We start from the raw sequence: 115,343 nt of genomic DNA on the forward strand, positions 1-115,343 counted from the left end.
CAACAATTAAAGTGCAGTTAGATTTAGCTGAAAATTTACCACAAGTCTATATTGATAAAAATCAGCTTGAAACTGCACTGGTCAATTTAATTGTCAATGCAAAAGATGCTCTCAATAATGAAGGAAACATCATTATTCGTACAACAGAACTGAACGTACAACGTACACACCGTCAAGAGCATATGGTTCAATTATCCATTATTGATGACGGCTGTGGTATGGATGAGCAGACGCAAAAACGCGTATTTGAACCTTTTTTTACCACAAAACAAAATGGACGAGGTAGCGGTTTAGGCTTATCTATGGTATATGGCTTTATTCGACAATCAAAAGGTCGTGTTACTATTGATTCAACTTTAAATAAGGGTACCGCGATTCACTTACAACTACCTATTGCTAAGCAGACTCCAACACACACCCTTACATCAACACAAAATTGCACAATGTCTGATATCCAATATCAAATTTTAGTAGTCGAAGATAAAGCGAGTTTGCGTGAAACATTGTCGGAACAATTACATGCCATAGGCTATCAAGCAGTTTTATGTGAATCTGGTGAACAAGCTATCGCATTACTTAACCAAGGTCTAACTATTGATTATTTACTGTCAGATATCATGTTATCTGGGAAACTCACTGGTACAGATGTAGCAAAATGGGTTGTAGCTCATTTACCGCAAGTCAAAATTTTATTAATGACAGGTCATACCGAACAATTAGAAAAAGCCGAACAGTTCCCTGTTTTAGTCAAACCTTTTAAACAATTGGAATTACAACAAAAACTGACCGCACTTTAATATTGAATAAATAATCCACCAAAATAGCTGTGATTCATCGCAAATTAAGGTGGATTATTTTAACACAAGGTGATTAAGCTTTTTTCCAAGCTTGCATATACAACATTTCTAGGGCAACCGTCGCACCTGCTAAAGCGGTAATATCGGATTGGTCATAGGCAGGAGAAACTTCAACTACATCCATACCAACAATATTCACCTCTTTCAGTGCGCGTAGCAGTTTCAAAGCTCTATCAGTGCTTAAGCCACCACAAACAGGTGTACCTGTGCCAGGCGCATATGCAGGATCTAAACAATCAATATCAAAGGTTAAATATACAGGTAAATCACCCACTACCGCTTTGATTTTTTCCACAGTTTGCTCCACACTATCATCATTGACTTGGGGTGCAGAAAGCACAGTAAAAGGTAAACGTCGATCGAACTCGGTACGAATCCCGATTTGAACAGAATGCGAAGCATCAATTAAACCTTCTTTCGGCGCGTGATAGAACATCGTACCATGATCAAAGTGACTCCCATTCTCATAAGTATCAGTATGGGCATCGAAGTGAATCATCGCTAACTTACCAAAATGTTTTGCATGAGCCCGTAACAATGGTAACGTAATGAAATGATCACCACCTAAAGTTAAACAGTGTTTACCCGCCTTAAGTAATGCTGTTGTATGGGCTTCTAACTCATCAACAAAGTTTTGGTTATCTCCAAACGAATAAACTAAATCTCCACAATCAATAATCTTTAATCTCTCACGCACATCAAAATCCCAAGGGAAACGACAATGCTCCCAAGCAAGATTTACTGAAGCTCGGCGAATTGCTTCAGCGCCAAAACGGGTGCCAGCTCGACCTGAGACAGACGCATCAAAAGGGACACCAGTGATCACCCATTCTGCATCCGTTTCCACTGGATTAAACTGAACAGGTAAACGCAAAAAGCCAAAATTATTTGATACTAATGAAATATCTTCTTTATTGTGTAATGTATTGTACATAGTTGTTCCTATTTAACTCAAAAAGTACTGTCAAACTTTTCAAAAAGTGACCGCACTTTTGATGAATTACTCTTCTTCTAAATAAGTATAGCCATTTAACCCTGTCTCAAGTTCTTTTAAGAACTGAATTGCCTCTGAAGCAGGTAAGCTTGAATGTTCAATTTGCTCACGATAACGAGCCAGCAACTTCTTCGGATCAAGATATACATACTGCAACATATCTGCAACCGTATTACCCTCGTCATAATCCACAATACGCACTTTGTTGTTCTCTTCAACTAAAATATCAACAGTACTCGTATCACCAAATAAATTATGCATATTTCCCAAAATTTCTTGATACGCACCTACCATAAAAAAACCGACAAGGGGTGGGTTATCTTCTTCATAATGTGGCATAGGCATGGTCGTCGTAATACCATCACCATCAATATAATGATCAATTGCTCCATCTGAATCACAAGTAATATCTAACAAAACAGCTCGACGACTTACAGGTTGATTTAAATTTGAAATTGGGCAAACAGGGAATAACTGATCAATCCCCCACGCATCAGGTAACGACTGAAATAAAGAGAAATTAACATACAATTTATCGGCAAATCGCTCTTGCAGTTCATCAATAATGGTACGATGAGAACGATGTTTTTCATTAAATAACTGCCCGACCTCATGACAAATATTCAAATAAAGTTGTTCAGCCCAAGCACGCTGTTCAAGATTTAAAAGACCAACATTATACTGATTATGAACATCAGATAAATCAAACTGACTTTCATGAATCCAGCTACGTAATGAGCGTTTTTCACGTGATGATTTAATATCTATCCAAGTTTCCCACATGCTCTGTAATACACTAGGCGCATCTTTATCTGGTGCATCTAATAGTTCTGGCTTATAGCGTTCAATACCAATTACATTCGACACTAAGACTGCGTGATGAGCTGTAACCCCACGCCCAGACTCAGTAATAATCGTTGGATGCGGTAACCCATGTTCACGGCAAGCCTGACCAATCCCCCACACCACGGTATCTGCATATTCATTTAAACCATAATTTACCGAGCAATCGGATTGTGTACGATTACCTTCATAATCGACACCTAAACCGCCACCTACATCAAAACATTGAATGTTTACACCGAGTTTATGTAACTCAACATAAAAACGTGCGCTTTCACGTACACCTGTCGCCACATCACGAATATTGCCGAGTTGTGAGCCCAAATGAAAATGTAAAAGTTGTAAACAGTCTAAACAAGCATGTTTTTTTAACATCTGTACAAGATCTAATACTTGGGATGCAGATAAGCCAAATTTAGACTTTTCCCCGCCTGAAGATTGCCATTTACCTGAACCTTGCGAAGCTAAGCGTGCACGCACCCCTAAACGTGGCCTCACTTGCATTTTAGCTGCTTCTTCCAAGACTAATTGGATTTCAGAGAGTTTTTCAATCACCAAATATACTTTATGCCCAAGTTTCTCTCCCATCAGTGCAAAACGAATATATTCGCGATCTTTATAACCATTACACACAATGACAGTTTGAGTGACACCAGCATGCGCTAATACTGCCATCAATTCAGCTTTTGAACCTGCCTCTAAACCTAATGGTTGACCAGAATTTATTAAAGACTCGACGACTCGACGATGTTGATTTACTTTAATTGGATATACGAGAAAATAATTTCCCTCATAACCAAAATCTTCACGAGCACGTTTAAATGCCAAATTAATTGAGCGTAAACGATGTTGAATAATTTGTGGAAAGCAAAACAAAGTAGGTAAATGAGCACCTTGCTCTTGCTGGACTTTGTCTGCTAGCATAGCTAAAGAAACACGATTTTGTGGTTTATCAGGATCAGGGCATACAAAAATATCACCTTTTTCATCTACATTATAATAGCGCATCCCCCAATAATTAATATTACAGACTTCACGCACCGTATTTTCAGCGAATGTTGTTGTTGCTGCCGCATCAGAGATTAAAGTAACTTGTTCCAATGTCTTAGTTTACCTTTTAAAAATAGTAGTTAAAATATAATACAAAAGCAGAATGCTTTTTATTCATTTTTATTGCTTATCTCCTAAGCAAAAAACAACGCTAGCATAAAGCAAAACCTATAAAAGCAATAGCCCTTAAAATAAAAAAGGTGAAAAGTATCACAATTCACCCGTTATTTTCTTTATTTCTCTTAACGATATTTATCCAAAAACCGATAATAACTGCTCCCAATAAATAAAGCAGTTTTTTGTATTAACTTACCACCATATATTGTCGGCACCTTCAATTTTTCAAACACACATAAACGTTCATCATTACCCAGTATTGCTTCAGCTATAATACGTCCAGCTAACCCAGTTAATGCAACACCATGACCTGAATAGCCTTGTGCAAAATAAATATTTGGTGCGATACGTCCAACATGTGGATTCGAATTTAATGTCATATCAATTGGTCCACCCCAACCATATTCTATTTTGACATTTTCTAATTGGGGGAAAACATGTAGCATATTACAACGCATCACAGTTTTCATATCTAACCCAGGACTTGAATCACTACCAAATAACAGGCGATTATCTGCGCTCAAACGATAATAATCTAAGAAATAGTTATTATCACACGCTGACATACGATTACGAATCAAACTATCTGCCATTTCATTCGTTAAAGGCTCAGTAGCAATAATAAAACTTTCAATAGGTAAAATTTTACGTGCAATCCCACGATGTATAGTTTTAGGTAAGACACTAATATAAGCATTTGTTGCCAATACAACGTCCTTTGCAATAACTGAGCTTTGATCAGTACTAACTTTGACTTTAGATTTACCTGCACGCAAATCCACGACAGGCGAATGTTCATAAATTTCAACACCCAAGTCTAAGCAAGCTTGTGCAAGTCCTAAACAATAATTCAGTGGATGTAAATGACCTGAGTTTGGATCAAACAATGCTCCAGTATAAATATCACTACCTAAATTCTCGCTTAATCTTGTTTTATCCCACAAAGTCATCTGACTATAACCAAAAAGTTCTCTACAAGCTTTTTCGGTCGCAATTAAATCATCCATCCGACGATGATTTAAGGCTAATGTTGCATAGCCTCGCTGCCAATCACATTGAATAGCATACTTGGTAATACGTTCGTCAATAATAGCCAATGCCTCTAATGACATTTGCCATAACTTACTAGCGGTTTCAAAACCAACCGCATCAATATAATCACTAATGTCTTCTTCGAAACCGTTAATCGCTTGCCCACCATTACGCCCTGACGCACCAAATCCCACACGAGCACCCTCTAACACAATCACTTTTTTCCCTTGTTCTGCAAGTTCAAGGGCGGCAGATAAACCAAAAAAACCCGCTCCTATAACACAAACATCTGCTGATTTACGCTGTGTCAATGTAGGTAAAGTGAAATGAAGATGACGTGTATCAGTATAATAAGATTGGATATGCTCTTGATGAGAAAACTTCAACATAAAATGGATTGGTAATGAAAATTTTGGGCAGTTTACTCTTACTTAACAAGATGTCAATTTAATTCAATCAAGTTATAAAATTTGTTATACTCAAGAGTGAGGTTTTTAACTTTGTATTCATGCGGATTAACGTATTGAAATCCGTCTATTTTTAACCGCACTTTACTGTCTTCGGACTTTGGGGGACTAAAAATTGAAAAGACTTTTTAGTAATGTGATCAAATCACTGATGTTAACTGCTGTCTTATTCTTCACTCACACCACTTTTGCTGCCCAAAAACTCTATGTCTATAACTGGACCGACTATATACCTTCCAATCTAATTGCAAATTTTACTAAAGAAACAGGTATTGAAGTCATTTACTCTACTTTTGAAAGTAATGAGGAAATGTACGCAAAACTAAAATTGTTATCTAAAAATAACGCTTATGATTTAGTCTTTCCATCCAGTTATTACATTAATAAAATGGTAAAAGAAGGTATGCTACAAAAAATAGACCATACTAAATTAAGTAATTTCCATCAAATACCTTCCCATTTATTAAACAAAGACTTTGATCCAAATAACCAATATTCCCTACCATATATCTATGGATTAACTGGTATTGGTATCAACATTGAAGAGATCGATCCACAAAATATCACAAGTTGGGCAGATTTATGGAAGGCAGAATATAAAGGTAAAGTGTTGTTAACAAGTGACGCACGTGAAGTCTTTCATATTGCTTTATTATTAAATGGTAAATCGCCAAATACGACTAAAGAAAGTGAAATTAAAGCAGCTTATGAGCACCTAGTAAAGTTGATGCCAAATGTTCTTGTCTTTAACTCTGACTCTCCTGAGGTCCCTTATGTTCAAGGTGAAGTAGCATTGGGTATGATCTGGAATGGTTCTGCGTATTTAGGTAACAAAGAAAATCCAAATCTTCAATTCATCTATCCAAAAGAAGGCGCTGTTTTCTGGATGGACAATTATGCTATTCCTAAAACAGCAAAAAATGTTGAAGGAGCCTATCAATTTATTGACTTCCTATTACGCCCAGAGAATGCCAAAATTGTAATTGAGCGAATGGGATTTTCTATGCCTAATGAAGGTGTAAAAGCATTATTGTCACCTGAAATGGTCAATAATCCCGTTTTATTCCCACCCGCTGAAGAAATACAAAAAGGAATTATGCAAGCAGATGTAGGCAAAGCTGTAGATATTTATGAAAAATATTGGAATAAACTAAAAACAAATTAATAAAGCAAAAGAGCAGTTAATATGTTTATAATATTAACTGCTCTTTTATTAAGAACGTACAATTCGTTAAATCTTTATAACAAATCATCAAGAATATCCCTCTCTACCAGACTATCATTGTTTTTCTTTAATCTAGACGAATCGCTCCTCTTCAAGACCTAAAACCTTGAATCAGCAGTAAAGAGAGACATTAATACATCCTTATTCATTTTACTGAATGAAGCTCAAAATCCTAATTGCCTGACTTTCATACAAACGACTATAGCTAAATAATATGAGAGAAGACTTTCTTAATAAAAAAATACCTGTGCTAGCAATTTACACAGGTATTTTTATCAACTAATTTATATAAACTTATACATTATGTTTTTGACGATACGCTACTAAATCTTCGATAGTCACAACAGGAAAACCAAATTTATGAGCAAATTCGACGATTTCAGGTGCTCTCGCCATTGAACCATCATCATTCGTAATTTCACAAATCACACCTGCACCTTTATAGCCAGCTAAACGTGCTAAATCTACAGAGGCCTCAGTGTGTCCACGACGACTTAATACTCCCCCTTCGACAGCTCGTAATGGGAAAATATGTCCGGGGCGGCTTAAGTCATTTGGTTTTGCGCCATCAGCAACTGCTGCTTTAATGGTAGTCACACGATCTTTAGCTGATACACCTGTTGCTACACCTTTAGCCGCTTCAATTGTTACTGTAAATGCGGTTTTATTAACACTGGTATTATCTTGTACCATTGGTGGTAAATCTAGCGCTTGGCACAATTGTTCTGTTAGACAAAGACAAACAATTCCACTGCCATAACGAATCAACATTGTCATTTGTTCAGCATTGATGGTTTCTGCTGGAAAAATCAAATCTCCTTCATTTTCCCGATCTTCATCATCTAATACTAAAACGCCGTTACCTTGTTTAAAAGCCTCAATAGCAGCAACAACACGCGTTTCTGCGTCACCAAAAGGAGATAAAATTGACTGATTCATAGTAAATTCCTTGAAATATAGAGAGAGTTAAATACCAGAATCAGGGCTGATGAGAAAAATTATGTGGCTAAGAAAATCTTAAACAAACAAAAAAGACAGGATTTATTTTCAAAACCTGCCTATTCTCTTTCATCCAGACTATACTGTCGGCTTTGGATTTACACCAAATCTGCTGACTTTGTTATTTTTATGTGAATAACAAACGCTCGTGGGCTTATGCTAAATAAAACATTTACCACCGGTAGGGAGTTTCACCCTGCCCTGAGAATGCATGTATAGTATAACGCAAACTTAATCTTGAAAAAATGTTTTTATTTGCTACAAGATTACATACAATAGATAAAATTTTCCCCAATATGAGGTCATTATGCTAAACCCTAAAAAAATAGAGCAAGTTATACAACAAATCCAAGATTCACTACCACAAGGTATTAAAGAATTAGGTCAAGATGCAGAAGCAAAATTAAAACAAACATTACAAGCACAATTATCAAAATTAGATTTAGTGACTCGAGAAGAATTTGATGTACAAACTCAAGTACTAATGCGAACACGTGAAAAGCTTGCGGAGCTTGAACAGCGTGTTAATGAATTATTAGATCAAAAGGCATTACCTTAATTTTTATTGCTCTCAAAGAAATTCAACGTACGATTTGTTTTGATAGCATTTCTCACTTATCACAAGGAATAAATTATGTCTTCTTTTGCCTACTTACAACAAAAACGCAAACAATTAAACTTAAAGGTAAACGATATTTGTCAACAGGCAAATATTACACGTGCTTATTTTAATCAACTGGTAAGTGGAAAAATAAAGAATCCAAGTGCAACAAAACTCAGTGCGTTACATAAAGTGCTACAAATTACGGAACCTAATAATAAAAAAGTAGGTGTCATTTTCGGCAAATTTTATCCTGTACATACAGGTCATATTAATATGATCTATGAGGCGTTCAGTAAAGTAGATGAAATCCACATTATTGTATGTAGTGATACTGAAAGAGATTTAAAACTGTTCTATGATAGTAAAATGAAGCGTATGCCAACAGTACAAGACCGCTTACGTTGGATGCAACAAATTTTCAAATATCAGAAAAACCAAATATTTATCCATCATCTCATCGAAGATGGCATTCCAAGCTACCCAAATGGCTGGCAGGCATGGGCAGAACAAGTCAAACTACTTTTTAAAGAAAAAAACTTTATGCCAAGTATTGTTTTTAGTAGTGAAGTTCAAGATAAAGCACCTTATGAAAAATATTTAGGCTTGGAAGTCATATTAGTTGATCCACAACGTCAATTCTTTAATGTATCTGCAACAAAAATTCGTAATAATCCGTTCCATTATTGGAAATTCATTCCAAAAGAAGTTCGTCCTTTCTTCGCTAAAACTATTGCGATTTTAGGTGGTGAAAGTAGCGGTAAAACCGTACTAGTTAATAAGCTAGCAACTGTCTTTAATACAACATCAGCTTGGGAATATGGACGCGAATTTGTTTTTGAAAAATTAGGTGGTGATGAGCAAGCCATGCAATATTCTGACTATCCACAAATGGCACTAGGTCATCAACGCTATATTGACTATGCTGTACGCCATGCACACAAAGTTGCAATTATTGATACTGATTTTATTACGACTCAAGCTTTTTGTATTCAATATGAAGGCAAAGCACACCCATTTTTAGACTCTATGATAAAAGAATATCCATTTGATGTTACTATTCTGCTCAATAATAATACAAAATGGGTTAATGATGGTTTACGCAGCTTAGGTAATCAAAAACAACGTCAACGCTTTCAATTATTATTGAAAAAACTGCTTGATAAATACAATGTGCCTTATATCGAAATTGAGTCACCAAGCTATTTAGAACGCTATAATCAAGTAAAAAAAATTGTTGAAAAGATCTTAAATGAAGAAGAATTGCCTTTACACACAAATGAGCACAATATTCAATCAATTTTTGAGGAAGAGGTATGATTTTATTCGCAGGTGATCCACATGGTAGTTTTGATCACCTATATCCCTTTATACAAGCACAACAAAATGTTGCACTTATTATATTAGGTGACTTACAACTCACTACACCTCACGAATTAGAAAAATTAGCACAACATTGTGATCTCTGGTTCATCCATGGCAATCATGACAGTAAAACTATATCTGCATTTGAGGCAATTTGGGAAAGCGACTGGCAATCACGCAACTTACACGGCAGAGTCACTGAAATACAAGGTAAACGTATTGCAGGTTTAGGTGGTGTCTTTCGAGGACAAATTTGGATGCCACCAAACAAACCTCTCTTTTTTGACCCTATTCATTATTGTCAATACTGTTCACAAGAAAAAATTTGGCGAGGAGGTATTCCATTACGTCATCGTACATCTATTTTTCCTTCAGACATAGAAACTTTAGAAAAAATGCAAGCAGATATTTTGATCTGTCATGAGGCTCCTAGACCTCACCCTTCAGGTTTTAGTGTAATAAATGAACTTGCATATAAAATGAATGTACGCCATATTTTTCATGGTCACCACCATGAAAATTTTGATTACGATAGTATGGTAGATACGTATAGTTATCAAATCACAAATGTTGGTTTTCGTAGCGTATGTGATATCAATGGAGGATACTTACTGAAGGGAATTGATGAGCGTTAGAATCAATAAATACTCTCTAACTCAAGAAATATGTAAATCACATCAACTTTAAGACTATCCGATAGATAAAGTGCGGTCAAACTTTCGAAAGTTTTGCTAAACTTGTAGATAACCTCCCTCTACGTTAATAAGCAAAATCAAAGGGACAATAACCTAAATAATTTAGTCCCTTAAAAATTTATCTTACTTCAACATTAATGTTCACAAGACTTATAACTAAGTGCTCTTTTAGATGATAATTAGTACCAATAAATATTATCTATAGATAATTACAATAATCGTTTAAAAAATCACAATAAAAAAAGAAAACCCACTAAAAACTAGTGGGTTTTATCTAAAAATTTATAAGCTATAAAATCAACTTATTTAAAATCAATTATTCAGCAGCAGCTTCTTCAGTTGCTACATCTGGACGATCAACTAACTCAATATAAGCCATTGGTGCATTATCGCCAGCACGGAAACCACATTTCAAAATACGGGTGTAACCACCTGCACGTTGAGCAAAACGTGGACCTAATTCATTGAATAATTTAGCAACAGTTTCAATGTTGCGTGTACGAGCAAAAGCTAAACGACGATTTGCAACGCTATCTACTTTTGCTAATGTAATTAACGGTTCAACTACACGACGTAATTCTTTAGCTTTTGGCAATGTAGTCTTGATAATTTCGTGACTAACTAAAGAGCTTGCCATATTACGGAACATCGCTTGGCGATGGCTGCTATTACGGTTTAGTTGACGACCACTCTTACGATGGCGCATGACCTTATCCTTCTCAGAAAAATCTTTAACCTATGACCAAACTAGTCTTCAGCAATACTTGCTGGTGGCCAATTCTCAAGGCGCATACCTAGTGACAAGCCGCGCGAAGCGAGAACATCCTTAATTTCAGTAAGTGATTTCTTACCAAGATTAGGTGTTTTTAATAATTCAACTTCAGTACGCTGTACTAAATCACCGATATAGTGAATTGTTTCTGCTTTCAAACAGTTAGCAGAACGAACTGTCAACTCTAAGTCATCAACAGGACGTAACAGAATTGGATCGAATTCTGGTTTCTCTTCCTTAACTTCTGGTTGACGAACATCACGCAAATCAACGAATGCATCTAGTTGCTCTGCTAAAATTGTTGCTGCACGACGAATTGCTTCTTCTGGATCAATAGTGCCATTTGTTTCTAACTCAATAACAAGTTTATCTAAGTCAGTACGCTGTTCAACACGTGCAGCTTCAACATTGTAAGCAATACGGTCTACTGGGCTATAACAAGCATCTACTAATAGACGACCAATTGGTCTTTCTTCATCTTGAGCATGCACACGAGCTGATGCTGGTACATAACCTCTACCACGTTGCACACGAATACGCATATTAATAGATGCGTTATCATCAGTCAAATGGCAGATAATATGCTCAGGATTTACGATTTCAACATCTCCATCATGGGTGATGTCAGCTGCAACAACAGGGCCAATTCCAGATTTGTTTAATGTCAGAAATACATCATCTTTATTCTGAACTTTAACCGCTAGGCCTTTTAAGTTTAGAAGAACCTCAAGAATATCTTCTTGAACACCTTCTTTACTGCTATATTCATGCAATACGCCATCAATTTCTACTTCAGTTACAGCACAACCTGGCATTGAAGATAGAAGAATACGACGCAATGCATTACCTAAAGTGTGGCCAAATCCACGCTCTAACGGTTCTAAGATCACTTTAGCATGAGTTGAGCTAATTTGCTCAATATCAACTAAGCGTGGCTTTAAAAATTCTGTAACAGAACCCTGCATTTTATCCTCTCTTTGCTTCTAAGCTTTAACTATTTATTATTTAGAGTAAAGCTCAACGATCAGATGTTCGTTAATGTCTGCTGATAAATCAGAACGTTCAGGAACACGTTTGAACACACCTTCCATTTTAGCAGTATCAACTTCTAACCATGTTGGTTTTTCTCTTTGCTCTGCTAATTCTAACGATGCTTTAATACGTGCTTGTTTTTTAGATTTCTCACGAACAGCAACAACATCATTAACTGAAACTTGGAATGATGGGATATTAACAACACGACCATTTACAACAATCGCCTTATGACTCACCAATTGGCGAGCTTCAGCACGAGTTGCAGCAAAGCCCATGCGATAAACAACGTTATCCAATCTACCTTCCAATAACACTAGTAAGTTTTCACCAGTATTACCTTTTAAGCGGTTCGCTTCTTTATAATAATTACGGAATTGACGTTCTAAGATACCGTAAATACGACGAACTTTTTGTTTTTCACGTAATTGACTACCATAATCAGATAAACGTGGTTTACGAGCACCATGTTGACCTGGAGCGGTATCAATTTTACATTTTGATTCAATCGCGCGCACACCTGACTTAAGGAATAAGTCAGTACCTTCACGACGGCTTAGCTTGAGTTTAGGGCCCAAATATCTTGCCATTTTCTTTCTCCAACTATCCTATAACGCCATTAAACACGACGTTTTTTCGGTGGACGACAACCGTTATGAGGAATCGGAGTCACATCAGTAATATTCGTAATACGGAAACCCGCTGCATTTAATGCACGAATAGTAGACTCACGACCAGGACCAGGTCCTTTCACCATAACTTCCAAGTTCTTTAAGCCGAATTCTTTTACAACTTCAGCACAACGTTCTGCAGCAACTTGTGCAGCAAACGGGGTAGATTTACGAGAACCACGGAAACCTGAACCACCAGCAGTAGCCCATGCTAGAGCATTGCCTTGACGGTCAGTAATAGTAACGATTGTATTATTGAAAGATGCGTGAATATGTGCTACGCCATCTACAACTTGTTTTTTTACACGTTTACGTGCACGAACTGGTGTTTTAGCCATTTTACCTTACCCCGACTTATTTCTTGATCGGCTTACGAGGACCCTTACGGGTACGCGCATTAGTTTTAGTACGTTGACCACGTACCGGTAAACCACGACGATGACGTAAACCACGATAACAACCTAAGTCTAATAGACGTTTGATGTTTAGTGTTACTTCACGACGTAAGTCACCTTCAACGGTAAATTTACCAACTTCGTCACGCAGTTTATCAATCTGCTCTTCAGACAATTCGCTGATCTTAACATCTTCAGCAATACCCGTAGCTGCACAAATAGCTTGCGCACGAGTTTTACCGATACCATAAATTGCAGTTAAAGCGATTACAGTGTGTTTATGATCAGGAATGTTAATGCCTGCAATACGGGCCACTATGCACTCCTATTATTTTAACAAATTTGATACTTTGATCTTGAAAAGCCCGTTTTCAGGATACTCAAACAAAGTACCAAGGACATAAATGAGCTGAGCAGTATAACTGCTCAACTGGTTCTTTGCAAGAAAAAATATCAATTAACCTTGACGTTGTTTATGTTTAGGGTCGCTACAAAGGACACGAACAACACCTTCACGCTTAACAATTTTACAGTTACGACATAATTTCTTAACGGAAGCACGAACTTTCATTGCTTATCCCTTTTATTTAATTGGACAAATTATTGTCCGAAACCTTTAAGGTTTGCTTTCTTCAACGCAGATTCATATTTTGTCGACATCAAATGACTCTGAACCTGAGCGATGAAATCCATAATTACAACAACAACAATCAGTAAAGATGTACCACCAAAATAGAATTGTACATTCCAAGCTGACGTCATAATATAAGGAACTAAACATACAAACGTGATATATAGACCGCCAATCAATGTTAAGCGAGTCATAATTTTATCAATATAACGTGATGTTTGTTCACCTGGTCTAATCCCTGGTATAAATGCACCAGATTTTTTCAAATTATCCGCTGTATCACGAGGATTATATTGCATTGCGGTATAGAAAAAGCTAAAGAAGATAATCGCAACAGCATACACAAGCAAATATAATGGTTGCCCTGGATGTAGTAACATAGATAACTTAGTTAACCACTCTAGACTAGAACCTTCACCTAACCACTGCACTAATGTAGCAGGGAATAAAATAATACTTGATGCAAAAATCGCTGGAATTACACCTGCCATATTGACCTTTAATGGCAAATGCGTTGAATGACCACCAAGTATTTGGCGACCTTGCTGACGTTTAGCATATTCAACTTTAATCCTTCTTTGGCCTCTCTCAACAAAGACTACAAAATATGTAACCGCAAACACAATAACTGCGATCAATAAGAGAACTAATAGATGCATTTGACCTTGGCGGGTTTGCTCAATAGTTTGACCAATTGCTGATGGTAACCCTGCAACAATACCAGCAAAAATAATTAAAGAGATTCCGTTACCAATACCACGCTCTGTAATCTGCTCACCTAGCCACATCAAGAACATTGTTCCTGTGACAAGGCTAATAACTGCAGTGACATAAAAACCAAAGCCTAAATTAGGTACTAATCCAGGTAACATATTAGGAAGACCGGTAGAAATACCAACAGCCTGTAACGTTGCAAGTACTAACGTTGAATAACGAGTATACTTACTGATTTTACGACGACCAGCTTCACCCTCTTTTTTCAATTCTGCAAGAGCAGGATGAACCGTTGTTAATAATTGGATGATAATCGATGCCGAAATGTAAGGCATGATACCTAACGCAAAAATAGACGCACGGCTCAATGCACCACCAGAGAACATGTTAAACATATCTATAATGGTGCCTTTTTGTTGTTCAATTAATTGAGCTAACACAGCCGCATCAATACCAGGAACCGGAATGAAAGAACCAATACGGAAAACGATAAGTGCACCTAATACAAATAATAATCTGCTTTTAAGTTCACCTGTACCGCTTTGGGTACTTCTACTTTGATAACCTGGTTGCTTAGCCATTTATTTATTATTCCTCAACTGAACCGCCAGCAGCTTCAATTGCTGCTTTAGCACCTTTAGTCACACGTAAACCGCGTACAACTACAGCACTATTAAGTTCACCAGCTAAAATTACTTTAGCAAACTGAATATCTTTAGTAAGTATGTTAGCAGCTTTTAAAGATTCTAAGGTAACTACACCGTTTTCAACTTTAGTTAAATCATTCAAACGGACTTCAGCAGTTAATGCCGATTTCATTGAAGTAAAACCAAATTTTGGTAAACGACGGTACAAAGGCATTTGACCACCCTCGAAACCACGACGAACTCCACCGCCTGTACGAGATTTTTGACCTTTGTGACCACGACCACCAGTTTTACCCAAACCAGAACCAATACCACGACCTAAGCGTTTAGCGCTATGTTTTGCACCTTCAGCTGGTGACAAAGTATTTAAACGCATTCTTTTACTCCTCCACTTTAACCATGTATGAAACTTGATTAATCATACCACGTACTGCTGGAGTATCAATTAGCTCAACAGTATGATGCATATGGCGAAGACCAAGGCCACGTAATGTAGCTTTATGCTTCGGTAAACGAGCAATAGAACTACGTACTTGAGTTACTTTAATAGTTTTAGCCATCATCAATTACCCCAAGATTTCATCAACGGTTTTGCCACGTTTTGCAGCAACCATTTCTGGTGATTTCATATTTGCAAGTGCATCAATTGTTGCACGAACAACGTTAATTGGGTTAGTTGAACCGTATGCTTTAGAAAGAACGTTACGTACACCTGCAACTTCTAATACTGCACGCATTGCACCGCCCGCGATGATACCTGTACCTTCGCTAGCTGGTTGCATAAATACACGAGAACCAGTATGTGAACCTTTAATCGGGTGTTGTAATGTACCTTCATTTAAAGCTACATTGATCATATTGCGACGTGCTTTTTCCATCGCTTTTTGGATCGCTGCTGGAACTTCGCGCGCTTTACCATAACCAAAACCAACGCGACCATTACCATCACCTACTACAGTCAATGCAGTAAAGCTCATGATACGACCACCTTTAACAGTTTTTGATACACGGTTTACCGCGATTAGCTTCTCTTGCAGTTCACCAGCTTGTTTTTCGATGTTTGCCATCTGAAATTACCTCTATTAGAACTGTAGACCAGCTTCACGGGCAGCGTCCGCTAAAGTTTGGACACGACCATGATATTTAAAACCAGAACGATCAAAAGCAACGTCTTTGACGCCTTTTGCTAATGCTCTCTCTGCAACAACTTTTCCTACTACTGCTGCTGCATCTTTATTTCCGGTATATTTCACTTGCTCACTAATTACTTTTTCAACAGTTGAAGCAGCGGCAAGAACTTCTGAACCGTTCGGTGCAATTACTTGTGCATAAATATGACGTGGAGTACGGTGTATAACTAAACGAGTTACACCTTGCTCTTTCATCATATGACGTGCACGTGCTGCACGACGGATACGAGCTGATTTCTTATCCATAGTGTTACCTTAATTATTTCTTCTTAGCCTCTTTGATACGTACCACTTCATCAGCGTAACGTACCCCTTTACCTTTATAAGGCTCAGGACGGCGATAAGCACGAATATCTGCAGCGACTTGGCCGATTAATTGCTTGTCCGCACCTTTCAACACAATTTCAGTCTGAGATGGACATTCTGCTGTAATACCTGCAGGTAAAACGTGTTCAATAGGGTGAGAAAAACCTAAACTTAAAGCAACTGCATTGCCTTTCATTTGTGCTCTATAACCAACACCCACCAATTGTAACTTCTTAGTGAAGCCTTCAGTAACACCGATAACCATTGCATTCACTAATGCACGAGCAGTTCCTGCTTGAGCATCAGCACCAACAATACCTTCACGAGGAGAGAAGGTTAATTCGTTATTATCTTGTTTAACTTCAACTGTGTCATGAATGGTACGAGATAACTCACCATTTTTTCCTTTAACTGTTAATAACTGACCGTTGAGTTTTACCTCAACACCGGCAGGAATACTAACAGGTGCTTTTGCAACACGAGACATTTTCCTACCTCTCTATTAAGCTACATAACAGATAATCTCACCGCCTAAACCCGCTTGGCGAGCTGCACGGTCAGTCATCACACCTTTAGATGTAGAAACAACTGCAACACCTAAACCACCCATTACTTTTGGTAATTCGTCTTTACGTTTATAAATACGTAGACCTGGGCGGCTAACTCGTTGAATACTTTCTACAACTGGTTTCCCTTGGAAATATTTTAAAGTAATTTCCAACTCTGGTTTTACACCATCTAAAACTTTAACGCTTTCGATATAACCTTCTTCAGCTAACACATTGGCAATAGCCACTTTTAGCTTGGATGAAGGCATACTAATCGCAACTTTGTTCGCAGCTTGACCGTTACGAATACGAGTCAACATATCTGCGATTGGATCTTGCATACTCATGTACTTTTACTCCGATTCCAAAATAAAGTGGTAAATTACCAACTCGCTTTCTTAAGGCCTGGGATCTCGCCACGCATTGCAGCTTCACGAACCTTAATACGGCTTAAACCAAACTTACGAAGAACACCGTGTGGGCGTCCAGTTTGGCGGCAACGGTTACGCTGACGACTTGGACTAGAATCACGTGGTAAAGTTTGTAACTTCAACACCGCATTCCAACGATCTTCGTCAGAGGCATTTACATCAGAAATGATCTGTTTTAATTCTGCACGCTTCGCGTAGAATTTTTCAGCTAGTTTTACGCGTTTTACATCACGCGCTTTCATCGATTGCTTAGCCATGATAACCTGCCTTATTTACGGAATGGGAAATTAAAGGCAGCAAGTAGTGCTTGACCTTCTTCATCACTTTTCGCTGTCGTAGTGATAGTAATATCTAAACCACGAACACGATCCACTTTATCATAATCGATTTCAGGGAAGATGATTTGCTCACGCACACCCATGCTGTAATTACCACGACCATCAAATGATTTCGCGCTTAATCCGCGGAAGTCACGAATACGTGGAACAGCAATTGTAATTAAACGTTCAAAGAACTCCCACATACGCTCACCGCGTAGTGTTACTTTACAACCGATTGGATATCCCTGACGGATTTTAAAGCCTGCAACAGATTTGCGTGCTTTTGTAATCAAAGGTTTCTGACCGCTAATTGCTGCTAAATCTGCTACTGCATTGTCTAGCAACTTTTTATCGGTCAATGCTTCACCCACACCCATATTTAGGGTTATCTTTTCGATTCGTGGGACTTGCATGACAGATTTGTAGCTGAATTTTTCTTTTAATTCATTAACTACTTGATCTCTGTAGTAATCATGCAGTTTCGCCATCGCATTACTCCAGTTTGTTAAATGATTTCATTGTTAGATTTGAAGAAACGGACTTTTTTACCATCTTCGAATCTAAAACCTACACGGTCTGCTTTATTTGTTTTTGGGTTAAAGATAGCTACATTTGATGCATCAATTGGAGCTTCTTTTTTCACTAAACCACCTTCTTTACCTAATGCAGGAACTGGTTTTTCATGTTTAGTGATAATATTAACACCTTCAACAATCACTTTACCGTTTGGTAACACTTGAGTTACCTTACCACGCTTACCTTTGCTTTTACCAGTAAGCACAATTACTTCATCGTTTTGACGAATTTTTGCAGCCATTTGTCACTTCTCCTTACAGTACTTCTGGCGCCAAAGAGATGATTTTCATAAACTTCTCTGAACGAAGCTCACGAGTCACCGGTCCAAAAATACGAGTACCGATTGGTTGCTCTGTGTTATTGTTTAAAATTACACATGCATTACCATCGAAGCGAATGACTGATCCATCTGGGCGACGAACACCCTTCTTGGTGCGCACAACAACTGCTTTTAATACATCACCTTTTTTTACTTTACCGCGAGGAATTGCTTCTTTCACAGTAATTTTGATGATATCACCAATAGCAGCGTAACGACGGTGCGATCCACCTAGAACCTTGATACACATTACACTGCGAGCGCCTGAGTTATCAGCAACGTCCAGCATAGTCTGTTCTTGGATCATCTTAGTACTCCGCTAAAATTAATAACACCCTTTCGGGACGAGTCTATTTACCCAATGTAAATAGGATGCGGATTTTATCACAAGTCATTAAAGAAAAACAAGATGCTTTTCTCGTTTCCCATTAGATAATCATTAATAAAGTGCTTTACTACTTCATTAAAGATACTGATGTTTCTATGAATATCCATTTTATTTAATACTGATTTAATTCACTGATGCTTAGGATAATTCGAAGCTGAATTCTGTTGAAACAACAAACTATATAATCAAGATATTTAAAATAACGCTTTTTAGGAGTCTATAAAATTAAAAATATATAAATATTATAAAAGGTGTAAGCCTTCTCACATTAGTTTTAGTACTAAAAAAGCCAAGAAATACTTTCTTGGCTAAGATTTTCACTAATGAATTAATTTTATTTTTCGGCTTTACCATAAGCTGGGTGTCGTGGACCAACAAGCAATCCACCATTTTTACCATGATAAATAAGATTAGCCATCGCTGGAGCCGCGACCTGATATCCTTTATCCTTTGTAGTATCAATAATCTGACTTACAGCAGCTTTAATTAATGCAACTAAAAGACCATCATTGCTATTACTTGATCCTTGTGCATAGGCACCTGTTCCCTCCCAAAGTGTTTGACCTGTTTTAAGATCAACTAATTTACCTTCTACAGAAACCGTAGTGACACTATCAATCAGTTTATAACTAGTACCATACTCATTTACATTAACATAGAGAATACTGTCTGCCCCAAAAATATCATGAATTTTTTTTAATTGTGCACTACGAATCAAATTTCCATCAGTTAATCCATTTTGTTTAAATACCTCATCAACTAAAGCAACTGGATAAACATAATAGCCATATTCTGCTAATGGATAAGTGGAACGTGCAAGGACACTAGTATCAGCTTTGACATCTACAGAGTTATTCGCAGGCATAACAATCAAAATTGATTTTGGCTTGCTCTGTTTTAATGCAGTATAGTCGTAAGATACAGTATTTTTATTTGCACAACCTGTTAGTAATATAAGATTTGCAAGAAAAATGATCAATTTTTTCATTTTGTTTACCCTTATTTCTTACGTTGCAAATACTGCATGAAAGTTGTACTTTCTGGATATAAACGTTGTTCCTCTTGAAAAGCCATGTTCGCATCAGTACGTTTACCCTGCTTTAACAAAACGAGTCCTAGATGTCCATATACACCTGGAGCAATAAGTTTATTCTGTTCTTTCGCTTGAGCAATAATTTGATTTAAGGCCTCTTCCTGCTTTGACAAATCGCCTTCTTCATTGTAATAACTGTATACAACATCAGAGTAATTACCCCAATAATATAAATCATGATTTTGAGGCGAAGAACAAGCAGCCAACAATCCAATAGCTAAAAGAGCTACTGTAAAATGAACTTTTTTCATCATTATTCCTTATTTAGTAGGAGACCAACGACCTGATTCAATACCATTTACTAAGTTATTTACAGCTTCACGAATTGCAAGATCAAGAACTTTGCCATTTAAAGTCGCATCATAGCCTGCTGTACCACCAAACCCTAATACTTCGCGGTTAGATAAATTATATTCTCCAGCCCCTTGCGCAGAATAAACAACTTCTGATGTAACAACATTTACAACATTTAAAGTTACTTTTGCATAAGCAATTTGCTCTTTTCCACGACCTAAAATACCAAATAACTGATGATCACCAACTGTTTTACGACCAAACTCAGTCACATCACCAGTAACAACGTAAGTTGCACCTTTTAACTTCTGCTTCTGACCTTTTATTTTTGCCTCAGAGGCAATTTCTGTCATATTAGTACGATCTACAACAGAAAAACGGCCAGTCTGTTGTAAATGTGAGATCAAAATTGTTTTAGATTGATTCCCTAACTGATCAGCCCCTTCTGTAAAGACCCCATTTTGAAAACTTGATTTATTATCAAATTTCCCAACAGAAATAACTGATTTTACACCTTGATAAGTATTTGCTGTTGCTGCTGCTTGTGTTGTAGTTGGTGCAATTACACGAGCACCTTCGGTAGCACAACCAGTAATTCCCAAAGTAGCGACACACAATGTTGTTAATAATAATTTTTTCATAAAAACCTCTTGTATATAAAGGGTGAGTATAATTATTTATCATCGCACTATTATAAAAAGCAACATCTTGAAACAAAAGTGCGGTATGTTTTTAAATCCTATCTTTATTTTTAAGTAAAGATAAATGAACTATAAGTAAAACTATTAGTTTTATTCATACACTCTTATATTTTAAAGAATAACAAACAGTAACATAAATAATCTTAAATTTTATTTAAAAAAAGACCGCACTTATCAGGGCGGTCTTTTTAATTAAAATCACAATAATTAAATTACTGCTTTTTCAACAACGCGAACTAATGTCCAAGACTTAGTTTTAGAAATTGGGCGACATTCGCGAACTTCTACAACATCTCCAACTTGCGCTTCGTTGTTTTCATCATGTACATGTAACTTTGTTGTACGACGGATAAACTTACCATAAAGAGGGTGTTTAACCTTGCGTTCAATAGCGACAACAAAAGATTTTTCCATCTTGTCACTAACAACTTTACCTTGTACGCTACGAATTTTATCAGTCATTACTCACCCGCCTTCTCGGTTAATACAGTTTTCACCTGTGCAATACTACGACGCACTTGTTTTAACTGATGGGTTTGTTGAAGCTGACCGGTGGCTGCTTGCATACGCAATTTGAATTGCTCACCTAAAAGGTTCACTAACTCAGCATTCAGCTCTTCAACATTTTTGTTACGTAGTTCTTGAGCTTTCATTACATCACCGTCTTAGTTACGAAAGTGGTCTTAATTGGCAATTTAGCAGCTGCTAATGCAAATGCACTTCTTGCGATTTCTTCAGACACACCATCCATTTCATATAGTACTTTACCCGGTTGGATTAAGGCTACCCAGTACTCAACGTTACCTTTACCTTTACCCATACGGACTTCTAATGGTTTTTCAGTAATTGGTTTATCTGGGAATACACGGATCCAGATTTTACCTTGACGTTTAACTGCACGAGTCATTGCACGACGTGCCGCCTCAATTTGGCGAGCTGTTAAACGACCACGACCAACTGCTTTCAAACCAAAGGTACCGAAACTTACTTCTGTACCTGCTGCAATACCACGGTTACGACCTTTGTGGACTTTGCGGAATTTTGTACGTTTTGGTTGCAACATCTAGCGATTCTCCTTACTTACGACCTTTGCCGCGCGGAGCCTTTTTAGGCTTGTCAGCAGGTTGTTGTTCTGGTTGCGCGATTGCAGCCATTCCACCGAGGATTTCACCTTTGAAGATCCATACTTTAATACCGATTACACCGTATGTAGTATGTGCTTCAGCAGTGTTATAGTCGATGTCCGCACGTAATGTATGTAGAGGTACACGACCTTCACGATACCATTCAGAACGTGCAATTTCTGCACCACCTAAACGACCACTTACTTCAACTTTGATACCTTTAGCACCTAAACGCATTGCGTTTTGTACTGCACGTTTCATTGCGCGACGGAACATAACACGACGCTCTAATTGAGAAGCGATGCTGTCTGCAACTAATTTTGCATCTAATTCAGGTTTTTTCACTTCAGCGATGTTGATTTGTGCTGGAACGCCTGCAATAGCCGCAACTGCGTTACGTAATTTTTCAACATCTTCACCTTTTTTACCGATAACGATACCTGGGCGAGCTGTGTGAATAGTTACACGGATGCTTTTCGCTGGACGCTCAATAGTGATGCGTGAAACTGAAGCATTCGCTAATTCTTTATTTAAGAATTTACGTACTTTGAAATCGCCATCTAAGTTATCAGCGAAATCTTGTGTATTCGCGAACCAAGTAGAGCTCCAAGGCTTAACGATACCTAGGCGAATACCATGTGGATGTACTTTTTGACCCATTGCTATTCCTCTACTTATTAACGATCTGACACTACCACAGTGATGTGGCTAGTACGTTTTAAAATACGATCTGCACGACCTTTAGCACGTGGCATAACACGTTTCATGCTTGGACCTTCATCTACGAAAATCTTCGCTACTTTAAGATCATCGATATCTGCACCGTCATTGTGCTCTGCATTAGCGATTGCTGATTCAAGCACTTTTTTCACTAAAGCAGCTGCTTTTTTGTTAGTGAAAGTTAAGATTTCTAATGCTTGAGCAACTTTTTTACCACGGATTAAATCCGCAACTAAACGAGCTTTTTGCGCTGAAGTGCGAGCGTAACGATGTTTTGCAATAGTTTCCATCTTTTACCCCTTACTTCTTAGCTTTCTTATCCGCAGCGTGACCGCGGTAAGTACGAGTCGGTGCAAATTCACCTAATTTATGACCGATCATTTCATCAGATACATAAACAGGAACGTGCTGACGACCATTATGGACTGCGATGGTCAATCCGATCATTGATGGAATGATCATTGAACGACGGGACCAAGTTTTAATTGGCTTTTTATCCCCGCTTTCCACCGCCTTCTCTACCTTCTTCAACAAGTGTAGGTCAAGGAAAGGACCCTTCTTGAGAGAACGTGGCATGGCTAATCCTCTTTATTAATTAATATTATTTACCACGACGACGTACAATAAATTTATCTGTACGTTTGTTATGGCGAGTTTTCTTACCTTTAGTTTGAACGCCCCAAGGTGTTACTGGGTGTTTACCAAAGTTACGACCTTCACCACCACCATGTGGGTGATCTACTGGGTTCATTGCTGTACCACGAACTGTTGGGCGTACGCCTCTCCAGCGGTTAGCACCTGCTTTACCCAATACGCGAAGCATATGTTCTGAATTACCAACTTCACCGATGGTTGCAGTACATTCAGCTAACACTTTACGCATTTCGCCTGAACGAAGACGTAATGTAACATAATTACCTTCACGAGCGATAATTTGTACATAAGCACCCGCTGAACGAGCAATTTGACCACCTTTACCTGGTTTTAATTCAACATTATGTACAGTTGAACCCACTGGAATATTACGCATTGGTAATGCATTACCAACTTTAATAGGCGCATTTACACCAGCTTGGATAGTATCGCCTGCAGATAAACCTTTAGGTGCTAAGATATAACGGCGTTCACCATCTTTATAAAGCACTAAAGCAATATTTGCAGAACGGTTAGGGTCATATTCTAGACGCTCAACAACCGCTGGAATATCTAACTTGTTACGTTTGAAATCGATTAAACGGTAATGTTGTTTATGACCACCACCAATATGGCGAGTAGTAATACGTCCGAAATTATTACGTCCACCTGTTTTAGATTTAGTATCTAAAAGTGGTGCGTAAGGTTTCCCTTTATGTAATTCAGGGTTTACGATTTTAACAACGTGACGACGACCAGCGGAGGTCGGCTTACATTTAACGATAGCCATTACTTTCTACTCCTCCGAATTACTCTGCACCTTCAACGAAGTCAAGTGATTGACCTTCTTGAAGAGTTACATAAGCTTTTTTCCAGTCACTGCGACGTCCCATTCTTGCACCATGGCGTTTAGTTTTACCTTTCACTACGACGGTACGAACAGAATCCACTTTCACTTCAAATAATTGCTCAACTGCATTAGCAATTTCAACTTTATTTGCATCTAAAGCTACTTTGAAAACAATAGTGTTAGACTTCTCAGCGTTATTTGTTGCTTTTTCAGAGACATGTGGTGCTTTTAACACTTTTAGCAAACGTTCTTGTTGAATCATGCTAACATCTCCTCAATTTGTTTCACAGCATCGACAGTTACAACAACTTTATCAAATGCGATTAAGCTTACTGGATCGATACCTTGCACATCACGAACATCTACTTTATATAAGTTACGTGCTGCTAAGAATAGATTTTCATCTAAGCTTGCTGTGATAATTAACACATCTTCAAGTGCTAATTCTTTTAATTTTTGTACTAAAACTTTCGTTTTTGGTGCTTCAACTTCGAACTTATCAACAACCACTAAACGGTCTTGACGAACAAGTTCAGAAAGAATGCTTTTGATTGCACCACGGTACATTTTCTTGTTCACTTTTTGGCTGTGATCTTGTGGTTTAGCTGCGAAAGTCACACCACCAGAACGCCAAATTGGTGATTTGATATCACCTGAACGAGCACGACCTGTACCTTTTTGACGCCAAGGCTTTTTACCTGAACCAGACACTTCAGCACGAGTTTTCTGTGCACGAGAACCTTGACGAGCACCTGCTGCATATGCAACAACAACTTGGTGAATCAATGCTTCGTTGAACTCACGTCCGAAGGTAGTTTCAGAAACAGTTAGTGCATTTGCACCTACAACTTGTAATTCCATCTCTATCTCCTGACTTATGCTTTAACTGCTGGCTTAACGATAACATCACCATTAGTTGCACCTGGAACAGCACCTTTCACTAATAGTAATTTACGCTCAGCATCAACACGAACAACTTCTAGTGATTGAACGGTTACACGCTCAGCACCTAAGTGTCCTGCCATTTTTTTGCCTTTAAACACACGACCTGGCGTTTGGTTTTGACCAATAGAACCAAGCACACGATGTGATAAAGAGTTACCATGTGTAGCATCCTGAGTACGGAAATTCCAGCGTTTTACACCGCCAGCAAATCCTTTACCTTTAGATGTACCAGTAACATCAACTTTTTTAACATCTGCAAAGATGTCAACATTAATTTCTTGACCTAAAGTGAATTCTTCACCTTCAGTAGTACGAAATTCCCATAAACCGCGACCAGCTTCAACACCTGCTTTCACGAAATGACCAGCTTCTGGCTTAGTTACACGACTTGCTTTTTTAGAGCCAGTGGTAACTTGAATTGCAGAATAGCCATCTGTTTCTACAGTTTTAACTTGAGTCACACGGTTGGCTTCGATTTCGATAACGGTAACTGGAATTGAAACGCCATCTTCATTGAAGATACGAGTCATACCAACTTTACGACCGACTAAACCAATCATTGTAATAACCTCTTAATTAACCTAGGCTAATCTGCACGTCAACGCCGGCAGCTAGATCTAAACGCATTAATGCATCAACAGTTTTTTCTGTTGGCTCAACAATATCAACCAAACGTTTGTGAGTACGAATTTCGTATTGATCACGTGCGTCTTTGTTCACGTGTGGAGAAATCAACACTGTAAAACGCTCTTTACGAGTTGGTAACGGAATTGGACCACGAACTTGTGCACCAGTACGTTTAGCTGTTTCTACGATCTCCGCAGTAGATTGATCGATCAAACGATGATCGAAAGCTTTTAAGCGGATACGGATTCTTTGGTTCTGCATTAGACCAGAGCTCCAATCAAAATTTAGCTAATAAAAAACTAACACCAACACTTTTCTTACTTCAAAAAAACGAAAAGGGGTGCAAGTTAACCTGTTTTAGTTTCCCAATCGGAAACATTTTATGTATTACTTATTGTAATACTCGTTTAATAAATGATTACATTAAACGGCTTATCACGAAGAAAGCCTGCGAATTCTACTGAAATCCGCCGAACTTTGCAAGTCTTTTTCTCGATCAAATGTAAGAAAATTCTGTGTTAATGATTGCTTAAACTCTATTCAGTTAAAACTGATTTCACGTTATAATTTTTTTCCTTTCTTCAATTCATTACATAAATGTATGTCATCACTTACGAGTTTTAAAGCAAAAGTGCGGTATGTTTTACACAAAAAACTACGGCAGACCCATCGAATTTCACGTAAAAGTTTGGAATTTACTTGTTTATTAATTGGCGCAGCATTAGTTGCATTATTCTCATTAGGATTTGCTAAATTCGCTGATCTTGGTTTGGAATGGAATGCACATTGGTCTACTCAATATCCAATCGCAGTTTGGTTTGTATTGCCTTGCGGGCTAGCAATATTAGCTTGGTTTACGACAAAATATACGCCTTATGTTGCAGGAAGCGGTATTCCACAAGTTATTGCATCTATAAGTTTACCCCATGGCACTAACAAAAGTCGTCTCATTTCTTTTTGGCAAACACTGTGGAAAATCCCACTGACATTTTTAGCGATGCTTATTGGAGCCTCTGTTGGTCGAGAAGGACCTTCAGTCCAAATCGGGGCTGCGGTGATGTTAGCTTGGGGCAATTTTTGTCGTAAGCATGGCATTGCATTCAATGGGCTCAGTGCAAATGAGTTGATGGCAACAGGTGCAGCAGGTGGCTTAGCAGCAGCATTTAACGCTCCACTTGCTGGCGTGGTTTTTGCTATTGAAGAATTAGGACGAGGTGTATTATTACGCTGGGAGCGCCGTGTATTATTAGGCGTATTAGCCGCAGGTTTTATCTTAGTAGCAATAGAAGGTAATAATCCCTATTTTCCTCAATATCACGGTGAAACGAGTGTACCTTATATGTTTTTATGGGTTGTACTTTGTGGCTCTATTTGTGGTGTATTCGGTGGATTATTTGCTCGTTTGTTAGCTAAAGGTCTAGCTGGGATATCGCCTACAAAAATACGTGGTTGGATTCGCCGTCATCCAATTTATATTGCTCTTTTTCTAGGTTTATTGCTTGCTGCATTAGGTACTTATACTCAAGGAAAAACCTATGGGACAGGTTATGATGTTGTCGCTAATGCATTAGATGGTGGTAAAACACCTACAGAATTAGGTATGCTAAAACTGCTATCCACTGTAGCAACTTATTGGACAGGTATTGCTGGTGGCATTTTCACTCCTGCCTTAACCACAGGGGCAGGAATTGGTGTACAAATTTGGTCTTTCACGAATGGTCTAGTAGATCAACGCCTACTAGTTTTACTTTGCATGGCAGGTTTTTTAGCGGGTGCGACACAATCGCCTGTCACTGCAAGTGTCGTTGTAATGGAAATGACTGGTTGCCAACCTGTTTTATTTTGGTTATTGATTTGTTGCTTAGTTTCGTCCATTATTTCACGCCAATTTCACCCCAAACCTTTTTATCATTTTGCGGCCGCACGTTTCCGCCAACGTATTCAAGAAGAGACTAAAGAAGAAAAAAAATGAATCAAAATCAACCGCACTTTTATCGAGGACGTTTTTCTGTTGCACCAATGCTTGATTGGACAACACGCCATTGCCGTTATTTTCACCGCCAATTCAGTCGTCATGCTTTACTCTATACAGAAATGATAACTACAGGAGCAATTATCCACGCTAAATATGATCATCTTGAATTTTCTCTCACAGAAAATCCCGTCGCACTACAATTAGGTGGCAGTGATCCTAGTCAATTAGCACAATGTGCAAAAATGGCTGAAATGCGTGGCTATCACGAAATTAATTTAAATGTGGGATGTCCTTCTGATCGTGTTCAAAATGGTATGTTTGGTGCATGTTTAATGGCAAAAGCTGATTTAGTTGCTACTTGTGTGAAAGCTATGCAAGCTGTTGTCAACATTCCCATCACAGTAAAAACACGTATTGGGATTGATGAGTTTGATAGCTATGAATTTCTCTGTGACTTTGTGCAAAAAATTCATGAAGCAGGTTGTCAGGAATTTATTATTCATGCACGTAAGGCTTGGTTATCTGGATTAAGTCCAAAAGAAAATCGTGAAATCCCACCATTGAATTATGAACGCGTTTATCAACTGAAACGAGACTTTCCTCATTTGCTTATAAGTATTAATGGTGGTATTAAAACTATTGACGAAATGCAGCAGCATTTAAAATATGTAGATGGTGTGATGGTTGGACGTGAGGCTTATCAAAATCCCAGCTTGTTAGGCTATATTGATCAAGCCTTATTTGATCCAACTAGCCCAATTATTAGCGCAAAAGAAGCTGTAGAAAAAATGTTTCCTTATATTGAGACACAGTTAAGTCAAGGTGTGTATTTAAATCACATTGTTCGTCATATGCTTGGTGCATTTCAACATTGTAAAGGAGCTAGACAATGGCGACGCCATTTAAGTGAAAATGCGCATAAAACAGGAGCTGATTTAAAAGTTGTCGAAGTCGCTTTAAGTTTTGTAGAATCCTAGTTTAATAGCTATCCTTAAAAAAGTGCGGTAGATATTTTCAAAAAACTCACCGCACTTTTATGTCTCTTCTGTATTTAGCACTGGTTATAGAATATTCTCAAACTCTTCCATTACCCATTTAGGCCACACACTTGATTGAACCTCTCCAATATGTTTTTTCTGTAATAACAACATCACTAAGCGAGAACGTCCAATACCCCCTCCAATTGATAATGGTAAACGTCCATTAATCAAATCTTGGTGCCAATCAAATTGAAGGCGATCTTCATTATTAGTTAAAGCCAGCTGCTTACGTAACGCAGTTTCATCCACACGAATACCCATAGAAGACAGTTCAAAAGCACGCTCTAAAACAGGGTTCCAGACTAAGATGTCACCATTTAATCCTTTATGCTCACCTTCTGATGGTGTTGTCCAATCATCATAATCTGGTGCTCGCATATCATGTGGTTTGCCATCTGATAATTTACCGCCAATACCAATTAAAAACACCGCACCATGTTCTTGACAAATTGCATTCTCACGCTCTTTATCATTCATATTTGGGAAACGCTGAACAAGTTCTTCACTGTGTACAAATGTGATTTCTTTTGGTAAAAACTTAGCTAAACCAAATCGTTCACTCACAGCGTCTTCTGTTTCCAACATTGCCGCATAAATTGATCTAACAGTCTCTTTTAAATATCCAATATTACGCTGCTCTTCAGAAATCACTTTTTCCCAATCCCACTGATCCACATAAACAGAATGAGTTTGATCTAACGAGTCCTCATCGGGACGTAGTGCAGTCATATGCACAAATAATCCTTCTCCTTGAGCAAAATTAAAGCGTGCGAGAGTATGGCGTTTCCATTTAGCTAAAGAATGAACAACCTCAAAAGTAGCATCTGTGATCTGTTTCACATTTACTTGTACTGCTTTCTCTGCACCTGAAAGATTATCTTGAATACCATTACCAACTTGGCTTAGGATAGGACCTTGAACTTCCACAATAGCTAAATGATCAGCTAATTTTTTCGTAAATGTGTTTTTTACGAAGCTAATTTCTTGTTGTTGTAAAATAAATGATTTTTTCATTGTCGATACCTTAAAAAATAGATCTACATCAAATTTGTTGGATATTATTTAATATAAACACCATATAACTCAATACTTTTTTTGAAAAAAGGGATATAATGTAAATATTATCAAATATAACGCATGTTTTTTTAAATAAATTCTAAAAAGGTAATCCATGCATAACATCGACAATCTTGATCAGCAAATTTTACGTGTACTCACTAAAGATGCACGTACGCCTTATGCTGAAATGGCAAAAAACTTTGGTGTTAGTCCAGGGACAATACATGTGCGCGTTGAGAAAATGCGCCAAGCTGGTATTATTGAAGGGACTAAAGTACGTATCAATGAACGGAAATTAGGTTATGATGTTTGTTGCTTTATTGGTATTATTTTAAAAAGCGCCAAAGATTATGAAAAAGTCATTGCAAAATTAGAAGGCTTTGATGAAGTGGTTGAAGCTTATTATACAACAGGCAATTATTCCATTTTTATTAAAGTCATGACCCATACTATTGCAGAATTGCATTCTGTTTTAGCTACAAAAATTCAGTTAATTGATGAAATTCAATCTACTGAAACCTTAATTTCAATGCAAAATCCCATTTTGCGTGATATTAAACCCTAGCATAATAATAAGGAGAGATTATGTCAGAAGTATTCCATCTAGGTTTAACTAAAGCAATGTTAGAAGGTGCTACTTTAGCCATTACCCCTGGTGCACCAGAACGTGTTGAGAAAATTGCAAGCCTATTAGAGCGCCCAAAATTCTTAGCTTCGACACGTGAATTTACTTCTTGGCTTGGTTATATCGGAGATAAAGCCGTCGTAGTTTGTTCAACAGGGATTGGTGGACCTTCCGTATCCATTGCAGTTGAAGAACTCGCACAATTAGGTGTTCGTACCTTCTTACGAATCGGTACAACAGGAGCAATTCAACCACATATTAATGTGGGAGATATTTTAGTCACCACTGGCGCTGTGCGTTTAGATGGTGCGAGTTTACATTTTGCACCAATGGAGTATCCAGCGGTAGCAAATTTCGAATGTACGACCGCACTTTACAAAGCAGCGACAGAATATGCAGATCAAAAAGTGTATGTTGGTATTACTGCGGCTTCAGATACCTTCTATCCAGGTCAAGAGCGTTATGATACTTATAGCGGTAAAGTTTATCGTCACTTCCAAGGATCATTGCAACAATGGCAAGATCTCAATGTCATGAACTTTGAAATGGAATCCGCCACGCTATTTACTATGTGCTCTGCTCTAGGGCTACGCGCGGGAATGGTTGCAGGCGCAATTGTTAATCGTACACAACAAGAAATTCCAAATGAGGAAATGGCTAAACGTGTCGAGAAAAACGCAGTTGAGGTAGTTGTCAAAGCAGCGGCATTACTTGTTTAACTTCGTTATTTCTTAAACAAAAAACGCTTGATTTAAAATCAAGCGTTTTCTTTTCTCACCAAATCCAACTCTTCAAAGACTGAACACACCTCGCCTAATACTTCAACTATTTCTATAATTTTTAACCTTTTTTGGTATAGTTTGTCGCCTTTTGTATATAAATTATGTACAATAGAAAGCTTTCTTGATTTACTACTCTTTTGAGATTTTTTATGACATCTTCTTCACCAAATATTGGTTTTATTAGTCTCGGCTGCCCTAAAAACTTAGTTGATTCTGAGCGTATTTTGACTGAACTACGTGCAGATGGTTACAACATTATTCCTAGCTATGAGAATGCTGATTTAGTCATTGTCAATACTTGTGGCTTTATTGATAGTGCAGTTCAAGAATCTTTAGAAGCTATTGGTGAAGCATTAGAAGAAAACGGTAAAGTGATTGTCACAGGTTGCTTAGGTGCAAAAGAGGATCGTATTCGTGAAGTGCATCCCAAAGTCTTAGAAGTAACTGGACCACACAGTTATGAAGCTGTCATGAATCAAGTGCATAAGTATGTACCTAAACCTGAATACAACCCGTATATCAATCTTGTCCCTAAGCAGGGAGTGAAACTCACTCCAAAGCATTATGCCTATTTAAAAATTTCTGAAGGTTGTGATCATCGTTGTACATTTTGCATTATCCCTTCTATGCGTGGCGATTTAGATAGCCGTTCTATTGTGCAGGTGTTAGATGAGGCAAAACGTCTTGTTGATGCTGGGGTGAAAGAAATTTTAATCGTATCACAAGATACATCAGCTTACTCACTGGATCAGGGCAAAGAAAACCAAAATAAAACAGTATTTTGGAACGGTATGCCAATCAAAAATAATCTGATTAGCCTATGTGAACAACTCGGTAAATTAGGTGTTTGGGTTCGCTTACATTATGTCTACCCTTACCCACATGTTGATGCTCTTATTCCATTGATGGCAGAAGGCAAAATTTTGCCTTACTTGGATATCCCATTACAACATGCTAGCCCCAAAATCTTAAAGGCAATGAAAAGACCGGGTTCCATTGATCGTACGTTGGAACGTATAAAAAAATGGCGAGAAATTTGTCCTGATTTAACTTTACGCTCTACGTTTATCGTCGGATTTCCTGGGGAAACAGAAGAAGATTTCCAGTTACTTTTAGACTTTTTAAAAGAAGCTCAACTTGATCGCGTAGGTTGTTTTAAATTCAGTCCTGTAGAAGGCGCAGTTGCTACTGATATGCCAGATCAAGTTCCAGAGCATATAAAAGAAGAACGCTTTCATCGTTTTATGCAATTACAGCAACACATTTCAGCACAGCGTCTGCAACAAAAAGTCGGCAAAACATTAACCGTAATAATCGACACAATTGATGAAGAAGGCATCATTGGACGTTCGATGGCAGACGCACCAGAAATTGATGGTGTTGTTTATATTGAAAACCACAATCAAATAGAGGTTAAGGTTGGGCAACTTGTTCAAGTCCAAATTACACAAGCAGATGAATATGATCTTTATGGGACTTTAACAAATTAGTTACATTTTCATAACTCTACTAAGTAAATAATAGCGTTCAATTCATGAGCATTGTAGAATAAATTAACATTTTTTTAACATCCTTGTTTCATAAGCAGTACCCCAAATAGGGATTATAACTAACTAGATAAACAAGAATTTTATATTCTGACTATCTCATATACAACTTTATAGGTGAAATATATGAATAAAATCTATCGTACATTATGGAACGCAGCTACTCAAAGCTGGGTCGTTGTCTCGGAATTAGCAAAATCAGGTGGGAAAAGTACATCAGCGAAAACAGGGTTAATAAATACAAATAACATTAGTTTAATATCTGCTGCTGTATCATTAGTTTTATTAAGTAGCCAAACTGTTGCCGCTGATGTGACAGGAAATAAACACACGCTATCGAATAATAATGATGGAAATTATTGTTTTTTTGATAAATCAACAGAAAGTGTAATTTGTGGCAATGAAAGCACTAAAACAATTGATACATTTAATGGTAAAACACCAAAGTCAATCATTATTGGTAAAGGTGCTATAAATCAGGGAGAAAGCAATGTAGCTCTAGGATCAACGGCAAAAACAGGAGCAGCTACGGCTGCTATAGCGATTGGTAATGCAGCACAAGCTAATAAAGATTATGTGATTGCAGTAGGGAATGAAGCGCAAGGTAATGGGAAATGGGATATTTCAATTGGACGTTTTGCAGGAAAAGATGCAACCCCACCAAATGGTGAGGAGGGAAGAAATATCGCGATTGGTGATGGTGCTTTAAAAGAGGGAAAAAATCTAAATAACAATATAGCCCTAGGAACAGGGGCAGGTGAAAAATTTGAAGGAACTCATAGTGTCATAATAGGTACTAATGCTAATACAAACGAAGCCATTAAAACAGCACTAGATAATAAATCAGCAACAGAGCAAGAACTAAATGTAATTAAAGTAAAAGATAACCAATACTCTGTAAAAGCACTCAATATACTTGCATTAGGGCACCGTGCATTAGCAACGAATACCGCAGCTATCGCTATAGGACAACAAGCAAAAGCATTAGGTAATCAAGCTATTGCAACAGGTAATAGTTCTAAAGCAAGCGGTTCAGGCTCTGTTGCAACTGGTAGTAATTCCATTTCAACTGGAACCTCCTCAATAGCAATTGGTGGTACTGTGAATTCAACAGAATCAACTAAAACAATCGCTTCTGATCATTATGCTATCGCAATGGGTAATGGTGCACACGCTACTAAATCAGATACAGTTGCGATTGGTAGAAATGCCAAAGCAGCAGGGCAAGGAACAATAGCTGTTGGTTACAATTCTGGGATACTGAAATTATCAACAGAAACAACTGATGCTATCGTTGCAGCGACAGACGCCGTCTTTATCGGTAATAAAGCTGGCTATAAATCAAACAACAATCGTATGCAAGTATCTATTGGTAAAGATTCTGGTGAAGGAATTGTTGGTACAGAGAATATTACTTTTGGCAATAGTGCGGGTAAAAATACTAAAGGTAATACAAACGTAGCAATTTCAAGTCGTGCAGGCCAAAATGTTGAAGGTCACGATAACTTTGCTGCATTAATCGAAGCAGGACAAAACATTAAAGGCTCAGATAATATTGCGATTGGTAAAAGCGCAGGGCGTAGTTCAAAGGCAGATACTCCTTTAAAAATTTCTGGGACTATTGCTTTGGGTAGAGAATCTATCTCTACAAAAGACTTTGGTATATCAATAGGTTATGAATCAAAGGTAAATGCAATCAAAGGTGTAGCAATTGGTTATAACGCTCAGGCAATAGGTGGCGAAACAGCTAATATCGCCATTGGTGACAATGCAAGTGCGGATGCAAGTGGCGCTATTGTATTGGGAACAAGAGCACAAGCAAAAAGTTTAACTGTAGATGATAAAAAATATGGTGCATATTCAGCGATTGTTATTGGTACCGATGCTAAGGCTATTGCACAAGCTAAACCTGACGGTAAATATGAAAACCCGAAAGATGCAATTGCGATTGGTACAGGAGCAGAAGCGCATTATGCGAGTGCGATTGCTTTAGGGACTGGTGCTAAATCTGATACAAAAGCACAAGCCGTATCTATTGGTTATAATTCAAATGCAAAAGGCTATCAAGCTATCGCTTTTGGCTCCGAGGCAAAAACAGATGAAACTGCCGGTAGTTCTATTGCTTTTGGTACAAAAGCTTATACTCGTGCAGCTGGCTCATTAGCATTTGGTACAGAAGCTGAAACAGGATTTAAAGATGGTAAACCCGCAGATGGTTCAGGAGCAATTGCTTTGGGTTGGAAAGCAAAAGCTAAACAACAAAGTTCAATAGCTTTGGGTCAAGATGCCGTTGCCAATCATAAGGACTCAGTTGCTTTAGGTTCGAATTCTGTTACAGCAGAGGTTGTAAAAACTAATACAGCCACAGTAAATGGCTTCACTTATTCTGGTTTTGCTGGTAATCAACCAACATCGACAGTCAGTATAGGCTCAGAGGCAATTAAACGTACGCTCACTAATGTTGCCGCAGGTCGTATTGACCCAACAAGTACCGATGCAATTAACGGCAGCCAATTATATTTAACACAGCAAGTTCTGGGTAATGTCGGTAATACTGTTACTAATATACTAGGTGGCAATGCTCAGATTGCTAAAAATGGTGATACTGCTGGTAATATCACTATGTCAGATATTGGTGGTACAGGTAAAGGGACTATCCATGAAGCTATCGAAGCAGTGAATAAGACCGCTAAGGCAGCTAAAACCAACGTAGAAGCAGGTAAAAACATCGTTGTTAACGAACAAGATGGTCCTGATGGCAATAAGATTTACACAGTAGAAACGGCTAAAGAAGTTGAGTTTGACAAAACCACTGTCGGTAACGTTGTAATTGACAAAAAAACAAATGATATTACTGGTTTAGCGAATAAAGAATTAACCTCAGCAGATTTTGGCAAAAACGGCAGAGCCGCAACTGAAGAACAGCTAAGTAAAGCAATGAATCAAGTTACAGGTATTTTAGGTGGTGATGCTAAGTTTGAAAATGGTGCTGTAACCATGACAAATATTGGTGATACTGGCGCTACTAATATTCATGATGCAATCAAAGCTGTCAATGCAACCGCAAAAGCCTCTAAAACAACTGTTGTAGAAGGTGAGAATATTACAGTTACTGCCGAAACTGCAACGGATGGTAGCAGAACTTATACTGTCGCAACTAAAAAAGACGTGAAGTTCGATAGTGCTGTTGCAGGTGGTACGAAAATCGATAGTAATGGTTTAACTTTCGTCAATGATGATGGTTCTAAAGTTGAGAATAGTCCGAGTATCAGCAAAACGGGTATTGATGCAGGTAACCAAAAAGTAACTAATGTGCAAAAGGGTGAAGTTGCAAAAGACAGCAAAGATGCGGTTAATGGTAGTCAATTATTTGCACAAGGCAAGGGCGTGGAAAACATCATGGGTGGTAATACAACCTATGATCCTACAACTGGCACTTACACGAATTCAGATATAGGCGGCACAGGAAAAAACACTATCGATGATGCTATCAAAGCAAGTAGAAATGAAGTAGAAGCAGGCAAAAATATGACTGTGACGTCTAAAGTAGGTGCAAATGGACAAACGATCTATGAGGTGGCAACAAAAGATAATGTCGAGTTCAAAGAAGTTAAAGTCGGTCCAAATATCACAATTAATGAGTCAGGTCTACAAGCAGGCAATATCAAAGTTGATGCAACAACTAATAAGATTAGTGGTATTGCGAAAGGCGAAGTTTCTGCAACAAGTACAGATGCAGTAAACGGTAGTCAGTTATATGCCACAAATCAACGCATTGATCAAATTGGCGATACTATCAATAAAGTGAATAGAAAACTCCGTGCAGGTATTGCTGGTGCGAATGCAGCAGCAGGTTTACCACAGGCTTATATCCCGGGTAAGAGCATGGTTGCTGCAGCTGTTGGAACTTATAAAGGTGAAAATGCAATTGCAGTCGGTATGTCCCGTATTTCTGATAACGGTAAAGTTATCATTAAATTAACGGGTAATACAAATTCACGTGGTGACTTTGGTGGAAGTATTGGTGCTGGTTATCAGTGGTAATAATTAACTTCATTATTAAACACTAAACGTATTCGGCTCTATTTGATTTGATTGAATAGAGCCGAATTGTATTCTATCTATATCAACTAAATAATCTTCTTAATAAATAAGAAATAGATTAAGGGAACAGAATGACAATTAATATATTATTTGTGTGTTTAGGTAACCTATGTCGTTCGCCGATGGCGGAGTTTCTGATGCGAGAAAAAATCAAACAAGCTGGACTACAAGATTTCATTAAAACAAGTAGTGCGGGTACATCAGGTTGGCATGAGGGAGGTGATATGCACTGCGGTACAGCAGAGATATTAGATCAACATAAAATTGAGAGTACAGGCTTTCAGAGTAAAAAAGTGCGGTCAGAAAATTGGCAATTTTATGATTATATTATTGCTATGGATGAGACAAACTTACAGGATTTAGAAAGGTTATTTGGTCATCACCCAGAGAAGCTCTTTAAGATCACTGAATTATGTCCAAACTTAGGTTATCGCGATATTCCAGATCCTTGGTATACAAAAGACTTTAATCTCACATATCAACTGTTAGATCCTTGTTGTGATGCTTTATTAAATAAAATACGTACAACACATTCTCTTTAAATTTGTGATCTTCAACACATTTATTTTAGGTAAAATCCGATAAGATAAACACTGAAATGAGCACTTTTTATACTACTTATGCTACAAAAGGAGCGCCTATGTTTCCAGAGTTTCGTGATTTAATTTCCAAATTAAAAATTGAAGATACCCATTTTAGCCGCTTATTTGACAAACATAATGAGCTGGATCAACGGATTAAAAATATTGAATCTCACATTGAACTCGGTACACCCACCGAAGTAGAAAATTTAAAAAAAGAGAAACTACGTTTAAAAGATGAGCTTTATGCGATATTGAAAAAACAAAGTTAACTTGCTACAAACAAGAAAAAAGAACCGCACTTTAATGTGCGGTCTTTTTTTAGTCTTGGCGTTAGTGCTTACATCCACCATTACCACAACAACCTCCATGCTCATGATGGTGGTGCCCATGATGGTGTCCACCACAACCGCAACCATGTTCTTCGTCATCACTGTCATGATGATGTCCACCACAGCAGCCACCTTCTTGGTGAATATGTCCATGCGACATTTCTTCTAATGTTGCCTCACGGGTTGCAACGACTTCTACTGTAAATAACAACTCTTGACCTGCTAACATATGGTTTCCATCAACAACAACGTCATTTTCAGCTACTTCAGTAATCACAACAGGTAATGGACCAATATCTGTATCTGCAATAAAGCGCATGCCTACAACTAATTCATCAACGCCTTGAAATACTTCTTTTGGTACGCGTTGCACCATATTTTCGTTATATTCGCCATAACCTTCTTCTGGTTTTACACGCACTTCAAACTTATCACCAACAGCTTTACCTTCTAATGCGTTTTCTAAGCCAATGACTAAATTATTATGCCCTTGTAAATATTCTAAAGGTTGATTTGCTGGCGCCTCATCAACTAATACACCATCAGCAGTGCGTACTTGATAAGCAATACTCACCACAACATTTTTTGCAACTTTCATTATTACTCCGATTTTTTAATAAACGAATTTGATTATTGTATAAGAAATATGAAGCATTAGAAAGCTAATCATTAATTAATTCAATTTTCGCTTGCACCTCTGCGCGAATTTGTGTTTTACCAGCCTCTAGCTCCATTGCATCCGTATCATATGAAGACAGTGTGGCACGCATCATTTTATTCGCATAAGGACGTGGTGATTGGCCTAAATTATGTGGAGTAGATAAATTCAGCTCAATCACTTTATAACCTTTACTTTTTAAACTATTTTGAATGACTTTCGCTTTTTGCTCAAATTTTTGTAATACTGCCTCTGTCATCTCATTTTCGAGTGCAGTTAATGTATCAGGTGATACAGATGCATAAAGTCTCTCAATCATTAATTGATTATTTAATTCTGAGATTAATTTAGCCAGCGCAACAGAGTCTTTACTTTGTAAAACAAGTTCAGCACGGCTGATCCAACCATTTTGCTTGCCATCTTTGCCATAACGTACTTGAGTATTATGATCTTGCGATTGAATATGCACAACATTTTGTTTTTTCACCAAAGCAATTGCCGCATTCATTCGCTCTGTCACATTTTTATTTAATATACCAACGTCCTTACCTTCTTCTTGGGTAAACATAATGACTTGTATTAAATCTTGATTAACTTCTTTTTCAACTTCCGCACTGAAGGTCACAATATTACTTGGCAGATGTTCAGTAGTAGCTGAAACAGCGAAAGGTAAAGCTAATAATGCTAATGTTAAATGTTTTAATTTCATAAAATATCCTTATTAAAGTTTAAAATAATCATTTTTTAGGCAATATCAACATTAAATAGTTCCAACAAAATAAAACCGCACTTTTAATCAGCATAAAAGTGCGGTCTAAATTTATGAGATTTTGATAGAATTACGCTTCATCTTCTTCATCAAAAAATTCACCATCATCACCATATTCATCATCACTGGCATTTGGATCTTCAAAATAAGTTCCCCAGCCATCATAGATACCTGCAAATTTTTCAACCAAAGGAAGTAATTCTTTTTGTTGGGCATCAATAATTTCTGGCTTCAATTCAACCTCACTAATAATGTCAAAACAAAAAATAACGTTTCCATTATCATCTTCAAACTCTTCTGCCTCAGATACTTCATACCCTGCTTTGAAAGCTTCTACTGCAATTTTCTCTAATTTATCAAAATCATGATGAGCAATATGGTGCTCAATAATATAGAGCGCGCTTGGATCACTACCATCATTTAGCAAATCAGTGATAATTTCGCGTGTTTCTACTTGTAATGCTTGTAAATCAGTCATGATAAATAACCTCTTGGAAATGTATTGCCACTATTGTAGAAGGAATAGGTAGTTTAAACAAGGCAAGATATTTGTTGTATCAATAAAAAATCTTCCACTAGAGGAAGACTTTTTATCTAAATAATGAAATTATTTTCTTAATAAATCACGAATCTCAGTTAATAACACTTCTTCATTTGATGGTTTTTCTGGTTCTGCAGGGGCTTCTTCTGCTGGTGTCTCACGTTTTAATTTATTCAATGCTTTAATCATTAAGAAAATCGCAAAGGCAATAATAATAAAATCAAATACATTTTGGATAAATGCACCATAATTTAATGTTACTGCTGGCACATCACCCATAGCATCTTTTAAGACAATCTTTAAATCTTTGAAATCAACGCCACCTGTTAAAATACCCAATATAGGCATAAAAACATCACCAACTAGTGAGCTGACAATTTTACCAAAAGCACCACCGATGATCACACCGACAGCCATATCAACCACATTACCACGCATCGCAAATTCGCGAAACTCTTTAATAAAACTCATAAAAACTCCTCACTAAACTTTACTTTAAATCAAAACGCATTATAGGAGCTTTTCATTTGTTGTACAGTGTATTTACTCTACTTTAAATAAAAAATACACTTGGCTGAAAGAGCTTTTCAATATCAGACACAAATTTTTTATCACTCAAATATACAATCACATGATCATTGTCTTCAATCACTAAATTTTTCTTTGCCATGATCACTTCATTACCACGTAAAACTGCACCAACAATTGCACCTTGAGGTAACTTTAGTTCAGCAATTTTGCGACCAATAACAAGCGAGGATTCTTCTTCACCATGAACAATAATCTCTAAAGCCTCTGCAACACCATGTCGTAATGAAGCAACATTAACAGTATCCCCTTTACGTACATGACTGAGTAAGGCAGAAATAGTTGCCTGCTGTGGTGAAACAGCAATATCAATCGTCCCACCTTGAATCAGATTGATATATGCCATACGTTGAATGAGCACCATAGCCTTCTTTGCCCCCAAACGTTTTGCTAATAGCGCAGACATGATATTCGCCTCATCATCACTAGTGAGTGACAAAAACACATCAATATTTTCAATTTGTTCTTCAAAGAGGAATGATTGATCCGAAGCATCGCCACAAAAAATCAGTGTATTAGATAATTTTTCTGCTAATGCGGTCGCACGCTCTGCATTACGCTCAATCAATTTAACTGAACATTGACTTTCTAAGCGTTTTGCAACACCAATACCAATATTACCGCCACCCGCAATCATAATACGCTTGTAAGGTTTTTCTAAGCGTTGTAATTCACTCATTACTGCTTTAATGTGAATTGTTTCGCAAATAAACGTGACTTCATCTCCTGCCTCAATAATCGTAGATCCCTGTGGACGAATCACTTTATCTTGACGTAAGATTGATACAATACGGCACTCAATATGTGGCATATGATCTTTCAGCGCAGAAATAGCATAACCCACGAGTGGTCCGCCATAATAGGCTTTCACAACAACAAGACTAATACGCCCATCCGCAAAATGTGCAACTTGTAATGCGCCAGGATAATCAATCAAACGTGTAATTTCATCCGTCACTAATTTCTCTGGTGAAATAATATGATCAATAGGTAATACATTCGTTTGGAATAATTTATCTTTTTCTCTTAAATATTCTGCATTACGAATACGAGCAATTTTTGTTGGCGTATTAAATAATGTATAACTAATTTGACACGCTACCATATTAATCTCATCAGAACTTGTTACTGCGACTAATAAATCAGCATCTTGTGCGCCAGCTTCGCGCAAAACTCTTGGTGAAGAAGCAGAGCCATTCACAACACGTAGATCATGCTTACTCTGTAGGTTTTCCAATCGTAATGATTGATTATCAACTAAAGTAATATCATTATCTTCACTGACTAAATTTTCAGCCAACGTTGTTCCAACTTGTCCTGCACCAAGAATGATGATTTTCATTATTCAGTTCTCTCAATTACTAATGGTTTAACGCCCACCTCTTGGGTATTTAAATATTGTTTTAGCTGCTCCACTTGCTCACAAATGCTTTCTGTCACTTTCTCTGCTATTTCAATATGTTCTTGCCCAGCAGTTACTTGTTTTTTACCAAACAGTATTGCATCTAATAAACGCTCTTCAGGCATTCCTTCATAGCAATAATGCAACACACCAATATCTTCAAATAATGTCGCTACTCGCCCTAGTTTTGCACTGACATGTCCAATAACACTATCATCTCCACCTAAACGACGAAATAAAGACTCTTGCGGAAAACCACCACAAGCTAATAAGAATAAACGACGGAAAACAACATTTCGTGCTGACTCTAGTTGAACACTTTCCCATGCATCTTGAAAATCTGGATGCTCTGCATAACTTGTATCTAAATCTATTGGTTTTAAAGCCAGTCTAACTAACGATGTTTCTGGTCTGAAATGAAACACACAACTTGCTGTTGTCAATGCTTCTGGCTCATAAGCATCATCTGCATCTAAAAAAGCAATAAACTCGGCATTACTTTGTAAAGCGCCCCAGTTTCTCGCTTTTGCTAGTCCTCCATTACGAGATAGTTTTTCTACAGTCACTTTTTCTGGAAAGCGAGCTGCAATTTGATTCGCAAGTTTAAATGTATTATCTGTAGAATTATCATCCACAATCCAAAGATGATTTAACGCACTTTGGTTTAATACTGAATTCACTGCTCGAATTAATGTTTTCTCAGAATTATAACAAGAGATAACAACATCTAGTTTGGGGAAAGTCCCTTGATTGATATTCATAATTAACTTACCTTCCTTAATTTAGCATAATAAAAACCATCACCACCGTTTTCAGTAGGGATAAACTGAAACCCGATTGTATTTTCTGTAGAGGCAAAAGGCAGTTTTTCTAACTTAGCATCTACATTTTCCTGTAAAAATTGTTCAATTTGTAATGCATTTTCCTCAGGCAATACTGAGCAAGTTGCATATAATAAAGTTCCGTTTGGTTTTAAAATTGCCCAAAGGGCTTGCAAAATTTGTGCTTGTAACAGCACTAGCTGTTCAATATCTGACTCTTGTCGTAACCATTTAATATCTGGGTGACGGCGAATAACCCCTGTTGCAGAGCAAGGTGCATCTAATAAAATTCGATCAAACTGTACCGCACTTTTATCCGTAGTAATGTTAATTTTTTCTAACCATTGTGTTGGCTGACTAGCATCACCACAGATTACTGTTGCAGATTGTTGCATACGTGCTAAATTTTCATGAACACGCTTTAGACGACTATCATCAATGTCCAAAGCAACAACGTGAGCATTGGGTGCCTGCTCTAAAATATGTGTTGTTTTACCACCAGGTGCTGCACAAGCATCCAGAATTAATTCATTATTTTTTGGTGCTAATAGAATAGCAGACCATTGTGCATGTAAGTCCTGCACACTAACATACCCTTGTTCAAAAGCAGGCAAATTATTTACAGCAGTAGGTTGTGCCAAACGCAGTGCAAAAGGATTCTCAGTACTAAACGTATCAATACCACGCTCTGCTAATAAAACACGATAACTTGCTGTGTCAATTTTCTGTGGATTAATGCGAATCCACATCGGCGGTTTTTTATTATTTGCCTCAATAATATCACGCCAATTTGGATAAGCTTTTTTGAGACGAGTCACAAGCCATTCGGGATGTAATGTTTGCCAATGTTTATCCACTTGTTCCAAAACTTGCTGCTTTTCTCTTAAAAAGCGACGCAATACAGCATTAATGAGTCCCCGAAAACTGTCCATTTTAAGAGTATGAGTCGCATTTACGACTTCATCAACTGCTGCATGTGGAGGAATACGGGTATAAAGTAATTGATACAGACCGACTAGTAACAAGCAGTGTACAATTCGTGTTTTTCCCTTTAATTGTTTATCAACAAGTAATTTAATAATGTGCTCTAAGCGAGGTAATACACGACAAATACCAAAACAAATTTCTTGTAATAAAGGAAGATCCTGCTGCTTAATTTGGTGTTGAACTTCAGGAAGCAACATAGATAAGGATTTTCCTTGATCTAGAACTTGTAAGATGATTTGGGCTGCCAGTGCACGAGTCGAAAGTGCGGTCTGTTTCTTAGCCGTTTTGCTTCGCTTTTGCATCATAATACTTTACCTACAGTAAACCATTCTGCTCGTCCATTTAACAGTTCCTGTGCTGACATTGGCTTCTTTCCTGCTGGTTGCAATTGTAATAAATTCAGAACACCTTCCGCAGTTGAGATTTGAATACCCTTTTTATCTGCGCTTAAAATCGTTCCTACTGGTTTATCAACATGCGGTAAAACTTCTGCTTGGTAGACTTTTATTAATTGCTCATTACCAAGTTGATCCATTATAGAAAAATAACTTATTGGCCAGGGATTAAAAGCACGAACACAACGTTCTAAGGTCTGTGCTGAGAAAGACCAGTCTAATTTTGCCTCTTCTTTAGAAAGTTTATCAGCATAATTTGACTGTAAATCATCTTGCTTCTCAGCAATAAATTTACCTGATTCTAAATTATCTAATACATGAATAAGAGCATTTGGTGCAATCTCTGCTAGCTTATTATATAAGCTAGTTGATGTTTCATCTGGTCTGATATCACAATATACTTTGTACAACATATCTCCCGTATCCAATCCTTCGTCCATTTGCATAATCGTCACACCTGTTTGTGTATCCCCAGCCCAAATAGCACGCTGAATAGGTGCTGCGCCGCGCCATCGAGGTAATAAAGATCCATGTACATTTAAGCAACCTAGACGAGGGATTTCTAAAACAGTCTTTGGTAAAATTAAACCATAAGCAACTACAACCATTACATCAGCGCCTAATCCCGCTAATTCGGATTGTGCCTCTGGTTTACGTAATGATGTTGGTTGGAATACTGGTAATTGATACTGTTCAGCTAATTGTTTTACTGCACTAGCCTGTAATTTCTTGCCACGCCCAGCTGGTTTATCAGGCTGAGTATATACAGCAATCACATTATGGTGGGAGTCAAGCAAAGCTTGTAAATGTTTTGCTGCAAAATCAGGCGTTCCAGCAAAAACGATATTTAATGATTTCATGATAAATTAGATAATGTTCTACGTTATGAATGAAAATACCCACGTGCTAACGTGGGCTGCCCAAAATTATTTCTGTCTAGTTAACTGTTTTTGCCATTTTATTAATTTTTCTTTCATGCGTTGACGTTTTAATGGTGATAAATAGTCTGCAAAAACAATCCCATTTAAGTGATCAATCTCATGTTGAATACAAATTGCTAATAAACCATCAGCCTCTAAAATGTATTCATCCCCCTGGCGATCTAATGCTTTGACTTTGACCTTTTCTTTACGTGGTACAAAACCTCTCATGCCAGGTAATGATAAACACCCTTCTTCAATACCTGTTTCCCCACAGCCTTCAAGAATTTCAGGATTAATCAGTACATATTGATTTTCCTTAGTACCTTCAATATCAATCGTAATGATTCTCTGATGAATATCTACTTGTGTTGCGGCTAAACCAATACCTTCTTGGTGATACATTGTTTCAAACATATCATCAATAATCTCTCGTACGTTATCGTCAATTATATCAACAGGTTTCGCAACAATTTTTAAACGTTCATCAGGATAAACAAGTACATCTAATAGCGCCATAATTTCTCTTATTTCATTTATTAAACAAATAATGTAACTTATTCTAACGTTTTTTTATTTTTTTACCAAATTCTATAAAGAGCTTTAAAAATACTTAATATAAAAATATCTATATTATTTGTCGTAAATATGTACTTTTTCTTACACACATCAAAATGATCCAGCAAATCACAATAACTAAGCATAGTGTTATTTAGGCTTATAATATAATTAGAACTAGCTTTCTATTTAAAAACTCTTGTCTACAGAACTAATAAAAGTCTCACTCATTAGAGAACATCCTAATAGCCCCCCAATCCCAAAATAACAATGTCTCCCAATCCTCATAATAGCTCTTTATTCATCATAACCTCAAAAAGGAAAAGGAAAGCAAAAGAAGGAAAAAAAGGAAAATAAAAGTAAAGATAAGAAGGTAAAGGTAAAGAGAAAAAGAAGAAAAGATAAACTAAGGGATGTAAAATGACAAACGAAGAGATATAAAGAGATATAAAATGAAGTAAGCTGAAGTAAAAAGAGGCTGAGCTTTGTTTTAGTTTGATTTGGTTTGCTTAGTCTTGTCTGCTTTAGCTTTATCTGATTTTATTCCAGCTAGATTTTTTCCGCTGCCACTTTATCTCACCCTCCTTCCCATAACAAAAAACCCCAGGTATCTCTACCTAGGGCCTCTCATTTCTACCTGGCGGTGTCCTACTCTCACATGGGGAAGCCCCACACTACCATCGGCGTTACAGCGTTTCACTTCTAAGTTCGGCATGGAATTAGGTGGGTCCACTGCACTATCGCCGCCAAGATAATCCTGTTTGATGATTTACTCTCATCTCGTTCTTCACATCTTCATACTCTACCCTCATCCAGTACAGTATAAGATTCTCAATTGTCAACAAGCTGAACTACTATCCTTTCTCTCCAACCCCTACAGTCAGAAACATGTCGTCTTGTATTAAAAATACTTGAGCGTTGTATAGTTAAGCCTCTCGGGCAATTAGTATCTGTTAGCTCAACGTCTCGCAACGCTTACACACCAGACCTATCTACGTCGTAGTCTACAACAACCCTTACTGACTCTAAGTCAGGGATGACTCATCTTAAGGCAAGTTTCGTGCTTAGATGCTTTCAGCACTTATCTCTTCCGCATTTAGCTACCCAGCAATGCCTCTGGCGAGACAACTGGAACACCAGTGATGCGTCCACTCCGGTCCTCTCGTACTAGGAGCAGCCCCTTTCAATCATCCAACGCCCACGGCAGATAGGGACCGAACTGTCTCACGACGTTCTAAACCCAGCTCGCGTACCACTTTAAATGGCGAACAGCCATACCCTTGGGACCTACTTCAGCCCCAGGATGTGATGAGCCGACATCGAGGTGCCAAACACCGCCGTCGATATGAACTCTTGGGCGGTATCAGCCTGTTATCCCCGGAGTACCTTTTATCCGTTGAGCGATGGCCCTTCCATTCAGAACCACCGGATCACTATGACCTGCTTTCGCACCTGCTCGACTTGTCTGTCTCGCAGTTAAGCTTGCTTATACCATTGCACTAACCTGACGATGTCCGACCGTCATTAGCAAACCTTCGTGCTCCTCCGTTACGCTTTGGGAGGAGACCGCCCCAGTCAAACTACCCACCAGACACTGTCCGAGTACCCGTTTCAGGCACTTCGTTAGAACATCAAACGTTAAAGGGTGGTATTTCAAGGACGCCTCCAACAACACTGGCGTGTCATCTTCAAAGGCTCCCACCTATCCTACACATCAAAATTCAATGTTCAGTGTCAAGCTATAGTAAAGGTTCACGGGGTCTTTCCGTCTAGCCGCGGGTACACCGCATCTTCACGGCGATTTCAATTTCACTGAGTCTCGGGTGGAGACAGCCTGGCCATCATTATGCCATTCGTGCAGGTCGGAACTTACCCGACAAGGAATTTCGCTACCTTAGGACCGTTATAGTTACGGCCGCCGTTTACTGGGGCTTCGATCAGGAGCTTCTCTTTCGATAACACCATCAATTAACCTTCCAGCACCGGGCAGGCATCACACCCTATACGTCCACTTTCGTGTTTGCAGAGTGCTGTGTTTTTAATAAACAGTTGCAGCCAGCTGGTATCTTCGACCGGTTCAACCTTCAATCGCGAGGATTTACAATCTACGCCGGCGCACCTTCTCCCGAAGTTACGGTGCTATTTTGCCTAGTTCCTTCACCCGAGTTCTCTCAAGCGCCTGAGTATTCTCTACCTGACCACCTGTGTCGGTTTTCAGTACGGTTTAGATAAACCTGAAGCTTAGTGGCTTTTCCTGGAAGTGTGGTATCAGTTACTTCAGTGCCGTAGCACCTCGTCATCAGCTCTCAGTGTTGTATAAGAGACCGGATTTGCCTAATCTCTCCACCTACCACCTTAAACGACCATCCAACAGGTCGATAACCTAACCTTCTCCGTCCCCACATCGCAGTTTATCCAAGTACGGGAATATTAACCCGTTTCCCATCGACTACGCTTTTCAGCCTCGCCTTAGGGGCCGACTCACCCTGCCCCGATTAACGTTGGACAGGAACCCTTGGTCTTCCGGCGAACGAGTTTTTCACTCGTTTTATCGTTACTTATGTCAGCATTCGCACTTGTGATACGTCCAGCAAACCTCTCGATTCACCTTCATCCGCTTACACAACGCTCCCCTACCCAACAGAATAAAATTCTGATGCCGCAGCTTCGGTGCTATATTTAGCCCCGTTACATCTTCCGCGCAGGCCGACTCGACTAGTGAGCTATTACGCTTTCTTTAAATGATGGCTGCTTCTAAGCCAACATCCTAGCTGTCTAAGCCTTCCCACTTCGTTTCCCACTTAATATAGACTTTGGGACCTTAGCTGGCGGTCTGGGTTGTTTCCCTCTCCACGACGAACGTTAGCACCCGCCGTGTGTCTCCTGAGTATCACTCTTCGGTATTCGCAGTTTGCATCGGGTTGGTAATCCGGGATGGACCCCTAGCCGAAACAGTGCTCTACCCCCGAAGGTGTCCGCTCAAGGCTCTACCTAAATAGATTTCGGGGAGAACCAGCTATCTCCCGGTTTGATTGGCCTTTCACCCCCAGCCACAAGTCATCCGCTAATTTTTCAACATTAGTCGGTTCGGTCCTCCAGTTAGTGTTACCCAACCTTCAACCTGCCCATGGCTAGATCACCGGGTTTCGGGTCTATACCTTGCAACTAAAACGCCCAGTTAAGACTCGGTTTCCCTTCGGCTCCCTTATTCAGTTAACCTCGCTACAAAATATAAGTCGCTGACCCATTATACAAAAGGTACGCAGTCACCCTTTCGGGCTCCCACTGCTTGTACGTACACGGTTTCAGGTTCTATTTCACTCCCCTCACAGGGGTTCTTTTCGCCTTTCCTTCACAGTACTGGTTCACTATCGGTCAATCAGGAGTATTTAGCCTTGGAGGATGGTCCCCCCATCTTCAAACAGGATTTCTCGTGTCCCGCCTTACTTATCGTAAACTTAGTACCACAACCTGGACTTCGAGTACGGGATTATCACCCTCTGTGATTTGGCTTCCCAGCCAATTCCTCTGTCTCTGTTGTTATCACTTACTGGCTCCTCCGCTTTCGCTCGCCGCTACTTACAGAATCTCGGTTGATTTCTTTTCCTCGGGGTACTTAGATGTTTCAGTTCTCCCGGTTCGCCTCATTATCCTATTTATTCAGATAATGATAGTAGATTCTTCATCTACTGGGTTTCCCCATTCGGACATCTTGGATTAAACGCTTCTTATCAACTCATCCAAGCTTTTCGCAGATTAGCACGTCCTTCTTCGCCTCTGATTGCCTAGGCATCCACCGTGTACGCTTAGTCACTTAACTATACAACCTCAAGTACTTTTCTATACTTAATGTTGCTATTAACTACTAAACACTTGACTGCCTTTTCTCAGTCAAGATTTTTTCTACTCAGACTTCATGTTATTCATCACTTTATATTTACATTACTTACTTCTAAATACAAAGCAATAAACTTGAAAGTCTCTTCAGTTTTTCAGCTTGTTTCCAATTTTTTAAAGAACTAATAGACAAAAATAAACAACCTAATATAAAACTCATTACATCATCTTTATATCAGTTGTTTTACTATCATCATTGCTAAATATTTTAATTGATTAAGTAACTAACAACTTATCAAATAATTAAGTTATTAATTATTTGAAAGCTTAATAAAACTTAACCAAAAATATTTAGCAATGATGATTTTTGGTGGAGATAAGCGGGATCGAACCGCTGACCTCCTGCGTGCAAGGCAGGCGCTCTCCCAGCTGAGCTATATCCCCATTTACATCATAATACTATCAACTAGAATCCCATTTGCTTATCACTCATCATTGAGTGGTGGGTCTGAGTGGACTTGAACCACCGACCTCACCCTTATCAGGGGTGCGCTCTAACCACCTGAGCTACAGACCCAACAGGATTTTAGGTTACTTCTCTAATTTACACAATTCATCAAACAATCTGTGTGAACACTTGCTGTCGTCCCATTTTAGGTAAGGAGGTGATCCAACCGCAGGTTCCCCTACGGTTACCTTGTTACGACTTCACCCCAGTCATGAATCATACCGTGGTGAACGCCCTCGTTTCCGTTAAGCTATCCACTTCTGGTACAACCCACTCCCATGGTGTGACGGGCGGTGTGTACAAGGCCCGGGAACGTATTCACCGCAACATTCTGATTTGCGATTACTAGCGATTCCGACTTCATGGAGTCGAGTTGCAGACTCCAATCCGGACTTAGATGCACTTTCTGAGATTCGCTCAACGTCGCCGTCTCGCCGCCCTCTGTATGCACCATTGTAGCACGTGTGTAGCCCTACTCGTAAGGGCCATGATGACTTGACGTCATCCCCACCTTCCTCCAGTTTGTCACTGGCAGTCTCCTTTGAGTTCCCGACCAAATCGCTGGCAACAAAGGATAAGGGTTGCGCTCGTTGCGGGACTTAACCCAACATTTCACAACACGAGCTGACGACAGCCATGCAGCACCTGTCTCTAAGTTCCCGAAGGCACAAGCTCATCTCTGAGCTCTTCTTAGGATGTCAAGAGTAGGTAAGGTTCTTCGCGTTGCATCGAATTAAACCACATGCTCCACCGCTTGTGCGGGCCCCCGTCAATTCATTTGAGTTTTAACCTTGCGGCCGTACTCCCCAGGCGGTCGATTTATCACGTTAGCTTCGGGCACCAAACATAAAGTCCAATCCCCAAATCGACAGCGTTTACAGCGTGGACTACCAGGGTATCTAATCCTGTTTGCTCCCCACGCTTTCGCACATGAGCGTCAGTACATTCCCAAGGGGCTGCCTTCGCCTTCGGTATTCCTCCACATCTCTACGCATTTCACCGCTACACGTGGAATTCTACCCCTCCCTAAAGTACTCTAGACTCCCAGTCTGAAATGCAGTTCCCAAGTTAAGCTCGGGGATTTCACATCTCACTTAAAAGTCCGCCTGCGTGCCCTTTACGCCCAGTTATTCCGATTAACGCTCGCACCCTCCGTATTACCGCGGCTGCTGGCACGGAGTTAGCCGGTGCTTCTTCTGTAATTAACGTCAATGATATTATCTATTCAATAATACCCCTTCCTCATCACCGAAAGAACTTTACAACCCGAAGGCCTTCTTCATTCACGCGGCATGGCTGCGTCAGGGTTCCCCCCATTGCGCAATATTCCCCACTGCTGCCTCCCGTAGGAGTCTGGGCCGTGTCTCAGTCCCAGTGTGGCTGGCCATCCTCTCAGACCAGCTAGAGATCGCAGGCTTGGTAGGCCTTTACCCCACCAACTACCTAATCCCACTTGGGCTCATCTTATGGCAAGTGGCCTTACGGTCCCACCCTTTCATCTCTCGATTATACGCGGTATTAGCTGCAGTTTCCCACAGTTATCCCCCTCCATAAGCCAGATTCCCAAGCATTACTCACCCGTCCGCCACTCGTCAGCAAAAAAAGCAAGCTTTCTTCCTGCTACCGTTCGACTTGCATGTGTTAAGCCTGCCGCCAGCGTTCAATCTGAGCCATGATCAAACTCTTCAATTCAAAGTTCAATCGCTCAATAAACTGCTTAGCTAAAGTTTACACTTCTATTTAATATTAAACTCTTAATATTAAATCAGTATGAATTTTCAGTTATAAGCACCTATTAAGACTTCAATAATTAAAATTTTTTTCAAAATGAAATCAATCAACAAGTGCCCACACAGATTGTCTGATAAATTGTTAAAGAACGTTGCATTTAAGCAAGGCTGAAAATAATAATAAATTACAGATTCACTGTCAAGCAATTTTAAGTAGAAATATTAGAAATTTTTCCTAAAAACAACTACCTTTCACTATTCATTGCCTTCCTTGCTTTGCGGTCGTGCATTATAGGCTTTTATTTTTCTCTGGCAAGTCCTTTTTTGTTAAAGATATGAAATTTAAATACAACTGCTATTTTTTTAAGCAATGTTATTAAATAGATAAATTCTATAAATAGACAAATTCATTTTATACATTATGATTATTCTTTTGAGTTAATTGCTTCATTAATAAAATGGCATAAATTATTAATGTTTAAACTTTATTCAAAAAAGAATAAAAATTTATTATTTTTTCGATCTAAATCACAAAATTTTCAATAAGTTATAATATTTTTTTAAAAAAATATGAAGATGTGTTATAACTTTGCTGGCTCAAGGTTATGAGCTTATTACAATAATATGTGTCAAGTAGTATAACTATAAGGAAGAGTTAATATGACGAAAACAGCAAAAGAAACACTAGAAATTCGAGAAGTTTTAAGTGATCTTATTGGAGAGGTTACAGCAAAAAGTCTCTTCGCCAGCTATGGATTATTTCACCAAAAAATCATGTTTGGCTTATATCAAAATAACATATTCTATTTGAAGGCCGAAGGGGAATTAGCCTCATACTTAGAATCAAAAGGTGCAGCGAGTTACTTGGCTAAACAACCACAATCACCTTCAACGCTCAATATTTCTAGTTATTATCGCCTCCCCAAAGAAATCACTTCAAATAAAAAACTTTATAAGCAAATCTTAGAAGAGTCTCTACAACAGATTAGAGATCAAAAACTATCTGAACAGCTTGCAAAGAAAAATAGAATTAAAGAATTACCCAACCTTTCCATTAAACATGAGAGAATGTTAGGAAAAGTTGAAATTTATGATGTTCGTACGTTTCAAATATTAGGTGCTAAAAATGCTTATATTCGGCTTAAGAAAAAAGGAATTAGTGCAGGTGTAGGTATATTTTGGGCGTTCTATGCCGCATTAGAAAATAAAAATATTAATTTAATTACAACATCAGAAAAAGAGAATGTACTAACCCGCTTAAACTTAGCTTTAGCAGAGGCAGGATTAAGACAGATAAAATAAGCTTAAAATCAGGAAAATAGTCTCTTTTTTATCTCAACAACCGAGATACAAAATTTAAGGACTGATACCTAGTTAACGAACCAGTCCTTATTTGTAAAATTTATAAATCAATAATAAGAATGCTCACCGCGCTGATGTTCTGTGATATCCTTAGCACCTTTTAATTCATTAGAGAACAAACTTAATAATTGTTTTTCAATACCATCTTTCAATGTCACATCCACCATAGAACAACCATTGCAACCACCACCAAATTGTAAAATAGCATAACCATCATCTGTAATTTCAATTAATGTAATACGTCCGCCATGGCTAGCTAATTGTGGATTAATTTGAGTTTGAATAACATATTCAACGCGTTCAATTAAAGGAGCATCATCTGCTACCTTGCGCATTTTGGCATTAGGTGCTTTTAACGTTAATTGAGCACCTAGTTCTTCTGTAACATAATCAATTTCAGCATCTTCTAAAAAAGGTAAACTAATTTCATCAATAAATGCAGAAAATGAAGAATATCTCATTTCAGTATCTGTACTTTCAACGGCATTTGGTGGGCAATAAGAAACTCCACATTCTGCATTTGGAGAGCCTGGATTAACGACGAAAATTCGAATATTCGTTCCTTCCTCTTGCTGATCAAGTAAACGGCGGAAATGTGCTTGAGCAGCTTCAGAGATCATAATTTGTTGCATAAATTATCCTAAAATGTGAATACTTGAGTAAGATTGTCAAGAATGATACTCCTAGATTATTTTTTTTTCTACCTTTTACAGCAATAAATCTTTACTTACGTTTTTGCCAGTCCCCAAATCTGAATTTCTTCCACACCTACTTCACGTAATACTTTCGCAATCTCATTTAGTGTCGAGCCTGTAGTAATGACATCATCAAGTAAGGCAACTGACTTATAAGTACATTTTTGATATTTAGGATTAATTCTAAATGCATGGCATAAATTTTTCTGCCTCTCCTTAGCGGTCAATCCTCGTTGAGTATGAGTATGTTTTATACGTTGCAATAAATCGTTATCACAAGGAATTTTTAACCACTTAGCAAGACACTTAGCAATTAAACTAGATTGGTTATAGCCACGTTGCCAATAACGAAAACGATGTAGCGGCACTGGTAAAATAACTTCTGGTAGAATGAGTCCATGTGTTCGCCGAGCCTTATATAACGCTAATAACAACAGCCTCGCTAAAGTGCGGTCTAAAAAGAAAGCATTTTGGAATTTAAAACGATGAATTAAATAAGACAAAGGATCAATATAACGTCCAATAATCACTATGCGATCCCAGCTCATTTTATCATGCAAACAATGACCACAGTATAAAGCCTCTTGAACTAACTCGCAGCCACAATGCCCACAATATGCAAAACGTCTAATTTTTTTATTACAACGAGAACACAGCCCATGAGTCATAATCGCTAACTTTTGTTGACAGAGAACACAACGAAAACTCAGCCAATTCATAAAGCTCCTTTATTTTATAATGAACCTAATATATCTAACACTAAAATAAAGGAGGGATTTTATGTAAAGTTAGTAGATTATCTTGCGAATAAGATCGCAAAAATAGATTTTATTTAATCAATAAGTTTTGCTTTTTTTAAAAAAGAATAAATACCATCTTCTTCAATATGTAAGGTTACATGATCTGCAATGGCCTTCAGATCTTGATGTGCATTGCCCATTGCTACGCCAACACCTGCTATTGTAAGCATTTCAATATCATTCAAACCATCTCCAAAAGCCATCACATTTTGCATAGAAAAACCTAAGTGCTGAATGGCAGCTGCAATCCCAGTCGCTTTTGAAATATGTTCATCAAATAAATCAACAGATTGCTCATGCCAACGTACTGCCTGCAAACCTTTCAAAACACCTGAATTATTTACTAATTCATCTTGCTGCTGCTCATAAAAAGCTAAGATTTGAAAAACATCATGCTGTTTAAAATAATCTTTATTTTCATAATAGTGCCCCCTCAAAGGATCTAATGCACTACGTACTTTATCTGTAGCCGCGGAAACACAAGTATCTGTTGGTGAAATTTGTGCATATTCAATTTGATGTTGTGTGAAAAAATCGACCAATTGCTGAATTTTTTGTTTTGAAAGTGGGTTCTTTTCTAAAGTAGCACCTTGATAACTGACATACTGACCATTCATCGTAACAAATAAGTCAATTTGGGTTTGCTGAATTAATTCTTTAATTTTAGGTGGAAAATTACTCGGTGTGCGTCCCGTTGCAATAGCTGGGATAATACCATTTGCTTTTAATTTTTGAATAGCAGAAACCGTTGCATCGGGTAAATAGTCTTTATCTTTGACTAATAAAGTTTCATCGATATCAAAAAAAACGATTTTAATTTGCTCACGATAATTAGGAATTGTCATAACATACCTTTATTAATATTTAATGATACACAAATTGTAGCACTATTTTGTCTTTTCCAGAGAAAATAACATCTATTCTGAGCGCTCTTTTAACTAAAAAGCCACTTGTTGATTTCAGCAAGTGGCTTTCGTAATGTATTTCTAGCTAGACATCATAAGTTGTTGAGGCAGTATCACCACCACGACCTGTCCAGTTTGTATGGAAGAACTCTCCACGTGGTTTGTCAGTACGTTCATAAGTGTGTGCACCGAAGTAGTCACGTTGCGCTTGTAATAAGTTTGCAGGTAAACGTGCGCTGGTGTAGCTATCTAAGAAGGTGATCGCTGACGCCATACAAGGCATTGGGATACCCACTTCAATGGATTTTGCGACCACTTTACGCCATTCACCTAAACTATTTTCTAAAATGCCTTTGAAGTAATCGTCTGAACCTAAGAAGATTAAATCTGGGTTAGCTTCATAAGCATCGCGGATATTACCTAAGAAACGGCTACGAATAATACAACCTTCACGCCATAAAAGTGCGGTGTTACCGTAGTTAATATTCCAACCAAAGTTCTCAGATGCTTCACGGATTAGCATAAAGCCTTGTGCATAAGAAATGATTTTTGATGCCAATAACGCTTTGCGTACTGCTTCAATCCACACTTTTTTATCACCTTCCACTTTGCCCACTGCTTTGTTGAATAATTTTGATGCTTCAACACGTTGATCTTTGAATGAAGATACACAACGCGCGAACACAGATTCAGTAATAAGTGTCAATGGAATACCGAAATCAAGAGCATTGATTCCAGTCCATTTACCTGTCCCTTTTTGACCTGCAGTGTCTAAAATTTTATCCACTAGGCGAGTGCCATCTTCATCTTTATAGCCTAAAATATCAGCTGTGATGTCGATAAGATAGCTGTCTAATTCCGTTTTACGCCATTCGTTGAACGTTGCTTCCAACTCATCATCAGATAAACCTACACCTTCTTTTAAGAATTGGTATGCTTCGCAGATAAGTTGCATATCACCGTATTCGATACCATTGTGAACCATTTTCACAAAGTGACCTGCACCATCACGACCAACCCAGTCACAGCACGCTTCACCTTGTTCAGTTTTCGCAGAGATTGCTTGTAGAATTGGTTTCACGTGTTCCCATGCTGACTCATCACCGCCTGGCATAATGGAAGGTCCGAAACGTGCACCTTCTTCACCACCAGAAACACCCGTACCAATAAAGCGAATGCCTTTTTCGCGTAAGTAAGCCACGCGACGGTTAGTGTCAGGATAGTTGGTGTTACCGCCATCAATAATGATGTCACCTTCTTCTAAGTGCGGTAATAATGCCTCGATGAATTGATCCACAACATCCCCCGCACGTACCATTAACATCACTTTACGCGGTTTTTCTAATTTATCCGCTAAGTCTTGTAATGAATACGCTCCGATAATGTTTGTACCTTTCGCAGCACCTTGTAAAAACTCATCTACTTTGGAAGTCGTGCGGTTAAATGCCACTACTTTAAAGCCATGATCATTCATATTTAAAATTAAGTTTTGACCCATTACTGCTAAGCCGATAACGCCGATGTCGCCTTTTACTGACATTGTTTGCTCCTGTTTTTTAAGAAATCATATATTTTTCTAATAAAGGTAATAATCTGTTAGGTACTTTTCGTAAGTGACGATTTCTTCCTTTCCCAATCTTACTTATCTACTAAAAAATACTCAAAAGGAATATTTTTTGTATTAGCGGATTGTTCTAATTCTTTTTTATCTTGTTCACTATCGCCAACCATAAAGAGTTTCGTATTTTTTCCGAATTTACCATTCTCAATAACATATGTGGCAGCTACTTTGTTTAACATTTGGCTTTTGCCTGAAATACCTATGTTTAAATTGTCATTAGTCACTAAATCCATTAATTGCTTGTTTATTCCGCCTGAGCTAGTTTTCATCATTCCCGCTAAGATTAAATTAGATGCGCTATTATTAGCTGCATTTACATTAAAAATGATAGTTTTATTCGTATTTTTAGGAATTTTCCGAGCAATATCATATGGGCTAATTGCAGATGAGCAAGCCATTAAAGTCAATACAATGAAAAGAGAAAATAGTTTTTTCATTTTAAACTCCTGATTAAGTAAGAAAATTTTTCAAAAAAATACCGCACTTTTATCTCTTAAGCCACGCTTGAAAACTTACTGAATTTCATCCCCGATGGCGCTCGTCTTTGACGAGTGCCTTAATTTTTAGCACTCGTTGGAAACGAGCGCTATCCTATATTTGGTACTCGAATCTTTTGTAAAATTTCGAAAAATCTCACCACTTGTTATAGCAACTTCGCCGCATCTTTATCCAAATACCACTCTGTAATGCCCTTTTTCGCTTTAATTTTCGCAGCTGGGTAAGGCAAACTTTCTGCTGGCTTGGTTTGAATTTCTTTCAAAATTTCTGCTTTGCTTGCACCAGTCACTAAATAAGTTATGCGTTTCGCTTGTTCAATGAGTTTTGCCGTTTTTGAAATACGAATTTGCCCTGTTTCAGGGTGTTTGGCGATAACCGCTAAATTGGGATCATCAAAATTAGTCTGATGTGGGAAAAGTGATGCAGTGTGTCCATCTGTTCCCATACCTAAAATAATCCAATCAAAAACTTGCCCAGGAACGACCGCACTTAGTTCTTGCTCAAAGCGTTTAAGTTCCGTTTCTACAGGCTCTTCGCCACGAATACGGTGAATATTTTCTGTAGGAATTTGAATGTAATCGAATAATAATTTTTGCACTTCGCCGTAGTTACTTTCAGGATCGTTTGGTAACACCATACGATCATCGCCCCACCAGAAATGCAAGTTTTGCCATTGAATTTCAGTGTTGTAAGGTGCTTTCGCCAAAGTTTTAAATAATAATTTCGGTGTCGAACCACCAGAAAGAGAAATATGTACAGGGCGATTTTCAAGGCTGTACGCTAAAAACTCTTGTGCAATTTTTTCAACGGCACTGTATGCATCATCAAAAATAACAGTATTCATTGTGTATCCTAAAGTTGTAGTTTCAATATATCCCTCTTAAATAAGAGGGACTTTTCAACAAATTACACCTTCTTTTTCATTAAGCCACTCGGCTTACGCCAAACACGGCCCGTTTTTGCGATAAGCTTATCAGCTTCTGTTGGCCCCCAAGTACCAGACTCATACTCATATACACGCCCATTTTGTGCTTTATATTGCAAAATCGGTTCTACAAATTTCCAACAAGCATGTACTGCATCAGTACGTGCAAATAAAGTCGCATCTCCTTTCATAGAGTCAAGTAATAAACGCTCATAGGCAGTTAATAAACTTGGTGAAGCCAGATCTGCATAACGGAAATCCATTGAAACTTCTTTGGCCTCAAAGCCTGCGCCTGGTTTTTTCAAACCGAAACGCATTGAAATACCTTCATCTGGCTGAATACGGATAATCAGTTTATTTTCCGGCGCTTTTTGACTGAATACAGGATGTGGCGTGGTTTTAAAGTGAATTACAATTTCAGTGACACGGGTTGGTAAGCGCTTCCCAGTACGCACATAAAAAGGCACGCCAGCCCAACGCCAGTTATCAATTTCACAACGCAATGCCATATAGGTCTCAGTAGTAGAATCTTCAGGTACCCCTTTTTCTTGTAAGTAACCTTTGACTTCTTCACCATTAATCATTCCCACACCATACTGACCTAGTACTAAATTATTTTCTAAATCATCTTGGCTTAACGGATGCAAGCAGTGCAGTACTTTCGCTACTTCATCACGCATCGAGTCTGCATTAATAATTGCTGGAGGTTCCATTGCAACCATTGCTAATACTTGTAATAAATGATTCTGGAACATATCACGCATTGCGCCTGAGCCATCATAATAGCCACCGCGTTCTTCAACGCCTAACGACTCAGCTCCTGTAATCTCAATATAATCAATAAAATTACGATTCCAGAGTGGTTCAAATAGCCCATTTGAGAAACGCAAAACAAGTAAGTTTTGAACTGTTTCTTTTCCAAGATAATGATCTATACGATAAATTTGATGTTCTTCAAAGAAGCGATGAATCTGAACGTCTAGCTCTTTCGCTGTGCGAATATCATAGCCAAATGGTTTCTCAACAATCAATCGTTTCCAACCATACTCTTCAGTATTTAATCCATGTGCGGCAAGGCATTCTGGAATAATACCGTATAGGCTTGGTGGCGTAGAAAGGTAATATAATGTGTTACCACAAGTTTGATATTTATCATGTAGTTCATCAAGACGCGGAATTAATTTACCATAATCCGCAGCATCTGAGGTATTCACTGCTTGATAATAAAGATGTGAGCAAAATTGTTCTAATGTATCACCATTTGCCCCTTCGCTTTTTATTAATGCTTGGCGCATTTTTTCACGAAAAGTTTCATCTGTTAACTCAGAACGCGCGACACCTAAAACAGAAAAATGTTCTGTTAATCGACCAATCTTATAAAGGTTATAAAGGGCAGGAATAAGTTTACGATAAGTTAAATCACCTGACGCCCCAAAAATTACAATACAATTATTGTCTGCTTCAATTTTCATTTTTTTCCTGAAATTATTGTTAAAAATTTTATTTAATCTGTAACATATTATAACAAATTACTCGTCGTGCTAATTAAATTTGAAGATTTTCTGCCAGTCAAATCCCTTGTTTGCTACCATCAAAAAATTTGGGTTAGTAAAATCCTCTTTTTGATTATAAGTGAGTGCTTGGAATTGAAAGTCAAATACTCCCCCATCTAATTCAGCCAATAGTACTTCTGCAGGTGCGGTATCCCATTCACCTGTACTCCCTAAACGGACATAACAATCGCAAGTTCCATCAGAAACGAGACCACTTTTTAGGCCACAAGAGCCATAAATTAGAAATTCATATTGATAATTTGGGTTTAGTAATGGTTGTACTTTTTGTTTAGTGCTTTCAGCCCCGACACCAATTTTAATTACTCGGTTATTGGGGAAGGATTGGGTAGTAAGTTTAATCACCTCATCGCCTACTTTTTTATAAGCACCAAATCCTTGCATCGCATAATAAACAGTCTTCAAAATTGGAGCATAAATAATCCCTAGGACAGGTTGTTGCTTCTGAACAAGTGTAATCAATACTGCAAAATGATCTGTACGATTAATAAATTGCTGCGTACCATCTAAAGGATCAATTAACCAATATTCATCCCACTGGGAACGCTCTACAAGGGGGATTTTGCAATTTTCTTCGGATAGAATCGGGACATGAGGTGTAAGTGCGGTTAATTTTTCAATTAAAAACTGGCTTAAATATAAATCCACTTCGGTGACGGGCGTATTATCTAATTTATGCTCTACATTGACCGAACTTTCTTTGAACTTTTGATAAAAATCGACTAAATACTTTCCCGCTTGTTCACTAATATTGAGTGCATCATCTAATAACTTAGGGGAAAGTATTAACATAAGAAGATCCTTTTAAATAGTTGTTTATTGGTGAATAAGCAATAACATTTAGGGGAAAAATAATTTTTAATAAAAAATCCAAACTTGAACAGTTTAAACGATTGCTTAAAAATAGAAAAACAGGCTACCAAATATCTTGATAGCCTGCAACTTAATCACCTGCAATTCGCTTTATTTTTATTTAATTTGCTTGCGATTTTAGCTGTTGAATTGCGGCTTTATTAAAGAAATAATGGGTCCCACAACACTCACACTGCATATCAATTGTGCCATGATGTTCTGCTAGGACTTCATCAATTTCATCATCTGAAATTAATAATAACGCTGCGCCAGAACGCTCTTTTGAACAACCACAAAAAAAGCTGACTGGCTGTGCAGGGAAAAGTTCAACCGTTTCTTCATGGTATAGGCGATATAATAATTCCTCTGCACTTAGACCAAATAACTCTTCTTCTTTAATAGTAGCAGTTAATGTCGCAAGATGCTCAAAATCTTGTGATGAACCAGACCCATCAGGCATAATTTGTAACAACATGCCTGCTGCAACAGGTTGTCCTTGATATTCGCCCGACTGAATAAATAACTGTGTTTGCAATTGTTCTGAACGTACAAAGTAATCTTCTAAACATGCTGTGATAGTGGGTTTATCTAGTGCAATTACACCTTGATAACGTTCACCTTCTGTTGGTGCAATTGTGATCACTAACACGCCTTTCCCCACTAATTGCACCAAACTCATTTGCTCATCAACATCTGCTTGTAAGCGGGCTAATGCACGCATTTGCTGCTTATCATTGCCATTAACTAACGCTAATTTTAATGGACCGTCACCCTGTACTTGAACCGTAATATCTCCTTCAAACTTTAAAGTAGCCGTTAATAAGCTCGTCGCCACCATCATTTCGCCAAGTAAGTTCTGGATAACTTTTGGGTAATGATGAGTATTTAATGTCTCAGTAAAAGTTTGATTTAGACGCACCCACTCACCACGCACTGCTCGATTTTGGAATAAATAGCGATACAGTTTGTCATTGTCATTTTTATATGTCATTAGATTTCCTTTTTAACTCGCTTAGGGATAAACGAGCTATTAATTAATATTTAGTATTTATATAGTATTGACTCATTCAATTACAAGCGTTCTTGGTGCTTAAACTTCAATAAGTCACGACGCTCTTTTTTGTTTGGTCGGCGATCTGGATGAGGCATAGTTAACGCATTAATTTTGCGAGCGATGGCCATTTTAGTGCGCTGCTCAACGCTTTTTTCCGTTTCTTTATACAACAATTGTGCCTCAGGTGCACCACGACGTTGGCTAGAAAGTGCGGTCACTTCTACTTCTTTTTCCTCATTTCCTTGTCGTAACTTAATGACGCCACCTACTTCAACATGCTTGTTTGGCTTAGTTCGCTGCCCATTATAATGCACTTTGCCACCATCAATCATTTCTTTTGCTATTGTGCGTGTTTTATAAAAACGGGCAGCCCAAAGCCATTTATCTAAACGCACATCTTCATCTAGTTGTTTATTCTCTTTTGCCATATTACATTATTACTCCACTAACGTGCGGTAATCCTTGACTGAAAAATGCCGCTCAAAATGCTTATATGGTAAGGTGCTATCTGGATTTTCCACACCGATCGTATAAGCGATCCCAAATTGTTTAGCACTATCTAATACTTTTTCCGTATCATCAATAAATAAAGTGCGCATTGGCTCAAAATAATGTTGCTTCTGTAAGTTCTGCCATAAAGCTTGTTCAATTTTAGGTGCACCAAATTGATGGCTAGAAAGCAGCAGATCAAAGTGCGGTACAAAATCACAAAATTTCAACTTAGCTTCTAAACTAAATACATTACTGTCAGTTAATAATACAACATGTTTACCCATCTGCTTTACTACTTGCAAAAAGGGAACAACATCAGAGCGTACTTTTAATTCAGGTCCATGAGATTGATATAATTCTCGTAATGGTAAATCTAACTGTTTGGCCCAAAAATCTAAACAATACCAATCTTTGCTGTGCTCAATTGCATCATAACGTTGTTTTAACACTTGTTGGCTTTGTTCAAAAGGAAGGCTAAACTTGGCAGCATAAGCTTGCGGCACAAGCTGTTTCCAAAAGTAATGATCAAAATAAAGATCAATTAACGTACCATCTAAATCTAAAATAACAGTATCAATTTGATGCCAATTTATTGCTAACATAAAACTATACCTTTCCTTTGTGTAAAAAGCGGTTTATGGTATCGTTATTCGGTAATTTTGTAAAATTTCGCCGATTTACACGAGGTAAACATGAGCCAAAAACCACAGATTCTTGCGATTTCAGTTGCTGCTAAATCACGCCTTTTCGAAATTCAATCTGTTGACCTTAAATTTTCTAATGGTGTGCAACGCACTTATGAGCGTTTTAAGCCTAGTAGCCGTTGTGCGGTCATGATATTACCGATAGAACAAGATTCACTTTTAATGATACGCGAATACGCAGTGGGTACAGAACGCTATGAGCTGGGTTTTCCAAAGGGATTAATGGATGCAAATGAAACCCCAGAACAAAGTGCAAATCGAGAACTAAAAGAAGAAGTTGGATTAGGTGCCCAAAAATTCATCCACTTACGAACAGTAAATACTTCTCCAAGCCACATGAATAATCCTATGCATATTTTTTTAGCTCAAGATTTTTACACATGCAAACTGGATGGCGATGAGCCAGAGCCATTAGAATTAGTCCGAGTTCCACTTAGCAAAATTGATGATTTACTACAAGATCCTGATTTTTGTGAAGCTCGCAACTTAGTTGGGCTATATTGTTTACGTGATTATTTAAATCGCCATAACTAACGCTATTAGTGACTCAATTCGACATAAACATATTCCTAAGAATCGCGTTGTTTTAAACCACAAAAATATTGTAAAACGAGCAATTATCGATTGTTTTCCACTCATCCATAAGTATAATTTCCCGCCTAATTACACAAAAATGGAGTTTAAAATGAAAAAAATCCTCTTAGGAACCTTTATATTAGCTGCAACAAGCAACGCTATCGCATTAGATAATAATTTTAATTTATATGGAAAAGTAGGCGTCGATCTTGTCTCTCGTTTTAATACGATTGCTTTTACAAGAAATGAAGGAAAAGCCCCTAAAAACTCGACTCATTTTTCACCAAGCATTTTTTTTGAGTTAACTTATAATGCAACACCTAAAACAGAAGTAGGCGCGGGATTAGGTTATATTTATCGAAAAAAGCTTAATTATACATATCAAGGAGAAGTTAATAATGGAAACAATGCCACATTAAGTTTTATTGAAAAATACCCAGTTAATCGCTATTCTTCTATTCCTTTATACTTTTTAGTGAAACATAATTTCACTATCCAACCAAATATCAAAACCTACATTAAAGCGGATTTTGGTTATGCATTTAATAAAACCAAATCTAACATAACTTTTATTGATGGTTATGATGTGGCTGGAACTGGGCAATATTCTTTTGAGAAGCACAATGTTAAACTAAATGTAGAAAATGGTAATTATTATGGTATTGGTATAGGTGTTGAATATAAAAACGCACTTATTGAACTTACCTATGCACATACTGAATCTTATTTAACCCATTCTTCTAAATTAATAAAAGGCAATCATAACTATAATAATGATGCCCTACGTTTATCTATCGGTTATAAATTCTAACAATTATTTCCCCATAGATTCTTAATGATAAAGGCTGCCCGCTATGGCAGTCTTTTTTCTTTGACTTAAATCATAGAACAATAAAAATTCTAAGCAATTTTTCAAAATTTTGATCAACCTAACAGTTTTTAGGTAGAAATTTGATTAGAATGCTCCCATTATTTTTTCAACTTTAAAAATTAACTCTATGAGGTGATGTATGACAGACTTAACTAAAGTAATCAACGAACTTGGTGCACTTGGTATTCATGATGTAAAAGAAATCGTTTATAACCCAAGTTATGAACAATTATTCGAAGAAGAAACCAAACCAGGTTTAGAAGGTTACGAAAAAGGTATCGTAACAGAGTCAGGCGCAGTTGCGGTTGATACAGGTATCTTTACTGGTCGTTCGCCAAAAGATAAATATATCGTGCTTGATGACAAAACTAAAGATACTGTTTGGTGGACAAGCGATGCGGCGAAAAACGACAACAAACCAATGACACAAGAGACGTGGAAAAGCTTAAAAGGTTTAGTCACAGAACAACTTTCTGGCAAACGTTTATTTGTGATCGATGCATTCTGTGGTGCTAATGCCGATACTCGTTTATCAGTGCGTATTGTGACTGAAGTAGCATGGCAAGCACACTTTGTGAAAAATATGTTCATTCGCCCAACAGAAGAAGAATTAGTCGGCTTCAAACCAGATTTCGTTGTGATGAATGGTTCTAAAGTGACTAACCCAAATTGGAAAGAGCAAGGCTTAAACTCTGAAAACTTCGTGGCATTCAACTTAACTGAAGGCGTGCAATTAATCGGTGGTACTTGGTACGGCGGTGAAATGAAAAAAGGTATGTTCTCAATGATGAACTACTTCTTACCATTAAGAGGCATCGCATCAATGCACTGTTCTGCGAACGTGGGTGAGAAAGGTGACGTTGCAGTATTCTTCGGTTTATCAGGTACAGGTAAAACTACTCTTTCAACCGATCCAAAACGTCAATTAATTGGTGATGATGAACACGGTTGGGACGATGATGGCGTATTCAACTACGAAGGTGGTTGCTATGCGAAAACGATTAAACTTTCTCCAGAAAACGAACCTGACATCTATAAAGCAATCAAACGCGATGCGCTATTAGAAAACGTCGTGGTACGTGCAGATGGTTCAGTGGATTACGATGATGGTTCAAAAACAGAAAACACCCGTGTTTCTTACCCAATTTACCACATCGATAACATCGTAACGCCTGTATCAAAAGCAGGTCATGCGAAAAAAGTGATTTTCTTAACTGCTGATGCATTCGGCGTGTTGCCACCAGTATCTAAATTAACGCCAGAGCAAACTAAATACTACTTCTTATCTGGTTTCACAGCGAAATTAGCAGGTACAGAGCGCGGTATCACAGAACCAACTCCAACCTTCTCAGCTTGTTTTGGTGCGGCATTCTTATCACTTCACCCAACACAATATGCTGAAGTGTTAGTGAAACGCATGGAAGCAGCTGGTGCAGAAGCATATTTGGTGAACACTGGTTGGAACGGTACAGGTAAACGTATTTCAATCAAAGATACGCGCGGTATCATCGATGCAATCTTAGATGGTTCAATTGAAAATGCAGAGATGAAAACATTACCAATCTTTGATTTAGCTGTACCAACAGCATTACCAGGTGTTGATCCTGCAATCTTAGATCCACGTGATACTTATGCAGATAAAGCACAATGGCAAGCGAAAGCAGAAGACCTTGCAGGTCGTTTCGTGAAAAACTTTGAAAAATATACCACTAACGATGAAGGTAAAGCATTAGTGGCAGCAGGTCCAAAAGCGTAATCAAACGCTCGAGAATTCACATACTCAAACAGCTCGATTTTTATCGAGCTGTTTTTTTACGCCACGCTTTCCCCAACCTTAAAACTTTTCCAAAAACCACCGCACTTTGGGGTTACCATGAGCCATAAAAAACCCCAGCAGTATGCTGAGGTTCTTTCATGATCAGTTAGGCAACTCTCTCGTGCTTTTCGCTCCATTCGTAAGATAAGGTTTCTGCCTGCTCCAAGACTAAATCAATGGCCTCATCGGCTTTATCTGGTGGGTATTTATATTTTTGCAGAATACGACGCACTAAAATACGTAATCTCGCCCGCACACTTTCTCGCACTTGCCAATCCACGGTGACAGAATAGCGTAATTGTTTCACCAATTCCAACGCAATGGCTTTTAAAATTTGATCGCCCAATTCTCGCACCGCACTTTCGTTATTGGCTAAGGCATCATAGAACGCAATCTCATCATTGTTTAAGCCCAAATCTTCCGCTCGTTTAAATGCCTCTTGAAACTCTTTCGCCATTTGAATCAGCTCTTCAATGACTTTAGCCGTCTCAATACCACGGTTATGATATTTCGTGAGTGTCGCTTCTAAACGCTCAAGGTATTTACGCTCTTGTATTAAATTTCGACTGCCTCGACTTTGAATATTATCTTGTAAGAGCTTTTCTAATAGCTCCACCGCCAGATTTTTATGTTCCATCTGACGAACATCTTCTAGGAACTCATCAGAAAGCAGACCAATGTTTGGCTTATCTAAACCGCAAAGGCTAAAAATATCATCCACCCCATCGGCAATTAAGGAATTATCTAAGATCTGTTTCAGAACATGATCTTGCTGTTTTTTGCGTAATTTCCCGTCACTGATTTGTTCTTTGCTCATCATCGCTTTCACCGCAGAATAAAAAGCCAGTTTACTTTGATATGCCTTAGCTTGTTCCAACGTTGCACATAACGCATAGGCTTTCGTCGCCGCCAACACCAAATCAGCAAAACGTTTTTTCCCCTCATCCAAGCCCAAAATATGGTTTGCCGCTTTAGGTAACAAACTCATCGCTTTGGTTTCAAATTGGCTAATATCAAGGGCTTTTCCTTCAAGTGGTGTGGCAAACATCCCTGAGATGGCATCCATTTTTTCTAACAACACATGAAAAGCTTCTTCGGTATCAATGGTCGGTTTTCCACGTCCTTTCGCATTGGTATAAGTATGTAGTGCTTGTTTTAATTCATTGGCAATACCAATGTAATCCACCACTAATCCGCCCGGTTTATCTTTAAACACACGATTAACTCGGGCAATTGCCTGCATCAAATTATGTCCACGCATTGGCTTATCCACATACATGGTATGGCAGCAAGGGGCATCAAATCCCGTCAACCACATATCTCGCACAATGACCAATTTCAACGGATCATCAGGATTTTTAAAGCGTTTCTCTAAATCCTGTTTCACTTGTTTGTTATAAATATGCGGCTGTAATAAGGCGTTATCGGCAGCAGACCCCGTCATCACGATCTTAATCGCCCCTTTAGCAGGATCCTCACTATGCCACTCGGGTTTCAATGCCACAATTTCATTGTATAAATGCACACAAATCTCACGACTCATCGCCACAATCATGGCTTTCCCTTCTTGGCTTTCTTGCCGTTTTTCAAAATGGGCGATTAAATCCTTGGCAATTTGTTGCAAACGAGGTTGAGCCCCCACTAACTTTTCTAAACGGGTAAATTCCCCTTTGATGCGTTCCGCTTCGGTTTGCTCTTCTTCCTCTACAATATCATCAAATTGTTGAGCTAATTCCTCAATCTCCGCACGATTAATATCTAAACGAGCGAGGCGAGACTCATAATAAATTGGCACAGTGGCACCATCATCAATAGCATCTTGAATATCATAGATAGATACATAATCCCCGAATACCGCTCGCGTGTCTTTATCTTCCGTTTCAATCGGTGTGCCCGTAAAGCCAATAAATGTCGCATTTCTCAACGCATCACGCATATGTTTGGCATAACCAAATTGAAATAAGCCTTTTGCATTGAGTTTTGCTTTCAAGCCATATTGGCTACGGTGGGCTTCATCAGAAATGACTACGATATTATGACGCGCATTTAACAACGGGTGGGATTGCTCATCTTCTTGTAAGGCAAATTTCTGCACTGTGGTAAAGATCACCCCCCCCACTTCTCGACGAGCCAATAACTCTCTTAATTGCTCACGGCTTTCTGCCTGTACTGGTTCTTGTTTTAATAAATCTTTTGCTAAAGAGAATTGTTTGAAAAGCTGACCATCTAAATCATTACGATCAGTCACCACAATTAAGGTTGGATTGCCCATTTCTGGCTGTTGTAATAATTTTCCTGCATAGCAACACATGGAAATACTTTTCCCACTGCCTTGTGTATGCCATACCACACCTGCTTTTTTGCTCCCAGCCTGCACTTCTCGCCCATAGCTTGCACGTGGTTCTTGCACTTTATCATCCGCAATTTGTCTAGAAGCAATCACAGTCGCTTTTACAGCTTCTCTAACTGCGTGGAATTGATGATAGCCTGCTTGTTTTTTAATTAAACGGTTCTTTTCATCTTTCTCAAATAGAATGAAAAAACGCAAATAATCGGTAAATAAATCAGGACGGAAAAAGCCACGAATTAAGGTTTCTAATTGCCATTCTACGATGGGTTTGTCATTTTCATTATTCACCGTACGCCATGGCATAAAACGTTCTTCATCTGCCGTTAAGGAACCAACTTTCGCCACCACACCATCAGAAATCGCCAAGGCACCATTAAACATCAGCAAATCAAAGAGATCATTTTTATAGGTTTGCAGTTGATGAAACGCATTCCATACATCAGTTTTCTCATCAGTAGGACTTTTTAATTCCAAAATGGCAATCGGCAACCCATTGATAAAACACACAATATCAGGGCGGCGTAAATGCAGTCCTCGCACCTCAAATTGATTCACCGCCCAAAACGCATTTTTTTCAGGATGAGCAAAATCCACCAAAAACGCTGTTTCAAAACAGACTTCCTCACCTTGTTTATAGGTAACTGGCACACCGTGAATCAGCAACTTATGAAACGCCTGATTTGCTTCCACCAAATCTCGGCTTTCTACCTGCTTCAGTTTTGCCAACACTTGCTCCACACAATCCACAGGTAAATGCGAATTTAGCAAAGCAAATTGCTTGTGAAAAATAGGCTCTAAAATCACCGCATTTAATTGATGACGCTGCGGATTGCTCCCTTCACTTAATAACTCCTTGCCGTGAAAAGTTTGCCAGCCTGCCTCTCTAAACCAATCAAGTGCCGCCTGTTCAAGGGTGTTTTCGTCGATCATTTTACTCCCTGTTAGAGTTTTATCTTATTGTTCGTGAAATACTATTCTTAGCTAATTCCATGAGTTGGTTTATAACTACATCCCAATATGCTTCAGGGTATGAGTGTTTTCTTAACAGTCCCCTCAATGACATTTTAATTTCTGCTTGAATATTATCTCTTGTATCCCAGTCATCAATAGATGTTTTGTTTAATAATGTTTGCTCTATTTTTTCCGATAAGAAACCAATTTCCACTTGACCTTTATAATTATCCCTAAGTATTTCTAGAATTCTTTTTCTTAAATCGGAATTTTTTACTGTTAAGTCTATCGTTTCGGGTTTGTCATTATCATTATCAGTTTTTTGATATTCATATTTATTTTCAAACTTTATTCTACTCCTTTCAGACTGTTTTTGTGCAAATTCACTAATAAATACATTACTATGTTCTGCCGCACCTAATAAGTCTGGAAATAAACTAGCATGATGTACATTCATTCTACGTAAAAATTTTACACAATTTTTTTGTTCTATATTTTTAATATAAACTTTACAAATATATTTAGCTAACTCACTAGCCTCAGCCTCCTCATTCCCTGCGAGACTTGTTAATTCATTGTCAGAATCATTTGAAAATAAAGCATCTACTAGCTTATTTTCAATAGTTGAATCATAAGGTGAAAAAGTGAAAAGACCTGCTTGAGCAACCAATCGACCATGGTCATCTTTTTTAGGTTCAAATAATTTTATATCAGGACACTTATTCTCATCTGCAATGAATGTCTTATTTAAAATATAAACTGCTCTATATGGGTTTTCATTGTTGTCATCCTCTGGATCCTCTTTTGAAAAGGCAAAAAATAATGCTACATACGGAGAATATGTCCAATCTAACAATGGAGTCATTAATCCATGATGCTGTCCAATTGACCATAATTCATTAATTTCATTTTCATCTTCATCATATAATAAAGAATGGTCTTCTACTCTTCCTCTAATTGTTTTCTGAAAAAATGAAATTTGTTGCTTAGCTAATTCTTCATTCACCATTCTATTGGCAGCCACTCGGGCTAATGTTGGTGATAGACTCCAGTTATAACGGCGATGCCCTCTAAATACTAACTCCACATCTGGTTGATTAAAAAAGGGATGTTCTAATAAACTGGAAAATTTGTTCCAATGTTCTATTCGAGTAACAGGTATCCTACCACTAATCTTGTCTGCCAAAATAATAAAACTCTTCTTTGGTTGTTTTTCATCCCAAAAAGGAATGTTTTTAAAATTATAAACATTATTTTCCATAAATATCTAAGTCTCCTGAAATCAACTTCGGCAATAAACTACCCACAATATTTATTAAAAAATAATTTTATTGAGAGTGAGTGTGCAGGATGGGCTTTAGCCCATCATTGCCCCATTGTTTCTATTGATTGATGGGGCTGAAGCCCATCTCATCTTTTAACTATTTAATTCTCCCGAAAGCAACTTTGGTAATAAAGTATCTCTAGTCATTTTTAGCTTTAAAAGTTCTTTATGATTAGCAATCCATTTCTTATATAAATGAGAAACTGTAGACTGGTATAAATAGATCAAATCTCTAATAGGCAGCATAATAGCAACTTGTTCAATCCCACTTGAGCTAATATTAGCTTGAGCACTTCCTTGAGCACTTCCGATAATTTTCTCTGAAACATCAGATCTTCTAATTAAATTATAGGTATACCAGCAAGGTATATTTTTGAATAATTTGGACTCAAACTTTGCGACTCGTTGATTTACAAAAGCACATCTTCCATCAGATACATATATACCTATTTTTCCTACAGTAGCACCTGTCATTGCCATCAAAAAATCACCATCTGAAAGTTTAAATTTAGAAGCTACATTTGCAACCAGATCATTAATACATTGGCAATCTTCTAGAATAATATTTCCTGTTGAAGTAATATTTTTAATTTTTATTACAGGATTTCCTTTTTGTTCAAACTGGCTACTTTTGAATGCATATCCACCTTTTGCAGTTGCTATGTCGCCAATACATCCAATCCCCCACCCCTTCGGCACTTCTCCCAACTCACTTTCCACCATTTCGCTTGGGAAAAGTGCGGCTGTTTTTTCGAGGGTTTTGTAAGCCTCAAGATTTGTTTGTTGCATTTGAGAGAGTTCGGCGTCGGTTTTGCCAGAAATCACTTGCATGGCGGCACGTTCGGCGTCGGCGTGGGTGCCACCGTTGGTGAGAATATCAATTTTGGCTTTAACGGGGTCGAAATCCACAAACCAACTTTTAAAAATCGCTTGGGCGATTTGTTCTAGGGTTTGGTTGATTTGGGTGTTGAGTTGGATTTTGTTATCTAAAGCTTTTAATTGTCCAGAAATAAATTCTTGTTCACTAAAACTTGGAATTTTTAATGTTAATTTTCTTAATTCACTTTGTTTAATCCCTTTTACAGTAGATCCAGATGAACGGGCTTCTAATTGTTCCTGAATGTTTTTACTTTGTAATAAATAAAGTAAAAAATCATTCTGTAAAATTTTATCTTTACCTCTTAAAGTTACTATTCTTTGTGCTAAAGCGACTTTCTCATCTTTTAATTGAGCAACTTCACCTAAAGGAGCCTCTGTAGTCAAAACAATATCACCAATTTTTGGAAGACCTCTACTCATCCAACTCTCATAGTCTTCAACAGCAATAAATTCAGTTGCTTGCTCTAAACGACCATTTTTCACAACTTTTGCCGTAATTAAAGGAATTCCAAATCCTGTTTTAGTTGGAGTTTTTCCTCTATAATCAATTAAGGCATCTAAAACTTCTTCCAGCTTATATTCTTTCCAACTACTCATACCCCAACCCCGCTAAATTCTTTTTAATCTCGGCATTTAAACGTTCGCCTTCTGCTATTTGTTGGTGTAAAAGAGCGGTAAGTTTTTGCATTTTTTCTGCAAAAGGTTCTCCGTCATCCTCTTGTGCTATGGCACCCACATAACGCCCCGGGGTTAAGATGTAGTCGTGTTTTTGAATATCGGCAAGCTTGGCGGAATAGCAAAAGCCTGCTTCATCTTGGTAATCGTCACCATATTGCCAGTTGTGGAAGGTTTGCACGATTTTTTGAGTGTCGTCCTCAGTGAAATCACGCAACACACGGTCTTTCATATAGCCCAATTGACGGGCGTCGATAAATAACACTTCGCCACTGCGATTACGTTTTTTCTTATCAAAGGACACACCGTTCTTTTTGTCTTTGCTCAGAAACCAGATACAAGCGGGGATTTGGGTATTGGTAAACAATTGTCCCGGTAAGGCGACCATACATTCCACCACATCTTCCTCAATCAGGCTTTTGCGAATTTCCCCTTCACCGCCTGTGTTGCTACTCATACTGCCGTTTGCCAATAACAATGCCATGGAACCCGTTGGAGCAAGGTGGTAGAGCATGTGCTGCATCCAAGCAAAGTTAGCATTGCCTTCAGGCGGTGTGCCATATTGCCAGCGAGCATCATTTTCTAAACTTTTATGCCACCATTCTTTTAAGTTAAAAGGTGGATTTGCCATCACAAAATCCGCACGCAAATCAGGATGTTGATCTTCCGTGAAACTGTCGGCGTGTTTTTTGCCAAAATTAAAATCAATACCGCGAATCGCCATATTCATGGCGGCGAGTTTCCATGTGGTGGGGTTGGCTTCTTGCCCATAAATGGAAATCCGGCGGCGTTGTTCGTCGCTCGCGTAATGTTTTTCTTGGGCGTGGTTTTCAATAAATTTATCATTAGACACAAAAAATCCCCCACTGCCCATGGCAGGGTCGAACACGCGCCCTTGATAAGGTTGTAACATTTCCACAATCAGGCTGACGATGCTTTTCGGGGTGTAATATTGCCCACCTTGTTTGCCTTCGGCGAGGGCAAATTGACCGAGGAAATACTCATAAACATGCCCTAAAATATCTTTGCTTTTTAAATTGAGTTTTTCGCCTTGATATTCAGGATTGGCAAAAGAGGTGTCTGAAAATAAGCTAATTAGATCAATTAAGCGATGATCTTCCACTTGATATTGACTAATGCGAGAGAGGATATTTTTGAGTTTTGGGTTGCTTTTTTCAATGGTCTCTAAGGCAAGATCCACCAACCAAGAGACGTTACGCATTTTCACGTCTTCGCCTTTTTGATTTTGCCATAACACAGCACCTACGGGCGTGGTGGCTTTGGCTTTTAAGGTATCCCAACGGGCTTCTTTTGGCACCCAAAATACGTTTTCTTCGGTGTAATAATCTAATTGTTCAAGCTCGTTTGCTAGGGCTTGTTGGTATTCGTCCTCACTGTCGTAAAAACTGGGATCAAGATAATAGAGATGGTCAGGATCGGTCAATTGTTGTTGAATACTTTGTTGGCGGGCTAAAAAGGCATCGGAGACATATTTGAGGAAAATTAAACTTAAAATGACGTGTTTATAATTGGCGGCGTCCATATTAGAGCGAAGTTTATCGGCGGATTTCCATAATTTGGCGTCAAGCTCATTTAAATATTGTTGTTCAAGATGATTCATTTTTATTATCCATGCTGAATTGTGTGAAAGAAATTATCTTTGGCATTATAGGCTATTCTTAGTCTGTCTCAAAACCAAGGAAATTATTTAGTTTTCATTTTGTTAAAACAAAAAAACACAAGCTGTCACTTGTGCTTTTTTATTCAATTCAAATTTACACTTTCAAACAAAGGTATTTCATTTCCAGAAATTCTTCGATACCGTAGCGGGAGCCTTCGCGACCTAATCCTGATTCTTTGACACCACCAAAAGGCGCCATTTCATTGCTGATTAAACCTTCGTTAATGCCGACAATACCGTACTCTAATGCTTCTGATACGCGCCAGATGCGAGAAATATCTTGTGTATAAAGATAAGAAGCCAAACCAAACTCGGTATCATTTGCCATCTCGATCACTTGCTCTTCAGTATCAAATTTAAACACTGGCGCAAGTGGGGCGAAGGTTTCATCCCTAGCAACTAACATAGATTGAGTCACATCGCGCAATACAGTTGGTTCAAAGAAAGTGCCACCTAACGCATGTGGTTTACCACCCACCACTAAATTTGCACCTTTAGATGTCGCATCATCAATATGTTCTTGAATTTTTTTGACCGCACTTTCACTGATTAATGGTCCAATATTCACACCAGCTTCATTGGCACTGCCCACTTTAAAGGCGGCTACTTTAGTACTGAATTTTTCCACAAAATGTTCATATATTCCTGCCTGTACATAAATACGGTTAGTACAAACACAGGTTTGTCCGCTGTTACGGAATTTTGACGCCAGAATGCCTTCAATCGCATTATCTAAATCTGCATCATCAAATACAATCGAAGGCGCATTACCGCCAAGTTCAAGCGAAAGTTTTTTTACTGTATTCGCTGATTGTGCCATTAAAATTTTGCCCACACGGGTTGAGCCAGTGAAAGTTACTTTACGCACAATTGGATTTTCAGTGAGTTCTTTACCTACCTCAATCGCATTAGTTGAAGTAATCACATTGAACAGCCCAGCTGGCAAACCTGCTTGATGCGCTAATTCGGCTAAAGCTAAAGCGGACAAGGGTGTTTCTTGCGCAGGTTTTAACACTATCGCACAACCCGCTGCAAAAGCAGGTGCTGCTTTACGGGTAATCATCGCATTAGGAAAATTCCATGGCGTAATCGCTGCCACGACACCAATTCCTTGCTTGATAACTAATAAACGATGATTGGCTTTATCTTGTGGGAGAACATCACCGTAAATGCGTTTCGCTTCTTCAGCGAACCATTCAATAAAACTGGCACCATATAAAATCTCCCCGCGACTTTCGCTGATTGGTTTGCCTTGTTCTAAACTGAGTAATTGGGCTAACTCCTCTTGGTGCTCAATTACTAAGTCATACCAGCGTCGCAAAATATTTGCGCGCTCTTTGGGTGTCACTTTTTGCCATTGTTTTTGTGCTTTTGCCGCACATTCAATCGCATACTTTGTTTCACTTGCCGTTAAGTCAGGCAACTCACAAATCACCTCATTTGTTGCAGGATTGGTGACGGAAAATGTGTTTTTATTTTTCGCCTCCACATATTCGCCGTTAATATAGGCTTTCGTTTTAAGTAGAGAAAATTGTTGCATCTGACCTCCCAACAATTAATAAATTTGATTCGTTGTAGATGAACTTTCCATATGGTTTGATGACTTAAACTTGTGAGCCAGTTCTTTTAATGCACGCATTAATAACGAAGTATCTACGCCAACCGCAACAAACGTACAACCAAGTTCAAGGTAATACTTCGCCATCTTTTCATCTGCGTACAAAATACCTGCTGCTTTACCTGCTGCACACACTGTCTTGATCGCGTTCTCAATTGCTTGCTGCACTTCAGGATGAGAAGGATTACCTAGATGCCCTAATGATGCACTAAGATCTGCAGGACCAATAAATACGCCATCTACCCCATCGACTTCGGCAATTGCTTGCAAGTTCTCTAGCCCCTTTTTATTTTCCACCTGCACCAATAAACAGATTTCATCATCTGCCTGTTGTAAATAATTTGGAATATTATTCCAACGAGAAGCTCTTGCTAATGCACTCCCCACACCGCGTACACCTTTCGGTGGATAATGAATTGCCTGCACTAACTCTCTGGCTTGTTCAGCAGTTTCTACCATCGGAATTAAGAGGGTTTGCGCTCCAATATCTAACAATTGTTTAATAAGATGTGTATGTCCAATTGCGGGACGAATAATAGGAGTAGTCGGATAAGCTGCTACAGTCTGTAATTGGTGCAATAAGGTGCGCAACTCATTTGGTGCATGCTCTGCATCTAACAATAACCAATCAAAGCCTGCATTTGCCGCCAACTCACAAGCATAACCATCTGCTAGTCCAACCCATAAACCAATTTGTGCTTTTTTGTCTTTCAACGCTTGTTTAAACGGATTTTTTAGTTGCATTGTACGCCTCACTTAGACAAATTGCATGGAAATACTGCCTAGCTCATGATAATCCACATGGAAGGTATCGCCTCGACGCGCAGGTACAGGACGAGTAAAAGAACCGCCCAAAATAATTTCTCCTGCTTTCAACGTCACGCCGTAAGGATGTAATTTATTAGCTAACCAAGCGACACCTTTGATTGGATTATTCAATACCGCGGCAGAGACGCCAGATTCTTCCACTACGCCATTGCGATAAAGTACCGCAGCTACGCGGCGTAAATCCACATCCATCGGTTTAATCGCGCGCCCACCTAACACGACTCCTGCATTCGCTGCATTATCTGAAATAGTGTCAAAAACACGGCGAGGCACTTTAGTTTTACTGTCAAATTGTTCAATACGCGCATCAATAATTTCTAGCGCGGGGATAACATAATCCGTCGCATCAATTACATCAAAAATAGTGCAGTTTGGACCTGATAAGTCTTTTTTCAAAATAAAGGCAAGCTCGACTTCGACACGCGGTACAATAAAGCGATCAAAGGGGATTTCACTGTTCTCCTCAAAAAACATATCATTTAATAATGCACCATAATCGGGTTCATCAATTTGTGAGCTGTTTTGCATCGCTTTTGAAGTTAAACCAATTTTATGTCCTTTTAATACGCGCCCTTCAGCAATCTTCATCGCTACCCATGCTTTTTGAATTTCATAAGCATCCTCAATTGTGATTTCTGGATAAGCTAATGAAAATTGTGAAATCTGTGTACCTGATTTTTCTGCTTCATTTAAGCGTTGAGCCGCTTGTTGAATAATCTCTTTAGATAACATGGATAATTCCTCTTTATGCTGATGTTGAATTTGGTTTTAAAGTAATCATAAAGCCTACAACTGCGACTAATGCACAGGTACTCATTACCCAGAGCATAGTTTGTGGGCTATTATTAAAAAAATAAGACAAAGTACCACTTGCAATAAAGCCCCCAGCAAATTGCATTGATGCCGCTAATGCCATTGCGGTACCTGCAGTATGACTATGTTGTGTTAATAAATTGGTCATCACATTGGGCGTAATTGCTCCAGTTAAACCAACAAAAACAAAAAGTGGTAGCATAATGGCAAATAAAGATGTTGGATTTACACAGAAAAACGCGATTCCTGCCAAAAAAACGAAGCCAATTTCGACCATTAATACCTTATTTACTGCATAATGTTTAACACATTTATTATTCACTAACGTTGCTATCACAATACCAACAATATTAATCCCGAAATAGAACCCATAGTTCTGAGCAGGAATGTGAAAATAATCGATATAAACAAAAGGTGTTCCTGCCACATAAGTAAACATGCCACCAAACATTGCACCTAAACAGAGAATATAACCAAAAGAAGGACGATGTTTTAAAATACGACAATATGCTTGAAAAAAAGTCATCGTATTCAATGGCTGATGATGTCTATCCTGATTAGTTTCTGGTAAGAAAAAATATGTAATCAAGACACATACCAACCCCATCATAGCTAATAATAAAAATTGGCTTTCCCAACCAAACCACAATAAGATAAAACCACCAATGAAAGGCGCTAATAAAGGCGCTAGCATCGTGACTAATTGCATCATAGAGAGAACATGAGTAATACGATGTTGAGGAAAACTATCACGCACAATAGCTCGTCCCAAAACAGGCCCAACTCCACCACCAAATGCTTGCAAAAAACGTGCAACCAATAATTGTTCAATGCTAGTTGCTAAGCTACAAGCTAAGCTGGCAACGATGTAAATTACCATTCCTATCAATAACACAACTCGCCGACCATATTTATCGGAAATAGGGCCATAGCACAGCATGCCAACACAAAAACCAGTTAGAAATGTACTGACTGACAATTGCACCCATTCAATACTGGTATTGAGTTCTTGTGCAATTGTGGGCAAAGAAGGCAGATACAAATCAATTGAGAGTGGTCCAAAGCCAACTAACATAGCCAAGAAGCAGATAAGTGCAGTCTGATTCCATGTTGTTGTTTTTGTTGTTGATGGCATAATGACCCCATTTATTTCTCAATATAACGATGGCTTAGGCTATTTTTTAAACCGAAGATGCACGTTATTTTTTTTAAAATTTAATGTAGGATGCAATTCAGCTATTTCAAAAGATAGTGCGAAATAACGTTTCTCAAAAAGTGGTGTGAAAAAATCGGTTAAGATTCGGAATACTTGTTCACCAACGGGTTTTAAACTGTCTGCACAACGTCCTGCACCAATTTTTAATGTGATATGAACAAAAGCATCATCCTCTTTTCCATCAGCCATGCGATATACATCTACCCAATGTACGCGACTACGAATTCCACCCAAAGGAAAAATGCCCGTACTGGCAAGATAGTCATGCACTTGACTAAACAGTGGTTGCCAATCCACGTCCTCACGAAGATTTTCTGTTGCTTCTACAATAAAATGCGGCATAAAAAGCTCCTCTCTTTGCAGAAAGTGCGGTATGTTCTAAAAATATAGTGTAAAAACAAACCGCACTTTTAAAGACTACACAGGAAAGACTGCGTTAATTTGTCCTGTTCCTGAGCTTGGGAACAAGTCAGTCAGAATTTCCACTGGTTTATCATATTTGTCCCAACCAAGCATGCCTAATAACATGACAGTATCGTGCATGTTACCCTCACCACGACAGAAGTCAGCGTATTCTGGCAACATTTTACAAAAGTCTTTAAAGTTACCGTGACGCCACATATCCACTACATGTAGGTCAATTTGACGCTCAAATTCTCGAGTGTAGCTGTTCATTCCCTCTTTAGCTAAATGATCTGGAATAAAGTAATGGGATAAGGAACCACTCGCTAATACAGCAACTGTACCATCATATTCCCGAATAGCCTCTAAAACTGCCTCACCAAGTTTGCGGCTATCTTCAAAAGAATGTGAAGTACAAAACGCAGAAATTGAGATCACTTTAAATGCTTTATCTTCATTCATATAACGCATTGGAACAAGAGTACCATACTCCAATTTTAAGCTTTCAATTTCATGCGCTTGCGCGCGTACACCTTTTTCTACCGCATGTTTTACAATCATATGGCCCAGTTCTGGATTACCGTCATAATCGAAAGTAATATCACGAATAAAGTGTGGTAATTCATTACTGGTATAGACACCTTTAAAGTGAGAACAACAATTCACATGATAGGCACTATTAACAAGCCAATGTGTATCAAACACAATGATGGTATCCACGCCTAAATCACGACAACGTCGGCTAATTTCTTTGTGACCTTCAATGGCAGAAGCACGGCAGCCATAATGTTTGCCGGGTTGTTCTGACAAATACATTGACGGAACATGTGTAATCTTGGCTGCTAAAGCGAGTTTACCCATAATTTTGCTCCTTTAAATTTATAATCCCCAACGAGGAATCGGATGATCATGCATTGAGATGCATACATTTTTTAATTCGGCAAAAACTTCGAAACTGTATTCACCGCCTTCACGACCAATACCCGAAGCTTTAATCCCACCAAATGGTTGACGTAAATCACGCACATTTTGGCTATTCACAAACACCATACCTGCTTCAATACCATTGGATAAGCGTAGTGCTTTCGCAATATCTTTTGTCCAAATGTAAGAGGCAAGACCATATTCCACATCATTAGCTAAACGTAACGCATCTGCTTCATCTTTGAACTTCATTAAACAGACCACTGGTCCAAAAATTTCCTCTTGAGCAATGCGCATACGATTATCAACATCTGCAAACACGGTTGGTTGAATAAAGTTACCTTTTTGTAAATGGTCAGGTAAGTTTTGTGGACGTTCTAACCCACCAGCTAATAAGTTTGCCCCTTCCTCTAAGCCGATGCGAATGTAACCTGTAACCTTTTCATAATGTTGGCGAGTAATCATTGATCCGACTTGGGTATTTGGATCTTGTGGGTCACCTACGATTAAACGTCTTGCACGAGCAGCAAATTCTTTCACGAACTCGTCATACACCGTTTCTTGAATAAAGATACGAGATCCTGCTGTACAACGTTCGCCATTCAAGGAAAAAATTGTAAAGAGTGCAGCATCTAATGCGCGCTCTAAATCTGCATCATCAAAAATTAAAACAGGTGATTTTCCCCCAAGCTCCATTGAATATTTTTTCAATCCTGCATGTTTTAAAATATGTTTGCCTGTTGCAGTACCACCAGTGAACGAAATCGCCCGCACATCATCATGGGTCACTAATGCCTGTCCCGCTGTTGAGCCAAAACCTTGTACTACATTAAATACTCCTTCAGGAATGCCTGCTTCTAGAGCTAAACGACCAAGCTCATTAGCAGTCAGTGGTGAAAGCTCTGACATCTTTAAGACCGCAGTATTTCCTAATGCTAAACAAGGTGCTGTTTTCCAAGTTGCAGTCATAAACGGGACGTTCCAAGGTGACACTAAACCGCATACACCTACTGGTTGATAAAGGGTGTAGTTCAGCATTTTGTCATCAACAGGATAGCTGTGCCCATTCATACGCGTACATACTTCAGCAAAAAAGTTAAAATTATGTGATGCGCGAGGGATCAATACATTTTTAGTTTGGTGAATCGGCAACCCTGTATCCAAGGTTTCTAATTCTGCCAACTTAGCAACATTTTTATCGATTAATTCACCTAAATTACGCATTAAACGTGCACGTTCTTTGGCTGAGGTTTTTGACCATTTTGGGAACGCCTCTTTTGCTGCCTTCACAGCTGCATTAATCTCTTTTTCACCACCAGAGGCAACCTCACAAATCACCTCTCCTGTTGCAGGATTCAGATTCTCAAATGTTTCGTCACTGGTAACTTCTTTACCGTTAATCCAATGTTTAATCATAGGTTTCTCCTCTATATCTTAGGTATTTTTTGCAAAAAAGGCGGTTTCACTCACAATGTAATTTGTAAGTTTGCCAATTTGTTCAATTTCGATTTCAACACAATCGCCTACTTTGACATCTGCAAGCCCTTTTGGTGTGCCTGTTGCAATCATGTCTCCAGGTTGTAATGTTGTAATATGGGAAAGATGTTCAATTAAATATGCGATATCAAAAATCATATCTTTGGTATTGCCTTCTTGACATAATTCACCATTCACCCACGTTCTGAGCGTTAAATTCATTGGATCCTTCACATCTTCTTTATCCACAATCCACGGTCCAACAGGGGTCGTGCCAACACGATTTTTTACGCGTAAATTTGGACGATAATAATTCTCTAAATAATCGCGAATAGCATAGTCATTACATAAGGTATAACCTGCCACATAGTCCATCGCGTTCTCACGTTTCACATTTTTTGCAGTTTTGCCAATCACGACGACTAGCTCACACTCATAGTGCATATATTCCACATGATCAGGTCGCCAAGTTGTACTGTTATGCCCTGTATAAGTATGGTGGGTTTTCACAAAGACTAATGGTTTTTCTGGTGGCTTAAAATCTAACTCCGACGCGTGATCAGCATAATTCAAACCAAGTGCATACATCATACCGCTGGCAGGTGGCAGCCAAGTCACTGCCTCGGCAGGTAAAAGTTGTTTTTGTTCAGTTAATAACCCTTGCTCTTGTACTTCAACACTGTGGATTTGATCTTGATAAACCACTTTTGCATATTTACTCATAATCGCCCCTACCTTATTCCGCAATGGTGTTACTGACAGAACCTATTTGGACAAAATCCACACTGACCTCATCGCCCGCACTCGCTAACAATGGCATATCCTCTGTGCCTGTCAGCAAAATATCACCCGCTTTAAATGCAATGAATTGGCTCAAAAAACTGATTAATTCAGCTACGGAGTGCTTCATATCTAGATGTACATAAGATTTTTTAATAGCGCCATTTAATGCAATGTTAACCATCACTTCTGCAGAATTTGTTACCGCACTTTTCATAACGGTTTGTCCTAAAACACAGAAACCATCTTGGCAACGCCCTTCTATATCAGGACGATAATAACTACCATTTGGTAAAGAATACAAAGCAACAGGCACATAACCTGCAACAGTATATAAAGCATTTTCCACACTGACTCTTGAAGTATCTTGCCCAAAAACTACCCCTAAGTGCGGTTCAATTCTGAGTTGTTTTTTTCCTTCTGGTAACCATACTGTAGCACCACTACGATTATGTGTTGCTTCAGGTAATACATAAATAACAGGCGTTTTGGGCAGTGCTTTGTAAGGCGCTTGTTCAAATTCAGTTTGACAACGTTGCAATAAACGCTGTGAATTTAGAGCTATCACAAACACTGTCGGTTTGTTAGCGGCGCTTAGTTGTGTAATCTGTTTAGCTAAAGAGACAGACATAATTTCCTCACTTAAAATAAATGGACTAGCCATAATGCAATACTCGGGACACAAGCAATCACAACAATACGAAGTAAATCAGAGGCAATAAACGGTAAAACCCATTTTGATGTTGCTAATAAGGGAGTTTCTTTATCCATCTTATTGATAATAAATAAGTTCATCCCCACAGGAGGAGTAATTAACCCTATTTCCACTACCATTAATGCCACAATACCAAACCAAATCGTTTTATCTTGTGCAGATAATCCCCAAAAATCTAAGCCAAGAATGATTGGGTAAAAGATAGGAATCGTCAGCAAAATCATTGCAAGCGAATCCATCACGCAACCTAAGACGAGATAAATCATTAAGATACAAAATAAAACAAATAGTGGGGCAAATTGTTGCTCAACAACCCAGTTGGCTAATTGCGCAGGCATTTGTGTCAATGCTAATGCTGAATTTAATAAATCTGCACCAATCAACACCATGAAAATCATTGCGCTTGCCATTGCTGTTTGTAGGATACTGTCAACTAAGCCCTTCCACGTTAAACCACCTGAAAGCCAAGAAATCAAACCACAAGATGCCGCCCCAATGGATGCAGCTTCCGTAGGATTTGCCCACCCACCATAGATACTGATGATCACAACAGCAAACACAATAAAAATTGGTAAAACTTTCACTTGTGACTTTAACGCTTGGAAGAAGGGAACTTTTTCTGAAGTTGGTCCTGCATCAGGGCGCAAGCTAACCAGAATTTTAATCACAACCACATAACCCAATAAGGCTAAAATACCAGGCACAATTGCTGCCACGAATAATTTACCAATCGATTCTTGCGTTAACACAGCATAAATAATCAAAGGGACTGAAGGTGGAATTAAAATACCTAACGTTCCTCCCGCTGCTAAGGTTGCCGTACTCAGTTCACCAGAGTAATGACGTTTCTTTAATTCAGGAATGGCTACTTGCCCCATCGTCGCAGCAGTTGCTAAAGAAGAGCCGCAAATTGCACCAAATGCTGCGCAACTTCCTACAGATGCCATGGCTAACCCACCACGCCAATGTCCAATAAAGCTACTTGCTGCTTGAAATAAGGCCTTTGACATTCCACCATGTGAAGCCAGCTGTCCCATGAAAATAAATAAAGGCACTACTGCTAAGTCGTAATTAGATAAACGAGCGTAAGCCAAACCATTTAAGGTGTACATTAAAGAGTTAAGATCCCCTTGCCCTAAATACGCATATAAGCCAGCAGCAGCTAAAAACATCGAAATACTAATATGGATTCGGAGTAATAATAGGGTAAGTAAGATGAAGAACCCCACAATGCCCATTTCTAAGCCACTCATCATAAACTTAATCCTTTGCTGTTAAATGGATACAAAAATAATAAAAAGCACAACATCCCATTACGATAAAGCCAAGCATAATTGCAACATTTGGTATCCAAGTTGGGAAAGATAATAATGCAGTGACCTCTTCATATTCTTGTAATGTTTCACTTTGTAACCAAATACGCCAAACTAACAAGAATGAAACCAAACAGAGTAATAAATCTGCTAATGCATCCATTTTATTGCGTAAAACCAATGGAAATTTTGCGGTGAAAAAATCCACTTTTAAATGCTCAGACATAATTGTGCAAAAAGGGAGAAAGAGGGATGCAGCAACCGCACATCCCATTTGCATAATCTCAATATCACCAAGTACACCTCCATTCCCTAACTTTCTATCAACGAGGGAATAACAAGACATGATAATCAATGCAATAAATAACAACCCACCTAGAATTGCCATAGCTTTTGATACATGAAACAATCCCATACCAATTACGTTATTTCTCACTTTATTTGGAATCACTATAGCTTGTGTCGATTCGCTCATCGCACACCTCCTTGCTAATTATTGATGTTTTTTCACCATCTCACGTAAATCATCAATTAATTGTTGACCGTTTTTACCTTGTTTATTCATACTGTCGATCCAACTTTGTGTGAGCGAATCAGTCATTGCTTTCATTTTCTCAGTATGTTTTGGTCCGAATTCAGTAATCACCCCGCCATGGGCAAGCACTTTTTTACGCGCATTTTCTTCAGTTTTTTCCCAAGCCACCGTAATACGCTCTAATAAGGCAGGTCCAGAATGCTTATCAAGAATGGTTTTTAAATCTGCTGGTAATGAATCATATTTTTTCTGATTCATCACTAAAGCAAGTACTGTTACTGTTGGGAAAGGCTCACCTGCTGCAGGCATTACATGATACTTAGTCACCTCATCTAATTTCGTTGGAGGAACCACTTCCCATGCACCCATTGCACCATCAACAACACCTTTTGAAATGCTTTCCGCGACTTGTGAAGGAGCGATAGAAATCGCAGATCCGCCTAAAGCTTGAATAATTTGTGAGGCTAAACGAGTTGGTGTACGTAATTTGTTACCTTTTAAATCCTCTACTTCATTAAGTGGTTTATTAGAGTGGAATGTCACCCCACCATCACTTTGGATAGACAAGACTTTAAATTGCTTAAATTCTGTATCTTTGGCATATTTCTCAAAAAATTCCCAAGCAACTTTATTCCCAACACGCACATTAGGTAATAAAAAAGGTGTTTCTAACGCTTCAATCACTTTAAAGCGACCTGGTGAATAGCCTGGTGCAGTCCATACAATATCAGCAACACCATTACGTACTTGATCAATCAGTTGACCTGCTGTACCACCAAGTTGATTAGAAGGATACAATTGACACTCAATACGACCTTTTGATTCCGAATTCAAATCCTGACACCAAGGTACTAAAACATCATTGTGCATTGTTGAAAGTGCGGGTAGAAAATGACCTATTTTTAATACCACTTTGTCATTTGCGAAAGCAGAACTAGAAACTGCTAAAGTTACAGCGAGTAAGAGTTGACGTGTCTTCATAAAAAGTCTCCTTCACGTTCGTTGGAAAAGGCATTTAAGAACAAACAGCAGTCCAATGTAACCAATTTGTTAACAGGTTGTTACAGTTATAATAGAGTTACACAGAGTTTTAAATGTACTTTTCTTGTGAAAAATTGTACTTTTCACAAAAAACTAGGATAGATTAGAAGATATGTGATCTTGATCGCGAAATGCTTTTGGCGATAAATTTGTTTCCTTTTGGAAGAAGCGTGAGAAGTAAGCGGGATCTTTAAAGCCTAAATCATAGGCAATTTGATAAATAGAATATTGGCTAAAAAGTAACTTTCTTTTAGCCTCTTGAATCTGACGTTCTATAATTAATCTTTTCGGCGACGTTGCTGAGAAATGCTGGCAAATGGCATTTAATTTACTTTCACTAATGCATAATTTATCCAAGTAGTCATTAATACGCCAATTATTCTTAAAATTCTCCTCGATCAAAAAATTAAATTGGTTAAAAAGGTATAACTCGTTATTCCTCGGACTGTATTTTTTCTCATCGCTTTTAGATAAACGATAAATCTCTAATAAAATTAACTTTGCACATAAACGAAGTGCGGTCTGTTTTTCTTCTGTATTATGTCTGTACTCCGATGCCAGCAGATTAAATAAATATTCAAACTTGAAGATTTGTTGCTGTTGTTCGCCTACCTGAGATAGCTCAATACACATGGGGTAAAAATAATTAATGTCTCTTTTTAAAGATTCAAGTAATTGCCACACAAACGCTTGCGGAATAGTTAGAACATGTCCATGTGTATCTAGGTCAGTATAGAAACCATGAGGTATAGAAGGCGGTGTAATAAAAAAACAAGGTGCGTACAATTGATATTCATGAGCATCAAGTTGTAATCTAATACTACCTTCTGTTAAATAATGGACTTGATAAAAACGATCATGAAAATGTACTAAAGATTTTCTACCATAAAATAACGCTAAATTATCAAATGTTTCATAATGAATAATATTACTGTCTTCCTGCCCTCCATAGGTTTTCTCAATATTAATATTTTGAGTTTCAGCCACTTGATCGACCATCATTTCCTCTGATTACTCATATTGTTAATGAATAACCCGACTGTAAACTATGCTTAACTCAGTGTATAGCACTCATATTCAAAAGAGCGATAGAGATCACATTTTAATCATTTTTATAGCAGAAATACGGAAAAGTACATTTTTTGCCAAGAAAATTGCATTTTATCTTTGTAACAAATCCACTATAAATTTAACAAATTCGCAACATCTAACCCTGCTTTATCCTAGATGCTATTCCTAATCTCATTTGTTCAAAAGGAGTAAACCATGACTCAAGTAGAAAAAAAAACACACAAATTACCTGATGATTTTAGAAAAGAAAAAAATCGCCCATTTACTGGTGAAGAGTATTTAGCTAGCTTAAGAGATGGGCGCAAAGTTTATATTTACGGAGAATTAGTCGAAGATGTCACCACACATCCCGCTTTCCGTAATGCAGCAGCTTCTGTTGCAAAGCTATATGATGCCTTACATGATCCTGCAACAAAAGATGAATTATGCTGGGAAACAGATACAGGTAATGGCGGTTATACTCATAAATTCTTCCGCTATGCGCGCAATGCAGAAGAGTTAAAAGAGCAAAGAGATGCGATCGCAGCTTGGTCACGCTTTAGTTATGGTTGGATGGGGCGTACGCCAGATTATAAAGCTGCTTTTGGTAGCGCACTCGGTGCTAATCCCGAATTCTATGGAAAATTTGCAGACAATGCTCGTCACTGGTACAAGCGTATCCAAGAATCTTGCCTATATTTTAACCATGCCATCGTGAATCCACCAATTGATCGTAATAAGCCTATTGATCAAGTAAAAGATATTTATGTCAAAATTGAAGAAGAACGTGAAGACGGAATTGTGGTAAGTGGTGCGAAAGTGGTTGCGACCAACTCTGCATTAACGCACTATAACTTCATTGGTTTTGGTTCGGCGCAAATCATTGGCGATAACGATGACTTCGCTCTTATGTTCATTGCGCCAATGGATGCTGAAGGCGTAAAACTGATTTGTCGCCACTCTTATGAATTAGCGGCAGGTGCAACTGGTTCACCATTTGATTTCCCACTATCAACACGCTTTGATGAAAATGACGCAATTCTTGTATTAGATAAAGTGTTTATCCCTTGGGAAAATATTTTAATCTATCGTGATCTAGACCGTTGTCGGACTTGGGCACAATATGCAGGTTTTGCTACCTTATTCCCAATGCAAGCTTGTACTCGTCTTGCAGTAAAATTAGATTTCATCACAGGTCTATTACATAAAGCCTTACAATGTACAGGTGTCATTGAATTCCGTGGTGTTGCAGCACAGATGGGTGAGGTCATGATGTACCGTAACTTGTTCTGGACATTAACCGATGCAATGGCAGGGTCATCCTATCAATGGAAAAATGGTTGTCAAATGCCAAGTGCCCAAGCAATTCAAACTTATCGAGTAATGGCGCCAATGGCCTACCATACAGTGAAAAAAATTATTGAACAAACTGTAACAAGTGGGTTAATTTATTTACCTTCGCATATCCGTGATTTCAATAACCCAGAAATTGATCAGTATTTAGAAAAATATGTACGAGGCTCAAACAATATTGAATACCGTGATCGAATTAAAATTTTAAAACTACTTTGGGATGCAATTGGCACTGAATTTGGTGGTCGCCATGAGCTCTACGAAATCAATTATGCGGGAAGTCAAGAAGAAGTCCGTTTACAAGTACTAGGACAATCAACAGGCAATGGTACATTACAACGTTGTTTCGATCTTGTCGATAAATGTTTGGCTGATTATGATGAAAATGGCTGGAAAGTACCACATCTCCATAACTCAGCTGATATTAATATTTTGGATAACTTAAACCGTTTTTCCAAATAACTAAGCAGATCATATTAAGGAAAATCATTATGCTTACGCCAATTCAACAAAACTTCCGTAATTCCATGGCAAAATTAGCCGCTGGTGTGAATATTATCACAACTAACGGTCCTGCTGGGAAATGTGGGATCACTGCAACCGCGGTATGTTCAGTTACTGATACACCGCCTACTGTGATGGTCTGTATTAACAAAAACAGTGAAATGAATCCTGTTTTTCAAGCGAATAAACGCCTTTGTGTTAATGTGTTAAATGCGGAGCAAATCGAATTAGCCCAACATTTTGCAGGATTTAAAGGCAGTTGTATGGATGAGCGTTTTGAATGGAATGTGTGGCAACCACAAGAAGATTCTGCATCAGTTCCATGTTTAAAAAATGCGTTAGCAAATTTGACAGGAACAGTTGTGGATATTCGAGAAATTGGTACACACTCTATGTTCCTAGTTGAACTCGAAGAAATTCAAGTTTCTGATGAAGGACAAGCATTAGTGTACTTCTCACGCAACTTCCATACAGTAGGAATAACAGAATAGTACTCTTCTTATAGAAATTATAGAAAAAAAGCGATTGCCTAGATAGCAATCGCTTTTATTTTTTTATGGAAAGAAGAAGTTAATGCGGTCTGTTTTCTAATTTTTTTGTTCTAACATTTTAATATGGCGAGTTGCCGCAATCCATGCGCCGACATACCCAACCAGTGTACACACAATTATTAAAAATAAAAACTCTGCAAAATTGACACTATTTAGCTCAAACTGCACGGCAAAAATATCAGTAACATATTTTACGGCTTGAGTAAAATAGCCAATTGCTAGACTACTAAATAGACAAGCAAACAAACCACCTAATACAGCATAAATCATCCCTGTATACAAAAAGGGACGCAGAATAAATTGATCAGTCGCTCCCAATAATTTCATTACTTCAATATTTGCCTGACTACTATAAACATCCGAACGAATACTATTACCAATAACTAAAAATACAGCTAATGTCATTAACACTGCACAAAAAATAGCAACATGTGCCACTAGCCAAGTTAAGGCTGTCAATTTTTCTAACCAATCATTATCTAAACGTACTTCCTGTACCCCTTTGATTTTGTCTAAGTTTTGTCGTAACTCATTACGCTTCTGTGACTGGTTATATTCTGGTGATGCTCTAACCACCACTACAGCAGGCAAAGGGTTATCATCTAATATATCCAATTCATTATTAAAGCCAGACCAATCACGAAATGCATTTAAGCTTTCTTGACGAGAAATATAATTTAATGATTCAACACCTGTTTGCTGACGAATTTTTTCTACCACCAAATTAGCATCTTCTTCACTCAACGTCTTATGCAAGTAAATTGTTAATTCACTTTCAGGATAAAACTGTGTTGTTGCTTGATGGATATTTTTCCACAACAAGTAACTGACGGTAGGAATAGTTAAGGAGACACTGATGACTAAAATAGTCAATAATGTACCGAAACGGCGTTTAAGTAAATCTGCCCATACTGCACGTAACACATAATGTATTTGCACCCAAAATGGCGCTTGAACACGACGAGATCCCATTATGATTTTCCTCAACGTAAATAACCTTGCTCAAGAACAAGGCAAGGTTTTGGTTTTTGTTGGATAATATTCAAATCATGGGTCGCAATTAAGACTGTCATGCCCAGTTGATTTAACTCTTCAAACAAACTAAAAATTTCAAAAGATAAGCTATTATCAAGATTACCCGTTGGTTCATCTGCTAATAATAATTGTGGTTTATGCACAATAGCTCGAGCAATATCAACACGTTGTTGCTCTCCCCCAGACAAATGTATAGGCAAATGGCTGCCTCGATCACGCAACCCGACGCGATCTAATGAAGCAAGTGCACGGGTTTCAGCTTCTTTTGGATGCATACCTGCAATAATTAAGGGTAAAGCTACATTATCAACAATTGAACGATCCGTTAATAAACGATAATCTTGATGTACCATGCCAATTTGACGGCGTAAAAAAGGGATTTCATAGGTGGATAAGCGAGTAATATCATGCCCATTAAACCAAATTTGTCCACCGTTAGCGCGTTCCATCCCCATAATTAATTTCAGTAATGTACTTTTACCCGCACCAGAATGCCCAATAACATAATGCATACTGCCTACAGGTAAATGAAAACTGATATTTTGTAAAGCAGGTTTACCACCTAAATACGCTTTACTCACATTCGAAAATCTAATCATTTTTTTATCTACTTCTTAAGTGTCATCCACATAAAGATTCGTACTTGTAAAACTGACTTGCTTTATTTAACACATCAATCTTCATGCACAAATAACGCCTCAATAAACTCATCTGCATTAAATTCACGCAAGTCTTCGATTTTTTCACCTACACCAATATAACGAATTGGTAAATTAAATTGATCTGCAATAGCAAAGATGACTCCACCTTTTGCTGTGCCATCTAATTTCGTTAAACTAATACCAGTTAGCCCCACTGCCTCATGAAATAATTTTGCTTGACTAATTGCATTTTGCCCAGTGCCCGCATCCAGCGTTAACATAATTTCATGTGGTGCAGTTTCATCATATTTTTTCATCACACGAACAATTTTTTTCAACTCATCCATCAAATTGTTTTTATTTTGCAAACGCCCTGCAGTATCTGCAATCAACACATCTATATTACGTGCCGCTGCTGACTGCATAGCATCAAAAATTACTGATGCAGAATCTGAGCCTGTACTTTGTGCAACAACAGGAATATGATTACGTTCACCCCATACTTGCAACTGCTCTACCGCTGCTGCACGGAATGTATCACCCGCAGCTAACATAACCGATTTACCTTCTTGTTGAAACTTACGCGCTAACTTACCAATCGTTGTTGTTTTACCTACGCCATTAACACCCACCATCAAGATCACATAAGGCTTTTTACTTTGATCAATGATTAATGGCTGTGTAACGGGCTTTAAAATTTCTGCCATTTCTACTTTTAACTGTTGATACAATAACTCTGCATCCTGTAATTGCTTACGGCTAGCATGTTGCGTTAAGTTATGAATAATTTTTGTAGTGGTCGGTACACCTAAATCTGCGACTAAGAGTTGTTCTTCCAACTCTTCAAATAATTCATCATCAATTTTTTTACCTAAAAACAGACTACGAAAACCCACACCGATATTTTGTTTTGTTTTTAATAATCCTTTTACTAAACGACTAAAAAAACCACCCTCGCTCGGTTTTTCCTGTTCAGTAACAGTAGACGCAGTTTGAACTGCTATTTCTTCTACTATTTCAACATGTAAATCATTGTCATGCGTCGTAACTTGCTCCACCACTTCTTGTTCAACTAATTCAGAAGCCGAATCGAACATAGGCATCTGCTCAAACGAAGCCATATCCTCATCACTAACGACAGGCTGCACTATATTTTGAGTTACTGTCTCTATACTATCTTCAACTAAATCTCGCTTTTCTATTGTAATATGCTCTTTTTCTAAAGAAGAAACCTCGTCGATAGAAGCTATATTGTTTTCTAATTGCTCTGTCTCTGTTGATGCTGATACTGATTTATTTATATCCACCTCAGCTGGTTTGACCAGTTCTTGTACAGAAGATTCTTCTGTCAACTTTACCTCTTGTTGTTCTTTTTTCTTACCTAAGCCCAACCAAGACCAGAAGCCATTCTTTTTATTTTCCATTGATATTATTCCCGCTCAAAAAGTGTGTGTAAATTCTCATTATAAACGAACAAAATTACCTGATAGTTTACCATTGAATAGACAAGCAAGGAAAAATTTCCGCAAATTTGGATAAAAAAGCGTAAAATATATACAATCTTTAATAAAGTAGTACGCTATAAAATTATGTTTATATTTAAAAAAGGAATTAAAATGAAAAAAGCTATTTTGAAATTAAGTCTTATTAGTCTTTCAGCACTCTTAGTCGCATGTGGTGGCGGTGGAGGTGGAGGCTCTAGTGGTAATGATGCTAAGCAGCCACCACAACCGATTCAACCAGAGCCACCTGCGCCAAATAATCCAAATGATAATGGACCAAAATTAGATGACCCAAAGCAGCCCCAACCGCCTAAAAAAGATGTGGAGCCACCTAAGCCAGCTCCAGAGGCGAATCTTAATTGGCACACAGGCTGTACTGCGTCAAGTAATAGTTCTTGTAATGAAGAAGGAAACAAAAATTCTGTTAAAGTGTATAAATTAACAACTACTGAAGATCCTCATCACTCAGAGACAGATATTACAACAGAAACAGTGAGCAGCATTACTTTACAGAACGGTATTAATAATGGTGATGGATATAGCTTTACTTTACTAGATGAAAATCAAGGAGATATGTACTACGGATATCGCCAACGTGCTAATGTAAATAGAGATGGTAGTCACTATGAACTTGTCTATGCTGTGAACAATGATTATGTCGCAACATTACCAAATAACTATACAGCAACATATAAGCAAGATGGTGGGTTTATTTATACACCATATGTATTATCTAGCAGTGCACAAAATATAATAATAAAAAAAGGAAATGTTGAGATATATTATAAGGACGGTAATGTAAATGGAGAAGTGTACGATACTATTGATAAAACTCATCCTATTTTTAATATAACAGGAAAAAATACTCAGTTAACAATAGAGTCAACTAAAAATATTAGTATATCAGGCACTCCTATTTCTGAAAATCAAAAAGCCTCTATGGAAGTTAAGTTTATTAACTCTAAGAAAGGCACTAATGATTACAAATATATTATTGGAACAGGAAAATCACACCCTGGAGCAAATAAAGAAGTAGGCTTTTCAGCTTTACTCTTTGCTGAAAAAGAGAAGTAATCCAGTTATAGAAAAGAGAGATATAGTCTCTCTTTTCTTTTTTAAATCCAATATAACTGCTTAATATTTTCATTTGAAACATTAATACACATTAAAATAACCCATTAATACATGAAAATTTTCTGCTTAAAGAAAAGCTAACATTTAACCAAAAACTTTACAAAAAATAAAAGTAACTATTTAATAAATATAAGTTTTCTGTACAAATAAAAAAATATCGCATATATTATCGCTTCTTAAAATGCCTCTATTCAATGAAGATATTTCCTTCTTGAGAAAAAAAGATAGGTATTATTAAAAAAATATTATAAGCCTCCCCTATTATTAATAAAATGCAAAAAAACACATTTAAGCAGAGTCAACAACAAGGATATGTACGTATTATTGCGGGCTTGTGGCGTGGACGAAAGCTCCCTGTATTAAGTTTAAATGGCTTGCGCCCTACGGGTGATCGCGTCAAAGAAACTTTATTCAATTGGCTTATGCCTTATATTGTTGATGCTCATTGCCTTGATTGCTTTGCGGGTAGTGGTTCACTTGGTTTTGAGGCACTATCTCGCCAGGCCAAACAGGTCACTTTCGTAGAACTCGATAAAAAAGTAGCAATACAACTACAGAAAAACGTACAAACGTTAAAATGCTCTCTTGAACAAGCAAAAGTGATCAACCAAAATAGTTTACAATTTTTAAAATCTATACAAAACACACCGCACTTTGATATAGTTTTTGTGGATCCACCTTTTCATTTGGGGTTAGCACAACAAACTATTGACTTACTAGAGAAACATCATTGGCTGAAACCTAATGCGTTGATTTATGTGGAAACAGAGAAAAACCAACCCATTACAGTACCAACACATTGGCAGATACTAAAAGAAAAAATCACAGGGCAAGTTTGCTATCGACTTTATTGTTATCATACAACTTCAAACTAACCAATAAACTTATGAATAAGAAACAACATTTTTTAACTTTTTTTATAACACTGACATGTTATGGAGTCAGCATTGCACCCACTGTTTTAGCGCAGCAAGTAGTCAACGTTGATAATCAGCGTCCTGATGAACACTTTCATAAAGCATCTCAAGTGCAACTTCAGTCACATTTACCAAATAAATCTAGACACGATCAAACTCCCCAAACACAAAATATTTCACTCACTGCTGAACAACTACTACAACGCCCAGATTTATTATTGCGTGCACTCATCCCAGTTTTAAGAAATAATGATATGCGTGGCGTTGAAATACTTCTTCCTATTTATGAAAAACTTCCAGAAAAAGATCCTTTTTTATTGAAGTGGGCAAACGCCATTCTGGCAAAAAAACAAGGCAAATTAACAAAATCCATCCGCCTTTATCGTGAATTAATTGCTGAACAACCAAGGCTACAACCTGCACGCTTACAATTAGCGATTGCACTGATGCACAACCACGAATATGAAACAGCTAAAGAACAATTTAATCGTCTACGTGCAGAAAATTTGCCACCACAATTAATACAAATTATTGATCGCTATATTCATTCAATTCACGAACAAGATAGTTGGCATTTTTATAGTGGCGCAAATTATTTACGTGAAAATAATGTTAATAACGCCCCTCCAAAAGGCACTAAAGTAGGCGGCTTTACCCCATCGAATGAGCCTGAAAGTGCTGAAGGTATCAGCTATTTCTTCGGTATAAATAAAACTTGGTCGATTAAAGATGGCTTTTTTGCTGAGTTTAATACAGATATTAACGGAAAATATTACTGGAACAATCACAAATATGACGAATTATCACTACGTATTGGCTTAGGCGGTGGCTATCGTAACGCTAAAACAGAAATAAAATTAATTCCTTATATGGAGCAATTTTGGTACGTTGGTGGAGAAAATGCTGAACAACATGCCAAAACATTACACCGCTATTCTAAAACAGGGGGCGCCTCATTGGATCTTGGTTATTGGCTAAGTCAAAATTGGAAAATATCAACTGAATTTGAATATGGTGAACAGCGCTACCTAAGTCCTGAGCGTAAAAAATCGAATGGGAATTTGTATTCTTTATCTAACACAGTTATGTATTTCCCAAACAGCCAACAATATTGGTTTGTAGGTGCTGATTTTTACCGTAAAAATGCGCATTGGAAAGCTAATGCTTTCGATCGTCGTGGCGTTCGCTTAGGCTGGGGGCAAGAATGGCCAAAAGGTATTTCGACACGTTTACAATTAAACTATGCTAAGCGCTCATATCATATGCCCTCTGCCCCTAAAAATGCTATTTTTGCGCCAAGCTTCTTTAAAATTGCGCAGAAAAATAAAGAATACGGCCTGAATTTTACTGTTTGGCACCGTAGCATTCACTGGCGAGGTATTACACCTAAAATCACATGGTCATATCAAAAAACTGACAGTAATAATCCATTCTCAAGTTACGACCGAAACCGCGTATATCTAAGTGTCAGTAAGAGCTTCTAAGCAAACCAAAATGCCCAAATTTTATATTGGGCATTTTCTGATAAAGCACAATAACATCCTAACATTTAGTCCACACCAAATTTATGCTAAACTTTATCCTTCTTTTTGATTAATAATGATTAGATATGTTAGACATTGTGTTATACGAACCTGAAATCCCACAAAACACAGGTAATATTATTCGTTTATGCGCAAATACGGGGTTTCGTTTGCATTTAATTGAGCCATTAGGTTTTACTTGGGATGATAAGAAATTACGTCGCTCAGGCTTAGATTACCATGAATTTGCTGAGATAAAACGACACAAAACATTTGATGTATTTTTACAGATAGAACAACCTAAACGTCTTTTTGCCTTAACAACAAAAGGAACACCAGCACATAGCCAAGTACAATTTGAAGTGGGTGATTATCTAATGTTTGGTCCTGAAAGCCGCGGTATTCCTATGCATATTCTTAATAACTTACCCGCACAACAAAAAATTCGAATTCCGATGACAGCAAATAGCCGTAGCATGAACTTATCTAATTCTGTTGCTGTTGCTGTTTATGAGGCTTGGCGCCAGCTAGGTTATCAAGGTGCTGTTAATATCTCAAGTTAATGCCCAACTATTCAGAAAATAGACTACACATTAAAAAATTAAAGGTCGCTTTAAGCGACCTCACTATTCTTTCCGTAGAATACGATTCATTGAATCTTGTAAGTGTTCTAACATCGCATAACGTTTGCGATACATTGATCGTTTATTACTTGGAATACTGTCCATTTCTTTGATATTAAATTGGACTGGTAACTCCCAATAATCTTTTAACACACCTGATGATTCCGCAAAAATCGCATCATAATCCACCACATAACGTTTACTTTGTACTAAACGCGATTTATTTTGATACTTGTGTGGAATACCTAATAGTTTTTGATAACCAAATGTGTGCGTTAATGCCTTCATGGCTTCTACCATCAAATATGCAGGACGCAAACCATGACATTTTTTAGTCAGTTGTTTTACTATATCCTTTGAACCATCAAAATTAGGTCCTTGAATGACCGCAATTAATAAGGCTTGTTTAACTTTTCCAAACGTTAATAAATAGATCAACTCCTGTGTTGGTTTATAACGTAGCTCCAATGCCCAAAAACCCTCCATTGCTTGATATTCATTAATATTTAAATAGAGCTCAAAATCCTCAATCACTTCACCAAAACAAATAGGCTGTTGCCATAACTGAGGTAAGTGAAGTGCAGTCAATTTTTCAGGAATAAAATGTAAATTGTCACAAATACTAGCAAAACGTTGCTGAGTATTAAAACGCTTATCTAAGAAACGATGTGCAAGTGGATAACTGAAATTTGCTTTCTTATTAAGCAAATTCACTAACGTTGGATTTGCATTAATAAATTGCTCAAAACGTTTAATGTAAGCAAAATGCAATAATGAGCGTAGCTGAAAACGAAAACGTTTTAAACGATAGGACTTTTTGCCACGATCAGGATATAACGCATGTGGATTTGGCCATTGATAAAATTGATTTGCCATAAAATTCAAGTAAATTAGCTTAAAGGTAGGCTATTCTCGCATAATTTACCGATATTTTCATTTTTTTATCGGTGTTTATAAGGTATCCTAAGCGCGACAAAGGAGCCTTTATGTCTGACATCAAATTGAATTATCACAAAACACATTTCCTCACTAGCGCCCCTAATATTCGTACTTTACCAGAAGATACGGGTATTGAAATTGCTTTTGCAGGTCGTTCAAATGCAGGAAAATCAACCGCGTTAAATGCTTTAACAAATCAAAAAAGTTTAGCAAGAACGTCAAAAACTCCTGGACGCACTCAATTAATTAACTTATTTGAAGTTGAGCCACAATGTAAACTAGTAGACTTACCTGGTTATGGCTATGCCGCCGTTCCTGAACAAATGAAAATTCAATGGCAAAAATCCCTTGGCGAATATTTACAAAAACGGGAATGTTTAGCTGGTTTAGTAGTATTAATGGATATCCGCCATCCACTTAAAGATCTCGATCAACAAATGATTGAATGGGCAGTTTCTGCTCACTTACCTGTATTATTATTATTAACGAAAGCAGATAAGCTCAGCCAAAGCGCTCGAAGTAAACAAGTCAAAATGGTCCGTGAAGCTATTTTACCTTTCCAAGGTGATATCCAAGTCGAAGCGTTTTCTGCTTTGAACAGAATTGGTATTGATCGCCTATCAACAAAATTAGATAGCTGGTTTGCCCCCATTTTTGCTGAAAAATAAGTTATTTTTGCGATCAAAATCATAAAAAAGTGCGAAATTTATGAAAAATAAACCGCACTTTTTTTATTCTCTGCAAGTTTTCTTTTTCTAACAACTTGTGGAGTCAAGGATGTCTCTTGCTATTGTATATAGTCGTGCTTCTATTGGTGTACAAGCCCCTCTAGTAACAATTGAAGTACATTTTAGCAATGGTAAACCACAATTTAATTTAGTTGGTTTACCAGAAAAAACCGTGAAAGAAGCACAAGATCGAGTACGTAGTGCATTATTAAATGCTCAATTCAAATATCCTGCCAAGCGCATTACCGTTAATCTTGCACCAGCCGACTTACCCAAAGAAGGAGGGCGTTTTGATTTACCTATTGCTCTAGGTATGCTCGCAGCAGCAGGACAAATAGAAGCACAAAAACTTCAGCAATTTGAGTTTGTTGGTGAATTAGCACTTACTGGTGAACTACGTGGTGTACAAGGTGTTATTCCAGCTATTCTTGCTGCGCAAAAAGCAAAGCGAAAGTTAATTATAGCCAGCCAAAATGCCAATGAAGCAAGCCTAGTTTCAAACCAGCAAACTTATTTTGCGAATAATTTATTAGATGTTGTGAACTTTTTAAACGATCGCGTCAACTTGCCTCTAGCTTCAACATTGACTACACAAAGTGAAGTTAATTTTTCCGTAAAAAATCCATTGGATTTAACTGATATTATTGGCCAACAACATGCTAAACGAGCCTTAACTATTGCTGCAGCAGGACAACATAATTTACTCTTTTTGGGTCCACCAGGTACTGGAAAAACGATGTTAGCCAGTCGCTTAACCATGCTACTGCCCGATATGACAGATCAAGAAGCAATTGAAACAGCAGCAGTAACTAGTTTGGTACATAATGAGTTAAATTTTCATAATTGGAAACAACGTCCCTTTCGTACACCCCATCATAGTGCATCCATTCCTGCTTTAGTTGGCGGTGGAACGATCCCTAAACCAGGAGAAATCTCACTTGCTCATAATGGTGTTCTTTTTTTAGATGAGCTACCTGAATTTGACCGTAAAGTATTAGATGCATTATGCCAACCATTAGAAAGTGGCAGTATCATTATTTCTCGTGCTAATGCAAAAATTGAATTTCCTGCACGTTTTCAACTAGTTGCAGCAATGAACCCTAGTCCAACAGGACATTATCAAGGTCCCCATAATCGTGCCACACCACAACAAGTTATGCGATACTTAAACCGTCTTTCTGGACCATTTTTGGATCGTTTTGACTTATCTATTGAAGTCCCTTTATTACCACAAGGTACATTACAAAATAACCACAGTGATCGTGGTGAAACCAGTACTCAAGTACGTGAAAAAGTATTAAAGGCTCGAGAAATTCAACTCGCTCGAGCTGGCAAAATTAACACATATTTAACCAGTAAAGAAATTGAACGAGATTGTAAACTTCAAAATAAAGACGCATTATTTTTAGAAAATACACTAACTAAATTAGGACTATCAGTGCGTGCTTATCATCGTATTTTAAAAGTCGCGCGCACAATTGCTGATCTCAATAATGAAATGCAAATAAATCAAAATCATTTAGCCGAAGCGCTCAGTTATCGAGCAATGGATAGGTTATTACAAAAATTATCACAGTAATTCAATATCCTTATTTATCAAAAGCGCTGCTTATCAGCATCTAATCATGATTTTTATGTAAAACATTGAGAAAATCGAAGGCTCTTTTACTTTACTGCGGCACGCCTCTTAGCATAGGGACAAATTCATAAGGTGAAATTGATGTTGGTGCTGGCATATCATTAAACAATAAAATCAAAGGTTTTATTCGAAGTACTTTTTCACTACGCCATAAATGACCAATACCGACTAATTGCACATCAGCCGGCAAATTTTGCAATCCAGTTTGTAAAACAGAAATGGTATTTTTACGTGGGTGGCCAATCGCAATTACGACGCCATTTTTTTGTGCATAGTGAACCGCTCGCTGAAATTGACGCTGAACATCAGCATATTCATTACTGTCATCAAGGAAAATGTGGCGCTCAAGGGAAGACACACCTTGTTCCTTTGCTATTTTATGCGCAACACTTCGCCCAATAGTACGGCTATCTAAAAAGAATAAATCTTGCTCTCGTAAGGCTACCATCAACTTTGTCATTAAATCTACATCTGAGGTTGCGGCACTTCCCATATGATTATTCATACCAATTGCATAAGAAACAATGTCTTTCGCTATTTTTACACGCTCCCTAACTTCTGCTTCACTTAAGCCTAGCGTTAAGCCACCCGCTTCTATTTTTTGCTGGCTTAATGGTTGCATCGGCATATGAATCAATATATCTCGTGCCTGTTGCTGCGCTTGTAAATTACGTTGTTTTGCGTAAGGTGCAAAAGGGATAATTGCGACGGAAACAGCTTTTGGCATTGCATAGACTTGGGCATCTTCTTTTTGGTGATAACCAACATCATCAATCACAATAGCAAGTTTCGCTGCCTGCACTGGCACCAGAAACAAAATAACAGCAAAAACGACCGTACTTTTAAGCCAAACTAACCTCAATTTACTCATTTCAACCAACCCACAGGATTAACAGCAACACCTTTACGGCGAATTTCAAAATACAACCCTGATTGTGATTGCCCTCCACTCGTTCCCACTTCGGCAATCTTTTGCCCCGCTTTAACAAATTGCCCTTCTTTTACGGTGACTGATTGATTATAGCCATATAAACTCAAATCATTTTCACCATGCTTAACAATAACCATCAAACCATAGCCTTGTAACCAGCTAGCCAAGATGACTCTACCATCTGCAATCACATTGACTGTTGCGCCAGCAGCAGCACTAATTACCATACCTTTCCAGCGTAACTCGCCCATTTGAGCGGAACCAAAACTATTTAAAATCTTGCCTACTACTGGATAAGCATATTGCTTACTGGGTTTACCCAATCCACTTGTACTTGCCATCAATTGTTTTTCTTGTGCAGTCGGTTTATAAGGTTTTTGTGTTTTCTTTTCTTCTGCTTGTTTTTTTTGTGCATAAGCTTCTCGCTCACGTTGTTCTTGTAAGCGAGCAGCTTGTTCAGCACGTTGAATCTCTTGGCGTAACGCATTTTCATTCGCTCGCAACGTTTCTAAACGTGTTTCATCTCGTGATAAACTCCGATTCAATTGATTTAACGTTGATTGGCGCTCTTGCTGAACTTTTTGTAATTCTTGTTGCTGTTTTTTTTGCGTTGATAATTGGGTTTGTTGCGCTTTCTGTTGCTCAATAATTAACGCCTTATCTTTTGCTAATTGCGCTTGCGTTACTTTTAGCTCTTCAATAAGTGCTACACGTACTTGGTTCATATGTACATAATATTGCTTCATCCGATCTGCGTTTTTTGCTTCGTCAGAAAGTATACGCTCTAATGTTGATGGATTTGAACTAGAACGATAAGCTGAGTCCAGTTGTTTAGCGAGTTTCTGTTTTTGCTCTTTTTCTTGCTGTTCTAAACGCTTAATTTGTTTATCAGTTTCACTCATTTGCTTACGAATTTCTTTTAAATCTATTTCAGTTTGTCGCAATTGAGTAATCACTGTGTTTATCTGATTTTCTTGCGTTTTTAAAGTTGATTGGAGCTTTTGCTGTTCTTTTTTTTGCTCAGCAATTTTTTGTTCTTGCTGTTTAATTTGTTTTTGAATTTGAGATAAATCATTTGCTTGTACTGAAACAGCAAAACATAAACCACCACTCAAAAGTGCGGTTAAAATTTTACGCGTTTTATACTTATCCAATAAAAACCACATTACTAAACTTTCCTTTAATCAATTTCGACTTAACTATACCATTATTTAGCCAACCGCTCTAAACCTAATTTTCCTCAAAATTCTTGCGACAGATCAGAAAATCAAAGTATTTTCCTTTTAAAGATAACGGTTTTTTGCTATAAATTGCGATATTATTTTTCATTAACATTGAGGAGATTTTTTATGGAATTGGTCTTTATTCGCCACGGTTTCAGTGAGTGGAATGCAAAGAATTTATTCACAGGTTGGCGCGATGTGAACTTAACTGAACGTGGTATCGAAGAAGCAAAAACAGCAGGTAAAAAATTACTTGAAGCAGGTTTTGAATTTGATATCGCCTTCACGTCTGTATTAACACGTGCAATCAAAACATGTAACATCGTATTAGAAGAATCCAACCAACTTTGGATCCCACAAGTGAAAAACTGGCGTTTAAATGAGCGTCACTACGGTGCATTACAAGGTCTAGATAAAAAAGCAACAGCTGAACAATATGGCGATGAGCAAGTGCACATTTGGCGCCGTTCTTACGATATTTCTCCTCCAGATTTAGATCCACAAGATCCATACTCTGCTCACAACGATCGCCGCTATGCTCATTTACCAAGCGATGTTGTGCCAGATGCTGAAAACTTAAAAATCACGCTTGAGCGTGTCTTACCATTCTGGGAAGATCAAATCGCACCAGCATTACTATCTGGTAAACGTGTTCTTGTAACTGCACATGGTAACTCACTACGTGCATTGGCAAAACATATTGAAGGCATTTCTGATGCGGATATTATGGACTTGGAAATCCCAACAGGTCAGCCATTAGTGTACAAACTTGATGACAACTTAAAAGTAGTTGAAAAATACTACCTTTAATTACTAAACAGTAAGAGATAAGAAATCGGGGCAAGTGTCCCGATTTTTTTGTGTGAAAAAAGAAAAAGTGCGGTCATTTTCACCGCTCTTTTAATTTAACTAGCATACATTATGTAAACTGCGATGTAGCTCTTGCACTGAATACACATAGGAATCTGCCAAACGACTAACACTATCAGCAAGTGCTTCTGCACCAGCAAGTGTAGTTTGTAAAAAGACTTTCTGTTGCAAAGCACTACGACGGATTTCGTGTCCATCAGTAACAGTTTCTGCTAAACCACTTACCGTATTAATCACCATCGCAATCTCACCATTTTTAATTGCATCCACGATATTTGGACGCCCTTCACGCACTTTATGAATAATTTGTACAGCAATGCCATTTTCACGTAGAAATGTTGCTGTACCTAAAGTCGCACATAAACCATAGCCTGCCTCTTGTAATTGACGAGCGATAGGTAATAAACGTGGCTTATCCGCATCATTTACAGACAAGAAGACTTTTCCTGTTTTTGGAATACGTTCACCAGCACCTAGCTGTGCTTTTAAGAAAGCTTCAGCAAAGGTTTTGCCCACCCCCATTACTTCACCTGTTGAACGCATTTCAGGACCTAATACTGTATCCACTCCAGGGAATTTGATGAACGGAAATACTGCTTCTTTCACTGAATAGAACGGCGGTATCACTTCGTCTTGAATACCTTGCTCTTTTAGAGTGATGCCTGCCATCACACGTGCCGCAATTTTCGCTAATGGACGGCCAGTCGCTTTACTCACAAATGGCACGGTACGACTTGCACGAGGGTTGACTTCTAAGACATAAATTACGCCATCTTGTACCGCAAACTGCACATTCATCAACCCTTTTACTCCCAATGCAAATGCCATATCAGCAGTTTGACGACGAATTTCATCTTGCACTTCTTGGCTTAATGAATATGGTGGTAATGAACAAGCCGAGTCGCCACTGTGAATCCCCGCTTGTTCAATATGTTGCATAATGCCACCAATCACGACGTCTTCACCATCGCAAATACAATCTACATCCACTTCGATCGCATTATTTAAAAAGTGATCTAATAAGATTGGGCTGTCATTAGAAACTGAAACAGCTTCACGCATATAGCGCTTCAATTCCTCCACGTTATACACAATTTGCATTGCACGTCCACCTAATACATAAGAGGGGCGCACTACCAATGGATAACCAACTTCTTCAGCTAATTTCACCGCTTCCTCTGCTCCACGCGCAGTACGATTAGTTGGTTGTTTTAAATTTAATGTATGCAGTATTTGTTGGAAACGTTCACGATCTTCTGCAGCATCAATGCTATCGGCTGAGGTACCAATAATATTCACACCATTAGCATATAAATCATTCGCTAATTTCAATGGTGTTTGCCCACCGTAATGCACAATCACGCCATACGGTTTTTCTACATGAATAATTTCTAGCACATCTTCCAATGTTAATGGTTCAAAATACAAACGGTCAGAAGTATCAAAATCTGTTGAAACTGTTTCTGGATTACAGTTCACCATAATGGTCTCAAAACCACTTTCACGTAATGCAAGTGAGGCGTGAACGCAGCAATAATCGAATTCAATCCCTTGACCAATACGATTTGGTCCTCCACCTAAAATCATAATTTTTTTCTTATCTGAAGGACGGCTTTCACATTCTTCCTCATAAGTCGAATACAGATACGCAGTATCCGAAGTAAATTCACCTGCGCAGGTATCTACACGCTTATAAACAGGGTGTAAATTTAACGAAATGCGTTTATTTCTGACCGCACTTTCTGTAGAGTTCGTTAATTGAGCAATACGTTTATCAGAGAAGCCTTTGCGTTTTAAACGGCGTAACTCCGCATAATCCAACTCGTCTAACACTCGTTTTTCCAACGCCAACTCTTCTAAAACTAAATCCTGAATTTGAATTAAGAACCACGGATCAATTTTGCTGTAATGATGCACCTCATCTAACGTGAAGCCCGCACCAAAGGCATCTGCGACATATAAAATGCGTGTTGGCCCAGGGTTTCCCAATTCTTGACGAATTTTCTCAAGATCTTCCGACATTAAATTAAAACCACAAATGCCCGTTTCTAAACCGCGCAAGGCTTTTTGCAATGACTCTTGGAATGTACGCCCCATAGCCATTACCTCACCTACCGATTTCATTTGGGTTGTCAAACGATCATCGGCTTTCGGGAATTTTTCAAAGGCAAAACGTGGCACTTTAGTCACGACATAATCAATCGAGGGTTCAAAAGAAGCAGGAATTAATCCGCCTGTAATATCATTACGCAATTCATTTAAGGTATAACCGACTGCTAATTTCGCTGCCACTTTCGCAATTGGGAAGCCTGTCGCTTTTGAAGCAAGCGCAGAAGAACGGCTTACACGTGGGTTCATTTCAATCACAATCATTTCACCATTTTGTGGATTAATCGCAAATTGTACGTTTGAACCACCGGTATCTACACCAATCTCACGTAACACCGCAAGGCTGGCATTACGCATAATCTGATATTCTTTATCGGTTAAAGTTTGCGCAGGTGCTACGGTAATAGAATCTCCCGTATGCACACCCATTGGGTCAAAGTTTTCAATCGAGCACACGATAATGCAATTATCAGCTTTATCACGTACGACCTCCATTTCATATTCTTTCCAACCTAAAACCGATTGCTCAATCAATAATTCGTGAGTTGGCGAGGCATCAAAGCCACGCTCACAAATCGCATAAAACTCATCTTTGTTATAGGCAATACCACCGCCAGAACCGCCCATTGTAAAAGATGGACGAATCAAAGTTGGAAACCCCACTTCCGCTTGCGCTGCCCAGGCTTCATCAAAGGTATGACAAACAAAAGATTTTGGTGTGCTTAAACCAATTTTTTCCATCGCTTCTTTAAAACGACCACGATCCTCTGCTTTATCAATGGCATCTTCAGTCGCACCAATCAGTTCTACATTGTATTTTTTCAACACGCCATTTTTCGATAAATCTAGTGCGCAGTTCAACGCAGTTTGACCGCCCATTGTTGGCAAAATCGCATCTGGACGTTCTTTTTCAATAATTTTCTCAACCGTTCGCCACTCAATCGGCTCAATATAAGTCACATCCGCCATATTCGGATCAGTCATAATCGTCGCAGGATTTGAGTTCACTAAGACGACTTTATACCCTTCCTCACGCAGCGCTTTACAGGCTTGTGCCCCCGAATAGTCAAATTCACACGCCTGCCCAATCACAATTGGACCCGCGCCGATAATTAATATGGTGTTTATATCTGTACGTTTTGGCATTTTTGTTCTCTCTCTGTAAAACGATTAAAAATTTAACCGTACGTTTTTTCTTTTAAATCAAGCAAGGTTTCTGCACATTATTTTTTCAATTTAACATACATTTGAGCTTGACCACTTTCTGATACATTTCTCATTGAACATTCGAAAATATCGTCATGTTTTTTCACAAGATCACTTAATTTCTTACATCCATAATTTCTTGGATCAAAATCAGTTTCTAACAAACCCCATTGTTGTCCTAATAATCCTAATTGGATCCAATCACTTTGTTGTTCAAAAATTTTCTTCAATGTCTCTATAGGAATTGGCTTCACTGATGAAATAGCTGTAGCTGTTTCCTCTGGTTTAGAGACATTACTCATTTGGTTAACCTCATCATTTACCTGACTTGGCTCATCATCATGTAAATTCTCAACATAGATAAAACGACTACATGCATTACGAAAAGCTAAAGGCGTTTGTTTTTTTCCAAAGCCATAAACAGTAGCCCCATGTTCTTTTAAACGAATAGCCAAAGCCGTAAAATCGCTGTCACTTGATACGATACAGAAACCATCAAAACGGTTCGTATATAACAAATCCATTGCATCAATTATCATAAAACCATCTGTTGCATTTTTACCCGTAGTAAATGCAAACTGTTGCATTGGTTTAATCGCATATTGATTAATTGTTTCTTTCCATTGACCATTAGTAGAAACAAAATTTCCATAAATCCGCTTAACTGTCGCTTCACCATATTTTGTTACTTCTTCTAATATTGCTTTAATATCTCTAGCAGATGCGTTATCAGCATCAATCAACACAGCTAAACGTTTTGTACTTTCTTCTATAACATTAAAACTTGTCTTAATTTTCGACATAATTCCTCCTCTCCTTAATAGTACAAGCTTGCTAGTTCTTGTATTTATAAAATTGATTATTTATTACCACTTACTTAATATTATCACTCGGCACAAAAAACTCACCATTCCCTACTGCAATCACTTCACCGCCAACATAAATGGTTTCGGATTCGTCAACACTTAATGTTAAACGGTTTGGACGTTGGATTTCATCGCCTTGGGCAATTTTCCAATTCAGTGGCGTTAAGCCATTTTTTATGCATAGTCCACCTAAATTTGCAGCTGCAGATCCTGTGCCCGGGTCTTCCACAACTGCACCATTTGAGCCAAAAAATAACCGCACTTTGGCTTGGTTATGTTCTTCAAACCACACATACAAAGCAGATTGTTGAACAAGTTGATGAAAAAGTGCGGTGTCAATTTGGCAAGTTTTAATAGCGGAAGCAGAATTCAGTTGGATAAGCAGTTGCTGACTCCCCGTATTCACCCAAGCAATTTGAGCGATGTCAGCTGGCTGCAAACCCAATAGTTTTGTATATAAAAGGGGATCGTCCTTGATAGTTTGAATCTGAATATCCGTATTCAAACCAAAAATAATCTGCTTTTGTTGATGATAAATCTCAATCAATCCTGCATTTGTTTGCAGTACATATTGATCGGGTAAACCTAATTGACGATGTAGTACAAACGACGCACCAATCGTAGGATGACCCGCAAAAGGTAGCTCATAATCAGGGGTAAAAATTCGTAATTTTTTCACCGCACTTAGCTGCTCGGCTTGATGCACAAATACCACCTCGGACAAATTAAATTGTCGTGCAATCAGCTGCATTTGCAGATCATTTAAACCATCTGCTTGCGGAAAAACAGCCAACGGATTACCACCAAAATGGCTTTCAGCAAAAACATTGACGAGTTGATATGGATAAGGTGTTAACATCATTAAGCCTCCGTTTCAGATGCAAAGTGCGGTCATTATTTGATAAATTTTGCGTAGATAAGATCATTTTTGTGCTCCTCTACGCAAAGTTCATTTTTTATTAATGATGTGCAGCGTAAGTCGATAATTGACTTAAATTTGCTTTACGCATTTCATTAATAAATTTATCAAATAAATAAGCAACATCGTTTGGGCCTGGACTTGCTTCTGGGTGCCCTTGAAAAGAAAAGGCAGATTGGTCAATCAACTCAATCCCTTGTACCGAATGGTCAAATAAAGAGCGGTGTGTTACACGCACATTACTTGGCAAACTAGCTTCATCCACCTCAAAACCATGGTTTTGGCTTGTAATCAAAACTTTTTGAGTATCTAAATCTTGCACTGGGTGGTTTGCACCGTGATGACCAAATGCCATTTTCTTTGTTTTTCCGCCTGCGGCCAAGCCAAGCAATTGGTGACCTAAGCAGATACCAAAAATCGGCTTTTTTGATGCAAGTAAGGTTTTAATCGCAGAAATCGCATAGTCACAAGGTTCTGGATCACCAGGCCCATTGGATAAAAAAATACCATCTGGATTGAGCGAGAGCACTTGTTCTGCGGGGGTTTTCGCTGGCACAACAGTGATTCGACAACCACGCTCCGCTAACATTCTTAAAATATTGTATTTTACGCCAAAATCATAAGCCACGATATTAAATTCAGGTTGTGTTTGCTCGACAAAACCTTTACCCAACTGCCATTCGCCCGATGTCCAAGTGAATGAGTCCTTGCTCGTTACCTCTTGAGCTAAATCTTTACCCGCCATTGAACCAAAACTTTTAGCTAACTCAAGCGCTTTTTTTTCATCAAGTTCTCCTGTCATAATACAGCCAGCTTGTGTGCCTTTATCACGTAAAATCCGAGTTAAGCGGCGAGTATCGATATCGGCGATAGCAACCACATTATTGTTTTGTAAGTAATCACATAGGCTCTCTTCCGAGCGGAAGTTACTGTGTAATAAAGGCAAGTCACGAATAATTAAGCCTGCTGCATATACATTATTTGACTCACAATCTTCTTGATTTGCGCCAGTATTGCCAATATGAGGATAAGTTAATGTCACAATTTGTTTAAAATAAGAAGGGTCGGTGAGAATCTCTTGGTAGCCTGTCATTGAGGTATTAAAAACGACTTCGCCAATAGCGTAGCCTTTTGCGCCGATTGACTTGCCATGGAAAACGCTACCATCAGCTAATACAAGGATTGCTGGTTCTTCAGACATAAAAAACTCCTAATTTAGTTTGGTTGAACACTTACGAATGTTCATTAACCACAACTTAGTAAAATCTGTGAAAAACTGACCGCACTTTAGGGTCTTATCAATAAAACTAAGTCGTGTCTGAAAGTTAACTTAAACGAAAAAATAGGTTCATAAAAGTTAAACTCAGCAATTCTAATGAACAATACGTAACTATTCAAGTTATTTCGCAAACGTTAAAATAAATAATTATTCAATAATAATGCATAAAAATACAAATCATTGCAAGTTTATTATGTGTATACAAATTATTTTGTAGTTATGAGTTAACTTGGTAGAATGGGATGTCTTTTAATCTTAAAGTAGAGTGGATATGAAAAAAAACAAACTTCTAGTGACAATTTTTTTGGCATCTGCAATATTGAGTGGTTGTGCAACGATTGATTCGCAAACTGGAGAACGTAAAGATCCATTGGAAAGTTTTAACCGAACCATGTGGGATTTTAACTATAAAGTAGTTGATCCTTATATTTTAAAACCTGTTGCAAAAGGCTGGAAAGAATATGTTCCAACACCAGTAAAATCAGGTTTAACAAATGTCACAAATAATTTAGATGAGCCAACTAGCTTTGTTAACCGTTTATTATCAGGTGATTTTAAAAAAGCCATGGTACATTTTAATCGATTTTGGATTAACACTGTATTTGGTCTAGGTGGGCTAATTGATGTTGCTAGTTATAGCGCACCATTGAAAATTGAAAACAACAGCCGCTTTGGTGATACACTAGGTCGCTATGGTATCGAAACAGGTTCTTATGTAATGCTGCCCTTCTATGGACCAGCTACACCACGCCAAGACATTGGTAATCTAGCAGATACGACTTATCCAATGTTATCATTACTAGGTCCTTGGGGATTAGTGAAATGGGGCATTCAAGGTATTGATGGAAGAGCAAAAGCACTAGATAAAGAAGCTCTTTTAGATCAATCACAAGATCCCTACATTACTTTCCGTGAAGCTTACTTTCAAAATCTTGAATATCGAGTAAAAGACGGAAAAGTTGAAAATCCAAAACAAGATTTATCACAAGATATTTTAAATGAAATTGACTAACAGGAATATATTATGGAAATGACCGCAACTCAACGTCTGATCTTAGCAAACCAATATAAATTAATGGGTCTATTAGACAGTCAGAATAGCTCAAAATACCAAAGATTAGAAGCTATTGTCAAAGGTGGCTTTGCTCTTGAATTAAAAGAATTAGATAAAGAATTCTCTGATTTATCCGAAAATGAGTGCCAAATAGTACTAGATACATTAGAAATGTACCATGCTCTACAAGTATCTTATAATAACTTAAATGATAAGTCAGCGCTTACACCACATCGTTTACAGTTCGCAGGTTACTGTGCTGTGCGTGAAAAAAAATACCTTAACTATCTTCGTTTTATTACTGGTGTTGAAGGTAAATACCAAGAATTCATGCGCTGTGAGCACGGTTGTGACTCACAAGTACCAATGTGGGATAAATACACACGTATGCTAGATGCATGGCGCGAATGCCCACATGGTTATCATTTAAGTATGACTGAAATCCAAAACGTCTTAAATGCATAAAATTAAATCTTATCTTATTTATAAAACATATTAAAAAATTATCTCATCATAAAAAGACTGAAAATAGTATAGACTAAATTCAGTCTTTTAATTAGATTCCTCTCACCCAATCTAATTAAAAAGTTGAAAAAAGCTATCTAATTAAACATTATTTGTTTAGGAATAATAAGAGAGTAAATAAACTCTCATCAAATTCAAGTACTAATCTTTTCTTTATATCTTACCCAAGCCTCCATATACTCACTTCACCTCTCAGTACACACTATTTTATTTACATATCAGCGTTCACATATGTATGTAATTAGTTAGACTAAAAGTGAAAATGAAAGTGAAAGGCTATTTAAGTAGACATTGGTTGAGATGGTGTAGAGTTGAAACAAGCTTCTTCACTGATACATTTATAATTGAAATAAAGTGAAACTAACGTAGTCTAACAACGACCCTTACGGATTCTAAGTCAGGGATGACTCAAGAAAGTAAAGAGAAAAAGAAGAAAAGATAAACTTAAACTAAAGGATGTAAAATGACAAACGAAGAGATATAAAGAGATATAAAATGAAGTAAGCTGAAGTAAAAAGAGGCTGAGCTTTGTTTTAGTTTGATTTGGTTTGCTTAGTCTTGTCTGCTTTAGCTTTATCTGATTTTATTCCAGCTAGATTTTTTCCGCTGCCACTTTATCTCACCCTCCTTCCCATAACAAAAAACCCCAGGTATCTCTACCTAGGGCCTCTCATTTCTACCTGGCGGTGTCCTACTCTCACATGGGGAAGCCCCACACTACCATCGGCGTTACAGCGTTTCACTTCTAAGTTCGGCATGGAATTAGGTGGGTCCACTGCACTATCGCCGCCAAGATAATCCTGTTTGATGATTTACTCTCATCTCGTTCTTCACATCTTCATACTCTACCCTCATCCAGTACAGTATAAGATTCTCAATTGTCAACAAGCTGAACTACTATCCTTTCTCTCCAACCCCTACAGTCAGAAACATGTCGTCTTGTATTAAAAATACTTGAGCGTTGTATAGTTAAGCCTCTCGGGCAATTAGTATCTGTTAGCTCAACGTCTCGCAACGCTTACACACCAGACCTATCTACGTCGTAGTCTACAACAACCCTTACTGACTCTAAGTCAGGGATGACTCATCTTAAGGCAAGTTTCGTGCTTAGATGCTTTCAGCACTTATCTCTTCCGCATTTAGCTACCCAGCAATGCCTCTGGCGAGACAACTGGAACACCAGTGATGCGTCCACTCCGGTCCTCTCGTACTAGGAGCAGCCCCTTTCAATCATCCAACGCCCACGGCAGATAGGGACCGAACTGTCTCACGACGTTCTAAACCCAGCTCGCGTACCACTTTAAATGGCGAACAGCCATACCCTTGGGACCTACTTCAGCCCCAGGATGTGATGAGCCGACATCGAGGTGCCAAACACCGCCGTCGATATGAACTCTTGGGCGGTATCAGCCTGTTATCCCCGGAGTACCTTTTATCCGTTGAGCGATGGCCCTTCCATTCAGAACCACCGGATCACTATGACCTGCTTTCGCACCTGCTCGACTTGTCTGTCTCGCAGTTAAGCTTGCTTATACCATTGCACTAACCTGACGATGTCCGACCGTCATTAGCAAACCTTCGTGCTCCTCCGTTACGCTTTGGGAGGAGACCGCCCCAGTCAAACTACCCACCAGACACTGTCCGAGTACCCGTTTCAGGCACTTCGTTAGAACATCAAACGTTAAAGGGTGGTATTTCAAGGACGCCTCCAACAACACTGGCGTGTCATCTTCAAAGGCTCCCACCTATCCTACACATCAAAATTCAATGTTCAGTGTCAAGCTATAGTAAAGGTTCACGGGGTCTTTCCGTCTAGCCGCGGGTACACCGCATCTTCACGGCGATTTCAATTTCACTGAGTCTCGGGTGGAGACAGCCTGGCCATCATTATGCCATTCGTGCAGGTCGGAACTTACCCGACAAGGAATTTCGCTACCTTAGGACCGTTATAGTTACGGCCGCCGTTTACTGGGGCTTCGATCAGGAGCTTCTCTTTCGATAACACCATCAATTAACCTTCCAGCACCGGGCAGGCATCACACCCTATACGTCCACTTTCGTGTTTGCAGAGTGCTGTGTTTTTAATAAACAGTTGCAGCCAGCTGGTATCTTCGACCGGTTCAACCTTCAATCGCGAGGATTTACAATCTACGCCGGCGCACCTTCTCCCGAAGTTACGGTGCTATTTTGCCTAGTTCCTTCACCCGAGTTCTCTCAAGCGCCTGAGTATTCTCTACCTGACCACCTGTGTCGGTTTTCAGTACGGTTTAGATAAACCTGAAGCTTAGTGGCTTTTCCTGGAAGTGTGGTATCAGTTACTTCAGTGCCGTAGCACCTCGTCATCAGCTCTCAGTGTTGTATAAGAGACCGGATTTGCCTAATCTCTCCACCTACCACCTTAAACGACCATCCAACAGGTCGATAACCTAACCTTCTCCGTCCCCACATCGCAGTTTATCCAAGTACGGGAATATTAACCCGTTTCCCATCGACTACGCTTTTCAGCCTCGCCTTAGGGGCCGACTCACCCTGCCCCGATTAACGTTGGACAGGAACCCTTGGTCTTCCGGCGAACGAGTTTTTCACTCGTTTTATCGTTACTTATGTCAGCATTCGCACTTGTGATACGTCCAGCAAACCTCTCGATTCACCTTCATCCGCTTACACAACGCTCCCCTACCCAACAGAATAAAATTCTGATGCCGCAGCTTCGGTGCTATATTTAGCCCCGTTACATCTTCCGCGCAGGCCGACTCGACTAGTGAGCTATTACGCTTTCTTTAAATGATGGCTGCTTCTAAGCCAACATCCTAGCTGTCTAAGCCTTCCCACTTCGTTTCCCACTTAATATAGACTTTGGGACCTTAGCTGGCGGTCTGGGTTGTTTCCCTCTCCACGACGAACGTTAGCACCCGCCGTGTGTCTCCTGAGTATCACTCTTCGGTATTCGCAGTTTGCATCGGGTTGGTAATCCGGGATGGACCCCTAGCCGAAACAGTGCTCTACCCCCGAAGGTGTCCGCTCAAGGCTCTACCTAAATAGATTTCGGGGAGAACCAGCTATCTCCCGGTTTGATTGGCCTTTCACCCCCAGCCACAAGTCATCCGCTAATTTTTCAACATTAGTCGGTTCGGTCCTCCAGTTAGTGTTACCCAACCTTCAACCTGCCCATGGCTAGATCACCGGGTTTCGGGTCTATACCTTGCAACTAAAACGCCCAGTTAAGACTCGGTTTCCCTTCGGCTCCCTTATTCAGTTAACCTCGCTACAAAATATAAGTCGCTGACCCATTATACAAAAGGTACGCAGTCACCCTTTCGGGCTCCCACTGCTTGTACGTACACGGTTTCAGGTTCTATTTCACTCCCCTCACAGGGGTTCTTTTCGCCTTTCCTTCACAGTACTGGTTCACTATCGGTCAATCAGGAGTATTTAGCCTTGGAGGATGGTCCCCCCATCTTCAAACAGGATTTCTCGTGTCCCGCCTTACTTATCGTAAACTTAGTACCACAACCTGGACTTCGAGTACGGGATTATCACCCTCTGTGATTTGGCTTCCCAGCCAATTCCTCTGTCTCTGTTGTTATCACTTACTGGCTCCTCCGCTTTCGCTCGCCGCTACTTACAGAATCTCGGTTGATTTCTTTTCCTCGGGGTACTTAGATGTTTCAGTTCTCCCGGTTCGCCTCATTATCCTATTTATTCAGATAATGATAGTAGATTCTTCATCTACTGGGTTTCCCCATTCGGACATCTTGGATTAAACGCTTCTTATCAACTCATCCAAGCTTTTCGCAGATTAGCACGTCCTTCTTCGCCTCTGATTGCCTAGGCATCCACCGTGTACGCTTAGTCACTTAACTATACAACCTCAAGTACTTTTCTATACTTAATGTTGCTATTAACTACTAAACACTTGACTGCCTTTTCTCAGTCAAGATTTTTTCTACTCAGACTTCATGTTATTCATCACTTTATATTTACATTACTTACTTCTAAATACAAAGCAATAAACTTGAAAGTCTCTT

111 protein-coding genes, 2 tRNA genes, 5 rRNA genes and 1 riboswitch (1 of these 119 running past the window's edge) are annotated in these 115,343 nt (G+C 38.3%); of the genes, 28 read left to right on the top strand and 90 right to left on the bottom strand.

Features of this window, described 5'->3' with window-relative positions; all coding sequences use genetic code 11:
- A protein-coding gene (locus tag DYE19_RS08370; RefSeq protein WP_115323255.1) for an ATP-binding protein crosses the window boundary here: on the top strand, positions 1-797 show its 3' portion. 1,792 nt of this gene lie to the left of the window's left edge; only the last 797 of its 2,589 coding nucleotides appear in the window; the start codon falls outside the window, past its left edge; the stop codon is at positions 795-797.
- A gap of 73 nt (positions 798-870) precedes the next feature.
- Here DYE19_RS08370 and speB read toward each other — a convergent pair whose 3' ends face one another.
- The 3 genes from speB to DYE19_RS08385 all read right to left on the bottom strand — a co-directional run bounded on the left by speB (position 871) and on the right by DYE19_RS08385 (position 5,282).
- Positions 871-1,791 carry an agmatinase gene (speB, locus tag DYE19_RS08375; RefSeq protein WP_115323256.1) on the bottom strand — a complete coding sequence of 307 codons (921 nt, stop codon included), beginning with the start codon at positions 1,789-1,791 and terminating at the stop codon, positions 871-873.
- 66 nt (positions 1,792-1,857) lie between these two features.
- Complete coding sequence (gene speA, locus DYE19_RS08380; protein WP_115323257.1) at positions 1,858-3,795, bottom strand: biosynthetic arginine decarboxylase; 1,938 nt, start codon at positions 3,793-3,795, stop codon at positions 1,858-1,860.
- Positions 3,796-3,986: 191 nt separating this feature from the next.
- Complete coding sequence (locus DYE19_RS08385; protein WP_115323258.1) at positions 3,987-5,282, bottom strand: NAD(P)/FAD-dependent oxidoreductase; 1,296 nt, start codon at positions 5,280-5,282, stop codon at positions 3,987-3,989.
- A 229-nt stretch (positions 5,283-5,511) separates the two neighbouring features.
- Here DYE19_RS08385 and DYE19_RS08390 point away from each other — a divergent pair, with 229 nt between their 5' ends.
- Complete coding sequence (locus DYE19_RS08390; RefSeq protein WP_397231407.1) at positions 5,512-6,525, top strand: extracellular solute-binding protein; 1,014 nt, start codon at positions 5,512-5,514, stop codon at positions 6,523-6,525.
- 354 nt (positions 6,526-6,879) lie between these two features.
- Here DYE19_RS08390 and ribB read toward each other — a convergent pair whose 3' ends face one another.
- Positions 6,880-7,524 (bottom strand): 3,4-dihydroxy-2-butanone-4-phosphate synthase, encoded by a 645-nt coding sequence (ribB, locus tag DYE19_RS08395; RefSeq protein ID WP_115323260.1) that lies wholly within the window; start codon positions 7,522-7,524, stop codon positions 6,880-6,882.
- Positions 7,525-7,641: 117 nt separating this feature from the next.
- A riboswitch (FMN riboswitch) is annotated at positions 7,642-7,797 on the bottom strand.
- Between the two features lie 94 nt (positions 7,798-7,891).
- Between ribB and ubiK the strand changes: the two genes are divergently transcribed.
- The 3 genes from ubiK to DYE19_RS08410 all read left to right on the top strand — a co-directional run bounded on the left by ubiK (position 7,892) and on the right by DYE19_RS08410 (position 10,185).
- Positions 7,892-8,143 carry a ubiquinone biosynthesis accessory factor UbiK gene (gene ubiK / locus DYE19_RS08400; protein ID WP_049214884.1) on the top strand — a complete coding sequence of 84 codons (252 nt, stop codon included), beginning with the start codon at positions 7,892-7,894 and terminating at the stop codon, positions 8,141-8,143.
- 75 nt (positions 8,144-8,218) lie between these two features.
- Positions 8,219-9,505 carry a multifunctional transcriptional regulator/nicotinamide-nucleotide adenylyltransferase/ribosylnicotinamide kinase NadR gene (gene nadR / locus DYE19_RS08405; RefSeq protein WP_115323261.1) on the top strand — a complete coding sequence of 429 codons (1,287 nt, stop codon included), beginning with the start codon at positions 8,219-8,221 and terminating at the stop codon, positions 9,503-9,505.
- Positions 9,502-10,185, top strand: a complete 684-nt coding sequence (locus tag DYE19_RS08410; protein WP_049214882.1) for a metallophosphoesterase family protein — start codon at positions 9,502-9,504, stop codon at positions 10,183-10,185. The genes nadR and DYE19_RS08410 overlap by 4 nt, the downstream gene beginning before the upstream one ends.
- A 376-nt stretch (positions 10,186-10,561) precedes the next feature.
- Here the strand turns inward: DYE19_RS08410 and rplQ are convergent, their stop codons facing one another.
- From rplQ to rpsJ, 31 genes are all read right to left on the bottom strand, one after another.
- Positions 10,562-10,951: a 50S ribosomal protein L17 gene (gene rplQ / locus DYE19_RS08415; protein WP_049214880.1), complete on the bottom strand. Its 390-nt coding sequence runs from the start codon at positions 10,949-10,951 to the stop codon at positions 10,562-10,564.
- A gap of 41 nt (positions 10,952-10,992) precedes the next feature.
- Positions 10,993-11,982, bottom strand: coding sequence for a DNA-directed RNA polymerase subunit alpha (locus tag DYE19_RS08420; protein WP_115323262.1), 990 nt, complete (start codon positions 11,980-11,982; stop codon positions 10,993-10,995).
- 36 nt (positions 11,983-12,018) lie between these two features.
- Positions 12,019-12,639, bottom strand: a complete 621-nt coding sequence (rpsD, locus tag DYE19_RS08425; RefSeq protein WP_049214876.1) for a 30S ribosomal protein S4 — start codon at positions 12,637-12,639, stop codon at positions 12,019-12,021.
- A gap of 29 nt (positions 12,640-12,668) precedes the next feature.
- Positions 12,669-13,058, bottom strand: coding sequence for a 30S ribosomal protein S11 (gene rpsK / locus DYE19_RS08430; RefSeq protein ID WP_005701868.1), 390 nt, complete (start codon positions 13,056-13,058; stop codon positions 12,669-12,671).
- 16 nt (positions 13,059-13,074) lie between these two features.
- On the bottom strand, positions 13,075-13,431 hold the full coding sequence (rpsM, locus tag DYE19_RS08435; RefSeq protein ID WP_005717912.1) for a 30S ribosomal protein S13: 357 nt from the start codon (positions 13,429-13,431) through the stop codon (positions 13,075-13,077).
- 141 nt (positions 13,432-13,572) lie between these two features.
- A complete protein-coding gene (gene rpmJ, locus DYE19_RS08440; protein WP_005548767.1) occupies positions 13,573-13,686 on the bottom strand; it encodes a 50S ribosomal protein L36 in 114 nt (37 codons plus the stop codon).
- A 29-nt stretch (positions 13,687-13,715) separates the two neighbouring features.
- Positions 13,716-15,041, bottom strand: coding sequence for a preprotein translocase subunit SecY (secY, locus tag DYE19_RS08445; protein ID WP_115323263.1), 1,326 nt, complete (start codon positions 15,039-15,041; stop codon positions 13,716-13,718).
- 7 nt (positions 15,042-15,048) lie between these two features.
- The gene (gene rplO / locus DYE19_RS08450) at positions 15,049-15,483 is read right to left on the bottom strand and encodes a 50S ribosomal protein L15 (protein WP_049214871.1); all 435 of its coding nucleotides are present in this window, start codon (positions 15,481-15,483) and stop codon (positions 15,049-15,051) included.
- Positions 15,484-15,487: 4 nt separating this feature from the next.
- The gene (gene rpmD / locus DYE19_RS08455) at positions 15,488-15,667 is read right to left on the bottom strand and encodes a 50S ribosomal protein L30 (RefSeq protein ID WP_005543631.1); all 180 of its coding nucleotides are present in this window, start codon (positions 15,665-15,667) and stop codon (positions 15,488-15,490) included.
- A gap of 6 nt (positions 15,668-15,673) precedes the next feature.
- Positions 15,674-16,174, bottom strand: coding sequence for a 30S ribosomal protein S5 (gene rpsE, locus DYE19_RS08460; protein ID WP_005764304.1), 501 nt, complete (start codon positions 16,172-16,174; stop codon positions 15,674-15,676).
- Positions 16,175-16,189: 15 nt separating this feature from the next.
- Complete coding sequence (gene rplR, locus DYE19_RS08465) at positions 16,190-16,543, bottom strand: 50S ribosomal protein L18 (protein WP_005764306.1); 354 nt, start codon at positions 16,541-16,543, stop codon at positions 16,190-16,192.
- Between the two features lie 13 nt (positions 16,544-16,556).
- Positions 16,557-17,090, bottom strand: coding sequence for a 50S ribosomal protein L6 (gene rplF / locus DYE19_RS08470; protein WP_049214870.1), 534 nt, complete (start codon positions 17,088-17,090; stop codon positions 16,557-16,559).
- A gap of 15 nt (positions 17,091-17,105) precedes the next feature.
- On the bottom strand, positions 17,106-17,498 hold the full coding sequence (rpsH, locus tag DYE19_RS08475) for a 30S ribosomal protein S8 (protein WP_005724020.1): 393 nt from the start codon (positions 17,496-17,498) through the stop codon (positions 17,106-17,108).
- A 35-nt stretch (positions 17,499-17,533) separates the two neighbouring features.
- Positions 17,534-17,839 (bottom strand): 30S ribosomal protein S14, encoded by a 306-nt coding sequence (gene rpsN, locus DYE19_RS08480; protein WP_005717919.1) that lies wholly within the window; start codon positions 17,837-17,839, stop codon positions 17,534-17,536.
- Positions 17,840-17,850: 11 nt separating this feature from the next.
- A complete protein-coding gene (gene rplE, locus DYE19_RS08485) occupies positions 17,851-18,390 on the bottom strand; it encodes a 50S ribosomal protein L5 (RefSeq protein ID WP_049214869.1) in 540 nt (179 codons plus the stop codon).
- Positions 18,391-18,407: 17 nt separating this feature from the next.
- Positions 18,408-18,719, bottom strand: coding sequence for a 50S ribosomal protein L24 (gene rplX, locus DYE19_RS08490; RefSeq protein ID WP_115323264.1), 312 nt, complete (start codon positions 18,717-18,719; stop codon positions 18,408-18,410).
- Between the two features lie 13 nt (positions 18,720-18,732).
- Positions 18,733-19,104, bottom strand: coding sequence for a 50S ribosomal protein L14 (rplN, locus tag DYE19_RS08495; protein ID WP_005548786.1), 372 nt, complete (start codon positions 19,102-19,104; stop codon positions 18,733-18,735).
- Positions 19,105-19,519: 415 nt separating this feature from the next.
- Positions 19,520-20,173, bottom strand: a complete 654-nt coding sequence (locus tag DYE19_RS08500; RefSeq protein ID WP_115323265.1) for a DUF799 domain-containing protein — start codon at positions 20,171-20,173, stop codon at positions 19,520-19,522.
- Between the two features lie 11 nt (positions 20,174-20,184).
- The gene (locus tag DYE19_RS08505) at positions 20,185-20,529 is read right to left on the bottom strand and encodes a DUF4810 domain-containing protein (RefSeq protein ID WP_115323266.1); all 345 of its coding nucleotides are present in this window, start codon (positions 20,527-20,529) and stop codon (positions 20,185-20,187) included.
- A 9-nt stretch (positions 20,530-20,538) separates the two neighbouring features.
- Entirely contained in the window at positions 20,539-21,213 is a 675-nt protein-coding gene (locus DYE19_RS08510; protein WP_115323267.1) for a CsgG/HfaB family protein, read from the bottom strand.
- Between the two features lie 267 nt (positions 21,214-21,480).
- Positions 21,481-21,735 (bottom strand): 30S ribosomal protein S17, encoded by a 255-nt coding sequence (gene rpsQ, locus DYE19_RS08515; RefSeq protein ID WP_049214864.1) that lies wholly within the window; start codon positions 21,733-21,735, stop codon positions 21,481-21,483.
- Entirely contained in the window at positions 21,735-21,926 is a 192-nt protein-coding gene (gene rpmC, locus DYE19_RS08520; RefSeq protein WP_005706394.1) for a 50S ribosomal protein L29, read from the bottom strand. Before rpmC ends, rpsQ begins: the two co-directional genes overlap by 1 nt.
- Positions 21,926-22,336 (bottom strand): 50S ribosomal protein L16, encoded by a 411-nt coding sequence (gene rplP, locus DYE19_RS08525; protein ID WP_049214862.1) that lies wholly within the window; start codon positions 22,334-22,336, stop codon positions 21,926-21,928. The genes rpmC and rplP overlap by 1 nt, the downstream gene beginning before the upstream one ends.
- 13 nt (positions 22,337-22,349) lie before the next feature.
- Complete coding sequence (rpsC, locus tag DYE19_RS08530; RefSeq protein WP_005717926.1) at positions 22,350-23,057, bottom strand: 30S ribosomal protein S3; 708 nt, start codon at positions 23,055-23,057, stop codon at positions 22,350-22,352.
- Between the two features lie 17 nt (positions 23,058-23,074).
- A complete protein-coding gene (gene rplV, locus DYE19_RS08535) occupies positions 23,075-23,407 on the bottom strand; it encodes a 50S ribosomal protein L22 (protein WP_005625897.1) in 333 nt (110 codons plus the stop codon).
- A gap of 10 nt (positions 23,408-23,417) precedes the next feature.
- Positions 23,418-23,693 carry a 30S ribosomal protein S19 gene (gene rpsS / locus DYE19_RS08540; RefSeq protein WP_005539416.1) on the bottom strand — a complete coding sequence of 92 codons (276 nt, stop codon included), beginning with the start codon at positions 23,691-23,693 and terminating at the stop codon, positions 23,418-23,420.
- Between the two features lie 25 nt (positions 23,694-23,718).
- Positions 23,719-24,540, bottom strand: a complete 822-nt coding sequence (gene rplB, locus DYE19_RS08545) for a 50S ribosomal protein L2 (RefSeq protein ID WP_101776304.1) — start codon at positions 24,538-24,540, stop codon at positions 23,719-23,721.
- A gap of 19 nt (positions 24,541-24,559) precedes the next feature.
- Positions 24,560-24,862, bottom strand: coding sequence for a 50S ribosomal protein L23 (rplW, locus tag DYE19_RS08550; RefSeq protein WP_005724030.1), 303 nt, complete (start codon positions 24,860-24,862; stop codon positions 24,560-24,562).
- Complete coding sequence (gene rplD, locus DYE19_RS08555) at positions 24,859-25,461, bottom strand: 50S ribosomal protein L4 (RefSeq protein WP_046339262.1); 603 nt, start codon at positions 25,459-25,461, stop codon at positions 24,859-24,861. The genes rplW and rplD overlap by 4 nt, the downstream gene beginning before the upstream one ends.
- A 14-nt stretch (positions 25,462-25,475) precedes the next feature.
- On the bottom strand, positions 25,476-26,105 hold the full coding sequence (rplC, locus tag DYE19_RS08560) for a 50S ribosomal protein L3 (protein WP_005764326.1): 630 nt from the start codon (positions 26,103-26,105) through the stop codon (positions 25,476-25,478).
- Positions 26,106-26,121: 16 nt separating this feature from the next.
- Positions 26,122-26,433, bottom strand: a complete 312-nt coding sequence (gene rpsJ, locus DYE19_RS08565; RefSeq protein ID WP_001181005.1) for a 30S ribosomal protein S10 — start codon at positions 26,431-26,433, stop codon at positions 26,122-26,124.
- 340 nt (positions 26,434-26,773) lie between these two features.
- On the opposite strand from rpsJ, the gene DYE19_RS08570 reads away from it, so the two are divergent.
- Together DYE19_RS08570 and dusA are read left to right on the top strand one after the other, a co-directional pair.
- A complete protein-coding gene (locus DYE19_RS08570) occupies positions 26,774-28,144 on the top strand; it encodes a chloride channel protein (protein WP_115323268.1) in 1,371 nt (456 codons plus the stop codon).
- Positions 28,141-29,124 (top strand): tRNA dihydrouridine(20/20a) synthase DusA, encoded by a 984-nt coding sequence (dusA, locus tag DYE19_RS08575; RefSeq protein ID WP_115323269.1) that lies wholly within the window; start codon positions 28,141-28,143, stop codon positions 29,122-29,124. The genes DYE19_RS08570 and dusA overlap by 4 nt, the downstream gene beginning before the upstream one ends.
- Before the next feature lie 84 nt (positions 29,125-29,208).
- On the opposite strand, the gene asnA is transcribed toward dusA, so the two are convergent.
- Positions 29,209-30,201 carry an aspartate--ammonia ligase gene (asnA, locus tag DYE19_RS08580; protein ID WP_049214858.1) on the bottom strand — a complete coding sequence of 331 codons (993 nt, stop codon included), beginning with the start codon at positions 30,199-30,201 and terminating at the stop codon, positions 29,209-29,211.
- Between the two features lie 157 nt (positions 30,202-30,358).
- Between asnA and asnC the strand changes: the two genes are divergently transcribed.
- The 6 genes from asnC (at position 30,359) to DYE19_RS08610 (ending at position 38,157) form a co-directional block, all read left to right on the top strand.
- The gene (asnC, locus tag DYE19_RS08585) at positions 30,359-30,811 is read left to right on the top strand and encodes a transcriptional regulator AsnC (RefSeq protein ID WP_049214857.1); all 453 of its coding nucleotides are present in this window, start codon (positions 30,359-30,361) and stop codon (positions 30,809-30,811) included.
- A gap of 20 nt (positions 30,812-30,831) precedes the next feature.
- Positions 30,832-31,590: a uridine phosphorylase gene (udp, locus tag DYE19_RS08590; protein ID WP_049214856.1), complete on the top strand. Its 759-nt coding sequence runs from the start codon at positions 30,832-30,834 to the stop codon at positions 31,588-31,590.
- Between the two features lie 212 nt (positions 31,591-31,802).
- Complete coding sequence (rimO, locus tag DYE19_RS08595; RefSeq protein ID WP_115323270.1) at positions 31,803-33,143, top strand: 30S ribosomal protein S12 methylthiotransferase RimO; 1,341 nt, start codon at positions 31,803-31,805, stop codon at positions 33,141-33,143.
- Between the two features lie 183 nt (positions 33,144-33,326).
- Entirely contained in the window at positions 33,327-37,244 is a 3,918-nt protein-coding gene (locus DYE19_RS08600) for a YadA-like family protein (RefSeq protein WP_115323271.1), read from the top strand.
- A gap of 131 nt (positions 37,245-37,375) precedes the next feature.
- The gene (locus DYE19_RS08605; protein ID WP_115323272.1) at positions 37,376-37,846 is read left to right on the top strand and encodes a low molecular weight protein-tyrosine-phosphatase; all 471 of its coding nucleotides are present in this window, start codon (positions 37,376-37,378) and stop codon (positions 37,844-37,846) included.
- Positions 37,847-37,944: 98 nt separating this feature from the next.
- Positions 37,945-38,157: an HP1242/YdcH family protein gene (locus tag DYE19_RS08610; protein ID WP_049214852.1), complete on the top strand. Its 213-nt coding sequence runs from the start codon at positions 37,945-37,947 to the stop codon at positions 38,155-38,157.
- Positions 38,158-38,218: 61 nt separating this feature from the next.
- Here the strand turns inward: DYE19_RS08610 and slyD are convergent, their stop codons facing one another.
- The 14 genes from slyD to DYE19_RS08680 form a co-directional block, all read right to left on the bottom strand.
- On the bottom strand, positions 38,219-38,815 hold the full coding sequence (gene slyD, locus DYE19_RS08615; protein WP_115323273.1) for a peptidylprolyl isomerase: 597 nt from the start codon (positions 38,813-38,815) through the stop codon (positions 38,219-38,221).
- A gap of 64 nt (positions 38,816-38,879) precedes the next feature.
- Entirely contained in the window at positions 38,880-39,584 is a 705-nt protein-coding gene (locus tag DYE19_RS08620) for an SIMPL domain-containing protein (RefSeq protein ID WP_115323274.1), read from the bottom strand.
- Between the two features lie 130 nt (positions 39,585-39,714).
- Complete coding sequence (rraB, locus tag DYE19_RS08625) at positions 39,715-40,122, bottom strand: ribonuclease E inhibitor RraB (protein WP_115323275.1); 408 nt, start codon at positions 40,120-40,122, stop codon at positions 39,715-39,717.
- A 129-nt stretch (positions 40,123-40,251) separates the two neighbouring features.
- Positions 40,252-40,656 (bottom strand): large-conductance mechanosensitive channel protein MscL, encoded by a 405-nt coding sequence (gene mscL, locus DYE19_RS08630; RefSeq protein WP_049214848.1) that lies wholly within the window; start codon positions 40,654-40,656, stop codon positions 40,252-40,254.
- Positions 40,657-40,738: 82 nt separating this feature from the next.
- Positions 40,739-42,115, bottom strand: a complete 1,377-nt coding sequence (gene trkA, locus DYE19_RS08635) for a Trk system potassium transporter TrkA (protein ID WP_049214847.1) — start codon at positions 42,113-42,115, stop codon at positions 40,739-40,741.
- Positions 42,115-42,939 carry a glycosyltransferase family 2 protein gene (locus DYE19_RS08640; protein WP_049214846.1) on the bottom strand — a complete coding sequence of 275 codons (825 nt, stop codon included), beginning with the start codon at positions 42,937-42,939 and terminating at the stop codon, positions 42,115-42,117. The genes trkA and DYE19_RS08640 overlap by 1 nt, the downstream gene beginning before the upstream one ends.
- Complete coding sequence (rsmB, locus tag DYE19_RS08645; protein WP_115323601.1) at positions 42,939-44,285, bottom strand: 16S rRNA (cytosine(967)-C(5))-methyltransferase RsmB; 1,347 nt, start codon at positions 44,283-44,285, stop codon at positions 42,939-42,941. The genes DYE19_RS08640 and rsmB overlap by 1 nt, the downstream gene beginning before the upstream one ends.
- Complete coding sequence (gene fmt, locus DYE19_RS08650; RefSeq protein ID WP_115323276.1) at positions 44,285-45,238, bottom strand: methionyl-tRNA formyltransferase; 954 nt, start codon at positions 45,236-45,238, stop codon at positions 44,285-44,287. Before fmt ends, rsmB begins: the two co-directional genes overlap by 1 nt.
- A 66-nt stretch (positions 45,239-45,304) precedes the next feature.
- Positions 45,305-45,817, bottom strand: a complete 513-nt coding sequence (def, locus tag DYE19_RS08655; protein ID WP_115323277.1) for a peptide deformylase — start codon at positions 45,815-45,817, stop codon at positions 45,305-45,307.
- A gap of 674 nt (positions 45,818-46,491) precedes the next feature.
- A 5S ribosomal RNA gene (gene rrf, locus DYE19_RS08660) occupies positions 46,492-46,607 on the bottom strand.
- 171 nt (positions 46,608-46,778) lie between these two features.
- A 23S ribosomal RNA gene (locus DYE19_RS08665) occupies positions 46,779-49,676 on the bottom strand.
- A 385-nt stretch (positions 49,677-50,061) separates the two neighbouring features.
- Positions 50,062-50,137 (bottom strand) — tRNA-Ala (locus DYE19_RS08670).
- Positions 50,138-50,193: 56 nt separating this feature from the next.
- A tRNA-Ile gene (locus tag DYE19_RS08675) sits at positions 50,194-50,270 on the bottom strand.
- An 81-nt stretch (positions 50,271-50,351) separates the two neighbouring features.
- Positions 50,352-51,893 (bottom strand): 16S ribosomal RNA (locus DYE19_RS08680).
- The 16S, 23S and 5S rRNA genes sit together here with 2 tRNA genes alongside, the layout of an rRNA operon.
- A 698-nt stretch (positions 51,894-52,591) precedes the next feature.
- Here DYE19_RS08680 and DYE19_RS08685 point away from each other — a divergent pair.
- Positions 52,592-53,233, top strand: a complete 642-nt coding sequence (locus DYE19_RS08685) for a TfoX/Sxy family DNA transformation protein (RefSeq protein ID WP_115323278.1) — start codon at positions 52,592-52,594, stop codon at positions 53,231-53,233.
- A 107-nt stretch (positions 53,234-53,340) separates the two neighbouring features.
- On the opposite strand, the gene nfuA is transcribed toward DYE19_RS08685, so the two are convergent.
- From nfuA to yrfG, 11 genes are all read right to left on the bottom strand, one after another.
- On the bottom strand, positions 53,341-53,925 hold the full coding sequence (gene nfuA, locus DYE19_RS08690; RefSeq protein WP_049215012.1) for a Fe-S biogenesis protein NfuA: 585 nt from the start codon (positions 53,923-53,925) through the stop codon (positions 53,341-53,343).
- 95 nt (positions 53,926-54,020) lie between these two features.
- A complete protein-coding gene (locus tag DYE19_RS08695) occupies positions 54,021-54,707 on the bottom strand; it encodes a ComF family protein (protein WP_115323279.1) in 687 nt (228 codons plus the stop codon).
- A 113-nt stretch (positions 54,708-54,820) separates the two neighbouring features.
- A complete protein-coding gene (locus tag DYE19_RS08700) occupies positions 54,821-55,633 on the bottom strand; it encodes a Cof-type HAD-IIB family hydrolase (protein ID WP_115323280.1) in 813 nt (270 codons plus the stop codon).
- A 145-nt stretch (positions 55,634-55,778) separates the two neighbouring features.
- Entirely contained in the window at positions 55,779-57,233 is a 1,455-nt protein-coding gene (gene gnd, locus DYE19_RS08705; protein WP_115323281.1) for a decarboxylating NADP(+)-dependent phosphogluconate dehydrogenase, read from the bottom strand.
- Between the two features lie 98 nt (positions 57,234-57,331).
- Positions 57,332-57,751 (bottom strand): hypothetical protein, encoded by a 420-nt coding sequence (locus DYE19_RS08710; protein ID WP_115323282.1) that lies wholly within the window; start codon positions 57,749-57,751, stop codon positions 57,332-57,334.
- A 206-nt stretch (positions 57,752-57,957) separates the two neighbouring features.
- Positions 57,958-58,656 carry a 6-phosphogluconolactonase gene (gene pgl, locus DYE19_RS08715; protein ID WP_049215005.1) on the bottom strand — a complete coding sequence of 233 codons (699 nt, stop codon included), beginning with the start codon at positions 58,654-58,656 and terminating at the stop codon, positions 57,958-57,960.
- A 62-nt stretch (positions 58,657-58,718) separates the two neighbouring features.
- Entirely contained in the window at positions 58,719-60,209 is a 1,491-nt protein-coding gene (gene zwf / locus DYE19_RS08720; protein WP_049215003.1) for a glucose-6-phosphate dehydrogenase, read from the bottom strand.
- A 69-nt stretch (positions 60,210-60,278) separates the two neighbouring features.
- Complete coding sequence (gene cysQ / locus DYE19_RS08725; protein WP_115323283.1) at positions 60,279-61,100, bottom strand: 3'(2'),5'-bisphosphate nucleotidase CysQ; 822 nt, start codon at positions 61,098-61,100, stop codon at positions 60,279-60,281.
- 181 nt (positions 61,101-61,281) lie between these two features.
- Positions 61,282-62,151 (bottom strand): Hsp33 family molecular chaperone HslO, encoded by an 870-nt coding sequence (gene hslO, locus DYE19_RS08730; protein WP_115323284.1) that lies wholly within the window; start codon positions 62,149-62,151, stop codon positions 61,282-61,284.
- Between the two features lie 80 nt (positions 62,152-62,231).
- Positions 62,232-62,642, bottom strand: coding sequence for a ribosome-associated heat shock protein Hsp15 (hslR, locus tag DYE19_RS08735; RefSeq protein WP_115323285.1), 411 nt, complete (start codon positions 62,640-62,642; stop codon positions 62,232-62,234).
- Positions 62,643-62,651: 9 nt separating this feature from the next.
- Positions 62,652-63,308, bottom strand: a complete 657-nt coding sequence (gene yrfG / locus DYE19_RS08740; RefSeq protein WP_115323286.1) for a GMP/IMP nucleotidase — start codon at positions 63,306-63,308, stop codon at positions 62,652-62,654.
- 90 nt (positions 63,309-63,398) lie between these two features.
- On the opposite strand from yrfG, the gene nudE reads away from it, so the two are divergent.
- The 3 genes from nudE (at position 63,399) to pckA (ending at position 66,613) form a co-directional block, all read left to right on the top strand.
- Positions 63,399-63,944, top strand: a complete 546-nt coding sequence (nudE, locus tag DYE19_RS08745) for an ADP compounds hydrolase NudE (RefSeq protein ID WP_115323287.1) — start codon at positions 63,399-63,401, stop codon at positions 63,942-63,944.
- Positions 63,945-64,095: 151 nt separating this feature from the next.
- The gene (locus DYE19_RS08750) at positions 64,096-64,797 is read left to right on the top strand and encodes a hypothetical protein (RefSeq protein WP_049214995.1); all 702 of its coding nucleotides are present in this window, start codon (positions 64,096-64,098) and stop codon (positions 64,795-64,797) included.
- A gap of 199 nt (positions 64,798-64,996) precedes the next feature.
- Positions 64,997-66,613: a phosphoenolpyruvate carboxykinase (ATP) gene (gene pckA / locus DYE19_RS08755; RefSeq protein WP_049214993.1), complete on the top strand. Its 1,617-nt coding sequence runs from the start codon at positions 64,997-64,999 to the stop codon at positions 66,611-66,613.
- 166 nt (positions 66,614-66,779) lie between these two features.
- On the opposite strand, the gene DYE19_RS08760 is transcribed toward pckA, so the two are convergent.
- The 17 genes from DYE19_RS08760 to hpaA all read right to left on the bottom strand — a co-directional run bounded on the left by DYE19_RS08760 (position 66,780) and on the right by hpaA (position 87,181).
- Complete coding sequence (locus DYE19_RS08760) at positions 66,780-69,953, bottom strand: type I restriction endonuclease subunit R (protein WP_115323288.1); 3,174 nt, start codon at positions 69,951-69,953, stop codon at positions 66,780-66,782.
- A 19-nt stretch (positions 69,954-69,972) separates the two neighbouring features.
- Complete coding sequence (locus DYE19_RS08765; protein WP_115323289.1) at positions 69,973-71,235, bottom strand: FRG domain-containing protein; 1,263 nt, start codon at positions 71,233-71,235, stop codon at positions 69,973-69,975.
- Positions 71,236-71,391: 156 nt separating this feature from the next.
- The gene (locus DYE19_RS08770; RefSeq protein ID WP_108511670.1) at positions 71,392-72,774 is read right to left on the bottom strand and encodes a restriction endonuclease subunit S; all 1,383 of its coding nucleotides are present in this window, start codon (positions 72,772-72,774) and stop codon (positions 71,392-71,394) included.
- Positions 72,767-74,473 carry a class I SAM-dependent DNA methyltransferase gene (locus DYE19_RS08775; RefSeq protein WP_115323290.1) on the bottom strand — a complete coding sequence of 569 codons (1,707 nt, stop codon included), beginning with the start codon at positions 74,471-74,473 and terminating at the stop codon, positions 72,767-72,769. Before DYE19_RS08775 ends, DYE19_RS08770 begins: the two co-directional genes overlap by 8 nt.
- A gap of 154 nt (positions 74,474-74,627) precedes the next feature.
- Positions 74,628-76,073 carry an NAD-dependent succinate-semialdehyde dehydrogenase gene (locus DYE19_RS08780; RefSeq protein WP_115323291.1) on the bottom strand — a complete coding sequence of 482 codons (1,446 nt, stop codon included), beginning with the start codon at positions 76,071-76,073 and terminating at the stop codon, positions 74,628-74,630.
- Positions 76,074-76,088: 15 nt separating this feature from the next.
- Positions 76,089-76,895: a 4-hydroxy-2-oxoheptanedioate aldolase gene (gene hpaI, locus DYE19_RS08785; protein WP_115323292.1), complete on the bottom strand. Its 807-nt coding sequence runs from the start codon at positions 76,893-76,895 to the stop codon at positions 76,089-76,091.
- A 12-nt stretch (positions 76,896-76,907) separates the two neighbouring features.
- Positions 76,908-77,711, bottom strand: coding sequence for a 2-oxo-hept-4-ene-1,7-dioate hydratase (gene hpaH, locus DYE19_RS08790; protein WP_115323293.1), 804 nt, complete (start codon positions 77,709-77,711; stop codon positions 76,908-76,910).
- Between the two features lie 13 nt (positions 77,712-77,724).
- Complete coding sequence (locus DYE19_RS08795; protein WP_115323294.1) at positions 77,725-78,927, bottom strand: Bcr/CflA family multidrug efflux MFS transporter; 1,203 nt, start codon at positions 78,925-78,927, stop codon at positions 77,725-77,727.
- Positions 78,928-78,966: 39 nt separating this feature from the next.
- Positions 78,967-79,350, bottom strand: coding sequence for a 5-carboxymethyl-2-hydroxymuconate Delta-isomerase (locus DYE19_RS08800; protein ID WP_115323295.1), 384 nt, complete (start codon positions 79,348-79,350; stop codon positions 78,967-78,969).
- A gap of 75 nt (positions 79,351-79,425) precedes the next feature.
- On the bottom strand, positions 79,426-80,271 hold the full coding sequence (hpaD, locus tag DYE19_RS08805; RefSeq protein WP_049214983.1) for a 3,4-dihydroxyphenylacetate 2,3-dioxygenase: 846 nt from the start codon (positions 80,269-80,271) through the stop codon (positions 79,426-79,428).
- Positions 80,272-80,289: 18 nt separating this feature from the next.
- Positions 80,290-81,750 (bottom strand): 5-carboxymethyl-2-hydroxymuconate semialdehyde dehydrogenase, encoded by a 1,461-nt coding sequence (gene hpaE / locus DYE19_RS08810; protein ID WP_049214981.1) that lies wholly within the window; start codon positions 81,748-81,750, stop codon positions 80,290-80,292.
- Between the two features lie 18 nt (positions 81,751-81,768).
- Positions 81,769-82,533, bottom strand: a complete 765-nt coding sequence (locus DYE19_RS08815; RefSeq protein WP_049214979.1) for a fumarylacetoacetate hydrolase family protein — start codon at positions 82,531-82,533, stop codon at positions 81,769-81,771.
- 13 nt (positions 82,534-82,546) lie between these two features.
- Complete coding sequence (locus tag DYE19_RS08820) at positions 82,547-83,254, bottom strand: fumarylacetoacetate hydrolase family protein (protein ID WP_255313148.1); 708 nt, start codon at positions 83,252-83,254, stop codon at positions 82,547-82,549.
- The gene (locus DYE19_RS08825) at positions 83,233-84,561 is read right to left on the bottom strand and encodes a TRAP transporter large permease (RefSeq protein WP_082303074.1); all 1,329 of its coding nucleotides are present in this window, start codon (positions 84,559-84,561) and stop codon (positions 83,233-83,235) included. The genes DYE19_RS08820 and DYE19_RS08825 overlap by 22 nt, the downstream gene beginning before the upstream one ends.
- 4 nt (positions 84,562-84,565) lie before the next feature.
- Complete coding sequence (locus DYE19_RS08830; protein ID WP_049214978.1) at positions 84,566-85,093, bottom strand: TRAP transporter small permease; 528 nt, start codon at positions 85,091-85,093, stop codon at positions 84,566-84,568.
- An 18-nt stretch (positions 85,094-85,111) separates the two neighbouring features.
- On the bottom strand, positions 85,112-86,134 hold the full coding sequence (locus tag DYE19_RS08835) for a TRAP transporter substrate-binding protein (protein ID WP_049214976.1): 1,023 nt from the start codon (positions 86,132-86,134) through the stop codon (positions 85,112-85,114).
- Positions 86,135-86,287: 153 nt separating this feature from the next.
- The gene (hpaA, locus tag DYE19_RS08840; protein WP_255313149.1) at positions 86,288-87,181 is read right to left on the bottom strand and encodes a 4-hydroxyphenylacetate catabolism regulatory protein HpaA; all 894 of its coding nucleotides are present in this window, start codon (positions 87,179-87,181) and stop codon (positions 86,288-86,290) included.
- A gap of 279 nt (positions 87,182-87,460) precedes the next feature.
- Between hpaA and hpaB the strand changes: the two genes are divergently transcribed.
- Positions 87,461-89,059, top strand: a complete 1,599-nt coding sequence (gene hpaB / locus DYE19_RS08845) for a 4-hydroxyphenylacetate 3-monooxygenase, oxygenase component (protein ID WP_115323296.1) — start codon at positions 87,461-87,463, stop codon at positions 89,057-89,059.
- 29 nt (positions 89,060-89,088) lie between these two features.
- A complete protein-coding gene (gene hpaC, locus DYE19_RS08850; protein ID WP_115323297.1) occupies positions 89,089-89,592 on the top strand; it encodes a 4-hydroxyphenylacetate 3-monooxygenase, reductase component in 504 nt (167 codons plus the stop codon).
- A 96-nt stretch (positions 89,593-89,688) separates the two neighbouring features.
- Here the strand turns inward: hpaC and ftsX are convergent, their stop codons facing one another.
- From ftsX to ftsY, 3 genes are all read right to left on the bottom strand, one after another.
- Positions 89,689-90,624 (bottom strand): permease-like cell division protein FtsX, encoded by a 936-nt coding sequence (ftsX, locus tag DYE19_RS08855; protein WP_115323298.1) that lies wholly within the window; start codon positions 90,622-90,624, stop codon positions 89,689-89,691.
- 11 nt (positions 90,625-90,635) lie between these two features.
- On the bottom strand, positions 90,636-91,286 hold the full coding sequence (ftsE, locus tag DYE19_RS08860) for a cell division ATP-binding protein FtsE (RefSeq protein ID WP_046339922.1): 651 nt from the start codon (positions 91,284-91,286) through the stop codon (positions 90,636-90,638).
- A gap of 74 nt (positions 91,287-91,360) precedes the next feature.
- Positions 91,361-92,758, bottom strand: coding sequence for a signal recognition particle-docking protein FtsY (gene ftsY / locus DYE19_RS08865; protein ID WP_115323299.1), 1,398 nt, complete (start codon positions 92,756-92,758; stop codon positions 91,361-91,363).
- Between the two features lie 186 nt (positions 92,759-92,944).
- Between ftsY and DYE19_RS08870 the strand changes: the two genes are divergently transcribed.
- The 4 genes from DYE19_RS08870 to trmL all read left to right on the top strand — a co-directional run bounded on the left by DYE19_RS08870 (position 92,945) and on the right by trmL (position 96,967).
- Positions 92,945-93,904, top strand: coding sequence for a hypothetical protein (locus DYE19_RS08870; protein WP_115323300.1), 960 nt, complete (start codon positions 92,945-92,947; stop codon positions 93,902-93,904).
- A gap of 332 nt (positions 93,905-94,236) precedes the next feature.
- A complete protein-coding gene (rsmD, locus tag DYE19_RS08875; RefSeq protein WP_115323301.1) occupies positions 94,237-94,839 on the top strand; it encodes a 16S rRNA (guanine(966)-N(2))-methyltransferase RsmD in 603 nt (200 codons plus the stop codon).
- Between the two features lie 11 nt (positions 94,840-94,850).
- Positions 94,851-96,365, top strand: a complete 1,515-nt coding sequence (locus DYE19_RS08880; protein WP_115323302.1) for a surface lipoprotein assembly modifier — start codon at positions 94,851-94,853, stop codon at positions 96,363-96,365.
- 125 nt (positions 96,366-96,490) lie between these two features.
- Positions 96,491-96,967 carry a tRNA (uridine(34)/cytosine(34)/5-carboxymethylaminomethyluridine(34)-2'-O)-methyltransferase TrmL gene (gene trmL, locus DYE19_RS08885; protein ID WP_046339917.1) on the top strand — a complete coding sequence of 159 codons (477 nt, stop codon included), beginning with the start codon at positions 96,491-96,493 and terminating at the stop codon, positions 96,965-96,967.
- Between the two features lie 63 nt (positions 96,968-97,030).
- Here trmL and DYE19_RS08890 read toward each other — a convergent pair whose 3' ends face one another.
- On the bottom strand, positions 97,031-97,903 hold the full coding sequence (locus tag DYE19_RS08890; RefSeq protein WP_049214962.1) for a VirK/YbjX family protein: 873 nt from the start codon (positions 97,901-97,903) through the stop codon (positions 97,031-97,033).
- A 110-nt stretch (positions 97,904-98,013) separates the two neighbouring features.
- Between DYE19_RS08890 and yihA the strand changes: the two genes are divergently transcribed.
- Both yihA and DYE19_RS08900 read left to right on the top strand, forming a co-directional pair.
- On the top strand, positions 98,014-98,634 hold the full coding sequence (gene yihA / locus DYE19_RS08895) for a ribosome biogenesis GTP-binding protein YihA/YsxC (protein WP_046339915.1): 621 nt from the start codon (positions 98,014-98,016) through the stop codon (positions 98,632-98,634).
- 109 nt (positions 98,635-98,743) lie between these two features.
- The gene (locus tag DYE19_RS08900; protein WP_115323303.1) at positions 98,744-100,273 is read left to right on the top strand and encodes a YifB family Mg chelatase-like AAA ATPase; all 1,530 of its coding nucleotides are present in this window, start codon (positions 98,744-98,746) and stop codon (positions 100,271-100,273) included.
- A gap of 91 nt (positions 100,274-100,364) precedes the next feature.
- Here DYE19_RS08900 and DYE19_RS08905 read toward each other — a convergent pair whose 3' ends face one another.
- Together DYE19_RS08905 and envC are read right to left on the bottom strand one after the other, a co-directional pair.
- Entirely contained in the window at positions 100,365-101,204 is an 840-nt protein-coding gene (locus DYE19_RS08905; protein ID WP_115323304.1) for a divergent polysaccharide deacetylase family protein, read from the bottom strand.
- Positions 101,201-102,430, bottom strand: coding sequence for a murein hydrolase activator EnvC (gene envC, locus DYE19_RS08910; protein WP_115323305.1), 1,230 nt, complete (start codon positions 102,428-102,430; stop codon positions 101,201-101,203). The genes DYE19_RS08905 and envC overlap by 4 nt, the downstream gene beginning before the upstream one ends.
- Before the next feature lie 183 nt (positions 102,431-102,613).
- Between envC and DYE19_RS08915 the strand changes: the two genes are divergently transcribed.
- Positions 102,614-103,297, top strand: coding sequence for a 2,3-diphosphoglycerate-dependent phosphoglycerate mutase (locus DYE19_RS08915; protein ID WP_049214954.1), 684 nt, complete (start codon positions 102,614-102,616; stop codon positions 103,295-103,297).
- Positions 103,298-103,396: 99 nt separating this feature from the next.
- Here the strand turns inward: DYE19_RS08915 and carB are convergent, their stop codons facing one another.
- The 4 genes from carB to carA all read right to left on the bottom strand — a co-directional run bounded on the left by carB (position 103,397) and on the right by carA (position 109,658).
- Positions 103,397-106,612 (bottom strand): carbamoyl-phosphate synthase large subunit, encoded by a 3,216-nt coding sequence (gene carB / locus DYE19_RS08920; RefSeq protein ID WP_115323306.1) that lies wholly within the window; start codon positions 106,610-106,612, stop codon positions 103,397-103,399.
- A 77-nt stretch (positions 106,613-106,689) separates the two neighbouring features.
- The gene (locus DYE19_RS08925) at positions 106,690-107,475 is read right to left on the bottom strand and encodes an NYN domain-containing protein (RefSeq protein WP_005765601.1); all 786 of its coding nucleotides are present in this window, start codon (positions 107,473-107,475) and stop codon (positions 106,690-106,692) included.
- A 70-nt stretch (positions 107,476-107,545) separates the two neighbouring features.
- Positions 107,546-108,397, bottom strand: a complete 852-nt coding sequence (locus tag DYE19_RS08930; protein WP_115323604.1) for a PhzF family phenazine biosynthesis protein — start codon at positions 108,395-108,397, stop codon at positions 107,546-107,548.
- 100 nt (positions 108,398-108,497) lie between these two features.
- On the bottom strand, positions 108,498-109,658 hold the full coding sequence (gene carA, locus DYE19_RS08935; protein WP_115323307.1) for a glutamine-hydrolyzing carbamoyl-phosphate synthase small subunit: 1,161 nt from the start codon (positions 109,656-109,658) through the stop codon (positions 108,498-108,500).
- Between the two features lie 349 nt (positions 109,659-110,007).
- On the opposite strand from carA, the gene DYE19_RS08940 reads away from it, so the two are divergent.
- Positions 110,008-110,748 (top strand): MlaA family lipoprotein, encoded by a 741-nt coding sequence (locus DYE19_RS08940; protein WP_115323308.1) that lies wholly within the window; start codon positions 110,008-110,010, stop codon positions 110,746-110,748.
- Between the two features lie 12 nt (positions 110,749-110,760).
- The gene (locus DYE19_RS08945; protein WP_115323309.1) at positions 110,761-111,255 is read left to right on the top strand and encodes a YfbU family protein; all 495 of its coding nucleotides are present in this window, start codon (positions 110,761-110,763) and stop codon (positions 111,253-111,255) included.
- A gap of 738 nt (positions 111,256-111,993) precedes the next feature.
- Here the strand turns inward: DYE19_RS08945 and rrf (DYE19_RS08950) are convergent.
- Positions 111,994-112,109 (bottom strand): 5S ribosomal RNA (gene rrf / locus DYE19_RS08950).
- 171 nt (positions 112,110-112,280) lie between these two features.
- Positions 112,281-115,178: ribosomal RNA gene (locus DYE19_RS08955) — 23S ribosomal RNA — on the bottom strand.
- Between the last annotated feature and the right edge of the window lie 165 nt (positions 115,179-115,343).

The sequence above is a fragment of the Pasteurella canis genome (assembly GCF_900454865.1).
GTDB classification, from domain to species: Bacteria; Pseudomonadota; Gammaproteobacteria; order Enterobacterales; family Pasteurellaceae; genus Pasteurella; species Pasteurella canis.

What these genes read in the sequence shown, in the direction of transcription:
- DYE19_RS08710 (WP_115323282.1), bottom strand. Translation starts at nt 57,751, where the DNA reads ATGAAAAAACTATTTTCTCTTTTCATTGTATTGACTTTAATGGCTTGC.
- DYE19_RS08385 (WP_115323258.1), bottom strand. Translation starts at nt 5,282, where the DNA reads ATGTTGAAGTTTTCTCATCAAGAGCATATCCAATCTTATTATACTGAT.
- DYE19_RS08835 (WP_049214976.1), bottom strand. Translation starts at nt 86,134, where the DNA reads ATGAAGACACGTCAACTCTTACTCGCTGTAACTTTAGCAGTTTCTAGT.
- hpaD (WP_049214983.1), bottom strand. Translation starts at nt 80,271, where the DNA reads ATGGGTAAACTCGCTTTAGCAGCCAAGATTACACATGTTCCGTCAATG.
- DYE19_RS08815 (WP_049214979.1), bottom strand. Translation starts at nt 82,533, where the DNA reads ATGAGTAAATATGCAAAAGTGGTTTATCAAGATCAAATCCACAGTGTT.
- rplQ (WP_049214880.1), bottom strand. Translation starts at nt 10,951, where the DNA reads ATGCGCCATCGTAAGAGTGGTCGTCAACTAAACCGTAATAGCAGCCAT.
- rpsQ (WP_049214864.1), bottom strand. Translation starts at nt 21,735, where the DNA reads ATGACTGATAAAATTCGTAGCGTACAAGGTAAAGTTGTTAGTGACAAG.
- DYE19_RS08925 (WP_005765601.1), bottom strand. Translation starts at nt 107,475, where the DNA reads ATGTCGAAAATTAAGACAAGTTTTAATGTTATAGAAGAAAGTACAAAA.
- rimO (WP_115323270.1), top strand. Translation starts at nt 31,803, where the DNA reads ATGACATCTTCTTCACCAAATATTGGTTTTATTAGTCTCGGCTGCCCT.
- hslO (WP_115323284.1), bottom strand. Translation starts at nt 62,151, where the DNA reads ATGACATATAAAAATGACAATGACAAACTGTATCGCTATTTATTCCAA.
- rpsD (WP_049214876.1), bottom strand. Translation starts at nt 12,639, where the DNA reads ATGGCAAGATATTTGGGCCCTAAACTCAAGCTAAGCCGTCGTGAAGGT.
- ftsX (WP_115323298.1), bottom strand. Translation starts at nt 90,624, where the DNA reads ATGGGATCTCGTCGTGTTCAAGCGCCATTTTGGGTGCAAATACATTAT.
- DYE19_RS08410 (WP_049214882.1), top strand. Translation starts at nt 9,502, where the DNA reads ATGATTTTATTCGCAGGTGATCCACATGGTAGTTTTGATCACCTATAT.
- rpsC (WP_005717926.1), bottom strand. Translation starts at nt 23,057, where the DNA reads ATGGGTCAAAAAGTACATCCACATGGTATTCGCCTAGGTATCGTTAAG.
- cysQ (WP_115323283.1), bottom strand. Translation starts at nt 61,100, where the DNA reads ATGTTAATACTTTCCCCTAAGTTATTAGATGATGCACTCAATATTAGT.
- DYE19_RS08600 (WP_115323271.1), top strand. Translation starts at nt 33,327, where the DNA reads ATGAATAAAATCTATCGTACATTATGGAACGCAGCTACTCAAAGCTGG.
- DYE19_RS08610 (WP_049214852.1), top strand. Translation starts at nt 37,945, where the DNA reads ATGTTTCCAGAGTTTCGTGATTTAATTTCCAAATTAAAAATTGAAGAT.
- DYE19_RS08940 (WP_115323308.1), top strand. Translation starts at nt 110,008, where the DNA reads ATGAAAAAAAACAAACTTCTAGTGACAATTTTTTTGGCATCTGCAATA.
- DYE19_RS08570 (WP_115323268.1), top strand. Translation starts at nt 26,774, where the DNA reads ATGTCATCACTTACGAGTTTTAAAGCAAAAGTGCGGTATGTTTTACAC.
- DYE19_RS08825 (WP_082303074.1), bottom strand. Translation starts at nt 84,561, where the DNA reads ATGATGAGTGGCTTAGAAATGGGCATTGTGGGGTTCTTCATCTTACTT.
- rplX (WP_115323264.1), bottom strand. Translation starts at nt 18,719, where the DNA reads ATGGCTGCAAAAATTCGTCAAAACGATGAAGTAATTGTGCTTACTGGT.
- rplW (WP_005724030.1), bottom strand. Translation starts at nt 24,862, where the DNA reads ATGATTCAACAAGAACGTTTGCTAAAAGTGTTAAAAGCACCACATGTC.
- speB (WP_115323256.1), bottom strand. Translation starts at nt 1,791, where the DNA reads ATGTACAATACATTACACAATAAAGAAGATATTTCATTAGTATCAAAT.
- dusA (WP_115323269.1), top strand. Translation starts at nt 28,141, where the DNA reads ATGAATCAAAATCAACCGCACTTTTATCGAGGACGTTTTTCTGTTGCA.
- DYE19_RS08830 (WP_049214978.1), bottom strand. Translation starts at nt 85,093, where the DNA reads ATGAGCGAATCGACACAAGCTATAGTGATTCCAAATAAAGTGAGAAAT.
- DYE19_RS08780 (WP_115323291.1), bottom strand. Translation starts at nt 76,073, where the DNA reads ATGCAACAATTTTCTCTACTTAAAACGAAAGCCTATATTAACGGCGAA.
- nudE (WP_115323287.1), top strand. Translation starts at nt 63,399, where the DNA reads ATGAGCCAAAAACCACAGATTCTTGCGATTTCAGTTGCTGCTAAATCA.
- rpsK (WP_005701868.1), bottom strand. Translation starts at nt 13,058, where the DNA reads ATGGCTAAAACACCAGTTCGTGCACGTAAACGTGTAAAAAAACAAGTT.
- DYE19_RS08800 (WP_115323295.1), bottom strand. Translation starts at nt 79,350, where the DNA reads ATGCCGCATTTTATTGTAGAAGCAACAGAAAATCTTCGTGAGGACGTG.
- rplD (WP_046339262.1), bottom strand. Translation starts at nt 25,461, where the DNA reads ATGGAATTACAAGTTGTAGGTGCAAATGCACTAACTGTTTCTGAAACT.
- rplC (WP_005764326.1), bottom strand. Translation starts at nt 26,105, where the DNA reads ATGATTGGTTTAGTCGGTCGTAAAGTTGGTATGACTCGTATCTTCAAT.
- DYE19_RS08905 (WP_115323304.1), bottom strand. Translation starts at nt 101,204, where the DNA reads ATGAGTAAATTGAGGTTAGTTTGGCTTAAAAGTACGGTCGTTTTTGCT.
- DYE19_RS08915 (WP_049214954.1), top strand. Translation starts at nt 102,614, where the DNA reads ATGGAATTGGTCTTTATTCGCCACGGTTTCAGTGAGTGGAATGCAAAG.
- rsmD (WP_115323301.1), top strand. Translation starts at nt 94,237, where the DNA reads ATGCAAAAAAACACATTTAAGCAGAGTCAACAACAAGGATATGTACGT.
- gnd (WP_115323281.1), bottom strand. Translation starts at nt 57,233, where the DNA reads ATGTCAGTAAAAGGCGACATCGGCGTTATCGGCTTAGCAGTAATGGGT.
- rplR (WP_005764306.1), bottom strand. Translation starts at nt 16,543, where the DNA reads ATGGATAAGAAATCAGCTCGTATCCGTCGTGCAGCACGTGCACGTCAT.
- carB (WP_115323306.1), bottom strand. Translation starts at nt 106,612, where the DNA reads ATGCCAAAACGTACAGATATAAACACCATATTAATTATCGGCGCGGGT.
- DYE19_RS08880 (WP_115323302.1), top strand. Translation starts at nt 94,851, where the DNA reads ATGAATAAGAAACAACATTTTTTAACTTTTTTTATAACACTGACATGT.
- rpsE (WP_005764304.1), bottom strand. Translation starts at nt 16,174, where the DNA reads ATGGCAAACATCGAAAAACAAGCTGGTGAACTGCAAGAGAAGCTAATC.
- DYE19_RS08390 (WP_397231407.1), top strand. Translation starts at nt 5,512, where the DNA reads ATGTTAACTGCTGTCTTATTCTTCACTCACACCACTTTTGCTGCCCAA.
- ftsE (WP_046339922.1), bottom strand. Translation starts at nt 91,286, where the DNA reads ATGATTAGATTTTCGAATGTGAGTAAAGCGTATTTAGGTGGTAAACCT.
- rplN (WP_005548786.1), bottom strand. Translation starts at nt 19,104, where the DNA reads ATGATCCAAGAACAGACTATGCTGGACGTTGCTGATAACTCAGGCGCT.
- DYE19_RS08620 (WP_115323274.1), bottom strand. Translation starts at nt 39,584, where the DNA reads ATGAAATTAAAACATTTAACATTAGCATTATTAGCTTTACCTTTCGCT.
- rpsJ (WP_001181005.1), bottom strand. Translation starts at nt 26,433, where the DNA reads ATGCAGAACCAAAGAATCCGTATCCGCTTAAAAGCTTTCGATCATCGT.
- rpsS (WP_005539416.1), bottom strand. Translation starts at nt 23,693, where the DNA reads ATGCCACGTTCTCTCAAGAAGGGTCCTTTCCTTGACCTACACTTGTTG.
- DYE19_RS08700 (WP_115323280.1), bottom strand. Translation starts at nt 55,633, where the DNA reads ATGACAATTCCTAATTATCGTGAGCAAATTAAAATCGTTTTTTTTGAT.
- DYE19_RS08765 (WP_115323289.1), bottom strand. Translation starts at nt 71,235, where the DNA reads ATGGAAAATAATGTTTATAATTTTAAAAACATTCCTTTTTGGGATGAA.
- ubiK (WP_049214884.1), top strand. Translation starts at nt 7,892, where the DNA reads ATGCTAAACCCTAAAAAAATAGAGCAAGTTATACAACAAATCCAAGAT.
- rsmB (WP_115323601.1), bottom strand. Translation starts at nt 44,285, where the DNA reads ATGCAAAAGCGAAGCAAAACGGCTAAGAAACAGACCGCACTTTCGACT.
- DYE19_RS08685 (WP_115323278.1), top strand. Translation starts at nt 52,592, where the DNA reads ATGACGAAAACAGCAAAAGAAACACTAGAAATTCGAGAAGTTTTAAGT.
- rplP (WP_049214862.1), bottom strand. Translation starts at nt 22,336, where the DNA reads ATGTTGCAACCAAAACGTACAAAATTCCGCAAAGTCCACAAAGGTCGT.
- DYE19_RS08420 (WP_115323262.1), bottom strand. Translation starts at nt 11,982, where the DNA reads ATGCAGGGTTCTGTTACAGAATTTTTAAAGCCACGCTTAGTTGATATT.
- DYE19_RS08775 (WP_115323290.1), bottom strand. Translation starts at nt 74,473, where the DNA reads ATGAATCATCTTGAACAACAATATTTAAATGAGCTTGACGCCAAATTA.
- hslR (WP_115323285.1), bottom strand. Translation starts at nt 62,642, where the DNA reads ATGGCAAAAGAGAATAAACAACTAGATGAAGATGTGCGTTTAGATAAA.
- hpaB (WP_115323296.1), top strand. Translation starts at nt 87,461, where the DNA reads ATGACTCAAGTAGAAAAAAAAACACACAAATTACCTGATGATTTTAGA.
- asnA (WP_049214858.1), bottom strand. Translation starts at nt 30,201, where the DNA reads ATGAAAAAATCATTTATTTTACAACAACAAGAAATTAGCTTCGTAAAA.
- DYE19_RS08820 (WP_255313148.1), bottom strand. Translation starts at nt 83,254, where the DNA reads ATGGCTAGTCCATTTATTTTAAGTGAGGAAATTATGTCTGTCTCTTTA.
- pgl (WP_049215005.1), bottom strand. Translation starts at nt 58,656, where the DNA reads ATGAATACTGTTATTTTTGATGATGCATACAGTGCCGTTGAAAAAATT.
- envC (WP_115323305.1), bottom strand. Translation starts at nt 102,430, where the DNA reads ATGTGGTTTTTATTGGATAAGTATAAAACGCGTAAAATTTTAACCGCA.
- hpaI (WP_115323292.1), bottom strand. Translation starts at nt 76,895, where the DNA reads ATGCAACTAAAAAATCCGTTTAAACAAGCGTTGAAAGACAAAAAAGCA.
- DYE19_RS08945 (WP_115323309.1), top strand. Translation starts at nt 110,761, where the DNA reads ATGGAAATGACCGCAACTCAACGTCTGATCTTAGCAAACCAATATAAA.
- yihA (WP_046339915.1), top strand. Translation starts at nt 98,014, where the DNA reads ATGTCTGACATCAAATTGAATTATCACAAAACACATTTCCTCACTAGC.
- hpaE (WP_049214981.1), bottom strand. Translation starts at nt 81,750, where the DNA reads ATGATTAAACATTGGATTAACGGTAAAGAAGTTACCAGTGACGAAACA.
- trmL (WP_046339917.1), top strand. Translation starts at nt 96,491, where the DNA reads ATGTTAGACATTGTGTTATACGAACCTGAAATCCCACAAAACACAGGT.
- DYE19_RS08890 (WP_049214962.1), bottom strand. Translation starts at nt 97,903, where the DNA reads ATGGCAAATCAATTTTATCAATGGCCAAATCCACATGCGTTATATCCT.
- rplB (WP_101776304.1), bottom strand. Translation starts at nt 24,540, where the DNA reads ATGGCTATCGTTAAATGTAAGCCGACCTCCGCTGGTCGTCGTCACGTT.
- udp (WP_049214856.1), top strand. Translation starts at nt 30,832, where the DNA reads ATGTCAGAAGTATTCCATCTAGGTTTAACTAAAGCAATGTTAGAAGGT.
- rraB (WP_115323275.1), bottom strand. Translation starts at nt 40,122, where the DNA reads ATGACTGATTTACAAGCATTACAAGTAGAAACACGCGAAATTATCACT.
- rplF (WP_049214870.1), bottom strand. Translation starts at nt 17,090, where the DNA reads ATGTCTCGTGTTGCAAAAGCACCTGTTAGTATTCCTGCCGGTGTTGAG.
- yrfG (WP_115323286.1), bottom strand. Translation starts at nt 63,308, where the DNA reads ATGTTAGCAATAAATTGGCATCAAATTGATACTGTTATTTTAGATTTA.
- DYE19_RS08900 (WP_115323303.1), top strand. Translation starts at nt 98,744, where the DNA reads ATGTCTCTTGCTATTGTATATAGTCGTGCTTCTATTGGTGTACAAGCC.
- DYE19_RS08795 (WP_115323294.1), bottom strand. Translation starts at nt 78,927, where the DNA reads ATGCCATCAACAACAAAAACAACAACATGGAATCAGACTGCACTTATC.
- rplO (WP_049214871.1), bottom strand. Translation starts at nt 15,483, where the DNA reads ATGCGTTTAAATACTTTGTCACCAGCTGAAGGTGCAAAACATAGCGCT.
- carA (WP_115323307.1), bottom strand. Translation starts at nt 109,658, where the DNA reads ATGTCTGAAGAACCAGCAATCCTTGTATTAGCTGATGGTAGCGTTTTC.
- secY (WP_115323263.1), bottom strand. Translation starts at nt 15,041, where the DNA reads ATGGCTAAGCAACCAGGTTATCAAAGTAGAAGTACCCAAAGCGGTACA.
- pckA (WP_049214993.1), top strand. Translation starts at nt 64,997, where the DNA reads ATGACAGACTTAACTAAAGTAATCAACGAACTTGGTGCACTTGGTATT.
- rpsH (WP_005724020.1), bottom strand. Translation starts at nt 17,498, where the DNA reads ATGAGTATGCAAGATCCAATCGCAGATATGTTGACTCGTATTCGTAAC.
- slyD (WP_115323273.1), bottom strand. Translation starts at nt 38,815, where the DNA reads ATGAAAGTTGCAAAAAATGTTGTGGTGAGTATTGCTTATCAAGTACGC.
- DYE19_RS08510 (WP_115323267.1), bottom strand. Translation starts at nt 21,213, where the DNA reads ATGAAAAAATTATTATTAACAACATTGTGTGTCGCTACTTTGGGAATT.
- rpmC (WP_005706394.1), bottom strand. Translation starts at nt 21,926, where the DNA reads ATGAAAGCTCAAGAACTACGTAACAAAAATGTTGAAGAGCTGAATGCT.
- nadR (WP_115323261.1), top strand. Translation starts at nt 8,219, where the DNA reads ATGTCTTCTTTTGCCTACTTACAACAAAAACGCAAACAATTAAACTTA.
- mscL (WP_049214848.1), bottom strand. Translation starts at nt 40,656, where the DNA reads ATGAGTTTTATTAAAGAGTTTCGCGAATTTGCGATGCGTGGTAATGTG.
- DYE19_RS08760 (WP_115323288.1), bottom strand. Translation starts at nt 69,953, where the DNA reads ATGATCGACGAAAACACCCTTGAACAGGCGGCACTTGATTGGTTTAGA.
- def (WP_115323277.1), bottom strand. Translation starts at nt 45,817, where the DNA reads ATGGCGCTATTAGATGTACTTGTTTATCCTGATGAACGTTTAAAAATT.
- DYE19_RS08695 (WP_115323279.1), bottom strand. Translation starts at nt 54,707, where the DNA reads ATGAATTGGCTGAGTTTTCGTTGTGTTCTCTGTCAACAAAAGTTAGCG.
- hpaH (WP_115323293.1), bottom strand. Translation starts at nt 77,711, where the DNA reads ATGTTATCTAAAGAGATTATTCAACAAGCGGCTCAACGCTTAAATGAA.
- fmt (WP_115323276.1), bottom strand. Translation starts at nt 45,238, where the DNA reads ATGAAATCATTAAATATCGTTTTTGCTGGAACGCCTGATTTTGCAGCA.
- rpmJ (WP_005548767.1), bottom strand. Translation starts at nt 13,686, where the DNA reads ATGAAAGTTCGTGCTTCCGTTAAGAAATTATGTCGTAACTGTAAAATT.
- rplV (WP_005625897.1), bottom strand. Translation starts at nt 23,407, where the DNA reads ATGGAAACTATTGCAAAACATCGTTACGCTCGCACTTCAGCGCAAAAA.
- zwf (WP_049215003.1), bottom strand. Translation starts at nt 60,209, where the DNA reads ATGAAAATTGAAGCAGACAATAATTGTATTGTAATTTTTGGGGCGTCA.
- rpmD (WP_005543631.1), bottom strand. Translation starts at nt 15,667, where the DNA reads ATGGCTAAAACTATTAAAGTAACTCAAGTACGTAGTTCTATTGCTCGT.
- trkA (WP_049214847.1), bottom strand. Translation starts at nt 42,115, where the DNA reads ATGAAAATCATCATTCTTGGTGCAGGACAAGTTGGAACAACGTTGGCT.
- DYE19_RS08930 (WP_115323604.1), bottom strand. Translation starts at nt 108,397, where the DNA reads ATGTTAACACCTTATCCATATCAACTCGTCAATGTTTTTGCTGAAAGC.
- hpaC (WP_115323297.1), top strand. Translation starts at nt 89,089, where the DNA reads ATGCTTACGCCAATTCAACAAAACTTCCGTAATTCCATGGCAAAATTA.
- asnC (WP_049214857.1), top strand. Translation starts at nt 30,359, where the DNA reads ATGCATAACATCGACAATCTTGATCAGCAAATTTTACGTGTACTCACT.
- DYE19_RS08505 (WP_115323266.1), bottom strand. Translation starts at nt 20,529, where the DNA reads ATGAAAAAAGTTCATTTTACAGTAGCTCTTTTAGCTATTGGATTGTTG.
- rplE (WP_049214869.1), bottom strand. Translation starts at nt 18,390, where the DNA reads ATGGCGAAACTGCATGATTACTACAGAGATCAAGTAGTTAATGAATTA.
- DYE19_RS08750 (WP_049214995.1), top strand. Translation starts at nt 64,096, where the DNA reads ATGAAAAAAATCCTCTTAGGAACCTTTATATTAGCTGCAACAAGCAAC.
- DYE19_RS08770 (WP_108511670.1), bottom strand. Translation starts at nt 72,774, where the DNA reads ATGAGTAGTTGGAAAGAATATAAGCTGGAAGAAGTTTTAGATGCCTTA.
- ribB (WP_115323260.1), bottom strand. Translation starts at nt 7,524, where the DNA reads ATGAATCAGTCAATTTTATCTCCTTTTGGTGACGCAGAAACGCGTGTT.
- DYE19_RS08605 (WP_115323272.1), top strand. Translation starts at nt 37,376, where the DNA reads ATGACAATTAATATATTATTTGTGTGTTTAGGTAACCTATGTCGTTCG.
- DYE19_RS08870 (WP_115323300.1), top strand. Translation starts at nt 92,945, where the DNA reads ATGAAAAAAGCTATTTTGAAATTAAGTCTTATTAGTCTTTCAGCACTC.
- nfuA (WP_049215012.1), bottom strand. Translation starts at nt 53,925, where the DNA reads ATGCAACAAATTATGATCTCTGAAGCTGCTCAAGCACATTTCCGCCGT.
- DYE19_RS08500 (WP_115323265.1), bottom strand. Translation starts at nt 20,173, where the DNA reads ATGAAAAAATTGATCATTTTTCTTGCAAATCTTATATTACTAACAGGT.
- rpsN (WP_005717919.1), bottom strand. Translation starts at nt 17,839, where the DNA reads ATGGCTAAGCAATCGATGAAAGCGCGTGATGTAAAACGCGTAAAACTA.